This window comes from Flavobacterium sp. GQ95, assembly GCF_059758655.1.
On record NZ_JCAXEB010000018.1, the window covers coordinates 1 to 85,109 of the forward strand.

The 85,109-nt window shown below is 34.7% G+C and carries 45 protein-coding genes and 2 tRNA genes; 10 read left to right on the top strand and 37 right to left on the bottom strand.

All coding sequences use genetic code 11. The annotated features are described in order from the left end of the window. Positions 1-154 precede the first annotated feature (154 nt). From AC6CH4_RS23705 to yiaA, 9 genes are all read right to left on the bottom strand, one after another. The gene (locus AC6CH4_RS23705; protein WP_498107410.1) at positions 155-634 is read right to left on the bottom strand and encodes a hypothetical protein; all 480 of its coding nucleotides are present in this window, start codon (positions 632-634) and stop codon (positions 155-157) included. Between the two features lie 3 nt (positions 635-637). After that, entirely contained in the window at positions 638-4,336 is a 3,699-nt protein-coding gene (locus AC6CH4_RS23710; RefSeq protein WP_498107412.1) for a DUF6443 domain-containing protein, read from the bottom strand. Between the two features lie 12 nt (positions 4,337-4,348). Next, entirely contained in the window at positions 4,349-7,813 is a 3,465-nt protein-coding gene (locus AC6CH4_RS23715; protein WP_498107414.1) for a hypothetical protein, read from the bottom strand. Between the two features lie 346 nt (positions 7,814-8,159). Next, positions 8,160-8,951 carry a hypothetical protein gene (locus AC6CH4_RS23720; protein WP_498107416.1) on the bottom strand — a complete coding sequence of 264 codons (792 nt, stop codon included), beginning with the start codon at positions 8,949-8,951 and terminating at the stop codon, positions 8,160-8,162. Between the two features lie 6 nt (positions 8,952-8,957). Further along, complete coding sequence (locus AC6CH4_RS23725; RefSeq protein ID WP_498107418.1) at positions 8,958-9,950, bottom strand: hypothetical protein; 993 nt, start codon at positions 9,948-9,950, stop codon at positions 8,958-8,960. Positions 9,951-9,990: 40 nt separating this feature from the next. Beyond that, positions 9,991-10,791, bottom strand: coding sequence for a hypothetical protein (locus AC6CH4_RS23730; protein WP_498107420.1), 801 nt, complete (start codon positions 10,789-10,791; stop codon positions 9,991-9,993). Position 10,792: 1 nt separating this feature from the next. Continuing rightward, positions 10,793-11,716, bottom strand: a complete 924-nt coding sequence (locus tag AC6CH4_RS23735) for a hypothetical protein (RefSeq protein WP_498107422.1) — start codon at positions 11,714-11,716, stop codon at positions 10,793-10,795. A gap of 633 nt (positions 11,717-12,349) precedes the next feature. Then, positions 12,350-12,667 (bottom strand): hypothetical protein, encoded by a 318-nt coding sequence (locus AC6CH4_RS23740; protein WP_498107424.1) that lies wholly within the window; start codon positions 12,665-12,667, stop codon positions 12,350-12,352. Positions 12,668-12,741: 74 nt separating this feature from the next. After that, the gene (gene yiaA / locus AC6CH4_RS23745) at positions 12,742-13,215 is read right to left on the bottom strand and encodes an inner membrane protein YiaA (RefSeq protein ID WP_498107426.1); all 474 of its coding nucleotides are present in this window, start codon (positions 13,213-13,215) and stop codon (positions 12,742-12,744) included. A 127-nt stretch (positions 13,216-13,342) separates the two neighbouring features. On the opposite strand from yiaA, the gene AC6CH4_RS23750 reads away from it, so the two are divergent. Beyond that, the gene (locus AC6CH4_RS23750; protein ID WP_498107428.1) at positions 13,343-14,863 is read left to right on the top strand and encodes a hypothetical protein; all 1,521 of its coding nucleotides are present in this window, start codon (positions 13,343-13,345) and stop codon (positions 14,861-14,863) included. Between the two features lie 11 nt (positions 14,864-14,874). On the opposite strand, the gene AC6CH4_RS23755 is transcribed toward AC6CH4_RS23750, so the two are convergent. The 8 genes from AC6CH4_RS23755 to AC6CH4_RS23790 all read right to left on the bottom strand — a co-directional run bounded on the left by AC6CH4_RS23755 (position 14,875) and on the right by AC6CH4_RS23790 (position 26,932). Beyond that, positions 14,875-15,375: a GNAT family N-acetyltransferase gene (locus AC6CH4_RS23755; RefSeq protein WP_498107430.1), complete on the bottom strand. Its 501-nt coding sequence runs from the start codon at positions 15,373-15,375 to the stop codon at positions 14,875-14,877. A gap of 288 nt (positions 15,376-15,663) precedes the next feature. Then, on the bottom strand, positions 15,664-16,275 hold the full coding sequence (locus tag AC6CH4_RS23760) for a hypothetical protein (RefSeq protein WP_498107432.1): 612 nt from the start codon (positions 16,273-16,275) through the stop codon (positions 15,664-15,666). A gap of 205 nt (positions 16,276-16,480) precedes the next feature. Then, complete coding sequence (locus AC6CH4_RS23765) at positions 16,481-18,859, bottom strand: DUF4982 domain-containing protein (RefSeq protein WP_498107434.1); 2,379 nt, start codon at positions 18,857-18,859, stop codon at positions 16,481-16,483. A 174-nt stretch (positions 18,860-19,033) separates the two neighbouring features. Beyond that, entirely contained in the window at positions 19,034-20,065 is a 1,032-nt protein-coding gene (locus AC6CH4_RS23770; RefSeq protein ID WP_498107436.1) for a glycoside hydrolase family 53 protein, read from the bottom strand. Between the two features lie 3 nt (positions 20,066-20,068). Next, on the bottom strand, positions 20,069-21,166 hold the full coding sequence (locus AC6CH4_RS23775) for a glycoside hydrolase family 53 protein (protein WP_498107438.1): 1,098 nt from the start codon (positions 21,164-21,166) through the stop codon (positions 20,069-20,071). A gap of 107 nt (positions 21,167-21,273) precedes the next feature. Continuing rightward, on the bottom strand, positions 21,274-22,341 hold the full coding sequence (locus tag AC6CH4_RS23780) for a SusE domain-containing protein (RefSeq protein WP_498107440.1): 1,068 nt from the start codon (positions 22,339-22,341) through the stop codon (positions 21,274-21,276). Between the two features lie 30 nt (positions 22,342-22,371). Continuing rightward, positions 22,372-23,979 (bottom strand): RagB/SusD family nutrient uptake outer membrane protein, encoded by a 1,608-nt coding sequence (locus AC6CH4_RS23785; protein WP_498107442.1) that lies wholly within the window; start codon positions 23,977-23,979, stop codon positions 22,372-22,374. 10 nt (positions 23,980-23,989) lie between these two features. Beyond that, complete coding sequence (locus AC6CH4_RS23790; RefSeq protein WP_498107444.1) at positions 23,990-26,932, bottom strand: SusC/RagA family TonB-linked outer membrane protein; 2,943 nt, start codon at positions 26,930-26,932, stop codon at positions 23,990-23,992. Between the two features lie 681 nt (positions 26,933-27,613). Here AC6CH4_RS23790 and AC6CH4_RS23795 point away from each other — a divergent pair. Next, positions 27,614-31,684, top strand: a complete 4,071-nt coding sequence (locus tag AC6CH4_RS23795; RefSeq protein WP_498107446.1) for a hybrid sensor histidine kinase/response regulator transcription factor — start codon at positions 27,614-27,616, stop codon at positions 31,682-31,684. A gap of 107 nt (positions 31,685-31,791) precedes the next feature. Here AC6CH4_RS23795 and AC6CH4_RS23800 read toward each other — a convergent pair whose 3' ends face one another. The 3 genes from AC6CH4_RS23800 to AC6CH4_RS23810 all read right to left on the bottom strand — a co-directional run bounded on the left by AC6CH4_RS23800 (position 31,792) and on the right by AC6CH4_RS23810 (position 37,626). Further along, on the bottom strand, positions 31,792-32,844 hold the full coding sequence (locus AC6CH4_RS23800; RefSeq protein ID WP_498107448.1) for a sialidase family protein: 1,053 nt from the start codon (positions 32,842-32,844) through the stop codon (positions 31,792-31,794). 91 nt (positions 32,845-32,935) lie between these two features. Beyond that, positions 32,936-34,522, bottom strand: a complete 1,587-nt coding sequence (locus tag AC6CH4_RS23805) for a SusD/RagB family nutrient-binding outer membrane lipoprotein (RefSeq protein ID WP_498107450.1) — start codon at positions 34,520-34,522, stop codon at positions 32,936-32,938. A gap of 17 nt (positions 34,523-34,539) precedes the next feature. After that, a complete protein-coding gene (locus AC6CH4_RS23810) occupies positions 34,540-37,626 on the bottom strand; it encodes a SusC/RagA family TonB-linked outer membrane protein (protein WP_498107452.1) in 3,087 nt (1,028 codons plus the stop codon). Between the two features lie 256 nt (positions 37,627-37,882). On the opposite strand from AC6CH4_RS23810, the gene AC6CH4_RS23815 reads away from it, so the two are divergent. Continuing rightward, a complete protein-coding gene (locus AC6CH4_RS23815) occupies positions 37,883-38,113 on the top strand; it encodes a winged helix-turn-helix transcriptional regulator (RefSeq protein ID WP_498107454.1) in 231 nt (76 codons plus the stop codon). A gap of 206 nt (positions 38,114-38,319) precedes the next feature. Here the strand turns inward: AC6CH4_RS23815 and AC6CH4_RS23820 are convergent, their stop codons facing one another. The 14 genes from AC6CH4_RS23820 to AC6CH4_RS23885 form a co-directional block, all read right to left on the bottom strand. Beyond that, positions 38,320-40,329: a DUF2264 domain-containing protein gene (locus AC6CH4_RS23820; protein WP_498107455.1), complete on the bottom strand. Its 2,010-nt coding sequence runs from the start codon at positions 40,327-40,329 to the stop codon at positions 38,320-38,322. A gap of 115 nt (positions 40,330-40,444) precedes the next feature. Then, the gene (locus tag AC6CH4_RS23825; RefSeq protein WP_498107457.1) at positions 40,445-44,044 is read right to left on the bottom strand and encodes a family 78 glycoside hydrolase catalytic domain; all 3,600 of its coding nucleotides are present in this window, start codon (positions 44,042-44,044) and stop codon (positions 40,445-40,447) included. A gap of 33 nt (positions 44,045-44,077) precedes the next feature. After that, positions 44,078-46,510 carry a glycoside hydrolase family 2 TIM barrel-domain containing protein gene (locus tag AC6CH4_RS23830; protein ID WP_498107459.1) on the bottom strand — a complete coding sequence of 811 codons (2,433 nt, stop codon included), beginning with the start codon at positions 46,508-46,510 and terminating at the stop codon, positions 44,078-44,080. A gap of 116 nt (positions 46,511-46,626) precedes the next feature. Continuing rightward, positions 46,627-47,748, bottom strand: coding sequence for a glycoside hydrolase family 43 protein (locus AC6CH4_RS23835; RefSeq protein WP_498107461.1), 1,122 nt, complete (start codon positions 47,746-47,748; stop codon positions 46,627-46,629). A 2-nt stretch (positions 47,749-47,750) separates the two neighbouring features. Continuing rightward, on the bottom strand, positions 47,751-48,605 hold the full coding sequence (locus tag AC6CH4_RS23840) for a glycoside hydrolase family 16 protein (RefSeq protein ID WP_498107463.1): 855 nt from the start codon (positions 48,603-48,605) through the stop codon (positions 47,751-47,753). 120 nt (positions 48,606-48,725) lie between these two features. Then, positions 48,726-52,610, bottom strand: a complete 3,885-nt coding sequence (locus AC6CH4_RS23845) for a glycosyl hydrolase (RefSeq protein ID WP_498107465.1) — start codon at positions 52,608-52,610, stop codon at positions 48,726-48,728. 429 nt (positions 52,611-53,039) lie between these two features. Beyond that, positions 53,040-55,025 (bottom strand): RagB/SusD family nutrient uptake outer membrane protein, encoded by a 1,986-nt coding sequence (locus AC6CH4_RS23850; protein ID WP_498107467.1) that lies wholly within the window; start codon positions 55,023-55,025, stop codon positions 53,040-53,042. A gap of 13 nt (positions 55,026-55,038) precedes the next feature. Continuing rightward, a complete protein-coding gene (locus AC6CH4_RS23855; protein ID WP_498107469.1) occupies positions 55,039-58,365 on the bottom strand; it encodes a SusC/RagA family TonB-linked outer membrane protein in 3,327 nt (1,108 codons plus the stop codon). Between the two features lie 534 nt (positions 58,366-58,899). Continuing rightward, positions 58,900-60,057: a glycoside hydrolase family 88/105 protein gene (locus AC6CH4_RS23860; RefSeq protein ID WP_498107471.1), complete on the bottom strand. Its 1,158-nt coding sequence runs from the start codon at positions 60,055-60,057 to the stop codon at positions 58,900-58,902. A gap of 24 nt (positions 60,058-60,081) precedes the next feature. After that, entirely contained in the window at positions 60,082-61,326 is a 1,245-nt protein-coding gene (locus AC6CH4_RS23865) for a DUF2264 domain-containing protein (protein ID WP_498107473.1), read from the bottom strand. 39 nt (positions 61,327-61,365) lie between these two features. Continuing rightward, positions 61,366-65,463 (bottom strand): hybrid sensor histidine kinase/response regulator transcription factor, encoded by a 4,098-nt coding sequence (locus AC6CH4_RS23870; protein WP_498107476.1) that lies wholly within the window; start codon positions 65,461-65,463, stop codon positions 61,366-61,368. Positions 65,464-65,581: 118 nt separating this feature from the next. After that, positions 65,582-68,698, bottom strand: coding sequence for a beta-galactosidase, LacZ type (lacZ, locus tag AC6CH4_RS23875; protein ID WP_498107478.1), 3,117 nt, complete (start codon positions 68,696-68,698; stop codon positions 65,582-65,584). 307 nt (positions 68,699-69,005) lie between these two features. Then, the gene (locus tag AC6CH4_RS23880) at positions 69,006-70,277 is read right to left on the bottom strand and encodes a BNR repeat-containing protein (protein WP_498107480.1); all 1,272 of its coding nucleotides are present in this window, start codon (positions 70,275-70,277) and stop codon (positions 69,006-69,008) included. A gap of 148 nt (positions 70,278-70,425) precedes the next feature. Beyond that, the gene (locus AC6CH4_RS23885) at positions 70,426-72,105 is read right to left on the bottom strand and encodes a GH39 family glycosyl hydrolase (protein ID WP_498107482.1); all 1,680 of its coding nucleotides are present in this window, start codon (positions 72,103-72,105) and stop codon (positions 70,426-70,428) included. Between the two features lie 250 nt (positions 72,106-72,355). Here AC6CH4_RS23885 and AC6CH4_RS23890 point away from each other — a divergent pair, with 250 nt between their 5' ends. Further along, positions 72,356-72,958, top strand: a complete 603-nt coding sequence (locus AC6CH4_RS23890; protein ID WP_498107484.1) for a 5'-methylthioadenosine/S-adenosylhomocysteine nucleosidase family protein — start codon at positions 72,356-72,358, stop codon at positions 72,956-72,958. An 82-nt stretch (positions 72,959-73,040) separates the two neighbouring features. On the opposite strand, the gene AC6CH4_RS23895 is transcribed toward AC6CH4_RS23890, so the two are convergent. Further along, the gene (locus tag AC6CH4_RS23895; RefSeq protein WP_498107486.1) at positions 73,041-74,099 is read right to left on the bottom strand and encodes a cellulase family glycosylhydrolase; all 1,059 of its coding nucleotides are present in this window, start codon (positions 74,097-74,099) and stop codon (positions 73,041-73,043) included. Positions 74,100-74,821: 722 nt separating this feature from the next. Between AC6CH4_RS23895 and AC6CH4_RS23900 the strand changes: the two genes are divergently transcribed. The 6 genes from AC6CH4_RS23900 (at position 74,822) to AC6CH4_RS23925 (ending at position 84,602) form a co-directional block, all read left to right on the top strand. Beyond that, a complete protein-coding gene (locus AC6CH4_RS23900; protein ID WP_498107488.1) occupies positions 74,822-76,321 on the top strand; it encodes a sialate O-acetylesterase in 1,500 nt (499 codons plus the stop codon). A 708-nt stretch (positions 76,322-77,029) separates the two neighbouring features. Beyond that, entirely contained in the window at positions 77,030-77,791 is a 762-nt protein-coding gene (locus AC6CH4_RS23905; RefSeq protein WP_498107490.1) for a LytR/AlgR family response regulator transcription factor, read from the top strand. A 60-nt stretch (positions 77,792-77,851) separates the two neighbouring features. After that, the gene (locus AC6CH4_RS23910; RefSeq protein ID WP_498107492.1) at positions 77,852-80,134 is read left to right on the top strand and encodes a PAS domain-containing sensor histidine kinase; all 2,283 of its coding nucleotides are present in this window, start codon (positions 77,852-77,854) and stop codon (positions 80,132-80,134) included. Next, a complete protein-coding gene (locus AC6CH4_RS23915; protein ID WP_498107494.1) occupies positions 80,128-80,532 on the top strand; it encodes a response regulator in 405 nt (134 codons plus the stop codon). Before AC6CH4_RS23910 ends, AC6CH4_RS23915 begins: the two co-directional genes overlap by 7 nt. A gap of 692 nt (positions 80,533-81,224) precedes the next feature. Beyond that, positions 81,225-83,042 (top strand): DUF8693 domain-containing protein, encoded by a 1,818-nt coding sequence (locus AC6CH4_RS23920; protein WP_498107496.1) that lies wholly within the window; start codon positions 81,225-81,227, stop codon positions 83,040-83,042. A 57-nt stretch (positions 83,043-83,099) separates the two neighbouring features. Further along, the gene (locus AC6CH4_RS23925; RefSeq protein WP_498107497.1) at positions 83,100-84,602 is read left to right on the top strand and encodes a phage tail-like protein; all 1,503 of its coding nucleotides are present in this window, start codon (positions 83,100-83,102) and stop codon (positions 84,600-84,602) included. A 276-nt stretch (positions 84,603-84,878) separates the two neighbouring features. Here AC6CH4_RS23925 and AC6CH4_RS23930 read toward each other — a convergent pair. After that, positions 84,879-84,964 (bottom strand) — tRNA-Leu (locus tag AC6CH4_RS23930). A 6-nt stretch (positions 84,965-84,970) separates the two neighbouring features. Continuing rightward, positions 84,971-85,043: transfer RNA gene (locus tag AC6CH4_RS23935), tRNA-Phe, on the bottom strand. Between the last annotated feature and the right edge of the window lie 66 nt (positions 85,044-85,109).

Sequence of the window (85,109 nt, forward strand, 5' to 3'; positions counted from 1 at the left end):
AGAAGACTTCGGAGAGCGGGGTTATGTGCAAATCTTAAATGGAATTATTAACCACCTACACATCTGATACATTAACAATTATTTTTGCTATTATTTATTCTCTTTCAACATGCTAGAAATCTAAATTTTCAGATAACTAACGTTGAAACATTCCCTACCTTTTCTCAACGAGCTGAATTCCGTCACCATAATTCTGAGGATCAAACTGTAAAAAAAATATTTCCGTTGTTTTTTTATCAGTTTCATATTCAGCTTCATTCATCAAGCCAAGGTATTTATTAAACGGTTTTTTATCGATACCAAAATTCCATTCAAAATCTTGCTGAGGAATTATCGTTTTTGAAGCCACATTTGGAAATTTTAATAAATTATTTTCATTTTTAAAGATTAGCTCATATTGATTGTTTACATCAGGAATATCTATAAACACTTTGTTGTGAGGTTTAATAACTAAAGTGTCTGAACCGCTTACCAGGTAAATTACAAAATTGTTATCAATATCTTTTTTTATATCATCGATACTAAAATTCACTTTGATCTTATATTTCTCAACTTGTCTCTTTGCTGTATTTTTCTTTTCACAAGAGATCAAAAATAAGCTAAAAAACAACACACAATACTTAAGGTTTTTCATAATCTAATTTTTTAACGTAGTAAATTTATTGAGAGGAAAAGTTGCAATAATTTGTGCTTGACCATTTATAGCTTTATATATAGTCACTGTGTTATTCCCGCTCCCTAAAATAAAATTGTTTCCTGTTATTCCTTTATCAGCAGCTCTAGATACACTATTTCTCAGGTCAGCTCCAGATGGTCCTTGTACGAAGCTGACACCGTTACCTCCTTTAGGATGAACATGAAAAGTTCCTTCTATATTATCTTTAGACCTCCAATCGGCTTGATTTTCATATTGACTTCCCGGCACTAAAGGACTAACTCCTACACCAGGACTTCCTTTTTGATGAGCAGCTCCAGGTTCTGCATCAATAACTACCGAATCTCCTTTGGCATTTGTTCCATAATACCCTCCTTCTTCATGTGTTCCTCCAGTTGGATCATCCACACTTGGACTATCTGATCTTTTTACTGCATCTCCCATACGACTCCTTGCTTCAAATGAAGGAAGCTCAACTTCCGATTTAACATCACTCTTACTAAACTTCAGACCATTTTTAGTTGCTTTATTTGCAGCTTTAACTTCATTTTTATCAGTCAACACATATACTTTATGATCATCCTTACCATCTGTCCCTACTTTATTCCCTTGCTGATCATAAAAATCTCCTGGCGCCATACCATCTGGATCAATAAAAAATATTGGATTATTAAAAGCATAATTATAAGGACTATGTCTTCTCATTTTCTCAGCTAGGGGATCAATGTTCATCCAGCGACCAAGTGCAGGGTCATAATTTCTTGCACCATAGTCGTACATCGCAAGCCCTAACTCGTCTTGCAATTCTTTTCCGTTGTACTTATACTTTAAAGAAGCATTTGAAGAATTAATCACATTATTGTATCCGTATTGTTTTAACCCAAAAGGATAGTAGTTGTTTTCTTCCTGAATAATCAGGCTTTTGTCATAACTTAAACGGACATTCCCTAAATGATCCTTGTATTGGTAAAAATATTTGTAAGAACCGGCAACGGGTTCAACATATCCTTCTGCTGTTGGAAAAAATAACAGTTTGCTGGCAAAAGATCCCTGTACAGGAGAAATGAGAGACTCATATTGAAATCCTCCTAAATAGTCTGTGGTTCGTATATCATTTTGACCAGCTGTTTTGCTATTCATTACTTTTTGAACTTTTTGCCCAGCAGCATTGTAAATATAAACAATATTCTCTCCAGAGACAAAGCTTATTTTAGTTGGTAAATTGAAGTAGTTGTAGATTATTTCAGTTATGTTTTTGTTAATGTCTTTTGTCATATTTCCATTAGCATCATAAACATAATCATCACCTATATTGGTTGGGTTGTAGTCTCTAAAACCGCTAATGTTTTCCGCTAATGGAGCACTATCACTAACTTTTAAAAGCTGGTTGCTGTTGTTGCTATTGGCATAGGTGTATACCAAAGCATCAATTTGTGAGGCAGTCTCGCTGTTTCCGTTTCTGGTAAGCCCCTGGATATTTCCGTTTTTGTCGTAATTCAAAATCTCATTATAAGCATTGGTTTGTACTGTTTCTTTTTTAAAGATGCCTTCCTTTAGTCGGTTAAGGTTGTCGTACTTATAACCGTATGATCTTATTATCCCGTTGTCTGAATTTGTTGCCCATTGGGTCTCGGCAATGTTTCCGTTGTATAGTGCTTTCACATTTGCAATACCGGACGGTATTGTATTGTAATTAATCTTAAAAGCAAACAGGTCTTTTGCATCCCCACTTTTCTGAAGCGCAGCAATATCATTGATACCGGTCAGCCATCCGCGGATATTATAGGTATAATTTATATTCTGGGTGTTGCTTCCAACTTTCTTGGAAATGAGCTGTCCTAGTTCATCATAAGTGTTGCTAAGGAGAGTCTCGGCAGGCATTCCCTCAATTTGATGAGTTTGTATCACTAACCTGTCCTGGGGAGAATAGGTATAAGTTTCGGTTGTTTTTAGTTCAGGTCCCCCCGCGAGTCTGCTATGTTTGGTTATGCTGTATTTTAACTGACCTGAAAAGGCATCCAGTTTATTGTCAGTATAAGTGTAGCCGCCCAGGAAGTTTTTTGTGTAAGAACGAACAAGTCTCGCCTTGGCATCATACAGGCTATAGGACTGTTCATTTCTGTAGTCGGTACTGGCTTCCGGAATCCTGATCCAGGTTCCTGTGGAAAGTCCAATGGGCTTTATGATAGTGTTGTAATAGACAGCCTGGTCTGTACCGGCAACTGTTGCCGGGATTGCCGGGGCGCCCGGGAAATTATAATCATCATAATAATTAACGCTCAGTACATGGTAACCTGATTGAGGCCATGCCAAAGTTGTATACCTGAAAGCTACTCCGCCTGCTGCAGGCATGGTTGTATTTGTTGCTGTAGCGATTTTAGTTTCGATGAAATTGGCAGTAAAGCTACTTTGTGTATCCTGTAGGGTTTTTCTAGAGGCAGAAGTAACCGTTGCCGGTAACCAGGCAGTAATCACAGGTCGATTGAAAGCATCGTATTTAGTTATTAGCCATCCAACCGAGGCCAGATCTGAAAAAGGGGAGTTGGCAGGTCCTGTAGCAACAGCTCTGTCTAGCTTGTCATACACAATAAACTCCCATTGTTTTCCCGGTAGTTTTTTCTCAACAAGTCTGTTTCGATCATCGTATTTGTACTGATAACATAAATTATCTAATATGTTTTGGGTTCCATTATCAATAACAGCACTAAAAGTGCTTCCTGCCATGGCATAAAATCCTTCTTTTAATGTTATAGAATTGGAAGCTTTTAAGTTTAGCGGTCCACTTGCTGAAGTTACTGTAACTGTTGATATCAGATCGGTTGACAGCCCTGCCGTGCTGCCAATAAGATCAACCGCTTTTGGAGGAATTACATAGGTTAAATTTCCATAAATATCATAGATGTAATAGGTATCATGTTTTTCATTTACAGTTCCTGTTCCTACAGTACCATAGGTTCTCTTCAGGACAACCTGACCCTCCTTGTTTTTAAACTCTATTGTCGATCCATTTGTTTCAGACAATGGCGCAACGGTGTTCTCGTCATAAGTAACGGTTTTGTATAGTTGGGCCGGAGCATATACTCCGCTATTTACAAAAGAAATTTCATATAATCCTTTTGTAGCGTCCCAAACTGTATTGGCTGTAAAGAACCTGACTTCATTGAGCGTATTGGCCTGATAATCCATTTTGATTTCATGTCCCAATCCTGATCTCCAATCATTTCCAGGTGCAGCCTGAATAAGGATACGATTGAGCGGCGAGGCTTCCAGCTCTTTTCGGCTATAGGGATAAGAGGTAGCTTCCATTGCCGGATTTCCGGTAATTGCAAGGGTAGGGTTTGCATAATAGGATAATACATTAGCCTCAGCAGCCGGATCAAAGGCCAGATTGGTATTGGAAGATTTATAAGGAAGATATTCCTCTACCTGCCTTCCAAAACCATCATATTTGATATGGGTAATGATATCCTTTCCTGAATTGGACTGCTGTCCCGCAATCTGCTGGATCGGTCTTCCCAGCCCATCAAAATAGGTGATATTTTGGGCAGCCTGCGTAATAGTTGGTGCCGTTATTTGTGCCTGGCTTGCTACTTTATAGGTAACGGTTTTGATGTAATTTTCATTTTGAGCCATTACCATAACTGGAAACAAAACCAAAATAAGTTTTAGTATATTTTTCATGATGTTTTTGGTTTATTGTCTGTATTTGTATTGGTTCTCTGATAAAATGTTACCGCTTTTGTCTTTTACAAATTCCAGCCTGCCAAAAGAATCATAGGTGTACGTTATGGTATCATTTTTAGGATCGGTAATAGTACTTACTCCAATAAGAGGAAGGTAAGTGTAGGTTGTAATCATACAATTAGCAAAAGAAGCATTACTGCGCAAAGCATTAATGGCACCCAGATTGGTCTCATTTAAAGCACTTACATCAGAAACTCCTAAGGCAGTGGCTATTTGCGTATTTGTGGCATTTTCTATCTTGGCAATGGGCAATGTTTTATTATAGCCCCAAACATAAACGATGTGAACCCCATCTTTTTTCGAAACTTCTAAAGGATTCCCTTTGTCATCATAGTCATGGTAAACAAGACGATCTTCTAAAGAGTTTGTTCCTTTTGCAATTTTAACACTACTTGGAAGCACAATACCATCATCAGTTTTAAATAAATTACGCTGGATTGATGTTATCTGCCCATTTTTTTTAGTAACAGTTTGTATAGGGGTCACAATACGATGTAAATCATCGCCCTTTAATCGATCAATTTGCGCATACTCCGAGGATGTCAAATTGCCTCCTTCAGCTAAACTTGTCGTAGATGAAATATCATCGGGATAATAAATCTTTGTTTCTAAAACTTTGCCTACACTATTACTGGATTCAATTCTTGTTTTTTGAAGATGCATTGCGTTGTCATAATAGAATCTTTGTTCATTTACAACAGGATTTTGTCCATTAGTGTCATATAAAGTTTCTTTTATAGCTGTTTGCTGGATTAAATTGGAATAATAAGGATGCAATTGAAATTGAAAATAACTACAACCTATATAATTATTTCCTGATGGAGAAAAATTTTCTTTTTTTGCACCAATAATATAATCCGGGTTTTGATATAATGCATGAAGGTCAAAATTGGAAGCAGAAAATCCGTTGATCGAATAATTATTCTCAATTTCACTAACCAAACTATAGGTATTCCCTTTCCTCTTATAGTTTTGAGTCAAATAATTCAATCCATTGTGAGGAGCTTTCAAGGTAGGAAAATGGTAGTAATCATCTTGCCCCTTAAGTCGTGGATAAGAAAATATCTCCAAATTATCTTTTAAATTGTAAAACTTTTTAATTTGTTTCCCATTATCAACATTATCGCCCTCATAAACAGTTTCCACTTGGTCATAACCCACATAACTGCCAGCATCTTTTGAAAAAGTGTTAATAGAATTTGAACTACCGACTACCACAGGATTTCTTATTGGACTGTTAATGGTTCCGCTATAGGTAAATAAATGTACACGTTCATACCTTGGTTTTGAAGTCTTTAATTTGCCGTAAGACTTTTGAACTACTTGTCCATCTACTGTGCTTTGATAGTGATAATTGAATGCTCTTTTCATTTTCAAACTGCCGTTTGAATCATAATCTGAAATTGATTTGACACGTAACCCGCCACCTTTGGAATAATAGGATGATATATTTTCATGAGTTGCATTCCAACTTGCTTTTATAGTAGCTATGCCAAATAACAATCCATCTCGGTCGTTAAAATAGGCTTCTAGTGTAAATTGATTACCACTTGTTGGATTCTGTTGTGTTCCAAATTCTTCAGCAGGATATACATACCCCGCATAAGAGCCGCCTTGTACATTATTCCATTTTTGATTTCCTTCATTGGATGGAAAATAATAATATTTTAAATCTGTGCCATCAGATTTTTTAAGCCTAAGATGAAAAGTGTTTGGAAAATCAACATAGGGTTTACTTGAGGACATGCTTGAGTTCCAACCCTGAAGAAGAAAAGAAGCTTCAATTCTAAAAGGAAAGGTTTGAGGTGTGAATGGTACAGATACAGAGTATGAGGTTGTTTCATCTGCTTTAGCTGTTACCAAATCCCTAGTCGTAATGGTTTTAAGTTCGATTTCTGCAAAGGTATTTGTCTGGTATTCAAATGCTGTTGATCCTTTTGTGGGGTAGCTGATTTTTGCTAGGCTAAAAAGTTTTGCATGAGCTTCACTAGGCACTTTATTAGCTGCAACAAAAGAACTTCCGTTAAATCCCGAAATATTAGGATTAACTAATGGAATAAAAGATCGGGTATTATTGGCCCCGTTGTAAAACCCCCAATAATCCTGATCTAAAGTTGTCTTATTGGGGACATAATTATTATAACCAGGATAATATTCAAAACTATGGGTTTTTATAGAATCTTCAGTCACACTATCCAAGCGTAATCTAAGGTTAAGGTGCGATTCAGAACTCAAAGAATATATCGACTGTGAATAATCCCCCTGACTCAGACTTTTGCTATTTCCGTTAGCTGCATTGCCAAAATAAGTGTAGTTGAAATCATGTTGTTTTATAGTTTTATTAGTATTATCAACAACTTGTAATGAATTTAAATAATATCCTTTTAAATCAGTTCTAACATTATCGCCCGAATAATTTAACTTTACTTTTCCATTACTAAAATCTATTTCAGATAAATAGACCCCCTCAATAGATGTATAGGGACCTGCATATTCTTTAAATCTCGCTTCTGGAGCGAAGGTACTACAATCTGTACAAGAGTCAATTTCAAAGTTTTGGGTAAATGATCGTAAAGGAACTATATTTCCCTTATTTTCATATATAAAATCGATATGGTTACCCGAGATATCAGTAATTTTTGAAAGATACCACGAAGAGGTATATCCTGGGATACCAAGACCAGAACCTGAAAAATTAGTGAACTCTGTTTTGTTAAATTCATAAATTGTTCCATCTTCCGTTGTAATTGTAAATTTAACCGATTGACTTGACCCACTGGAAGTATCGACTAAAATTTTCAAACCTTCTTTTTCCATCAATACAGCATTTCCATTTGGGTCTAATACAAACGATCCGGAGTAGCCGTTGAAGTTATAATAAAATACATCTGGCATAAAATCGTAGTCTTGATAATATGAATAAATAGTTTGATCAAAACTTGTAGGATTACCATTTACCAAAAATTTGCACTGCGAATCCGGGTCAACAAAACCATGTTGATCTGGGTCAAAATAGCCATCAGGTCCAGGATAAATATAAGGGTCTGGATATTGTTTACCATGCTTTAAATAACCTACACTTGAAGTGTTAAAATCTTCATTCCCATTAACCATTCTTGTTATTGCCCCACCTATATTTAAAGCCCATCCCAAGCCCACAATTCCTGATTCTTCTGAAACTTGAATTCCACTATTATTATAGCTTAAAGAAATAGGAACGGAAATATTACCTTCCGTTACGGTGTATAAAGGAATTGAAACATTGGCTAATCCACTATATTCATTAACAGGGGTTATTGTAGACTTAAATAACGAAGCTACATTGGGATTTACTGGGACAATTTTTGAGAATTCCTGAGAGAAAACACTACAGGAAAACAAAAGAAAGTAACTAATAAAATGAATTCTTTTCATATATATTTTTTAAGATGAAATAATTTTTAAGGTAACAATGTATAAATGCCTTACTATTTTTTGTATTACACTGCTTAGAAATATAAAATAATCCGATTTTTGCTCCATCTCCTTCGGGCAGGGTTGGGATGGGGATTTTATTTTTTTTTCTAAAGCAGCTACTCTTTCTACAAGGGATTTGTATGATCCTGTTCTACGTTAATCCTGTAAAAATATCTAATTTCCCTAAAGGGGATGTTGCTCCAATACCAATATTATTATTGCAAGATGCACCCTGAATTATACCGCTTGATGTATAGATCTGAGCTTTTACAGAAATTACGATAAAGGAGAAAAATTAATAACGTTAATTTAATTTTTGCTCGATTTTTGAAAGTCTTTCAAATACTAATTTGAAATTTTTATTTTCGATTTTTAAATCTTTTATTTGTTTGTTTTGCTCAATCATGTAAAGTGTCATTTCTTCAATTTTCTGTAAAAGTTTAATATTCATCTCTGATAAATTGATTCCCTCTTTTTTCATTTCATCAGCTGAAGCAAATTCAGGTAAATGTTTGTTTTCTTTGATGAATTTTTCAACAGCATCAAGAGATGGTAAATTGTAGTTGTTTTCAAAAACAAAATCTGCTCCGGCATCTACAGTTACTTTTACTTCACGAGAATTTATGTTTCCGGCAACGGTAAGTTTTGACGTTGGGTTTGTTGTGCCGATGCCTACATTTCCATTTAAAATATAACTATTACTGTTTCCTTGTATCTTTAAATTTCCTGAAGATTCAACATCACTTTTTGAATCTAGAAGATATCTCCAACTTTCCCAATTATTCATAGCATAAAATGAACTTCTATAAAGTATTCTTGAACCATTCCACGTATTGTCAAAATAAAGTTGCGAAGTTAAATGTGATTCTCTACCATTTATTTCTAATAATGATCCAAATTGGGAAGGCGCATTTGCTCCAAGATAATTATCCCATAATTTGATTGACATAGGGACAATACCAACTCTTGGAATTGCATTAAAATCTTTTTGTTCCATACTCCAATTTAAACTTTGAGAGCCTAAATTGCCATTAAACGTTTGACTTTTTAAAACTGAATGAAAGAGGATAATTATCAATAGTATAGTTTTTTTCATATGGTGTTATTTTAATTTTTCTTCAATTGTTGATAACCTTTCTAAAATATTTTTAAAAGATTCGTTTTCCTTTTTTAGTATTTGAATCTCATTTTTAGAATTTTCAATTTCTAAAGTTTGTAAGCTATTTTTCTTTTCTTGTTGAATTATATAAAGAGTAAGTTCTTCGATTTTCTGAAGTAGTTTTGAATTGATTTCTCCCAAATTAATTCCATTTCTCAATACCTCTTCTTCACTTGGGATATTTTCTAAATGTCCTTTTTCGTTGATATGTTTTTCAATATCCTGAAGCGTTGGTAAATTGTATTCTTTCCTGAAAACAAAATCTGACCAGCCATTCATATCTACTTTTACTTCTTTGGAGTGAATTGTGCCGTTTACATCTAGTTTGTTATTTGGATTTGATATACCAATACCAATATTTCCAGCAAAAAAAACAAGTGATTTATAATCAACATTATTATAACGTTGAATAATTTCTTGATTAATTCCTCCACTATTCCAAATAGTTTGTAATTTTAATTCATATCCTGGATTACCAGAAGACCATTTTTGACTATTATAACTTCCTTGAGCCAAAACCGGAGTAAGAACCTCTAAATAAGCAGATGGCGATGATACACCAATACCTAAATTACCATAAACAATTTGATTACCTGTAAAATTATTAGTTCCGCGTGTTGCTATTTCAAACCAAGCAGGATTAGATGCCTCTCCTGCCGTAGCAATTTTTCTAAAAAACAATTTATCACTCGTTAAAAAGGAAGATGCTATCTGTAATTGATAATTATTGATCGGTGTACTATTCCTAATTACAAACAAATGTTGCCAGCCATCGGTTAAATCTGGAGATCCTATTGCACTTTGTCCATTATATAAACCTGATTTTAATGGAACTGTAAAATCAGTTATGGTAGTTGAATATCCATCAGAAATTTGTTGAGAAAATCCAGTTGTTGTAATAAGTAGAGTAAAAAGTATTGAACTAATTTTTTTCATTAATTGACTGCTTTTATTTGTGTGAATTTATTAGTAAAATTTATTTAAGCTTTCGTTCAAGCTTATTAAGTCGTTCAGATAGTACTTCAAAAGTTTTATTCTTTTCTTTTAGATATTGAATCTCTTTTGATTGCTCAATTGTATACAATGTTAATTCCTCAATTTTTTCCAAAAGCTTAGCATTCATTTCTCCCCAACTAATTCCATTTTTTAAAACCTTAATTTCATAAGCTTGTTCCTTGTTGTTCTTTTGTTGTTCGATCATATAGAGCGTCAATTCCTCTACTTTCTTCAACAAACTCATATTCATTTCTGCCAGCATCAAGCCATTTTTGTCAATTTCGCCAGCTGATGGAATCTCGGGTAAATGTTTGTTTTGTTTGATATAATCTTCTACTTCTTGCAATGATTTAAGTTTGTAGTCTTCTGCAAAAACATAATCAGGAACTAACGGCCCTGACATATCAACACGAACTTCTTGGGTGTGAATTTTTCCTTTTACGGTTAGTTTTTCGTCTGGAACTACAGTTCCTATGCCGACATTTCCTCCATTAGGCTGTAAAAAAGTTCCACTTCTTCCAAATAAAGAACCACCATCAATGATAATTCCAGTATCAAAAGAAAGTTTTAGTTGCTGGTAATTTGGCGCAAGCCATGGCCCATTTGTTCTATATATTCCATAATTTAACGGTGTTGGAAGGTACCAAGTCATTCCATCCGGTGTATCACGTCCATCATTAACATTGCTAAAGTTTATCGAATTATGTAATTCATAACTTTGTGCATTTATTTGTTGAAATAAAACTAATGCAATACAAATAAGTAAATTTTGTACTTTCATGTTATTTTAGTATTTGGTTGATTTTTCTATCAAGTTGGAGTATTTTTTCATCTTGAATTTTAAGTAGATTTTTTTGCAATTCATTCTCTTTTTTTACCTCAATCATATACAATGTCAATTCTTCAATTTTCTTCAATAAATTCATATTCATTTCGGCTAACATCAAACCGCTCTTATCAATTTCCTGCGCTGATGGGATTTCAGGTAAATGTTTATTCTGTTTGATAAATTCTTCAACTTCTTGTAATGGTTTCAATTTGTAATCATTAGCAAAAACATAATCAGGCCAATTCCAACTGCTTGCAGATTTCACCACTACTTCTTCACATCCAACTGTACCTTTAACAGCAAGTTTATTTCCCTTAGAATTGCTTGTACCAATGGAAACATCACCTGTATTGCGATCAAAACTCATAAACTGTATGCCCTGAGTGGTACCATTTCTTCGATAAATATCTAAATTTCCATTTGTTGAGTTATCATAAAACGCCCAACCGTAATTAGCTTGAGTTGGTACTACTGAATTCAATACAGCCAAAAAAGGTGTACTGCTACTTGCTCCATGATTTAAAAATAAGGGAGCAATATCACCAACTGCAACATCACCAGTATTTCTATTAAAACTCATAAGTTTTACTCCCTGAGTAGTACCATTTCTTCGATATATATCTAAATTCCCGTTTGTTTGATTATCATAAAACGCCCAACCATATTTAGCCTGAATAGGATCCACTGAATTCAAAACTGCTAAAAAAGGAGTTGAACTGCTAGCTCCATCATTTAAAAACAATGGAGAACTTCCGCCAATCGTTAACATTGCGTTTGCGTTTAATATCCCAATTCCAACATTTCCGCTTTGTGGAAATGTGTTTTGCGCAAAGTTACTTTGTACCGCAAGCAGTACAATAAACATTACCTTTTTCATATCTTATTTAATTTAGTTTTTAGAATTCTGTACTCTTATTTTATTTGTTTTTTTATTTTAGTCGTTTTTCTTCTTTATTGTTTTGTTTTTCTGTTTTTTTTAGCTTTTCAATTCGTTTATTTTGCTCTAGAGTTAGTCTTCTATTTTCTTTAGTAATATCATATTCATTTTTTCTGCCAGCATCAAACTATTGTTCTCAATTTTCTGAACTGATTGGATTCCAGTAAATGTTTATTTTCTTTTATGTAATTTTCAACTTCCTTAATCATTTAAGTTTGTAGTCTTCTGTAAAAACATAATCAGATAACATAGTTTTACGAGCAAATCTAAGTTACTCAATTGTTAAAATTTTACGGGAAACCACATTTCGGATTTTACTATTCTATCTTCCCAATAAACATGCGGGAAGTTTACTTTTTTTTTATATAAAAATTTAGAAACCTCCAAAATCTAAACTAATCTTGAAGATTGTGTGTTTATCCAAAAGTGAAATACTATTAAAGTTAGATATTATGTATTTAAAGTTAGGCTATCAATAAAATGGTTCGGGAATTGTTCCGTTAGGGCTACTAAATAAAAAAAGCTTCAGAGAAATCTGGAGCTTTTTCACTTAAAAAAGAAAAAATGAATCTTTTACATTAAAGAAAATAAACTCCACCCACAGAGTATTAAAGAAATTATCATCAAAATTTTAGATATCTTTTTTAGATAAGCAGCCTTTTTAGATTCTGAAAAGATAATCGATGCTACTGCTAATACAAATATTTCAATGACAGTTAAGAGAAAAGCATTTTGAAGACACTCCGGAAACAAGCTAAGGTAAGCAACCTTGCTTTCTTCAAACTCAGTGTATAGGGTACAAATATATAGCCACCAGAGTTTACTTAAAACACCAACTGTAAGCAATAGTACACCAATACTATAAATAATCGATTTGTATTTAGATTTCATAATCATGCAAATTAGACTTTAGAAAACCTCAAAACTCCACAGTATTGTGAAAGTAATGAGGCTCCGCTAAAATATTATACCATAATGGATTCAAATTGCTTAAGGTCTCGGGTATTTTTTTGTACAGCAAGAGCTGAAAACAATCCTAGTACAAACGACATTCCGAAGAAACCTTTTTCACTAAGCAGTAAATCAGCATTCCACAGACCGATTACGAGCAATACTATAGAGGCAATAGTACTAAACCAGCTTATACTGTAATACAAATCAGTTACCGATATGCCTTCCAGCCTGTCACGTACACTTTTTTGCACCGATATTACAGAGAAAAGACCAAAAAGAAGAATTGTAAAATAATAGCCTTTTTCATTGTAAGCCATTTCCGAATTATAAAGACCAATACAATACGCGGTCATACCTATAATTAATGTCATCCAGGAAGCGCCCACAAAGGCAGCGCTTGGTCTTAAGGCGTCATATCCAATATTTAATCCTGCATTTTTTGATTCTGAATTGTTGTTTGATTCATTTGATTTTAGCGGTTCCATAGTTTTATGTTTTTATAATTATGAGACAAATCTCAGAAAGAAGCGGGAGTTGTCAAAACTAATTTCTTTATAAAACTGACGATATAAAATTCATTTTTATTATTTTTATCTCAGTAAAACCATATTTATGAATGCACTACACGAAATATCAAATATGATGAATGAAAATGATAAAAAAGCATTCATACAGTATTTATCAAAGAAAAACAAGCGCAAAGACACAGGCAATATAGAATTGTTTAATTCTCTAAAAACTGACGATATAAAGTTTAGTAAAAAAACTTTATCAGATAAAAAAAGTACCGATGCTTATCATGCTCTCAGAAAAAGACTTTATGACAACATGATTGACTTCATGGCTAATCGGAATTTTGAAAATGATACTTCGCAGGAAAATGCAATACTTCGTCTAATTGTTGTGAGCCGTCTGTTTTTCGAAAATAAACTTGAAAAAACGGCCTTTAAATGTTTGGCAAAGGCTGAAGTGCTCGCAGCAAACATTGAACATTTTAGCCTGCTTAATGAAATATATCTGACTCAGATACAATTTGCCCATTTCGATCTGTCACAGCCAATTGAAAAAATAATACAGAATTTCAAAACAAATAAAAAACAGCTTGAATATGAGCAGCAGCTTAATTTGGGCTATGCTGTTTTGCGTCGTGAACTGGCTGCTATACTTCATGAAAGCCGAATTGTAGATTTTGAGTCGCTTATAAAAAACACTATTGAAACCTACGGAATATCATTAAAACAGGGATTAACTTTTAAATCTCTTTACCAGATATTATTTATTGCCAATGAATATGCCTCTATAAATAACAATTACTCACTTATAGAGCCATTTGTTGTTAAAAGCTATCGGTTTATTAGTAAAAAAGCAGATCTGACCGATAAACATTTGTACTATCATATCTACATATTGTATTTTATAGCCAACTTCTATTTTCGTAATGGGCAGTTTACAACGTCTTTAAACTATCTTAATTCAATGTTTACGGAACTGAAGAAACAGTCTGACAAATACTATCAGCGTTTTTGCCTGAGGTATTTTTTACTGCTTTCTTTCAATGAAAATTATCTTGGGAATTTTCAAAAAGCGATAGAGATTGCCGAAAAATCTTTAGCTTTAAATAAAAAGACAGATCCTAATGACGGTAACGACATTCGTCTTATGCTTATCGTTTTTTATATACAGCAAAACGCCGGACGTAATGCCGTAAAAGAAATGGCAAAACTAAACCATACCGACAGCTGGTACGAAAAAAAAATGGGCATGGACTGGACAATAAAAAAATGTCTTGTAGAAATCTTACTTCATATACAGGAAGAAAATACAGAACTGGCGATATCCCGAATAAAAAGTTTTAAACGGCGTTATAAAAAATACCTTTTAACTGTGAATGAAGAACGGGTTGTACACTATCTCTTGTTTGTAGAACAATATGTAATGAAACCGGAAATTATAAAAACTGAAAAATTTCAAAAAACAATAGAAGGATTTATAATTACATCGCAAAACGGACCTAAGGATATTTTAATCATGAGTTTTTTGGCCTGGCTGCTCGCAAAAGTACGACAGAAACCAATTTATGAGACAACCTTAAATCTTCTAACTACCTATTTTCCCGCCTCGCATTCGATATAAACTGTGGTACATTATAATCTTTCTATCTTAAAATAAGCTACTTCTTCTTCATTTCTTATTAAGTTATCTAATCGTTCAAATCCAGCCTTTTGCAATACATTCTGTGATCCGGTATTGTAAAGGTCCGTTATAGCTACAACTTCTTTCGTATTTGTATTTGCAAAACTATATTGAGTTATAGCCTTACATACCTCTGTAGCAATACCTTTTCCCCAATATTCCCTACTAAGTACATATCCTATTTCTATCTGGTTTGTATTGTGTACAAAAATGCGAGCGACGCATATTCCAATAAAATTATTATTTATAGTATCGAATATTGCCCAGCGACTAAGCCTTTTCTTTTCATAATTTTCAAGTAATTCAGTAAACATCTCCACGTATCTTTCCGGTGAAGTGACAGGTAGATATTCTGTAACCTGACTGTCCTGAAAGAGCTCTGAAAATGTTTGCTGTTCATGAGATAAAAATTCACGAATAATTATTCTTGGGCTTTGATAAAGAGTAGACATTGATTCCGATAGTATTGAGATAAATAATTTCTAAGGTTTTAAGTTTTTTGCTGAGACCTTTCTTTTGCAAAATGCAAACGAATTTAGATTAAAAAAATAAGCAGTGCAAACCTTCTTTGAACTTCAAAAAAAATGGAGCTTTTTTGTTTTAACCTAAAAGGTAAAAGTCGGGAAACTTTTATCAGGATTACAATTTCTAAGAATAAAAAAATGCACAAAGTCAGATAGACATTTGTGCAGCTTTTCATGAGAATACTTCGGAGAGCGGGGTTTTTATTTTACATCAATTTATGAAACATATAAATTCGTTCGGTCAATAATCTTCCACAAATTATTGGTTCGTTTTAAAATAATTAAATCAGCTCTTTTACTGTATCCAACAGACTTAATTAAAACAACCATAATTTTATCCTCATAAATTTTAAAATTACAAAGCTCAACCTCTCCTACGAAGTTTGGTTTATCAATCGAAGAATCAGTATAAATTTTATATCTACCAATTGACTTTGGAAAATGAGAAGATACATGAAAATTTTCATATTTCCCTTTTGTAAAAAGTTCACCATATAATTCATTAAATTTGGAATTGTGACTAAGTAAATCATTTATATCTCTATTGGTAATTTTATCAACAACAATTGAATCTACCAAGTTAACACCAAATGCGGTCTTTGGAATTATCTTCTTTCTATTGGAATCAAACTTTTCCTCTTCTATAAATGGCACAGGTATAAATGTTCCTGTTTTGTAGGCAAATGTATCTACCAATTGTATGAAGTTATCTGCGATAACAGCTTCTTTATTAATACTTTCTTTTTTACAACTAAGCATAAAAAAGAAAAATATAGTGATCAAAAATACAACTATTTTCTTAATCTTTAAAATTCCAACCTTTTCCATATTTTCCCGCTCTACGAAGTGTTCCTTATTCACGCTACGCAATCCCGAAAGCTTTCGGGACTGACTTTTGAGCCATTTTAAACAAATGTAATTGAAAAACAGATACCTCATAAAGTTTAGAATATATAAGAAACAAAAAATGTGCAAATAAATTTGCGCATTTTTTCATAAGAACACTATTTCATCTAAACAGCAAGTCTAATTATTAAAATTCCGACTTTAAACCTATTTTACCTTTCTGAAGTCCTTTTCCTGTTACTTCCAATTGGATGGCGCCTGCAGTTTTGACTGCTTTAACCAGGACCACTAGTTTACCGCTGAAAAGCTTCATTTTGTTTTCATGAAATATTTCCAGAGAAGTTGCGTCACCATTACATGCAGCTCTGTACGTTGCAGCGCCGGTTACTTTAAATTGCAATTCATTAACTGCTGTCGGACATGGAATTCCATTTTTATCTACAACTGAAACCGTTACAAAAGAGATATCCTCGCCATCAGCCTTAATCCTTTTTCGATCGGCTTCAAGAACAATTTTATAGGGATCTCCGGCAGTTTTAACCTCACTTTTGGCAGCTATTTTTCCATTGGAATCAAATGCTACTACTTTTACCGTTCCAGGCTCATATTTCACATCATTCCACATTAAGCGATAGCGGTTTTGTGGAGTAGAATTGTTTTTTTTCTGAACGCCCATACTTTTTCCGTTTACGAAAAGTTCTGCACTGTCATAATTTGTGTAAACGAAAACGGGGGTAATTTCTCCTTCTCTTCCTTTCCAGTTCCAATGTGGCAGTATATGAAGCGTTTTATCCTTTTTATTCCATCTGCTTCTGTAAAGATAAAAACGGTCTTTAGGAAGTCCTGCTAAATCTGAAATTCCAAAATAAGAACTTCTTGATGGCCATTTTTCATCATAAGGCGTTGGTTCTCCCAAATAATCAAAACCGGTCCAGACAAATTCTCCAATAACCCACGGTTTGTCATCCTGAAGCACAAAATCTTCATCAGGAACATTCGACCAGCTGCAGGCTTCGAGATCATAAGATGAACATTGAAGATCATCGTATTGTTTCTCTTTTTGCTGTACAACCGGAAACTTATAAATTCCTCTTGAACTCACTGTAGAAGCAGTTTCTGAACCCAATATAAATCCTTGTGGAAATGATTTATAAGCTTCTTCATAAAGATGAACTCTGTAATTCAGTCCCGGTACATCTAATAATGATCCAAAACCTGACGCCATAGTCTGTTTTACCTGATCCATTCCGACAGTTACCGGGCGCGTAGGATCTTCTCTATGAAAAACATCCTGTAAAAATTTAGCTCTGGTCAAACCTTCAGCTCCGTATTGATCCGGAACTTCATTTCCTGAACTCCACATTACAATACAAGGATGGTTTCGCGTGGCTCTCACTAAATTTACAATATCTTTTTCTGCATATTCTTCAAAAAAGCGATGATATCCGTTTTGTACTTTTGGTTTTGCCCATTCATCAAAACTTTCTGCCAGAAACATAAATCCCATTTCGTCAGCCAGTTCAAGCTGCTCAAAAGAAGGCATATTATGAGAACTTCGGATTGCATTGCATCCCATGTCTTTAAGAATCGTAAGCTGTCTGCGAAGCGCTGCTTTGTTTACCGCAGCACCAAGAGGCCCCAAATCATGATGAAGACAAACGCCTTTAAATTTTGTCACTTTTCCGTTAAGGCTAAATCCTTTATTAGGTTCGTATTTGATTGATCTGATTCCGAATTTTATACTTTGCTCGTCTTTTAAAGTTCCATCAGCTGCGTATAATTTGGTAGTGGCTGTATACAAATAAGGCGTCTCAGGACTCCATAAATGAGGTTTGGCAACAGCAATAGTTTGATGAAATTTACCGTCTTTCATTTCTCCATCTTTCTCTGTTGCTACAATAGTATTGTCTGCATCTTTTATTTGCGTTACCATCGACAAATTATTGCCATTAACCTCCGCTTTAATATCAACAACAGCAGTATTTTCTGTGATGTCCGGAGTTGTAATAAAAGTTCCCCATTGTACAAAGTTTTCTTCTTCTTTTACGACAATACTCACTTTTCTGTATAAACCAGCTCCGGGATACCATCTTGAAGAAAATGGCATATTAGTCAATTTTACAGCCAATACATTTTTTGAACCGGCAAGGAGGTCATTGGTAATATCAATGTAAAAATAGCTATATCCGTAACCCCAGTTTCCTATCTTTTTTCCGTTTAAAAAAACCTGAGGTTCGCTCATCGCGCCTTCAAAAATAAGAAGTGCTTTTTTTCCCTTTTTAAACTCGGGAATTAAAAATGTATTGCGATACCAGCCTGTACCAATATGCGGAAGTGCTCCGGTACGACCCGTTTTTTCGGTAGGAACTTTTTCGCCGTTTTGTTCAATAGCCGAAACCTGTTTGTCCCATTCTTTATCAAAAGGTCCGTAAATGGCCCAATCGTGAGGTACGCTGACTTTTTCCCATTTCGAAGCATCAAAAGCTACAGAAAAGGCATCTTCTTTTGCGGCTTTAGAAAAGCGCCAATTATCTTTTAAAATAACTGTAGTTGATTGTGACATCATTTTTTCACACGAAAAAATCAGTAGAAATAACGATAATATTGATCTAAAAATTAATTTCATTTTCTGTTTTATTTTTTCACCACTAAGATATTAAGACAACTTATTAATGGTAAAATTTAATTTTTAATTTTTAATTTTTAATTTTTAATTTTTAATTTTTAATTTAAAACCTATTTATTCTTTAAAAGCATCCAGTGCCGGTGACGGTTTTCCGTCAGGAAGCCAGGCATTTAGCTGATAACTGCTCCAGCTTTTTTCGCCTTGTGGTTCCCAATAAATAACGCCTAAACCTTTATTATCAGGTACGCTTTTTACGGCTTTTATAGTGGCTTCAAGCATTTCTTTGGTGTTTTGTACCAATGTATAATCACCTCCTACTTCGACTACCATCACTTCTTTGTTATAGCGGGAAGCCATGTCTTTTAGATTATTTTCTAAATCTAAAATAGTACTTTGATAATCGGTTTTAATCCAATACGGATAATACGACAAACCAATTACATCATATTGTACCTTATTCTCAGTGGCTTTATCAAAAAACCATCTAAATTTCTCACTTTTATTTCCTTCGTCCAAATGAACAATTACTTTAATTTTTGGATCGATGGCTTTTATCGCCTCGTATCCTTTATTGAGTAGTTGTGCCAACTGATTAAAATTATCAGTCTTTCCTTCCGGCCAAAGCATACCGCCCGGAATTTCATTTCCAACCTGAACCCATTCCGGCGTTACTCCTGCTTTTTTCAACAGTCGCAAAACATCATAAGTATGTTGGTACACATCGGTTAACAATTCCGGAAAAGAATGTTTTGCCCATGCTGCAGGTTTATTTTGCTTGCCGGGATCAGCCCAGGAATCGCTGTAATGAAAATTGATCATGATACGCATTCCCATTTTTTGCGCACGGACTGCCATGACAACTGTTTCTTCGGGACTGCAGTGTCCGCTTGCTTTATCATCATTTGGATTTACCCAAACGCGTAACCTGACGGTATTTATGCCGCGATCTTTTAATAATTGCAGACAGTCTTTCTCAGAACCGTCTGCATCATAAAATTTATAGCCTGTTGCTTCCATTTGCGGCAGCCAGCCTACATCTGCTCCTTTTGAAAAAGAATATTTTTCACTTGCCATTTTAGATTTACAGGAAGTAAACAGAACAGCAAGTATCATCAAAAAAGATATAATTTTAATTGATTTTTTCATGTTTTAGTCTTTACTGAAAGCTTGCATTACGGATAAAGCGTTGTTATCAAAACTATATAAAGCCTGATTTTCAAATGTAGAACCACTTGTCGATTGTGGTCCTTTAAAAGCAACCCATTCACCTCCCCAATACGCAAATCCCTGTCCAAATTCTGATGTTTTTACTATGTTTTTAATATCCATAACAAAAGTTCTTTGTCCCGCCGGAGTTGCCGGATAACCTGATACCAACTGATCATTTGTTCCTACAATATTATTAGTCTGATCATTGTGTAATAAGGTAAAAGGATAAGCGGTTTCTGCAATCAGGACTTTTTTACTGAATTTTTTTCCTAAAGCATCAATGGTATTTTTTACTACTGTTAAATCCTTACCGTGCCAAACAGGATAATAGGATAGTCCGATATAATCGTAATCAATACTTTTCATTTTGGTAAAAAACCAATCAGTAGCTCCCCCATTTACACCCGCATAATGAATCATTATTTTTGTGTTGGGTGCTTTACTGCGAACTGTTGCGCTTGCAACACTTAATAAAGTGATACACTGTTGTTCGTTACTGATTAAATTTCCTTGTGGCCACAATAATCCACTATTGATTTCATTACCAATCTGAATAATATCCGGATTGATTTCTGCAATTATTGTAGCAGTATAATCAGAAACTGCCGTTTTTAAATCGGTAAAAGATAAGTTTTTCCATTCTTCGGGAATGGTCTGAACTGCGGGATCGGCCCAATTGTCAGAATAGTGAACGGTAAGCCAGACTCTTAAACCGGCCTGCCTTGCTTTTTGAGACAATTGTTTTACTTCACTTAAACCAGAACGCCCATTTACAGGATTTTTCCATAAACGAATTCGGACTGTATTACAACCTGCATTTTTTAGTGTTGTAAGCATTTCTTCTGCTTTGCCGTTGCTGTAAAATTTAGCTCCCAAAGCTTCCATTTGAGGAAGAAAAGAAACATCTGATGCCCTGATAAAAGTATCGCTTGCATCCGGCGGGTTAACAGCTTCGGTATCTGCAGCATCATTACCTGAGCACGAAAATTGAATTGCCGTTATAGCAAGTAACCCAAGAATTTTTATATATTTTTTCATGAATATGAGTTATAATTAATGAGATTTTGAATTAAAATAAGTTCTTTTAATGTAAAGAAGAAGCCTCAAAATAAGCTTTTGAGGCTTCTCTTATTTTTTAATTCAATTTATGGAGTTGCTATGAACATGTAACGGCCATCCAGGTCATTGAACCAGATTTCATATTTTCCAGCCTCAACAATAATATCTCCGCCATTATCGCCCCAACTTACATCCCAGCTGTTGTTGGCTTTGAATTTCATTTTTCCGGCTTTCAGGGTTTGAGTAACTTTCCAGATATGGCCATCAAATGCAGATTTCACTAAAGGAACCTCTGTGTTCCAGCCGGTATCATCGCCTGTTAATACAGATCCGGTCAAACCAATTGTTGCATACGTTGTCATTGGTCCTGTGTAAGGTGTGATTTTGTATGTCAATTCTTCAAGATTAACTTCAAAACTATAATAACCTGAAGCTGTCGTCGGGAATACACCCGGATCAGTATCGCTTTCTGTTGCTCTGTATTGTACTTTCGCACCATTTGTTCCGTAAGCCGGAGCCCAGAAACCAATTTGTTCTATTAATTTAAAACCATCTTTATTAAAAAAACCTGTATAATAGAACTTTGCATTTTCCTTTGTATCTCTGTAAATTGGCATGTTGTTGCTCGTTACGCTCCATCCTGCAGCAGTACCAGGCCCTACTAAAAACAAATCAATTCTAGGAAACACACCTCTGTAAGGAGTCAATGCAATCGTAATTGGTGTAGAAAGTTTTGGCTCTGAAAGCGTTGTTCCAACCGTTGATTTAATTCTAACATCGATTGTTCCTTCAACCTCAGCCGTAAGACCAAGTTCAAGTGCTTTTGCATTAAGCTCAGCTACCGTAATACTTGCGTGAGTAGAAGTAGAAGACGTAATATCTACCGGAGCTGCAAACTCCGTATTACTGGCTGCAAACTGTACGGTATAGGTAACGATTGTAGGTGTTCCGTAACTCACTTTTTCCCAGGTCAAAGTCAGGGCAGTATTGTTAGGTGTGTCTTTATTTAAAATAGTCGAAGAACCATTATCAGGTGTAATGATTGAAAAAGCAGCTTCCTGAGGCTCTAAGATCATCAAATTCTCTTCGTTTTCACAAGACCAAAGTCCTGTAATTAAGGTAATAGCTATAAAAATTCTATATATATGTTTCATTTTTTGTATCGTTTATGTTTAAAAAAAGTTTTAGTAACCCGTGTTTTGAGTCAAATTTCTATTGGCTCCCAACGATCCTTCCGGAATAGGAAAAACGCTCATGTAAGAAGGAATCGAGATTCCTTTTGAAGAATTTCCTTTCCATGCCCAATTGTAAGATCCTCCGGTATATTTTCCAAAACGAATTAAATCTTGTCTTCGGTGTGCTTCCCAGTGCAATTCGCGAGCTCTTTCATCAATTAAAAAATCAAGCGTTAATTCGCTTAATGTAATGTTTCCAACAGTCGAGTTACTATTAGCTCTTTGTCTTAAAGCATTTACATAATTTAAAGCCTGAGTAGTTGTCCCGTTTCCGCCTCTTAAAGTGGCTTCTGCATACATTAAATACACATCGGCTAATCTGAATAATGGAAAATCAGTATCAGCATATGTAGAACTGATTCCGTTAACTCCTGTGGACGTTTTATTAGAAAATTTAGATAAAATATAGCCTTGTGTTTTTACACCAATATCTTCAATATCAATAGATCTTTGTTTTCCCGGATCGCCCTGAACACCTTTTCCTATTGTATTTCTGGTATCCTGACTGAATTTTGTTCCGTCAAATTTCTGAGCAAACTCTTTTCTGATTCTCAGTGCTCCTGTCCAGCCGCCAATTCCAAAGTCGGCACCATTGTTTTCCCAAGCCCCAATTTGCCCGTTTGTTAAAACAGTTGTTGCTCCCCAGTTTTGAGAAACTGCCCCGTCTGACTGGATTCCGAAAATGATTTCCTGAGAGGTATTGTTGTCTGCCTTAAAGTTGTCGAGGTATTTTGGTTTTAAAGTATAACCGCCAGCAATGATTTCATTACACATTGTAATACAGTCATTAAAACGATTTTCCTGAATATATACCTGGGCATTCAAATACATTTTTGCCAAAATCATACGTGCCATAGATTGGTCCAGTCGCCCGTATTCATTCGTTCTGGCTGCTTTTAAATCTGGTAAAACAGCTTTAAGTTCCGTTTCGATAAAATCAAATAATTGTTTTCTGTTAAACTCAGGTCCGGTAAAATTTACAGGATCATTTTCAGTATACATTGGTGCTTTTCCAAATAAATCCATCATGTTATAATAAGCATACGCTCTTAAAACACGAACTTCTTTACGGTAAAGTTCTATATCAGCCAAAGTTGTAGCATCAGCAATACCTCTTGAACTTAGTTTTTCAGGCGTACTCTGACGTAAAAATTCGTTTGAATAAGCAACAGAAACCATTGTTCTGCTAAACATTCCTAAAATAACAGGATTTGCAGGTGTCCAGATGTTACGTTGTAATTCTGCGGTTCCTCCGTCATTTTCATAACTCCAAACCAATTCGTCTGTTGTTAATTCCTGCAAGTACAATAAACACCTTGTAAACTGGCTTGTTCCTGCATCTACACCTTCAAGCGAAGAATTATCAGGACCCAATACTCCGGTTAAAGTTAAATTTCCGTATACTCCTGCGAAAGCTTTTTTATATCCGTCCGGAGTCGAAAATAAAACATCAGACGAAAGAACGTCATCATCTTTAGACACTACGTTTAAGTCATCAGTACAAGACTGAAAAACGGTAGTCAATGCTAAAATTGTTATTAAAATATATTTTTTCATCGTTTCGTTATTAAAATTTAAGATTAAGACCAAATAAAACAGATCGTTGTCTAGGGTAAATTGTTTTGTCTACACCGTTATTGGTAATTTCAGGATCTAAACCGCTATATTTTGTAATTACAAAAACGTTCTGAACTCCAGTCGACATTCTTAACGATGCTTTACTGTTTAGCCAGTTGTTTAAAGTGTATCCTAACGTAATATTGTCCATTTTTAAGAAAGAAGCATTTTCTATATAAAGATCTGACAACACCACATTTGAGGTAGTCTGAAAATTAGTTTCTGTTACCTGAGATGGAATATTACTTAAAACCCCTCCGTTTTCCATAGCATCATATTGTGCTCTGCTGGCATCAACGGCATTAAAAATTCGGTTACCAATACTGGCTCTTAAATTAAATGAAAAATCAAATTTTTTATAATTCATATTCGATGCAAATCCTAAAGTAAAATCAGGATCCGGATTATTATAAATATATTTATCTGAATCATTTTTGATATTATCACCATTTAAATCTACAAAAGCTCCTTCAATTGGTTTTCCTTCGTTGTTGTATAATTGTTTGTATACATAGAAAGAATAAGGAGTGTAATCCTCTCTGAAAATTTGACCGGGAGTTCCTGTTCCTGCAATGTTGTCTCCTAAAAAGATATCGCTTCCGTTTACCAGATTTTTGATTCTTCTTTCAAATTTCGATAAATTAAAATTCATATTCCAGTTAAAATTCTCTGTTTTGACAGCATTCGCATTAATCGTAAACTCGACACCTTTTGTGGTAAAGCTGCCTACGTTTTGATACACACGGTTAGAAAAATTACTACCATCAGATATTGCTGCATTTACTAATAAATCCTTAGATTCTTTGTAATAAACATCAAGTCCTGCGGATAAGCGATTGTTTAAAAAACCAAAATCAAGACCTGCGTTGTATGAAGTGGTTTCTTCCCATTTCAAATTGTTTGTTCTTTTTGAAGGAAGTGCAACCGGAACTGGACTTGTTCCAAAATAGTACTCAGAATTTCCACCGCCAAGCTGGTATTTTTGCAGGTATCCGTTTGGCTCAGGAATATCTTGTTGTCCTGTAATTCCATAACTTAATCTTAATTTTAAGTCAGATAATGTCGTACTTTCTTTAAAGAAATCTTCTTTAATTTTCCATGCAAAAGCTACAGAAGGGAAATTCCCCCAACGATTAGCTTCTTCAAATCTTGAAGAACCATCTCTTCTGTAAGATAGCGTTAATAGATATTTATCTCTAAAATTTAAGTTTGTTCTGGCAAAGAATCCTAATAAAACAACATCTGTATCCAGAGTGGTTTCAGGAAATGTTGATGGTAAATCCGGGTTTAGAATATTGCCCGTTTCAAATCTTGAGCTTTGAAATTTTTGATACGAATAACCACCCGTCGCTTCAAAATTCAATGAACTAAAGGTTTTGTTATAAACTAAATAAGTATCTAATAATTTATTTTTTCTGGTTGCTTCTGTATATTCATTTGTCCCATATGGAATGTTGTTGTTTGATGGAGCAGAACCGGCATCAGCACCAACCAATCTTGTTCTTTCTCCATTCGATTCATCATAACCCACATTTACAACAGCTCTCAAAGCAGGTAAAAAATGAAATTTATAATCCATTTCAAAATTTCCAAAAATTCTGTCATTCGTTCCTCTGTCATTTGTATTCAACAATTGCGAAACAGGATTTCTTGCTGCAGTTGATACTAAAGGGTAATTTCCGTTGGCATCAACTCCGGTAGTATATTCAAAATAACCGCCATAAGGTGCTCCCTCGACTTTTATAGGCTGTGTTGGATCAAAACCAATAGCCGCTCCTTCGACAGCATCTGTAAATCTGTTTATTTCGTCTGTATAATTGGCGGAAAGTCTCAATTTTAAATGATTGTCAAGGAATGCCGGATTCATTACTAAACCAACTGTGTTTCTTTTAAAATTATTGGTTAAACGCAATCCTTGCTGATCTGTATTTCCCAGCGTCAAACTTGTCGGAATGATATTGAATAAACTTCCTCTAACGGCTAAGCTTTGATCTACCGTCCCGGTGTTTCTGTATATTGCTTTTTGCCAGTCCGTATTAGCAGTTCCCAGTTTACTTAGATCATCGCTTCTTCTGTCTGCAATAACACTTCTAAATTCATCTGCACTAAAAACATCAACCGTTTTGGTTAGCGTGCCCGCAGCATATTGTACATTATAATCTACGGATAATGTTTTGCTTCCTTTTTTAGTGGTAATTATAATTACACCATTTGAAGCTCGTGAACCGTAAATTGCAGAAGCCGATGCATCTTTTAAAACCGTAATAGATTCAACAGTTGCAGGGTTTAATGAGGCTAAAAAGGAAGAAGACCCTGTATTGGTAGTATTATCAAGAGGTAAACCGTCGATAACAATAAGGGGATCATTACTTGCAAAAAGCGAACTTCCTCCACGAATTCTAATTTGAGAACTGGAACCCGGAGCACCCGTTGAATTTACTGTTAAACCAGCTACCCTTCCGTTAAGCAGATTTTCTGTTGTAATGTTATTTCCTTTATTAAAGTCTTTGGTAGTAAGTGCGGTAACAGATCCTGTGGCATCTTTCTTTTTAACGCTTCCGTAACCTACCTGAACCACTACTTCTTTTAGTTGATTATTATCTTCTTCAAGATATACCGTTATGTTTTTTTGTCCGGTAACCGGAATCGTTTGAGCGGAATAACCGGTATAGGAAAACGTAATTTTACTATCTGTTTTTACTCCGGATAATTGAAATTTTCCGTCAAAGTCAGTAGAGGCACTACTATTTGCTCCTGATACTTTTATGTTTACTCCTGGTATGGGCTGTCCGGACGCTTTTTCCAGGACAACACCGCTAATTGTGTTCTGAGCAAAAACACAAAAAGGAAGTAAGAGTAGTAAAAGTAAAAATTTGGTTTTAATTATTTTCATACTTTTTAATTGGGTTGGTTTAAGTTAGTTTTTTTTAATTACTGTTGGTTTCAAGTGATTGAAAGAATATTAGTCTGCTCTTTCTTTTACAATAAGAAAAGATTTCCCTCTGTAAATTTTAATTGGAATGTTCGTCATGTTTAAATTGTTTTCGGTTAGGATAATTGGTTAGTTTGTTTTCATTGACTTACGCTGAACAAAAAAATAATAGATTATTACTCAAACGTTATAGCGTATCAACTCACTCTGCAAATTAAGTACAGAGCAAGGTATTAAGACAGGGAAAAATTCATTTATAAAAGGGGACAATTTCGTAAAAGTGTAGACACAACACTTTATAAAAACATATTCTTTATTTTTTTGCTTTAAAAAAAATGATAATATGAATAATTAACCTTTATAATAATAGATTTAATAATTTCCATATGACATCAAAAAACAACCTGAAAACGCTCAAAATCTTAATTGTTGATAAGAGCAATTCAAAAAATACAGCCATCAGAAACAGTCATTAATCTAAAAAACAAATGCTATTTTTAAGCATTACATAATAATTGTGTTAATTTCGCAAAGTATACAGATTTCAAATATATTCACATAAAAAAATTGATCCCGCTTTCTGATCACATCCCTTTTATTTTTCGTATATCAAAGAGCAACATGCTTTTTAAAAAATTTTCTATGAATAAGTTAATGCTCTTTCTTGTTATCAGTCTTCTGCACCTACAGGCATCAGGACAGAATTACCCGATAAGGCATCTTGATATTTCATCGGGACTTTCTAACAATTCTGTTGCCTCTATCTATCAGGACCAAAATGGCTATATGTGGTTTGGAACTTTTGATGGACTTAACCGATATGATGGAAATGATTTTAAGATTTACCGCCATATTCACACTGATCCCTATTCTATTCAGGGAAATGCCATTAGCTGTATAGAAGGTGACTTCGAAAATAATTTGTGGGTAGGAACAACTGCCGGGCCAGTGGTTTTTAATGCAGAACGGTCTTCTTTTAGTCCATTGCAATATTATGATACGAACAAAAAAATCAAACCTTTAAACATTACCGCCTACGAAATAATTGCTGTACATGCTCTACATATGATTCTTGTCGCGACAAAAGAGGCAATCGTACTTTATAAGGAAGGTGAGAAAATTGGAACGGCAATACCTTTCAACGGAAAATTAAATTATATCGCAAGATCAATAGCTTATAATGCGAAAAAACAAATCTTCTATGTTTTTATAACCGGAACCGGTCTTTGCCAGTACGATATTAAATCAAAAAAACTAACGCTTCTCAACAATACAATTACGGGCGCAAATTGCATTAAATTAACAAATGATGGACTCTGGATTGGATCAGACGAAGGGGCTTACTTATATAATGACCATCTGAATACCTATTCTAAAAATTACTTTCTGGAGAAAACAGTCGTGCGTGATTTTTATCAGCAGGAAAACAGACTCTGGATTGCCACTGACGGAGCTGGTCTTTACACCCTTACAAAAAATCAGACTGCTCCTGTTTTATATCGTGCCAGCGGCCCTGTTTCATTGCTTAAAAGTAAATCTCTGTATGATATATTCCAAAGCAAAAACGGAGAAATGTGGTTCGGAACCCTGCGTGGGGGCGTAAGCATGATGGGGGAAAACCCGCTCTTCTTTAATCATTTTAAAAGCAAGGATCCACTGACCAATAAAGAAGACGAAGATCCTGCCGCAAACTTCATGCTTTCTTTCTGCGAAGATGAAAAGAAAAACATCTGGATTGGCACTGATGGCGCTGGAATGCGGTACTGGAACAGAAAACAAAACACCTACAACGTTTACTCGACAACATCAGCTGCCGGCAGAAAAATTCAAAGCAATTTTGTTACTAGCATCGTCAGGGATTTTGATAATGCGATCTGGGTTGCCATGTGGAAAGGCGGAGTCTGCCGTATTGATCCCAAATCAAAAGCAATTCAGAATTTCTCCATTTATAATCAATTCACTAAAAAAGCAGAACAGGAATCATGGCTGCTGTTCATAGATTCAAAAAAAACGTTGTGGCTTGCCGTTACTAACGGCGGAGCACTATATCAATTTGATAAAAAACAAAATAAATTCATCTGCTATAGTACCACTTTGCGGGATGTTACTTGTCTCTACGAAACCAAAGACGGAAAAATCTGGGGCGGCACATTCAATTCGTTTTTTGAGATAGAACCAAAAACAAAAAAAGTAAAAAACTATCATTCAGCTTATACTATCAGATGCATAACGGAAGATCAGAACAAAAATCTTTGGATTGGTACCGTTGAAGGTGGTCTTCTTTTATTTAACCGAAAAACGGGCACTTTCAAAAAGTATACTACACAAAACGGTCTTTCGAGCAATACAATACTTCGCCTTTTAGAAGACAAAAAAGGAGATTTATGGATGAGTACGTATCACGGGATTTCAAGATTGAACCCTAAAACCAACACTTTCAGAAATTTTGGAGTTTCTGACGGACTTCAGGGCAATCAATTTAGCTGGAATGCCGGTACGAAACTTTCTACAGGAGAATTTATTTTTGGCGGTATAAACGGGTTCAATGTTTTTGATCCGGACAATATAAAAGACAAAAAAAACACCGGCAAATTTCTATTAAATGATTTGCTGGTAAACAATCAGTCTTTAAAATTGGACAGTCCTTATATCACAGAAAAAAAACTCGAAATGATAAGTGGAGCCGAACTTCCTTATGAAAAATCGGCATTGAGTTTTGATTTTGTTTATCTTGATTATGTCAATTCCGAAAAAATTAATACCGCTTATTTTCTCGAAGGATGGGATAAAGACTGGAACTATACCTCAAACAGCAACAGGGCAAATTACTCCAGACTGACTGAAGGAACCTATGTTTTTAAAGTAAAAACAACTGATGTTTTTGGAAACTGGACCAATGAAGTAACACTCGCGACGGTAAAAATTCTTCCGCCCTGGTATAGAACATGGTGGGCTTATACCTTTTATCTAATTGCTGCTGTCGGTGCAATTTATGCGTACGTAGGGTATCATAAAAACAAGGAAAGACTTCGCTACGAAATAAAACTGGCCCGTATGGAGCATAAAAAAGACAAGGAACATGCCGAAAAGCAGTTTTCTATGTTTACTTATATGGCTCATGAATTGCGTACTCCCTTATCTTTAATTATAAATCCGCTAAAAAGTGCCATTGACAGAAAAACCCGTTCTGAAGATGATCTCGACCTGAATCTCGCCTATAAAAATGCCAAAAGATTATTGAGTCTCACGGATCAATTACTGTTGTTTAGAAAAGCAGAAACGGATCTGGATGAACTCAAAGTTTCTAAGATTAACTTAAACAGCCTGTGCCGTGAAATCTACGAAAGCTTTACGCAAATGGCAGCGGTTAAAAGTTTAAATTATCAATTTATTGAAGAAAAAATACCCGCTGAAATATATGGCGATTATGAAAAAATAGAGATTACGTTGTTTAATTTAATCTCAAATGCTTTCAAATTTACACCTAATAAAGGATCTATAAGTATTCAGATAATCGAGAATACTGCTGATGTTTCTATTATTATATCAGACACAGGCAGCGGAATTGATGAGAATGATATTGATACTATTTTTGAAGAATTCAGGCAGATTAAGTCTAAAGCCAGCAATGGTTTTGGTATAGGTCTGTATGTTGCCAAATATTTTGTGACTAAACATCATGGCGAAATAAAGTGTGAAAGTAAAGTAGGAAAAGGTACTTCGTTTACTATTACACTTCCAAAAGGAAAAAGCCATTTTGCAGAAATGAGTATCAATGAGAATCATCCTCAAATGTCGCCTTTGGTAGGTGAACTTCTTGAAGGAATGCCGGCAGATAATCAAAATATACCTAAAGGCAAAAATCAACTATCTTCTCCTGAAAATATACAGTCAGCATTAATCAGTACAAAAAAAGTATTGCTAATTGTTGAAGACAATCCTGAAATGAATCATTATCTGGTACAGCTTTTCTCCAAAAACTATGTTGTTTATTCGGCAGCAAATGGGCTCGAAGGACTGAAACTTGTCGAAAAACACATGCCTGATATTGTACTAAGCGATATTTCTATGGAAGGCATGAACGGTTTGGATTTATGTAAAAAAATCAAACAAAATGATGATTTAAGCCATATTCCGGTAATACTTCTTACGGCTACAACCAGCAATGATATTCATTTGCAGAGCATTACTGAAGGTGCAGACGACTATGTTACCAAACCTTTTGACAGCGATATACTTCTGGCACGTGTTGATTCCGTTATTCGAAACAGAGGGCAATTACGCAAGTATTTCCTGGACAGCATAACACTTCGTGAAAATGCAAATAAAGTTCCTCTTGAATACAAAGAATTTCTTGATAAATGTATCGAAATCGTCGAAGCCAATCTTGAAAACAGCGAATTTAACCTAAAGAATTTCTCTGCTGCAATGGGTATGAGTCATTCAAGTCTTTACAAAAAGATTAAAGCAATTTCGGGACAAACTGTAAATGTTTTTATCAGATCTATCAGAATCCGCAGAGCCGCAGTAATTATGCTTACAGAAAATATTAATATCGCGCAGGTTGGACCACAGGTTGGTATAGAAGATCAACGCTATTTCCGTCAACAGTTCGTAAAATTGTTTGGAATGAAACCTTCAGAGTATATCAAAAAATATAGAAATTCTTTTAATAAGGAATTGAATATCATTCAGAAAAGAGATATTACATAATAGCCATTACGAAAAAACGAACTGATGGTTAATCTTTTCCGAAGTACAGAGATTGAAGCTATTTTGTGGCATATATATTCAAGTAGCTGACATTTTAACAAACTCAATTATTTCATCAGTTCAAATACAACATGCTTAATGTACTTTCTATTATAAGTATACAATACATGAATTTTATGATCTGAAGTTTGAATAATAGCCGGATAACTGAATTCACCTTCCGGTTGGTTTTCCAGATTAAATATTTTTTTCCAATGCACACCATCTTTTGAATATTCTACATCTAAAACATTTCGACCATTAAACCAATCTTTTCCCATTTTTAAAGGATTATTCACTAATAAAAATGATTTTTTAGACAGTGTTACAGCATCAACTCCTGAATTTGAGTTGACAACATTAATACTATCCGTTCGTTGCCATGTTTTGCCGTAATCATCTGACCAGCTTGAAATTAATTTATTATGCCTGCTTCGGGATAAAATTTGAATTTCTTTATCTGAATGAAAAAGGAATGTTGGCTGAATAATATCAAAGTTTTTCTTATCCTGAATATCTGTTATAAGCCAACTATCAGTTGCTTCTGTATAGGTTTCTATAAATACCCGCCATTTATTATCAGTAATGCTTTCGGTACTGCTTCCGCATAAAATAATTCCCGGACTTGTTTCGATTGGTTTATTTCTGATTGGCCCCAATATTCCTTTTGGCAGATATTTAGCATTGCTCCAGGTCTTTCCATCATCTTTTGAAACGATCATAGCGCCAAACCATTCTCTCGGATTTTTCCCCACTTTATAAAATAAATATAGATTCTGACTTTTACTTTTAAACAAAACCGGATTCCAGCATGGCAAGGTATCGCCCTCTTTTATTAAAGGACTTATAATTTTTTCAGGAGCGGACCATTTTTTTTCTTTATAAGATGAAATATAAATGCTGACATCTTTTGCGCCTTCATATTTCCCGCCAAACCAGGCTGCTAAAAGCGTATTGGGTTCGATTTCAACCAATGTTGATGCATGACTAGCCGCCGTTACCGGATTTTCGGCAATATAATTTTGGGTAATATTAACTGCTTTAGGTTCGTTTTTAATTGATTTACAAGCAAGAAAAACAGAAACTAATAAAACAATCAAACAATATTTTTTTAAATTCATAATCTAACTTTTATATAAAACAAAAGGAGAGTTTCCTCTCCTTTTGCGTTTTTAAGTAAAGAATGTGTTTGTCTTTACTCAACCAAATTAATTATTTAGTATCCCACCAAAGTTTAGTTCCTCCGGTATCCGGACCTTTAAGTTTTGTGATTCCGTCTGTAACAGCATCTTTATTAGAAGAATATTCATTTGTTGTATAAATAATTCTTTTCATTAAGCTTTTACCAACTCCGGCATCATTATTATCTGTGTTAAGAACCGGATAGATTACTTTTGCATCACTTCGGCGTAAATCTGCCCAGGATTCCCACGATTCAGGGAAAATTGCCAAATACTTTTGAACCGCAATTTGTGTACGTTGATTTGCAGCTGCAGCTGACCATGCAACAGGCAATTTTACAGGTATATCTTGTAAGTCTAAAGTTGGATAAACTGTTAAGATGTTTGGTAAAGTTGGTAATGTATTTCCGGCTACGTAAGCATTGATTGCTGCTGTATCTGTAATTCCCCATTGTCTTAAAGACATTCTGATACCTTCTTCATACAAACTTTGAGCACTTCCACCCATGTTCCATCCGTTCAAAGCACCTTCTGCTCTGCTGAAATAGTTTTCAGAAGCCATGAATACTTCAATATTTTTAGATTCACTTAGGTTTCCTGCAGCACCATTCCCCATAACATCATTGTTAAAAGCAGAGAATTTAGTAGTTCCAAACTGATCTTCTAAACCTCCAACAGGCTGACCACGGTAAACACCCGTATCGATTTTAGCAAACCATTTTGCTAACCTTGGATCATTATATCCAACAAGTATACTTTCCATAGAAGCTGTCATCGTATACCCCCAGCTGTTTACAATCATGTTTAAATTGTTTGGAGTAATATTACTTGCTTTAAAGAAAGCTCCCTGCTCATTTGTTTGCATAACACCCGCAGCTACAGCAGCTTCAGCTTGTGTTTTTGCTTTATCTGGCTGAATATCAGAGATTCTTAATGCTAAACGTAATCTTAAACTGTTTCCGAATACTCTCCAGTTAGCAACATTACCAGCATATAAACGATCATTTGGCTGAAAAGCAGCCACTGTTGTTAGAGAAGAACTACTTAAAGAAGCATTTGCTTCGTCAAGTAATTTAAAAAAGTCTTCGTAAATAGATTCTACACTATCATAAGGTACTTTTTCTTTACCGTTTCCTGCTGCAGTGTATGGAATTGGCCCGTAAGCATCTACCATTTGATTGTACATGAAAACTTTCCAGATTTTAAGAATTGCCAAAGCTTCGGCATTTCCTTCAGATGCTTTAACAGCATTGTTTAAAGCCGGCACGGCAACGGTATAAAATCTTGTCCACCCTCGTCCTTCGTATCCATTTACAAATGCATTTCTCTCCGTACCATATCCACAATTTAAATAGTGAATAAAAGTTGACGATAAAATACCCGTTGCAATACCCCAGGTTCCCTGATCATCTACACCTGGTGATGAATAAGATCCGTTGTGAATACCTGCATAAATTGCAGATGCAAATGATGGTCCAGCCAGCGTAGCATCTAACTGATCTTCAGTAAGCGAATTAGGATCTGTGTTTATTTCATCAAAATCGCTATTACAACTTGATAAAATAACAGCTGTCATTAATGCAGCTCCTAATGTTTTTATTTTAAAACTATATTTCATGATGTCTCTTTTTTAAATTAAAATCCGAATTTAACATTAACTCCATAATCTCTCGTTGAAGGAATGTTGAAAGATTCTATACCTTGTAAGTTTCCAGTACCAGCTCCCGCTTCCGGATCAAAATATTTAGCTTTATTTACAAAGAAGAATAAATTTCTTCCTACCAATGAAAAGTCAATACTTGTAAAACCTGTGTTGCTTAATACACGTTTTGGTAATGAATATCCAAAAACAAGCTCTCTTAATCTGATGTTTGTTGCATCATAAATAAAAGGTTCTGCCACAGGTGTTCTTTGTCCAATTGCTGTCCAGTATTGTTCAGATGTAATACTTGTCGTGTTCGGAGTATAAGTTCCGCCTGCTCCTGCAACAACACCATCAACAATGATACCTCCTTCTCTTCCTGCCAAAGTAATATCATTCACCCCTAAACCTGCTTGTCTTGCCTGAGTATATGAAATAACTTCTCCGCCAATTCTAAAATCAATTAAGAAACTGAAATTGAAATCTTTGTATTTAAAGTTATTTTTTAAACCTCCAGTCCAGTCTGGATTAAAGTTACCCGCACGAACATCAAAACCGTTTGTTGCTAATGGAATACCTGCACTGTTTACAATAATTTTACCATCAGCATTTCTTTGGAAACCTTTAATGTATAAATCACCGTATTCACCTCCTACAACAACTTTACTTCTAACTAAACGTCCTTCACCAAGAACTAATTCATCTCTCCCTTCAAAAATAGATTTTACTTTTGATTTATAAGAAGCGTAGTTTGCTGTAATATCCCAGCTAAAATTTTCTGTTTGAATAGGAGTTGCAGTAAGCGTAAGCTCAATACCTTTATTTTCAATATCCCCGCCATTTACGATAGCTCTTGAATATGAAGAAGACTCAGGAGTATTGATATAGAAAATTTGGTTATCTGTTAATGTATTAAAGTAGGTAAAATCTAAACCTAAACGATTATTAAAGAATCTAACATCTGCACCAAACTCTGTTGAAGAAGATATTTCTGGTTTTAAGTTAGGATTTGCAGCCGTTGTTTGTCCGTATAACATACCGCCATTTCCACCAATATAAGAGAATCTTTGCTGCGTTTGGTAAGGATCTGTATCGTTTCCAACCTGTGCGTAAGAAGCTCTTAATTTTGCAAAACTAATTACTTCAGGTAATTTAACCATGTCGGAAATAACAGCTGAAAGACCTACAGAAGGATAAAAATAATCAGTAGGCAAAGTAGAAGACCAGTCATTTCTGGCAGTTAAATCTAAGAATAAATAGTTTTTAAAACCTAGCTGACCAAAGGCGTAAAGGGAATTAATTCTTTTTTCTGAAGATGTAGATGTAGATTGAATTGTCTGCACATTAGACAAGGCAAAAAAGTTTCTCTTACTTAAAACTCCTCCTGAATTCAAAGCTGAACTGTTTTGCTGTAATGAACTTGCACCTCCATTAAGTCCAACAGAAAAATCTCCAAATTTTTCATTGTACGAAAGTAAAGCGTCAATATTCAATTCACTTACGGTTTCATAAGATTCGCTGTATGAACCTAAGTTATTGTTAAATGCAACTGTAGCATATCTGTTTCTAACATTTTTGTTTGTCATTTGGTCTAAACCAGCTCTACCTTGTAAACTTAGCGTTTTTGTAAATTCATATTTAAGAGAAGCTAAACCAATAAATCTGTTTCTTTTATCTGTACGTGCATCATCTCTTAAAGCAGACCAAAATGGGTTTCCTCCTGGTGCTCCAGTTTCATCGATGAAATAATTCATTTGTTTTTGTCCTGCAGCATCGGTGTATTCAAAATTTCTGTAATCATTATATGCAATACTACGAGGCAGTAAATAAGCTGATGTACCAATAGATTCTTCTCCGGTTCTCAATAAATTATCGATATCCTGAATGATGTAATTTGTTTTCACATCCAATGATAATTTATCAGATAGTTTACTTGTCAATCTTAAATTAAGATTATGTCTGTCTAATTGATTCCCGCCCACAATACCTTCAGCACGTGTATTTGTATATGAGAAATAACCTTGCGCTTTTTCATTTCCTGCCGTAACAGTTAATGTATTAGCTAAATTGTAACCCGTTTTATAAAAATCAATAACGTTATTTGGTTGTGGAGAATAACTTTGTGTAGCCGGTCCTGAATAATTTGGATTACGAACTAACTGCCAGTTTGAAACCTGGCTTCCGTCTAATTTTCCTCCCCAGCTTGAACTGGAAGTTGGGTTGTAAACACCATTTGTTCCCTGACCGTACTCATTTTGCAAATTCATCAAATTATAAGCAGATGAAGCCATAAAATTAGTTGATAACGAAACTGATGTTTTTCCTTCTTTACCAGATTTTGTTGTAATTACGATAACCCCATTACTCGCCCTGGAACCATAAAGAGCCGCAGCAGAAGGTCCTTTAAGAACTGTCATCGAAGCAATATCTTCGGGGTTAATGTTTGAAATACCATCTGGTTGTGTAGTTCCTCCTGTATCAATATCAGGATTTGTTGTTGTTGTACCGTTACTAATTGGTACACCATCTACTACATACAGAGGCTGATTGTTTCCGTTAAGAGATCTGTTCCCTCTTAATGTAATTCTCGATGAACTACCAACACCATTTGATGTTGTAGAGAAGTTAAGACCGGCAACCTTACCCGAAAGCGAGTTGGCAACGTTTAATGATCTTGCCTCTGAAAGTTCATCTACAGCAATATTTTGAGCAGAATACGTAATCGCTTTTTTCTCTCTTTTAATACCAAGAGCTGTTACTACTACTTCTCCTAATTGTTGTGTAGCTGCACCCAAAGCTACATCAATTGTAGTTTGTGTTCCTACTGTTACTTCTTGTGGAGCGGAGCCCACATAAGAAAAGATCAAAACTGCTGATTTATTTGGAACTGCTATACTGTACTTTCCATCAAAATCTGATGATGCACTTGTCTTTGCTCCTTTAACAATAACATTTGCTCCAGGAATCGGAATTCCGCTCGCAGCATCTGTTATCGTTCCTTTTACTGTTGTTTGTGCTTGCAGACCTGTAAATCCGAATAAGCATATAACAAACAGTAATTTTAGTACGTCCTTAATCATATTGGTTGTTTTTTAAGTTAATATCATGTTAAACTTAAGAATACCCTGTGTAAACAAATTATTATTTCGACAAATGACATATTTGAAGAGGTGTAGGTTATACATTTATAAAAAACTTAGAATTTTACTGTTAAAATAGGGGGTCCATTATAGAAACAAGTAAAAAGGTCAGACTGTCCATTGAGTTGCTCATTGGATGTGTTTGGTGATAAATGGTCTTTGCTTATTATCAGAGATTTAATATTTTATAAAAAGCATGTATAATGACTTTTTAAAATCGGAAGAAGGCATTACCATTAATATTTTAGCATCAAGACTAAAAGAACCTGAAGAAAATGGTGTAATAGAAAAATCCGTACACCCCGACAGCAAGGCAAAAAATTTGTACAAACTGACAACAAAAGGAATAGATTTATTGCCTATAATTATGGAAGTTTACATTTGGTCAGACAAATATTTAGCTCTTCCTGCTGGCATAAAGGAATAATAAAAGAAGTTAAAAAAGACAAAATTTTAAGATCGATAACAAAAGAACTGAAATCAAAATGACGAGAAGAAAAGCTGCAAGCTGCAGCTAATAAGCGTTTGGCAAGTTTACAACCTCGCTAAGCGGAGGAACTTAAAATGTGTCCTTATTTTAATCTGATAAGTTTCTGGATGATACCAGATCCCTATGTTACATAACGATATTTTTTAATTAAAATCAATTACTTTTTTTGTTCCATTATTATATTGAATTGTAATAACACGCTCCGTCTTACTAAGAATTTTTATAGGAACTAATTCATTTTTCGTCCATTTTTCGCCGGATTTTTTCCAAAGCATTAAAGTGGCATAAATATTTGATTTTTCTGATATGGAATTGCTTGTAATATTAATTACAGTACTTTCATTACTCTCCGGATGCAATCCTTTTGCTTTAACAACTTCTGATTTTTCCCATCCTAAAACCGGAATCATAGCTAATTGATATTTTCCATTGTCAATAATAGTCACATCATATCCTTCAACGTTTCTTTTAGTCGTGACAATTTCTTTGTTTAATTTTGGTAAAGCATAATGCCCTAAACGTATTGCAATTGGCCTGTTACTACTATTCTTATCAACTCTTAAAATTCCATTAGGCAACGGAATATCAGCTAAATTAAATTGAATATTTTCATCTGTTTCTAAAACTACATTTCTGTAATAGATGCCGTTTTCAAACTTTTTAAAAGTATACAACCTAAAGGCCTCCCAGAGATTATTTTTGTTTTTGACAACATAATTCATAGCCACTTCTCCATTTTCGCCATCTGCCTGCCACGGAAAAGCACTATTGTAAGACAGCCTGTTATAGTTTTCTGTTGATCTGAATTTTTGCCAGTCACTGCTTACTTTTTCATGACACCAGGCCCTCACTTCTGAAGCTCCAATGTTAGGATAATCTGTAATTAAAATTTGTGAATCTCCCTGATATTTATTGTAAACAGCATCTTTTTTAAATTTCGTATCCCAATCACCATTATTTTCTTTGGCATTCCAAAATGGATTGTCATCCGGAACCAGCAAACCTAAAAATATTTTACCCATCCAATACACACTTCCCCTGCAGCTGTAAATTTGAACTGAGGGTTCAAAAGCGCCGTAAAATCCGAGTGTCGGCACATTATCTTTCATAAAATCAGGATGCGTTAAAAATTGCTTAATCACTCCCGATGAAATTCTTCTCATCCAGCCATAATTGGTATTTGGATCGTTTTGAAATCCCATCAATGGAAAAGGAACAACAGCTCCGGTTCTGTAACTTATACTTCTTCCCCACATAATCATTTCGCCATCTTTGCTAAACAAATATGGGTAGTTGTCTTTTAAATCATTAAAATTTGCTGTAAACTTGGCAGCAAGTTCTGGATAATATTTTTTTCCAAAAAATTCAGACCAAATTGTACCATACATCTGAAATGCCCACATGCTGTAATAATCAAAAGCAGGACTGTCATTGTACCATCCGTTGCCTCTGTAATGTTTGAGTGATTTTTCTAAATATTCAACAAGTAATTTTTCATTGACGCTATAGCCCTGTTCCTTAAAAAAACTCAACACAAAAATGTTGAAAAATTTCCAATTAGAATCTACTGTTGGTCCATCGCCATAGCTAAGCATTATTTTAGCCAACTGCTCTTTTTGATTTTCTGGTAAAGGTTTCCATAATACATCCGGATTCGTAAGCATTGAAAGTGCTAAGGCTCCAAATTCAACTAATTTTTGGCTTGGGCCTCCATTTTTAGCACGAGGTTCAATATAGGACGGACTGGTTGGATCTGTTAATTTTCCTATTTGATATCTGTAATAATCCGCTACCTTAATATTATTGATTACTAATTCCGGATTCTCTTTTAATAATGGTGAAGCGATGAATAAGGTTCTGCAGAGCCCTTCCAGTTTTTCTGTTGGAATCTGGTTTTCATTTACAGGGTAACTTTTTCCTTCTTGTTTAGGAAACTTCATCGGATCATCCAATGTATGAACATAACTAAAAGCGCCTTCTAACAAATAAAGAGCAGCATCCTTCCAATGCTGTTTTGTCATTCCTGTATAAGGACTGATTTTATAATCTGGATTCTTTATCTGAAAAACATTAGCCGTATTTTCTTTTTGTTGTGAAAACAAAGACACACTGAAAATACAAGCTAAAAACAATAACATTTTTAATTGATTCATTTTTTTAAGGATTTTGCAAAGCTGGTTTTTACAAACAAAATTGTAGAAAATCTAATTTCAATCTAATTTAACCAACCTGTTTTATATTTATTATGCTGTACTTTTCCCTTCTAATTTAATTCCTGACAACTGTTTCCAACCTATATTCTCCGGATTCTACTTTAAAAACAGCCTTATTATTTTCTATATTCAAAAATTTGATTCCGCTCTTTTTACCATTTATCGTCACATCTCTTTCTTTTAAAGCTGGCAGGTAAAGCATTGCAGTTGTATTTGCCGGAACAACAAAATGAAAATAATATTTGCCGTTTTTTCTTTCCCAACTGCTTTCAATACGTCCGTACATCGAATCGTAATATCCATTTGCAAAGGTCATTTGTCCGGTAGTATCAGGTTCCGGCTGCAAAATAAAATGTTTAAATCCCGGAAAATTGTCATCTCTTAGAATTCCTAATGAATAATTATACATCCATGCGCCTACAGCACCAAAAGCATAATGATTAAAAGAATTCATCCTATTATTTCCCCCAAACCCGTCTTTATGAGTATATGAATTTAATCGTTCCCAAATAGTCGTTGCTCCCTGACTAACCGGGTACAACCATGATGGATAAGAAGTTTGCTGCAATAATTGATAAGCAATATTTGAATATCCATTATCCGAAAGCGCTTTATTCACCCATGCCGTTCCAATAAATCCTGTCATTAATGAATAGGGCGGACAATCAGCACCCTGATCTGTTTTGTTTTCTCTTTGTATAGAATTTACAAACTGCTTTATAGCCAGATCTGAATTCTCTTTATCCAAAACATTAAAAGCAAAAGGCAACACATAAGAAGTTTGTGTATCTATAATTTTACCTCTAAATGAAGTTTTCCCTGTTGTTTTATCAATGTAGGTTTTATTAAAAAAGTCTTTTCGTTGCTTATAATATTCCGAAAAATAGTCCTGATCTTTCTTTTTATCTAATAAGGCTGCCACCCTAGACATAATTTCCAAATCATAAATAAAGTAGGCTTCCCAAAATAGTGTTTTTTCATTTTTAGAATCTTCCAAACTCAGCCAATCTCCTAAAGAACCCCAGGTATTTCTTTCTTTTTCTTTTAAAACCCCCGTCTGCTTATCGATATCGGCTATTAGATAATTGGTGTAACTTTTCATAGCATTATAATGCTCTTCTAATAAACTGAGATCTCCATATTGTAAATAGTTTTCCCAGACAACAGTAATTCCTGCACTTCCCCATAAAGTTTCTCCAAATCCTACACCTATAGGAGCTACATCCGGAAAACGGCCATCTTCTCTCTGAATATCCCGCATTGCCAGCATGTGTCTTTTCAGGAATTGCTTAACATCTGATAAATGAACTGCAGTTCGGGAAAAAACCGAAATATCTCCACTCCATCCTAAACGTTCGTTACGCTGAGGACAATCCGTAGGTATTGACAGGAAATTTCCATAGGTAGACCATGTTATATTTTCCCATAATTTATTTACCAAAGGATTTGAGGTTTGATAATAAGAAGACAATTGATGAATGGAACTTAATACCGTTCCTTTAACATCTGGTAGCGGTAAAGGTTTTTCTATTCCTGTTATTTCTATATATCGATATCCGTGAAATGTAAATCGTGGCGTTATGGTTTCGTTATCTCCTTTGGCTATGTAAATATCTTGTGACATAGCCGCTCTAACATTTTCAAGCATCAGTAAATCTTCATTTCCCTTGTATTCAGGTAAATTAGGATACAAAACTTCGGCATAACGCAATGTGATTGTTTTTCCTTTTTTTACATTAGTCAGCATAATTTTTGGCACGCCTACCATGTTTTGTCCCATATCGTAAACAAATACACCCGGACGAACTTCTGTTACCGATTGAGCCGTTAATTCTTTTATTGGCTTAACTGTCGTGCCAAACTGCCCTATTAATTGGGCATCGGTAAAATTGTTAAAGTTGGGTAGATTGGCTGTTCCTTCTGAACTTACAAATCCATTTGTTCCTATGGCTACCGCCTGATGCCAATTAGACGCATCATATACAGCTGTATTCCAGCCTTCAATTGCTTTTTCTTTTCCTGCATCATAAACTTCACCCTGAAAAAAACTGCTGTATTTTACGGGTCCGTCATTGAAATACGTCCATGTTTCAGGATCACTTATGATGTTTTTTTCGCTTCCATCCGCATAAGTAACTACCAATTTGACCAATATGGATTGACGATCACCAAAAAAATTCCAGTTTTCACCAGCGTAAGTGCTGCCGCCACTCCACCAACCTTCACCAAGAATTGCCCCCAATACATTGTTCCCTTCCTGAATATTTGCTGTTACATCAAAAGTTTGGTACAAATGGGTTTTATTGTATTGTGTAAGTCCCGGATTAAAATAATCGTCTCCTATTTTTTTACCATTTAAATACACATCATAAATACCACGTGAAGTGACATACAATCGTGCTTTACTTATTTTAGGGGAATCGATTCCAAAAACGGTACGCAACATAGGCATGGAATTCTGACTTGGATCTGCCAGAATAAAAGCCCCTTTGTTTCCGCCAATTACTGTATAGATCTTATTCTCTCTACTTACTTCGTTAAATGACGAAAATATACCTGGCGAATTACTATCATCAGAAAAAATTACATTCGATGGGCTTCGGTAGTTTTTAATTTCAATTTTCGAAAACTGTGCTTTTTCTCCCTTAGGAACTGAAAAACCAATATCACCCACTACAGGAAAAGCTATAAAATCGCCTCCGGATCCTAATGGGTTTAAATTGATATCCCCTACCAGATTTTCTTTTAAATTTCCATCAATATAAATCTTAGTTAGTCCCAAACAGCTTTGAACACTTACAGTATGTGTATTATACTGGTTTTCTTTATTAATAATCGAATTCGGAATTGAAAGACTTTTAAAAGGGGTTTCTTTTTTATCATTTGGATGATAACCTACCCGATAAATATTCAATTTAGCCAACCCATCTGAATTTAAGAGTGCGATATCCAATTCAACCTGAATATAACCATCGCCATCTTTGTTTTCCAGTTTATATTGATTTTTATTTCGGTTCATTAAACGCCGGTCATTAGCACCATAAATTAAAGATGCCTTTGTCGATTTTAGCTTTTTATCCAGCTGAATTGTACTATTGATAACAAAAACAGGAAGATATTGGGCCTGCAAAACCATATCATTGGCATTACCACCAATCCATTTTGCTCCGGACCATGCGGTTGTTTCTTTATCTGAATCTTTATTCGTAACCATTTTGGGGTTCAAAAAACCCATTTCAAACCATGACTTTGCGGAGTACTTTTTTCCTTTTTGATCCCAAACGTTTACTGTCCAGTTGTACAAAGTTGCAGGCTTTAATTCTTCGCTTTTATATTTGATATTAATAGATTCTCCACTTTTAACTTTTCCTGTATTCCAAACCTCATTCCCCAGATTATTTGTTGCAATAATTTGATACGCATATTGATTATAACTGCTGTTTTTGTTAACTGTTTCCATTTGCCAGCTAAAGACAGGCTGAGCAACATCAAGACCAATTGGAGTTACTGCATTTTCTACCTTAAGATTACTAATTTGGATATCAGCATCAAAAAGCGATTCAGATAAAGTATTAGCATTATTTTCTTTTTGTTGCGAAAACAAAGACACACTGAAAATACAAGCTAAAAACAGTAACATTTTTAATTGATTCATTCTTAAAATTTTGTAATTTCTGGTATTTGCTTTTTATTTTTTTCCGGTAGATTGTATCTTAATTACGCTTTTGTTTAATCCCGGTGAAGTCACTTCAAGATTAATAGTTCCCGATTCTCCATTACTTTTAATAATTACCATCGCACGTCCATGCCATGCTTTTCGGGTATTAGCAACGTATAAATCAACGTCTTTTAAATTCGCATTATCAACTCCCACTATTGTTCCGGCACCGGAAACCTTAAAAGCAATTTCATTATCCGCATTTGGATTCAAAACACCTTTTTCATCTGTAATTTCAACCGTTACATAAACCAGATCCTGACTGTCTGCTTTTATGGTTTTGCGATCTGCTGTTAATTTAATTTTTGATGGCTGACTGGCCGTTTTTAACAAAACCGATTCAGTTTCTTTTCCATTTTCCAAACCAACCGCTTTTAGTTCACCACTTGTATACGGAAGTATAAAAGTTGCTTTAAATTCCTCCGCTTTGGTAGTTTCCTTTTCGCCAATATTTTTACCATTAAGATATAATCTTACTTTAGAATATTTTGAATATACTTCCACTTCAATATTTTTGCCTTCATGGCCAGGCCAGGTCCAGCTTTCCCAGGTTGGCCAAACAGCCCACAATGTAAGTTTTATTGCTCCGCTTTCAGGATTTGGTTCCCTAACCGCCATATATATTTTCTCATTATCATTATACAGCATACTTCTGTAATGAGAAATTGGTTTTCTCCATCCCATTAAATCGACATCACCACAATAAGCACCATGCCATGGATACATATTTCCCTGCCAATGTTCACCCAAGGGTTCACCTGGATATATATAACGACCAATACCCGATTCACCTAAATAATCCATTGCAGTCCACACAAAATCACCTAAAATATAATTGTGTTTTTGAACCAAATTCCAGTTGGCAAAAGCATCTTTTGGATAGGATTCGGTTTGCACAATGATTCTGGAAGGCACTCTTTCATGGTCTGATTCTGCACGATGCAGCTGATAATTATATCCTGCAACATCGTGGGCAGCCATTAAGGGATCAAAAATTTCCCATTCCTTATCCCAGGTCGTCATTGCCGAAGTTACCGGGCGTGTAGCATCTATGCTGCGAATAGCATTTGCCAGCATTTTTGCTGTTTCAACTGCCTCAGGTTTGGTTCGTTCAATAATCTCATTACCAATACTCCACATGATTACAGAAGGATGATTACGATCTCTCCGTACCATAGATTCAAGATCATGTTTCCACCATTTATCAAAAAGTATGGAATAATCATATGTGTTTTTCTTTTCCCGCCATCCATCAAAAGCCTCATCTATTACGAGCATGCCTAATCGATCACAGGCATTCAGAAAGGCTTCTGAAGGAGGATTATGTGAAGTTCTGACCGCATTAAATCCGGCAGCTTTGAGCAATTCTATTTTTCGTTCTTCGGCGCGATCATAAGCCGCCGCACCTAGTGCTCCATTGTCATGATGTACACACCCACCGTTTAAGAGGATTTTTTTTCCGTTTAATAAAAAACCTTTTTCAGAACTAAATTCAAGTGTTCGAATTCCAAAATCAGTGGTTAAAGCATCAATACTCTTTGATTCTTTCTTAATTATTGAATTAACCTGATATCTATTTGGTAATTCAACCGACCATAATTTTGGATTTTCGATTGTTATAGTTTGAATTACTTCTTTTTCTTCGTTTGGCTGTAATTCTATTTTACTTGTCGAATTTTCCGTATCTTTTCCTTTTTTATCAGCAATAACAGTTGAAAGCAATAAATTTTGCAGAGCCGCACTTTCATTTTTAATTATAGTTTTAACCTGAATCTCAGCTTTGTTATTTTTTACCTCCAAAGTAGTAACGGCAACACCCCAATTTTTAATATGAACCGGATTTTTTACTGTTAGCCACACATTCCTGTAAATACCTGAGCCGCTGTACCATCTGCAATTTTTTTGTTGAGAGTTATCAACCTTAACAGCTATTACATTTTTTTGTCCGAATTTTAAATAAGGCGTTAGATCATACTCAAAAGAAGTATAACCATACGGTTGTAAACCAACTGATTTCCCGTTGACAAATACCTCAGCATTCATATAAACGCCTTCAAAATAAATAGCAATCTTTTCTTCTTTCCATTCAGAAGGAACTAAAAATATTTTTCGATACCAGCCTGTTCCCATTGGGTAAAAACCACCATCTCCTCCACTTACATTTTCTTTTTCTGATTTTCCTTCAATACTCCAATCATGGGGTAAATTCAATTTTCTCCAATTGCTATCATCAAAATCTAGTAAGCTATAATCAGAGGAGTCTCCTAAAGAAAATCTCCAATCAAAATTAAAACGTTGTTTTCGTTCACTATCTAAATTTTGTCCTGTACTTTTTGAAACGCAAACAATTATTAATAAATGAATTAAGATTACAGTTTTTATAAATTTTATCTTTTTAATCATTGGATATACTTTTTTGAAATTAACAAGTTGCAAATCTTTCACACTTAATTTATTATGCTTCTAATGTAAAGATTTTAATTAATAAATGTAAAACAAACACCTGTTATATTAGCTCATTATTTTTCAAAAGAAGTTAGATTCCATTCTTCAAGCCATTTTAAAATTGGTTTTCCGTCCGTGATTGTTATCGGCAACCAGATATAACTGCCATCAATAGGATTATCAGGCTTCCATCTGTCCGCCATAAAGATAAACTGATCTTTTTTTCCCTGAACGGGAAGAATATAAGTGCTCTGTGAATGAAATGTAAGTTCCGCATCTTTACCCACACACGGATTTTCTAAAGCCTGCCATGGTCCCCAAATAGAATTCGATTTAAACGAACGTGCCGCATTAGGATCCCAACCGGTACAACCCGAAGTTATCATATAATAAACCCCATCTTTTTTAAAAACTGCAGGAGCTTCATTATGACCTGCCGGCGCAACTCTTGTCCATTTTTCAGTAAAATCTAAATAGTCGTCTGTAAGTTCTGAAATATGAAGTGTCAAATTTTCTTCCGAAGAGCAAATAAGATACCCCTTAGCATCATCATCAATATATACAGTCATATCCCTCGACATTTGTCCTTTATCAAAATCCTTACGAACCAACATTCCGTTTTTTACTGCTGTAAGCCATTCAGGGCTCCAGGATTTCAAAGCAGCCTCATTCGTTGAAGCTGTTTTAAATTCATCTTTAAAATCTATGGGCCAAACTCCTTTATTAGGGCGGTATGATTTTTTAAATTTAAAAGGGCCTTTTGGAAAATCACTTACGGCAACAGCTGCTCTTGCAGCATTATAGCCTTGTCCTTTAAGTTCTAAATGAAACCACATAATATATTTGCCTATCTTTTTATTAAAAACAACTTTTGGACGCTCTATTACACAGCCTTTTGTTATTTCGGAATTAGGATCTTGTTCCACTTTTAATACAATACCTTCATTTTTCCAATTGTATAAATCTTTTGAGGTGTAACAACTGACACCTTCTAAAGATGTATTTCCTTTGCGGCCCGAAGTCTTGTATTCTCCATACCAATAATAAGTCCCATCAGCAAAAACAATACCGCCCCCATGGGCATTAATATGCACTCCATCTGTATCTTTCCACTGTTTTCCCGGAGCAAAATAATTGTTTTGCGAGAAAACAAAAGAACATACAAAACTTATAATTATTGAATATCTTAATTTCATTTTTACTTATTTTTTTGATAAACCCTGATATAATCGATTATGTATTTTGATGGAAGATCGGCTGTAGTGAATTCTCCTCCATTTATTCCTCCGACAGCCAGATTCACCAATAAATAATGAGGCTGCTGAAACGGAATTATCTTTTGATTTTTATCCCGAATTGTATCTTCCACATTAATTTCGTTTAGAAGTTGATCATCAACATATAATTTAATCCACTGTGCATCCCAATCCATTCTCCAGATGTGAAATTTGTCTGCCCAGGAATTATCCTTAAATTCACTCAGCGTAACTGTTTTACTATCCCATGCGGTCTGTGGTTCATTTGATTTCCAGGCTGCATTGGCTAATATTTTCCCCGTATAATATTCCATAATATCAATTTCGCCATTGGCAGGCCAGTTTCCTTTTACACCCAATGTCCAAAAGGCTGGCCACATTCCTTTTCCAACGGGAATTTTAGCACGCATTTCAAAGCGGCCATATTGCCAGGAATGTTTTCCACGGGTAATTAAACAAGAAGAGGTAACTTTTATAGAATCTCTGTTTTTTGCCCAGTCTTTATGGGTTTTAGATATAAAATCTGGATTGGCTCTTTTTTCGTTTCTGGCTTCGATAATCAAAAAACCATCTTTGCAGGTAACATTTTCTTTTTGATACCATTGATTTTCCTGATTTCTCACAAACCCCGTTTCGTAATTCCAATTCTTTTCATCCGGACGACCATTTGTATTAAATTCGTCAGCCCAGACTAACTTATAATCTTCAGAAAATGAAGGTTTTTGTTTGAGCTTTACAAAACTAAAAAGTAGTATCAGGACAACTCCTAACACCAAAAACTTACCAATAAATCTCATTTTAAATTTATTTTTTAATCCTAAATAATCTCAGGAAGTTTCTATTATAATAAGGGATCCCGAAAGATCCCTCATCATTTCTACACTAATTAAAACCTAACTTTACTTGTATGCAATGCATTATTTTTTAATAATTCGGAACGTTATATCGGGATGCGATGGAATCTTTATCAGATAAATTCCCGGCGGCTGATTTTCAATATTCAAATGAATTTTACCATTTTCACTTATATATTTTGATGTTGAAATCACTTTCCCGTCAGCTGCATATATTGCAACCGTAACTAAATCTTCATTTACTGGTAAAACAATATCGAACTGACCTGTAGTAGGATTTGGAAACGCACTGATAGTTTCAAAAGATTCCTCTTCCAATGTATTTAAGGCTAATGTATTTGCACTTTTAGCAGTTAAAGAACCAGAAGTTATCAATGTTTTAACTTGTAAGGCCGCGGAATACTGACTTTCGCCTCCCGCATTTTCTGATGCAATTTTATAGAAGTAATCTTTATTTGCTTCTAAATTTGTATCACCAAAAATGCTGTCTTTGATATAAGCAGATATAATTTCATAAGTACCGTTAACAGTTGCAGATCTTTTAATTTTATAAGATTCTGCTCCAGCGACAGGCGTCCATTTTAAATTGATTGCTGATGCTGATACTGCCTCACCCTGAAAATTTGTTGGAACCACAGAAATCGCAGGCTGATCATAAACCAATATCGTTGAGTATGCTGACTCAACATTGTCTTTACCAATAACTTTAATTCTGTATTCGGCATGCGTACGAACCTGATCGATTTTTTCCAGAATAGTATAATTGGTGGATTCGTAGAAAACTGAAAAGGTGCTTTCGCCACTTAGTTTTCTTTCCAAAACATATTTATTTACTAACTCCTGATTCGTTCCTGTCCATTTTACTGTAATATTTTTATAATCTGATGAAAGGGCATAACTTAACGTTTCTACTTTTGTTTTCCATAACGGAATGTATTCCCTTGCAGAATTATAGGCTTTCGCCGATGCATTTTTGGCATAATATTGCCCTGCCGGAGTTAAAACCGTATAATCAGTTGCTGTACTGGAAATTACTGGTGCTGTTTGCAGCCAAACATAACTCTGCCAGTTTGGGTTTCTTGTTTTAAACGCATCATTTATGGTAACATACATTGCTCTGGCATCTTGCACCCAATTGTAGATTGAATAACGCTCTACATAATCAGCACTTTCCAGAACAGTTAATATTGCTGCAAGATCATTTTTGTGTTTCGTCGCATTGGCATCAGTAATTGTAGTAACAGCATCCGGAAAATTATTAGCTGTCCAGTTTGCACCAATATTCCATTCTGTAATCCAGATTGGTCTTTTGTATTTGTCGTATATGTATTGTAAATCACTTTTCCATTGTGCTGCCGTTTTATACCAGTAACAGTGCAGTGCCACATAATCAACTCTGTAATTATTAGCCTCTGCCTGTGTCATAAAATTAGCCATCCAGGGGTTATAAGGATCTGATGTTGCAGGAGAACCTACTCTTAATCCTGATTTCAAAAGAGCCGGCCAGGAACTTATTGCTGACTCAACTGTCATGTTTGCCTGATCAGGACGGTCTGGTTCATTAAATCCTAAAAGATGTGTGTAGCCTTCTTTAGTGTAAGCAGGAGCAAATGCCGGCCAGTATTGCGTTTGGCGTATTGGTACATATTCTACGTTTGGTGTGGTATCCATTCCGGTGTTCCAATTGTAATACCAGGTAATATTAGTTGAATTGATTGCTTCAGTACTTCCACCGGCAAGTCCTTTTTTAGTGACCTGGTGCCATCTCATTGTTCTGACAAATGAAATTGTTCCTTTCAAATTAATTGGTAAAGCCGAAATTTCAAGATCTTCATTTTCTGCTATATAAACTCTACTGTAACCCGATCCGTCTGCACTGGTAGCAAAAGTTGCCATATAACCTTTTTTTAATTTAAAGGATTTGATCGCATTATCAAATGCTCCTAAATTATCAAATGGGGTTACTGTAACATATTGCTGAGATGTTCCTGCAAAATTTTCTTCAGTAAAAACCTGTAACGGCTGATAATCTACAACATAAGGCGAGACAACTGTACCTGACCCATAATTTGTAACATTTGCATTTGTGCCATTACTTGCCAGTACACCGTTTATTGAAACATATTGTAACTGCGAACTGATTACTTCGCTTGGTTTAACATTTTCAAAATACAAACGGTTATCTGCTGAACTTAAGTTTACTGTCGAATTAATTAAAGGATTGTTTCCATTTTTAAGATATAAGGAAGCCGTTCCGCTTAAAACAACTTTTGATTTTGCAAAGGCCGCTACATTTGTATTGCCTGAAATAGTTGTGGTTAGTAGTGAAGGACTAATAATTTTCTCCGGTGCGTAAGCCACATTCTCAAAAGTAACTGAAGTAACAGCCATATCAACAGCACCAGTTGCGTAATTTTTACCAATAACAATATTTGCTGTTTGCTGTCCCTGAACCTTTAAATCCCCTATTCCAAAAAGTGCTTTGGCTCCGGTAATGTTAATATAATAGGTAGCTGCGGTTAGCGATTGAAATGCCAAATCTCCTTTTCTTAATTTATTAGCAGCCCCTGTTACAAAACTTTTTGTTCCCAAAACTGTTCCTCCTCCATTTGCTGCTGTAGAAACAGATACTGTCATTTGAGAACCGGGACTTAAATTCGAAATGTATTCATATATCCATGAAAACTGATACCCTTTTGAAGCTTCTAACTGTACCGGAAATGAATAAACTGAATTTTGAAGTGCAGTACTATCCCATCTGATGTACATTAATCTTCCGCTATAAACTGAATTATCTGATTCAAATGTATGACCTGAAGTTACATCCATAAACCGTGCTCCGGTAGTACTGTTTGCTGTATTAAAAATGGTTGGTGAAGTAACATTTGTCCACCCATAAGCAGCAGGAGTTCCTGAATTATCATTAAAAAATCCGTCCCAGTTATTAATTAAATTTGAAGATTTAAGTTTTAAATCGGCAATCGCCATAAGTCCGTAATCACCGGTGATTGTCAAATAATAAATACCGTCAGCATTTGAAACAAAAGATAAATCTCCTTTTCTTAATTTGTTGGCATTACCAGTTGTAAATGATTTAGAAGTTATAACACCTGATCCGTCCGCACCTGATGAAATCGCTACATTAATTTTCGCGCCGGGAGCAGCATTAGATATGTATTCGTAAATCCATGAAAATTCATATCGCAAGCCCTGTTCCAACTTAACCGGATAGCTATATGTTGAAGTTGAATAACTTGCATTATCCCAACGTATGTACATTATTCTTCCGCTGTAAACTGAATTATCCGATTCAAAAGTATGTCCGGAAGTTACATCCAGATATCGAACACCGCTGGTTGAATTTGCTGTATTCCAGGGAAGAGTTGCAGCCGTATTTGCCCAGCCATAATCGTTAGGTTTGCCAGAGTTATTCCCGGTGACTCCAGCCCATCTTCCTAGTAGATTATCAGTACCATATGCGATTGTTGTTCCTGAATTATCATTTAAAAAATCAAGCGTTCTAGAAGTTAAATAATTTCCGTCCTGATAAATATTTGCAACGCCATCTTTGATTGCATACCTGTAAGTTTGTTCCTGGGCATTATCTACGGAAGTACTTAAATTATCCTGTATTGATAAGATTGTGGTATTATTAAAAGTAGTTTTGTCTAAAGATGTTCTAAATCCGAGGCCAATTGTATTCTTAACCTCAACATCTAATCCTCTGCCTACAGCAGCATTAACTTTGGCTTTTACTTCTAAAGTAAATTCAGTCTGACTGCTTAAAGGAAAAGATATAATATCTGGATTCGTACCGTTAGTAAAAGTTTTAGAAGTACTCAATGTTGTAGCCAAATTAACTTTGACAGGCAAATTAGGAGCTTGTGCAAAAATTTGGTGTACAAAGACCGACAACCATATAAATAAAATTGTGTAGAGCTTTTTCATATGAAATTTTGTTTTAAAAATTATTTTAAAATTTTGATCAACACTCTCTTTAATAACCGTCACAATTATTTGCTTCAGTTGCTAAAGCATTCTCTTTTAAAACACAAATAAGAATATCATCTGGTTTTTTATTACTGTAAAAATTTTATTGAAATTTTATATTTATTATTAAATCCTTGATTCTTCTTTTAAATCACAGGATCACAATATATTTTTGAATCGAAATTTATGCATGCGAATTATAATGACTACCAGTATTATCCCTTATAACCAAATCAGGGATAATACTTAGTCATCAACACACACTTATAAAAACTACTAATTAAGAAGTTGGAAGTTTTAAATCTTTATGAATGTATCTTCATCTGCAGTAAAAGAAAACAATTCAAATACTGCAGATGAAGATATTTTTTTTAACTGTGCAGCTAATTAAATCTGGCTTTCATCTGCAACAGCATCCTGCCATTTATCCCAAACCTTAACGTTAGGATCGTAACCATCATAACCAAAGTTCTGACTTAATTTACCTTTAATATTAGCCGTTATAGCACTGTTTGGAATAGGCCAGTAGTTATTACGTTTGTCCATAGTATAAAACTTAGTACCGTTTGGAACAACAATTCCACTTGGATATTTGTTGTAAAGGGTATAATGAGAAATACGCTGGTACCAATAACTACCTCCGGCTGCATCTGTTCCGGATTGTTTATCCCAATTGGTTTTATTGTAAGTCTGACCCCACTCATCTGGTTTTCCACTCAGAGCGAGACAGTGCGAAATACGTTTTAACTCTGCATTTCTCCATTCTTCCAGATAAAGTTCCCTTCCTCTTTCTGCACAGATATCACCAATAGTTACCTGCCCGTACATTTGAGAAGCTCCGGCTCTGGTTCTGATAACATTCACATCCTGAGTTGCTCCACCTACATTACCCTGATAAAAACGTGCTTCTGCTCTTAGCAAATAAGTTTCAGCTAAACGATATAAATACCAATGCGCTTTACTTCCTGTACTAGCTCCCTGAAAATCAGTTGCATTTGGATTAGTTTCATTTACAACATCATGCAAATAGATTTTATATAACGGAAAATCAAACCATTCACGAAGGGTATCTTTTGACAAAAAAGTGGTACCATTTTTTAATCTGAAATTTTGTTGGTAGAACGCAGAACTCTTATCACTGTATTTAAGATCTTCCATATTTACCCAGTTACCAACTGCGCTATTATGTCTAAGATCCTGTTTATCCTCGATTCCGTTTACAACCCACATTGGATGTTGTGAATAATAGGAAGCGCTAATAGTTGCAATACCACGTCCTAATGCTCTTGCATAATCATATTTAGCCTGATAATTAGCAGTATTGTTTGAGGCAAAACGATTTGCTGCTTGTTTACCATCAGGAGTGGTAAGGGTACCCGAATTCCAGTTTGGACCAAAAATTCTCATTGAGGCAAATGGTAAAAATGATTGTACTCCACCATTCGGCATAACCAATATGGCTTCTCTGTTACCAGCAATAACCTTATTTTCAGGTCTGTGTAAATCCCAGATTACATTTCTGTTTATTGCCCATGTTGTTGGATTTCCTCCTGGATCAAAAGTTCCAAAAGAACCCTGCATTAAAGAATAGCCAGATTGATTAATCAGTAAATCTGCCTGTGTTTCTGCATCTTTAAATCTTCCGGAAGCCAGGTAACACTTAATCAATAACTGACGGCATGCACCTTTGTTCACTACACCTACATAAGGTAGTTTTGACTGATCCGGTACCCATTCTACAGCCTTTTCCATATCTGCCGTAATCATTTCAATGATAGCTTCTTTTTTAGTAGAATAATAACTCTGCTTTGGAACCTCCAAAATTTTTGTAATTAACGGAATATCTCCAAATTGATACACCAGATTAAGATAACGGTATGCTCTGTGAAAATAAGCCTGACCTATATATTTACGTTTAACTTCTTCCGTTAAACTTGTCACATTATCAATGTATGTCAAAATGGTATTAGCATGTTTAATACCGGCATAAGCTTCAACCCAGTAAAATCCAAGATAAAAATCATCATTTGTTGCTGTTTTAAAGCTTCCGGTAGGTACTATAGTGTTAGCAAAATCAGAGATAGTACTGCTATTATCCGTTTTTCCATATTTTGCCATATCAGAAAAAACGTATTCCGTACCGATAGGCACGCTATTACTTGCAGCATTATAATGAATATAATTATTACGCAATTGTTTATCGGCACTTGCTAAAACTGCCTGTAATCCAGATTCTGTAGAAAATGTAGTTTCTGGTTCGTAAAACGAAAGTGGATCCGGCTCCATAAAATCCTCTGAACAAGAAACCAAAAGAGCGGAAGCCACTACTAAAGGTGCAAGTATTAAAATTTTATTTTTTATATATCTTTTCATTGTTGAATAATTTTTAAAGTGAAACGTTAAATCCTAAATTAAACATTCGTGTAGCCAGCCCGCCTGTTTCCGGGTCTCCATAATATTTCCATTCCCCAGAAGCAGACCATGTTGCTGCGTTCTGAACCGAAGCATAAATTTTGAAATTTCTAACATGTAAACGATCTATAAGATCTTTAGGAAGCGAATAGGCCAACGAAATATTGTCTAAACGAATAAAACTACGATCGTATAATTTTGCTGTTCCGGCTCCTGCAGGACCTCTTGCATCAAGACGTGCCCAGTCATTGGTTGGGTTGTCAACTGTCCAATACGGATTTACAAACGGATTGTAGTTGTTTGTATACAAACTACCATCATTATACGTATTCATATAACGTCCGTCAAGCGATTTGTGTCCCATGTAGGAATACATGTTAATTGCCAGATTCCAATTTTTATATTTAAATTCATTACGAAGCGACCAGTTGATTGGCGGTGCTGTCTGGCCTAAAAATTGTCTGTCTTTTTCATTATAAGTTGGTTTTCCGTTCACATCGTCAGCAGTGTAGCTGTTTTCAACTTTTGGGTCACCAGGACGCTGTCCGTATTTTGCCGCTTCCTGCCACTCATCCTTTTGCCAAATTCCTGTTATTTTATAATCCCAGATTTGAGAAATAGGTTTACCAATAAACCATCCATTGGTTTTGTCATCTGCCTCTTTTGTTCCGATCACATTCCCATTGGCATCCTTAATATCTTCCATATTACCATACAATGCATTAATGGTGTTCTTATTGTATGAAAAAGCAACCATAGTAGTCCATTCAAAATTTGGATTTTTTATATTTAAAGTAGTAAGACTTATTTCAATACCTTTATTTTCAACCTCACCCAGATTGGTCGCAATTGATGTAAATCCAGTAAAATCAGGCAGACGCTGACTCATGATCATATCATTAGTAACCGATCTGTAAATATCGATTGTACTAGTAATTCTGTCATTTAAGAAACCAAGGTCAAGACCAATATTTGTTGCAGTTGTTTTTTCCCATTGAAGATTAGGATTTGCCATACGATCAATTCCTAAATATTTCATATCAACAATGTTTCCTGAAGCATCGATATATCCCATTGTTGCTCCGGTACCTGAACTCAAGTTTGCCAAAGCTAAGTATGGATCAGCAAGCGATCTGTTTCCGTTTTTTCCCCATGACAAACGTAATTTACCTGTACTTAAAGGATCCCAATGGAACCAGCTTTCCTGATTAAAGTTCCATCCCAAGGCAACAGAAGGAAAAGTGGCGTAAGGGTACGAAGCTCCAAATGCTGAATATCCATCGCGACGTACAGTTCCTGTTATCATGTAACGATTATCAAACGAATAAAATAATCTAGCCATTAATGCATCGGCTGTTTGATGTGTATCTGTACTGGAAAATGTACTATTTAAAAGGGTTGCATTAGCAATATTGTGAAAACCTAAGGCGTCTGAAGGCTGAATATTACGTGCATAAACAATATCCGACCATGTTTTAAGATCTTCAGCTTCCTGAACAAAAGTTGCGATGATATGGTGTTTCTCATTAAATGTATGGTCCCATGCTATTGTATTGTTCAAATTCCATGTAAATTTTTTACCATTACCTCTATCTACTCCTATGTTAACAGGATTCCAGTTTTTATTGCCTGCTGACTGAAAATAACGATTGTAAAAGAATTCGTAACGCGGTGAAGCATTAAATGAATACGTAATACCTAAAGGTAAAGTTATCTTTGTATTGAAAATGGTATTCAATACCGTATACCCTTTTTCAAGCTCCATATACTGGCGATCATAGTAATAATTATAGCCTCCAATTGTTGGTCCCATTGGTTGTCTCGCAAAATCACCATTCGCCTCTTTAAAGTTAGAGAACGGGCTGTTTCTTAACATATTTGCATCCCAATAATTAGTACCCGTACCAACAGATATATCTCCATCTGAACGATCCTGAAAATTAACGTTTGCTCCAAATTCAAGCCAGCTTGTAATTTTAGCATCCACTTTCATATTCGCACGAACTGCAGAATAATCATTACCCTGAATAGCTCCTTCTGACGTTAAATACCCCAAAGACATATAATAATTTACTTTATCACTTGCTCCGGAAACACTTAAATTATTGTCGTGATTTATTCCTGTTCTAAAAGTGCTATCGTACCAATTATGTGTTTTTCCTTCTGTAAAATTCTTTAAAAGTGAGGCATCTGTAATACCCAAACGCAGTCCCCATACTTCATTCAGGCTTTTCCCCTGTATTTGCGCAGCTGGCTGATAAGCTAACCATTGCGCCTGAGATATGCCATACTGATCTAATTGATTAGGGTTTGAAAAATACCCAACCTGACCAACACGAGCTGCAATATAAGGCTCGTATTGCCCCGTTGTTGTATTTGGACCATACGTTTTAGCAACTTCCCAATCTTCACGATATTTTATATACCCCTCTGAAGAATATACATCTCGATAAGCGCTTTCATTGACAATCGTCGTGTTTGTAGTAACATTAATGATAGGCTTGCCTGTTTTTCCTTTTTTTGTTGAAATAACAATAACCCCTGCTGCCGCTTTAGATCCATAAACAGCTGTTGCAGATGCATCTTTTAAGACATCTATCTGGCCAACATCATCAGGATTAATTTCTGAAAGCTCACCGTAGAATTGCATTCCGTCTAAAATAATAAGCGGTGAATTATGATTGGCGCCATCAGGATTGTAAACAGAAGTCTGCCCACGAATCTGCAAAGAACCTCCCCCTTTTGCATCGGCTGAATAGCCAACTTTTAGACCAGGAACACCTCGCAATAAATCCTGAACAGTCTGTGGATTTTGATTAGCCAAAGCTTCCGGTTTAACCTGAACAATTGCGCCCGTTAAATCCTTTTTCTTCATTTTACCATATCCCACAACTACCACTTCATCTAAAGAAGCAGCACTTTCTTCTAATTCTATGATAATATTCGTTTTGCCATTTACAGGTACTTCCTTGGTTACATAACCAACAAATGATACTACTAATATTGAATTCTCATCTCCTGCGAGCGTAAATTTTCCGTCAAAATCTGTTACAGTTCCTTTTTTTGTACCTTTTATCGCAACTGAGGCGCCCGGAAGCGGAATCCCCTTGTGATCTTTAACCTGCCCTGTTATGCTGGTTTGTAGCTGTACTTTTTCTGCCCCTTTTGTACTGGTAGAAGTACCAGTGTATGCATGTACCTGAGATAATGAAACCAATACGCAAAGTATTGTAAGTTTCTTTTTTAAATCAAATCCAGATGCATAATCAGGAGTCTTAATCTTCCTAATAAAGTTTGTCATGTTGGTTGTAATTTTTTTGGTTAATTGATTAGTTTAAGTTCGCAAAATATTGCTACAGCAAGTAAATAAGTGTGTTTTTTACAATTTTATTTTTCAAATTTTTTTAAACACTTATTAAGAATACGTTAACATATAGTTTGCAATGCAAATCTAACGTAAGACTAAGAAGTAAAAGGGGGTAATTACGACATTATAAAAGGGGTAAATCCGCATTTTTCTATTTATTCTGCGTTATTTTTATAATTATGATAAAAAAACTATATTTAAAATACACTATGCTTAATTATTTAAGAACTAATTAAGACCTCCTAAAATACTATACTACATTACCATTCAGCAAAAATTAAACACAATTATAATCGTACTTTATAAATTGATTCGATAAAATGCTCTAAAACAATTGTGTATTTATGTGAACTTTCATTACCTCAAAACGATATCATTTGATACGAAAAAGCAATAAAACCAAACTTGTATAAATGCAAAGAGGCAGTCTAAAATGACTGCCTCTTTGCACGATAAAAAAGAATAAAATTATTTAGTATAGCGATACACCTCTACAGCAGCTAATAAAAAAGCACCTACACCAAAATCAGACGTAGAATTTTTATCTACTACTTGTCCCGGAATGGCTTTTTCGCCTATCGGCTGTATATATCCAACTGTACCATCTGCCTGAAGAGCAAATGTTGTCAAGTAATTCCATGACTTTGTTGCTACTGGCAAATAAGTTTTTTTGTCTAGAATTCCATTGTTAATTCCCCACATAAAGCCATAGGTAAAAAATGCTGTACCGCTGGTTTCCGGTCCCGGTGCATGTTCAGGATCCAAAATACTTCTTGTCCAGTACCCTTCTTTTTGTTGGGCAGCTGCAAGCGCTTTAGCCATTTCCTTAAAACGGCTGATGTATTCATTTCTGTGTTTAGCCGTTTTTGGCAAATCCTGAATAATTTTGGCATAACCGGCAAAAATCCAACCATCTCCCCTCGCCCAAAAATCCTTCTTGCCATTTGCACTTTTATGCTTTGGATAGATATATTTTGCATCACGAAAATATAGTTTTGCTTCATCATCGTACATGATACTATTGGCATACGTTAAATAAGAATGCAATTTCTCTAAATACATTTCGTTACCAGTCACGTTGTACAACTTTGTCATCACCGGCATTACCATATATAATCCATCTACCCACCACCAATAGTCATTAGCTGCGGTACTCATTTGATACTCCATAACTTCGCGGGCACGTGCAATTTTTTGCGGATCATTCTTGCCTGTAAAATTGTATAAATCTATATAGGTTTGAAAACAAATCTGCCAGTCTCCAAACAGCACATGTTTATCATTCTCACCGTAATTGTATTTCCATTCTGATTTGTCATTGGATTTGGCGCCCATCCATTGATTTTTTTCGGCCCAAGCCAATGAATAATCCAAATACTTTTTGTTTTGGGTTACCTTATAAGCTTCCATATTTCCGGTATGATAGGCCGCAACATTCCAAAAAGCATTTCCCAATTCCGGATGCGAATTTTGCCAATGATTATTTACTTTGTCAATAATTGCAATAACTTCCTGCTTAGATTCTTTTATTGCAGTTCCCTGCTTTACGGCACTGCTTTTACAGCCTACAGCTGTAAGCGAAACAAAAGTTATTACTATAAAAAATGAGTTCTTAAAATTCATCATTATATTTTTAGATTAGATGTTTAATTATTTTGATGCATGGTCAATTGGAATCTCTTGTCCGGACCAAATTTTCTTTTGTGTCCAGGGCTGATAGGCATCACTCCAAAATGAATCAGTTGATGGCAAACCAAGTACTAAAAATGCTTCTGCACACAAATACAAACTTCCGGTTGAGATATAACCTTCCCCAATATTAGGCTGATGTCCATATAATCCTATTTGAAGCCAACCGTTTTTATCGAAAGTTCCCGGTACATTAATTTGATTAAAAATCATAGTATACAAGGCTGACCGAACCTGAGCCGGAGCGACTTCTTTTGGCAATTCTTTCCAGAGTGCTATTTGAGATAACAATTGAAAAGCGCCAAAACGATAGGCCAAAGATCTTCCGATAGGCGGATAAGTTCCGTCAGGAGAAATTAATCTTTCCTGAATGGCTGCATAGCGTCTGGCTCTGTTTAACTCTGTGGTATAATCCGTTTTGTAGTCGTTATTTTTTTCTTTAAGTACGTTTAATATATCCAGTTGCATCGGATGAATCACGAAACTATTATAATAATCCCAATGAAAGTCAGGGCCGTCACCATAAGTTCCGTCACCTAAATACCATTTTTTATGTTCTTCTAAAGCATAATTCAGACGATTATTATCTGGATCTTTATCGAATTTAATTATTGCTGCTTCGATCATACCTGCAAAAAGAAGCCAATTGCTGTGATAAGGTTCAATTTTTCTGGATGATTTTAATGCTTTGATTACATTCTCTTTTGTACTTGCATCCAGCGGTTCCCAAAGTTGCTTTGGAGCACGAAGCAGCGCCTGGGCAAAAAAGGCAGCATCAACTAAAGGTTGTTTATCATTTACAAAATTCATAAAATCCGGAGCATTTGGATCAGTTGCATTATGAATGCATTTTTGAGCCAAATCAATGTAATTTGCCCTTAATTTCCCTTCGGAGGTCTCGTCTTTACCTAATTCTAACCAAGGCGCCATTCCTGAAAGCAATCGCCCAAAAGCCTCCAAATAAGTCACATGAGTTCTGTCATCCCAGGCACCTGGTGATTTTTCTACAGGCATTAGCTGTTTGAGCTGATTTTTACTTAATGCATTCAAAACAGGATCTCCAATTTTAACTAAAGAAGACACAAAAAATTCCCGAACCTTTTCCGGTGAATCTTTTTGAAGTTTTTTTGATTGTGATTGTATGCTATAAATAGCCGTAAAAAAAACAAACCCCAATAAAACAGCTTTTTTAAAATAATTATTCATACGTTTTTTTCTTAATTTTTTCTTCTTCTAAGCTTATAATCAGGTTGATTTCCAAAAACTTTCGTTTAATATATATTTATTATCCTTGACGTTTTGGTACTTCTTTTTAAACTCAGAAGGATTTAGATTATAAAATTGCTGAAAGTGTTTTCTGAAATATTTAATATCACCAAAACCTGCAATTGACGCAGCCTGGCTTATTTGTAGATCTGTCGTAATGAGCAATGTTGCTACTTTTCGTAATCGGACATTTCGGGTGAATTCAGAAACCGATTTACCGGTAATTTTTTTAATTTTTTTATAAACTAAAGAATAACTCATTCCTAAGTGAAATGCCAAATCATGTACATTGAAATTTTCTACATCTAAATTGGCATCAATTACTTCTACGATTTTTTCAATAAGTTTTTTATCCTCATCAGATAACTTTAGACTTGCCTCTTTTTTCGTAACTGAATTTAGCAGATAGTTCTGTTCACTGTCGCGTCGGGTTAATATTCCGCTGATTCGGGCTAGTAAATACTCGTTGTCAAATGGTTTTGTAATATAATCATCGGCTCCTACCTCAGCACCTTTAAGTTTTACATCTTCCGAAGTTCCTCCCGTGAGTAATATTACAGGAATATGCTTTAATTCTTCATCCGATTTAATATGTTTACAAAAGGCCACCCCATTCATTTCTCCCATTACAACATCAGAAATAATCAAATCGGGCTGTACTTTTTTAATTATGGTTAAAGCTGTTTCTGCATTTTCAGCCAGCGTAACATGGTATTTTGGGGTTAATATTCGTTTTAAATAATTTCTTATTTGGGCATTATCATCTACAACTAAAATACTTTTGGCATCTTTAATTAAATCGTTGCCATTTTCAGGTTCATTAATTGTCTGCAATACATTTTCCTGTATTATTGTATCCTCTAAAGCTTCTTCTAAAAACAAGGTTCTGTCGTTTAAGTCTTCACGGATTTCTATATCTCCAAAATGTTCTTTCCCCAGTGGCAATCTAACCTCAAATATTGCTCCTCCATTTTTATTATCCTGACAGCTTACCTCTCCATGATGTTGGGTAACAAACTGTTTTACCAAATAAAGTCCAATACCAAATCCTTTGCGGTTGTTTTTTATGTTATTATTTGACTGATAAAACAAATTAAATATTTTGTCTTTATCGGCATCCAAAACACCTTCTCCATTATCAATAACTTTTATAATAACTTCAGAATCTGTGCATCGTAAATTGACGGCAACTTTTCCATTCTCTTTCTCGGTAAATTTTAAGGCATTCGCAATCAGATTAAACAAAGCCATTTCTATTTTTTCCCGATCGACATAAACCAATAGTCTTTCTTCAGAGATACTAAAACTGTAATCTATTTTTTTTGTTTTTGCATGATGTACAAAACAGCTAAAAACCTCTTTGGCCAGTTCTACAATATCAATTTGTCCTATTTTAAGTTTTCCGGTCTCTGTTTCTGTTTTTCTAAAAAGAAGCAACTGATCTACCAGACTCAATAATCTTCTGGAATTGCTGTAAACCATTTCAATAGCACCCGGGTCTATTTGCTGGTCGGTTCCATAAATTATATCTTTTAAAGGATTAATAATCATTGTTAAAGGCGACCTGAACTCATGAGAAATATTAGTAAAAAAAGTTATTTTTTTCTCATTCAGCTCCTTCTCCTGCTTTGCCAAATTCTGCGAAAGCTGTACTTCGTATTTTAATTTCTCCTGCTCACGTTGGTATTTGTCGACCATATAAATAATAAAACCCAATGTGAGAAAATAGATAAAATAAGCCAAACCAGTTCTATACCATGGCGGTAATATCGTAATAGGCAATGAAATAGATTTGGTACTCCAGACTCCTTCAGCATTAGTAGATTTAATTTTTAGCACATAATCCCCTTCTGTTATTCTGGAATAATTGGCACTTCTGACATTGTCAACATAATGCCATTGTGAATCCCATCCTTCTAAAAAATAAGCATAAGATATTTTTTCTGGCAAACTGTATTCTAAAGCTGCAAAATCAATATTTAGCATTGATTCATCATAGGGTAATTTTAATTTATCAATTCCAAAAGAAGTCAAATGAGATTGGTCATAAATCTTATTATTTACTTTTATAGAAGTTATTACCAGCTTTGGAAAGTCATGAATTTGACTATTAATTTTCGTATCGATAATATTAAAGCCTTTAATTCCGCCAAAAACGATTTCACCTGTTGATAGTTTGAGAGCCGCATTGTAATTAAACTGATTACTCTGAAGTCCGTCAGCATCATGGTAACTTGTAATTTTTCCGCTATTTGCGTTATAAGTAAATATTCCGTTATAAGTACTGCCCCAAAAAGCACCCTGATTGTCCTTAACAATGTTTAAAACCGAATTATTTGGAAGCCCATTTCGCTGCGTCAGGATTTTTTTTGTTGAAGTTTGGGGATTAAAAATCATCAGGCCTCCTCCTTCGGTACCGGCAAGTATTTTTGTTTTAGAAATAGAAATAACAGACCGCACAGGATATTTTACATCAATCTCTTTCTTTTTCATTGTTTTCGGATTGAACTGAAACAATTTTGTGAAATTTCCTATCCAAAGATTCCCATCTTCATCTTCTGTAATCGAAATAATTCCTCTGATTTTTGCATCAACAAAATCGAATTGATCACTCGTTCTATTATAGCGATACAGTCCCTCATCATCTGGAGAACTGGCCCATAAAACATTATCTTTGCCACGAAACAGTACCCATATATTTTTTTGAAATAAATTGTATTTTGGATTAAAAAAACTGTATTTTTTAAAATTATGGGTCTGAGAATTAAACAGACAAACGCCGCCTCCATAAGTAGCAAACCAGGTTCCTTTATTATCCTTTACAATTGCTGAGACAAAATTATTAGAGATTGAATTCGGGTTATTTGAATTATAAGAGTAATTTGTAAATGTATTATTCTTTTTATTCCACAAACTGGCACCTGCTCCGTCTGTTCCTATCCATAGATGTTCGCTATCCTGCTCAGATAAGGAAAGAATAAAATCACTAGGCAAAGTATTTTTTATTTTTTCATTTTTTGAAATTGTAATAAAAGGGCTTTTTCTTTCTTCAATCTTATTCACTCCTCCTCTTAAAGTCCCAATCCAAACCCTGTTTTCATTATCTAAAAACAACGATGAAATGGCATTACTATTAAGTTTTTCTTCATCTGAAGTTGCATTAAATAAAGAAAAGGTATCTGAAGCATAATTGTATTTAACTATTCCATTACCATTTGTAGCAATCCAAAGTTCTTTTTTATCGGGTTTACACATTAAATCAGAAATGGGATACTGAATTTCCTGATTCGTATAATTACGGTATGTTCTATTTAGTATATTGTATTTCAACAAACCTCCTTCAATCCCTACCCAAACATTCGAAAATTTGTCACATAAAATAATATCCCCATTAACAAAATCAGAAAAAACAACAATAAGTTTCCTTGCTGCTGTGTCCATGGTTACAAGACCTGCTCCCTGAACAAAACACCACAATTTACCCGTTTTGTCAAAATCCATTCCCTGAACATGGTAATCCCACCGCAATTTCCCTTTTACATAAAGTGGTACCTGAATGATTTTTTCCTGATTATCTGCACAATAAAGCAAACCCTGGCCTGCGGTGCCGATGTACATATTTGATTTATAATCTATAATTTTATTCACTACAAAATCTATCGGCTCACTTTTAGAAGTTTTAGCATTTAAATAATACTTTGTGTTAAACCGATTGCTCAAATAATTATAAACACTTATTCCGCCTTTTGTACCAATCCAAATCTCATTTTTGGTTCCACAAATAGTTACAACCCTGTTATTATTTAACGAATTGAGATCGTTAGGTTCATTTCTAAAGTTCAAAAAATTATATCCATCATACCTGCTTATTCCGTCATAAGTACCAAACCACATTAAGCCTCTTTTGTCTTTATAAACAGAAGTTACAGCATTATTAGCAAGTCCGTTTTTGATGCCGATGTAACCAATGCTATATTTTTCCTGCCCAAATTTTGAAACAGACGATTCTGCTACCGACTGTGGTGTAGACGGAGAACAAACGAAAAGCATTAAAAATAATAAGATTCTATTTTTCAAAATATATTGTCCCTGAATTAAGTATAAAATTTTTCAATAAATTAATTCTTAAAAATCAGAAAAACCTATGACTAAATATCATAGGCCCTTCTGTACAAACATAAAGAAAAACACTAAACTAATTAACTAGTGAAATTGTATATGAATAACTGTATTGCTTTTCTAATAATCGATAGGGATCATGAGGAGGACGTCCCCAACTATCATCACCGCCCAAACCTCTTTGCTTATAATCTAAATGCAGATAAACTGCTTCTTTAGAATCTAAATCCAAATCTGAAGGATGGCGCTGTGCCTTAGTTTTTCCGGGATCCAAATCTTCTGTCGAAATATTCAATGCGCTAAAACTAACGGCTTGTTGACCTTCAATTTTTACACCTTGTCCTTTATCATTTTTTAAAGTCAGCCAACGAACATCTGTTTTGTAACCCGATTCCTGAGGTCGAATATAATTTCTCGCATATTGATTCATTACCTTGTCTGAATATTCTCCAACAAATGAAGCCGAATTTCTATCTGAATAATTTTCCCATGGACCTCTTCCATAATAACTCAAATTATCATAAGAACCATTTAATTTCAAACGCATCCCGAAACGAGGCATTTCTGGTAAATCTTTTCCATTCAAATCAATAGCTGCGGTAAGTTTTATAGCTCCATTATTTTGAATCAAATACTCAACAGTGTAAGGAACATCGGCCTGAGCTAATTTATAGGCCACTTTTACAAGTAAACCTTCTGCAGTATTTTTATCCATAGTAACACTTACAACAGTCGGATTTTTTGATGCTTCTTTCCAAATTGCCAATTTATCTGGCATTCCGTTTCCAAAATCATTATCTGTTGGAGCACGCCAGAAATAAGGTGCTGGGAAATTGGTAATAACTGTATTATCGCCATTTTTCAGATTATATTTCAGGAATTCTCCTTTTTTCAAATCAAATTCTCCTGTACTATTTTCAGACTCAAAATACAGTACATTATTTTTAACAGCGTACTTCAATTTTGTCCCACTTTTGGCAACGGTATTAGTATTAAAATAAGAACCTTTCCCTACTTTAAATTGCTCTCTTGCAAATTCATAACCTTTAGCAACCAAAGGCGCATCGTATTTTGAAACAGCAAAAACATTTAAAAAATACTCTGAATTCTCGTCAAGTGATCCTAAATCTAAAGCAACTTTTTTACTTTCTTCAGGAGCTGCCTCTAAATTAAATTCTCCGGACTTTGTTTTCAATCCGTTTTTAATCAGTTCCCATTTAAAGGTATAATTAGAAAGATCGGTAAAATTATAATGATTTGTCACCACTAAATCAGTTGCATTATTGAATTGAAATTGAATGTTTTGGTACACTTTTTTCACTTCATTTAATGCTGGTTTTGGAGTTCTGTTAGAAAACACAAGACCATCTGCACAACCATTCTCATCATTTTGTAAATCAGCACCTCCTAAATCTCCTCCATAAGCCCAAAATGTAATTCCTTTTTCATTTTTCGTTTTCAGTCCCTGATCGATCCAATCCCAAATAAACCCGCCTTGCATACGTTTACTGTTATTTATAATGTCCCAGTACTCCTGAAAATTTCCACTACTATTTCCCATGGCATGTGCATACTCACACATAATATAAGGACGTGTTTTATCAGAATTTGCATAATCCTTCATACTTTTAATACCTGGATACATAGGAGCTACAATATCTGTATTTCTATTCTCTCCTGCCTGCTCCGACTGAACCGGGCGGGTAGAATCTGTTTGTTTTAACCAATCGTAGGCATCATAAAAAACAGGACCATTTCCGCATTCATTTCCTAAAGACCAGATTATAATAGATGGATGATTTTTATCTAGTGCAAACATTCTTTTGATACGATCCAAATGAGCTGGCGCCCATTCTGGCAAATAGGCAGGGTGTTTTGCTTTATCAAACCAATTTTGCCATTCTGCTCCCATGGCATGACTTTCTATATTAGCCTCATCAACAACATAAAAACCATATTCATCACATAAATCATAGATATGGCTATCATGCGGATAATGGCTCATTCTGATAGCATTAATATTATGTTCCTTCATTAACTTAAGGTCTTTCAATGTTGTTGCTTCAACAGGAACATGCCCTTTTTGATCATCATGCTCGTGTATATTAACTCCTTTTACAAAAATGACCTTACCATTAACTAACAATCGTGCATCTTTAATTTCAATTTTTCTAAAGCCTGTTTTTTTTGAAACTATTTCCAGCGTCTTTCCTTTATTATCCAATAATGAAATTGTATATCGATATAAATTTGGCGTTTCGGCATTCCATTGTTTTACATTTTCAAGTGTTTTTTCAAAGCTGATTTTTTGCTCTTTAGCGTTTACTTTTTTATTTTCTGAATAAATAACATTTCCCTGATTGTCAAACAATTCAACTTTGACAGAAGGGTTTTTAACTTTATTATTCTCAAAATATTTTAAAGTAACATCAAGACTAAAAATTCCGTTTTTATATTGATTGTCTAAGTCGCTTTTAATAAAATAATCCCAGATAGTAGTTTTTGGCATTGCCTGCAAATAAACATCGCGCTCAATACCACTTAGTCTCCAAAAATCCTGATCTTCTAAATAACTTCCGTCATGCCAGCGAAATACCTGTACTGCAATCAAATTATCTCCTTTCTTTAAAAAAGAAGTAATATTGAATTCTGCCGGCGTTTTTGCTGCTTTAGTCATTCCTACTTCTTTTCCATTTAAGAAGACTTTCGCATAACCACTAATAGATCCAAAATGAAGTATAATTTCTTTGTCTTTCCATGAATCAGCGATGGTAAAAGTGCGTCTATAACTTCCAACCGGATTATAATCACCATTTATAAAAGGGGGATTTTTCGGGAATGGATACGTAATGTTAGTATAAATAGGAATATCATAACCTTCTATTTCCCAGTTAGAAGGCACCTGAATGTTTTTCCAATTGGTATCATCCAAATTTACGGCATAAAAATCCATGGGCCTTTGAGAAGGATTTTTAACAATATTAAATTTCCAGTTTCCATTCAAACTTTGATACAATTCTGATTTTTGAGGATTATTGCCTTCCAATTCAGCTTCATTACTGAATAAAAGAAAGGAACTTCGTCCTGCTTCTTTTCCTCTGTCTAAAATTTGAGGATTTTCCCATTCATTATTCTGGGCATAATTATTTTGCAGGCTCAAAAATAAAGCAAGTGCTAATACAATTTTTTTCATTTAATTATTTTAAAAAATGGAAACTAAAAATTTTAATACTCCTGTATTTTATTTCAAATTAACCTTATCAATAATCTTTAAAAAAATAATAGGCTCAACTCAGAAAATAAAAAACAACTTCACAAATTTAGATAACACCTTATAAGAAAAGAGGGGCGTTACAATAAATTAGAAGGGGTATATCAACATAAACAGCCAAAAAACAAGTTAATAAGGCAATATTTCGCATTATCCATAATTATTAAATTAAAAAATGTGAAGGGGAAATTTACGTTATATAAAAAAAAACATTTTTTTGATTTATGAATTACTCTCCTAAGATTGGCATTTGCATTAATTCTAAAATTTGTACAGGCTGAGGATCTGCTTTACTTAATCCTTCTCCATCTGCCTGAGTTACATTTTGAGAAAAAATGTGCAATTGCTTTTTATCTCTCCAAAATTCTTTATCAAAATTAGGTTCCCATTGTCCGACAGAAAATCGGCTGAGATCTTGTGTTTTCCATTGTATTTTTTGCAAATTGGTATAACCTAATGTTATTTTGTTATCCCTTTCTTCATCTCTAAAAAGCAAATACAACATCGATTTATTTACCAGAATTTCAGGACGTGAAATAGGAATTCTTTTCGTGCCTCCGCCGCCTAAAGTAAATGGTTTGACGTGAAAATTAGTATTTATTAAATTCCATTTTCCCTCAGACAAATAGACTACTTTATATTGTGGAATTCCATTATTATCCCAATAAGTAGTAATAAATGGATTTCCCTGCTCATCGACAGTCATTGCCGTTTGATTGATTAAACTGCTGTTTTGAGGTACTTCCCAGGCATGTTCAGCGGTTTCTTTTGTAATGGGCAAAATGTATTTTTCTCCAGTAGATTTTTTCCATGTTTTTCCTCCATCAGCAGAAAAAGCATAACAAATATCATGGTTCGTAGATACATCCCAGCTTTCTCTCCAAACCCATGAAATATAAATTCCTTTGTCACCTACACACATTTGCCAATAGGCACTGCGTTGATTTTCGCCGTCAATTAAATTATTTTGTAATGAAGTCCATTGCTGCGTTTTTACATCATACCATTTCATAATCATATTTCCTCGTCCCGAAGCCCCGGAACGATAACAAAACAATAAATTTCCATTAGGTAAATTATGAAATTCAGGATAAGTTACTTTAGCCTCATCCTCTCCTGTCATTGGTTTTTCTTCTCCGAGTTCTAAACTAAATGGCATTTTACTTCTGGCATAACGCAAACGGGTATCATGATGATCCCAACTCACATGAAGGTAACCTTCAGAATCTATTACAATACTGATATCATTATGAGCATCTTTTACATTGCCACTGTATGGACTGACAACTCTATCCCATTTTTTTGAATTCAATTTACGCTTCGCTAAAACCATTCGGCCATCCGGATCATAGTATGCCGTATATTGATTTCCTTTAAATGAAGTCAGTGCACTGTTTCTAAAAATAACGGTATTCACAGAATTATTGCTCCATCCTAAACCGATCTCACTCTCGGTAGTTTTTAGCTGAGCACTGACATTGAATGAAAAAAATAGCATCATTAAAGACAAACTTTTAACAATGATCCTTTTTTTATTTAATTGAGTACTTAAAGTGACATTCATTTTCTTTTTATTATAGAATCATTAATTATTTTCATTAGCAAAAAATCTCCTAAAGATTTTTCGAGATCAAATTTTTTATTAAATATTACCACTCCAGTTTTACCAAAGCCACTCCCTGACGTTCCATTTTTAAAGCTACAACTGTTTTGTTGTCCCTTATTTTTATTTTTTTTGCAGCTATACTTTTTAGTTTTCCCGATTTTTCAAGTATCTCAATCTGTTGTTGCGTAGGATTTTGCGGGGATCCCATTTTTTTCCATACCTCATAAGAATTGCTGTTTTCTTTATCGATTAAATAAATACGCATAGAAACCTTTTTAGCAGGGATATTTTCAATTGAAAGAGTAACAATTTCTGTTGGCCCGGGCTTGTCATCATCGTGATAATTCCAAACCATAATAGCTGCCGATTTTGAGTCTTTGGAGGCCAGTGCACCAATATCAGACTGAGCACCACGAACGCTTGATTTTAAAACTTCTTCAATAGGATACATACGATTGCTCACAACATCTAAACGCATCCCCGACATCATTCCAAACATTCTGAAAACATTTAACACCGGTTTGTCAACTCCATTAGTGGCAAGATCGCGAAAACCATAAAACCAAGGTTGGTTTTCAAATTCAAAAGACCAGGAAACCGCACCGAGAAAATTGGCTTTTGTCTGATCTGCCAATATATATTTGCGTGCAAAAGAAGCCGCTGTATAACTTGAATACATAGTCCCATTTCGGTAAGCATTCTCGGGATTGGTTGCCATTCCGCAAGCGGCACAACCTTCAGGATCCGACTCCCCGATAATAATCGGCAAATCTTTTGTTTCCGGATAGGACATCGTTAGTTTAAAACCAGTTTCGATATCATTTAATTGTGGAGCCATATCCATTCTAACTGTTCCATCTACCAATTTAGGCCATCCTTTAGCATGAAAAAGTATAGCATCCATTGGCGAACCTTTCTTTCCTGTAGCATAGTTGGTACCGCTGATACAATGTTTAATAAAATCATTGGTCCATTCCTGAGCACCCTTACCCCTGGTTCCGGCAATATTAATACCTCCAATTTTTGCTGTTGGCAGCGCTTTTTTAAGTCCGTCTGCGGCATAATCATACATCTTAAAAAATTCTTCACGAGTGCCTTTCCAGTAATGTCCGTTTGGTTCATTCCAAACTTCCCAATACCAGCTTTCTACTTCTTTTTGTCCATAACGCTCTACCGAATGTTTAACCCATTCATATACAAGATTTCTCCATTTATCATAATCTTTAGGCGGATAAGCCCAACCGGTAATAATATCTGTGTAAGGATCTCCGGGTTTCCAATAATGTCTGTATGGAACAGGATGTGTAGATAAAGCCTCAGGCATAAAACCGATTTGTGCTAAGGGTTTCATACCACGCGAAACATAGGTATCAAAAATACTATCAATAATTCTCCAATTGTATATCGGATTGCCCTTATCATCTTCAGTATAAGCATTGGTAGAACCCCACTTCAAAGCGGCAGTACCATCACCTGTTACCAGCAAGCTATGTGTACGCACATAAACTGGCACGGAGCTTAATGCTGCAATTTCACTAAGAAGTTTTTTTCCATCTTTCATATAAGTATAGTTGGGTTCATCATACCCAAACCATGCCCATACTGGTTTCATAGGCCCTATTTCCTGTTTAAGGTCAATTTTAATTTCAGGGCTCTGAGCATAAAAGGTCACACAAAATTGAAGTGCAATAACCGTCAGCCAATAGTTTATTAATTTATACATAACATGGTTTTGTTTTATTATTAAGCATAACTGTAAAACCCACACTTATAAAAAAAGGCAAAATTTTTTATAACCTCTTCTGTTTTATTTTTAACTAATTTATATAAAATTTCATCAAATACAGATTATCTGCAAACAATTTAAATTACAATATAAAGAAATAATAAATTTAGCAACTGAATCAAATCCTTGCTATCATAACATTTTATTTATTCTAATTGAGCATCTTTGTATTAAAATAAATTTACAAATGATCAGAATTACAAAAGAGCTATCATTCTCATTAGAAAACATATTGTTTTCATTTGCACTTCAATCTGAAGCAGCCGATGTATTTAATGGGCATAACACGCTGATTACCGGAATTGGAAAAGTAAATGCCGCATATGAATTAACCAAAGCCATTCAACATAAAAAACCATCACTCATTATAAATCTTGGATCAGCAGGAAGCAATTATTTTCAGAAAGGTGACGTTATTTGCTGTACTAAATTTATTCAGAGAGATATGGATGTTAGAGGTTTAGGCTTCGAACAATATGAAACTCCTTTATCAAATTTGCCCATACTTCTTGAATATGGATTTGAGATGGAGAATTTGCAGACCGGTATCTGTGGAACTGGTGATAGTTTTGAGATGGGTCATAATACTAAAATATATAATGTTGTAGATATGGAAGCATATGCATTGGCAATGATTGCAATGAAAGAAAACATTCCATTTTTGTGTTTAAAATATATTTCAGACGGGGCCGACGATAATGCGGCTGACGACTGGATGATTCAGGTTCACAAGGCTGCAGTAGCTTACGGAGATATACTGAATTTAAACAAAAACAACATTTTTATTTAGTTGTATCATCGGATCTTCACTCCAAATATAAAAAAGAAGGCCATTGAAGGCCTTCTTCTAAAATAAAATTTATTCTTTTTAATTAATTCTCACCCCAGCCATATCTTACACGAAAAATACCAGAACTGTTAACCGTATTAATTGTAATATTAGTTCCGCTTCCGCCTCTGGTAAACAAACTGTAAGAATCTCCATCTCTCAATCCAGGCCAATAAACGCTTGCAATTTTATCTGTTCTGCACACATCACTGGTTGCTACTATATAAGCAATTTCATTGTCAGACTGATTTCCGTTTTGATAATCTTTACCGGAGTTCATTCCGGCACCAAATTCAGTAATTACTGTACGACTAGCATAACTGCCTACCCTACTGCGCCAATCTGCTCTCCATTGTGTAACTGATCGGGTGGCCCAAAAAGCATAATTATGTAATCCTAATAAACATCCATTAAAACGAGTATCTGCCCCGACTCCGGTAACATTTTCCGAATATCCTGTTCCTCCCAGGATAATTCGTCCTTTTGGAACATTCGGATAAGTAGAAAGAAACTGCGCATAAATAGTTGTTAACTGAGCTAAAGTATATCCATGAGGCTCGTTGAATGGTTCAAAATATACATTCGCATTACCCTGATATTTATTTACAACTGTTGTCCACATACTCCAAAAAGCAGTTGTATTGTCAATCATACCATTTTTTGATGATGAAGACTCCCAACATGCAATAATGACTTTCCAGCCTTTACTGGTCGCCTTATCTATCACTCCTTGATAACTAGCCCACCAGCTCTCAGAAACAGAAGGTGGATTAATTGGAATACGTATAGTATTAACCCCATTTATTTTACTTGTAAAACCATTTAATATTGCATCTGTTTTTGCCACAACTGTAGTGTAATTATCAGCTGCCTCTAAACCCGATAGAATAACCCAGCCATCCACAAAATTATCTCGCCCGTCTGCCCAGTTCAGTCCGGCAATCGATGCTGCTCCTACTTTTGCAGTAAGATTATTATTTTTCACTGTATTTTCAATTACAGATTCGTTTTCCGTTAAACTTGTCTGATTAATTTCTGAAACTTCATCTTGTGAACATGCGCATAAAATGATGCTTAACATAAGTAAATATCCTTTTTTCATTGACATAAAATTGTTTAAATTATTAAATTAATATTCTGAATCTATTCCTAACTATTTATGCAATACCTAGATTCTATTTCTATAGTTTGCGTAATAGCCATTTTTACAATTAATCGTAAGGTCTTTTCATTGGTTTGTTTGGTTTTAGTTAATAAAAAAATATATAGAATTGTAATTGTAACCAGGTAATAAAGTAAATCAGGACATATCAGTTTTATTTTAGCAAATCTGCCTGAGAAGGGATTTTAATCTATCATAATGTATATTTTATTATATAAAAATGATACTGTATCCGTGTTGATAATAATACAAAGTAATGCTTATCTTACATGTTACAGCAGGGGTAAATTGGAAAAAAAAGAAGGTCGAAATGGTAATTTGATATTTTTTTAGCATTAAAAAAATTTAATAATTAAAAAAACAGCTATTTTTTTACTCAATAATTAATTATCAAATTATCACTACTTATTATCTATCAGATTAAATATTCAAATATTAACATGTACAGGGTTCTTACAAATTGGTTGAATCTTGCTCTTCGTCATGAAAAATTATAAAAATATAGTTTGAGAAGACTCTTCAGGATACAACAGGATAGATATGGAGTCGTATTTTTTTATTTTTGGAATTACCATCAAAAACTAATTAGTTAAATAACTAATTAGAATCTAAATATACTCCGTCCATCAACAGTACCTCTTAATAGCAAAAAAATGGTATCGATGCTCTTCTACACTGATGACTTTATAACTACAGAAAATATGCGTTTCAATAAATTGAGTTTTTTATCATTAAGTATTTTCATTATATGTACTTTCAATCTTTCTAGTCAGGTTACACTTCCTAAAATTTTGGGACACAACATGGTTTTACAACAACTAAAAGATGTGCCAGTTTGGGGAACCGCCAGTCCAGGCGAAAAAATATCGGTAGATTTCGCGGGACAAAACAAAACAACAATTGCTGACAACTCTGGCAAATGGTCGGTCAAACTCAAGCCGATGAAGGCATCATTTACACCACGTGAGATGACCGTTAAAGGAACAAATACAATCGTTCTGAAAAATATATTGGTGGGAGAAGTCTGGCTTTGCTCTGGTCAGTCAAACATGGAATATGCCATGCGAAAATACAGTAAATTCGAGTCGGCAGTGAAGGGATACAGACCTCCTGAGGATGATTTGAATAAAGCAAATAATCCCAATATTCGCATTTTTTTGGACCGCAGAAAATACATGGATCCAAGTCCTGAGCACTTGGGCTGGGACTCGGCAATGGGAAGATCGTTAGTTGATTTTTCGGCTGTGGGGTATTATTTTGCGAAAGATTTATATTCAAAATTACACGTGCCAATCGGAATGATTTCTGCGGCAGTGCCCGGCAGTAGGATTGAACCCTGGATTGAGGCTTCGAAAATGGAAGTGTCACCTACAATGAAAAACGGAAAAACACTGAATAAACTCAGTACCGATGGTGGCGATCCCGGTAAATTTTATGACACTATGATACAACCGCTAATTCCTTATGCATTGAAAGGATTTTTATGGTATCAGGGAGAATCAAATTGTTTTCTGAATGAAAATATCCGTTATGCCTACAAGTTTAAAACACTGATAGAAAGCTGGCGAAACGACTGGAACGACAAAAAACTGCCTTTTTACTTTGTCCAACTTGCTCCCTACGCTTATTCGACTACTAAAGATGATCGTCCTCACACTGCCGAAAATCTTCCCGAATTCTGGGAAGCACAGCAGCTTGCCCTGCATTTGCAAAACACGAATACTATTGCCATTACCGATTTAGTCGATACTATCGCTGATCTGCATCCGGGATACAAATGGGAAGTGGGCCGCCGATTGAGTCTTGTTGCCGCAAACAAGGCTTACGGACAAAAAAACGTCGTATATTCCGGGCCTGTTTATACAAAAATGAAGACAGTGGACCACACTGTTGAAATCACTTTTTCAAATACCGGAAGTGGTTTGGCAAGCCGTGACGGAAAACCACTTAACTGGTTCAGCATCGCTGGAACGGATGGAAAATTTATCCCTGCAAAAGCAGAAATAAAAGGCAAGAAAATAATCCTTTCTGCGCCTGAAGTTCCAAATCCAGTTTCGGCTCGTTTTGGCTGGAACGAAGCCGCCCAATCCAATTTCATCAACAAAGAAGGACTTCCTGCTATTCCTTTCAGAACCGATAATCCCTGGGACAAACTTTTTTGATCAACCAGGCGCGAATTACATAGCCTAATAGAAGATATAAAAATGGTTCTTATTTGTTAACCACTCCTCAATATACCATTGCATAAAAAAGCCCTAATTTTCATTAGGGCTTTTTTATGCAAACTACCAAATTCTTAATCTGAAATTTAAATCGGTAATAAAAATTTTATCAGGTAAATTGATTAAATCAAGAATATATAAAAAATATAAATAATTGAAATTTAATATTTTACATATTAAATTTATAAGATCTAAAGCAAATCTTATAAGATAAGCATGTACAAATTTAATACATTAGATACCATATTGTAGGCTGCTATTTTTAGTTATTTAAGGCATCATTTTTTTTTTGTAGAAAATTCATTTGCCTGAAATATAATTAAGAAAACGATTCTGCTAAGTGCAGATGAAGGTTGATAAAAATGCTGTGATAATATGTGTATCAACAGTATGAGTAGTTGTGCTTTCAGCACCGATATAAAAGAATTTAGTAATTACACAAATAGACTCATTTTAACCACTTGTACTTAATTAAGGACATTTATTACTTTCCTTTAAATATTATAACTACTTCTTAAAGAATTAACGAATGTTGCAATAATTTATATCAATATTCGATATTAAACATAAACAACTAACAAACAACATATTAACTCGTATTATTACCAAATAAATAACCCATTTGGATTAATAAACTAACAAAAAAATATGAATTCTATAAATGCCATAATCATATCAGACGAAAAAGAGACTCTCCTAATTTTAAAAAAATTTGAAGAAGAGAACTCTATGATTATGAGAATAGTCGGTACTGCAAATTCTATAAATGATGGAATTATTATAATAAAATCAAAAAAACCAGACGTAGTTTTTCTCGATATTATACTTGATGGAGAGCTTTTTTTTGAAATGCTTGAACAATTAGAATTTAGCATTCCAAAACTTGTATTTATATCAGCACAAAAAGAATATGCCGTCAAAGCATTTAAACATAATGCCATTGACTTTTTATTAAAACCAATTGATTTTAATACAATTATCTTAGCTGTGTATAAAGTAATTAAAAGAAGAGAAATGGAACGTTCATATCAGAATCAAAAAATTAATAATACAAGTGCCCTTAGTTCATTACCTCATTCAAATGATTATGTGGCGGTTGCATCCTTAGAAAAAATAGAGTTAATACCAATGGCAGAAATTTCTTTTTGCAAAGCCGATGGAAAATATACTGTCTTTGTCCTTTCTAATGGAAATAAGATCATGTCCAGCAGAAATCTGGGAGAGTATGGTGCTATTCTGGACAACAGCTTTTTTTTTAGAATACACCATTCTTATATTATCAATATTCGGCATATCTCTAAAATTTCAAAAAAAGATGGTTATTTCTGTGAATTTTCAAATGGAGCAATTATATCAGTTGCCAAAAGACGACAAGATGATTTTAACAAATTCATAAAACTTAAAGAATAAAATACAATCTACTATTTTAAGTTAATTTCAATCAATACTTCAACCAATAGAAATAATATAATGGAAACCAAAAAGGCAAAAGATAAAAATGATAGTATCACTAATTATTTTCAGGAACCGTTAATTGACCTTGGTAAAATCTTAGATTTTTCAATGGATCTGATTTGCTCTTGTGATGAAGAAGGAAGGTTTGTTTGGGTAAATAAAGCTTCAGAACGCATTTTAGGCTACCAGCCTGAAGAATTAATTGGCAAAAAATACAACGATTTAATATTTCATGAAGATGCTGGTAATCCTATAAATGAAGGTTTTGATTTTAGAAACGGGTCGCATGTACCTATTTTTGAAAAAAAATTTATACACAAAAAAGGGAATATTGTTTATTTACAATGGTCAGCTGTATGGGATGATGTGAAAAAATTATGCTATTGCATAGGCAGGGATATTACTGAGAAAAAAAATATAGAAAAAGCTTTTGAAATTGAGAGGCTACGGTTTTACAATTTATATTCGCAAGCACCTTCCTGTATGGGGATTATAAAAGGGCCTGACTATATCTATGAATTGGCGAATGAACTTTATTTACAACTAATAGATAAAAGAGATATTATTGGTAAGACAGTAAAAGAAGTTCTGCCGGAACTAGAAGCACAAGGAATTTTTGAAATTTTAGATACCGTTTATAAAACAGGAGAAACCTTTTCAGCTAATGAAATGCTGATAAAACTTGATCGTTATGGAAATGGAAAATTAGTGGATACCTACTTAAATTTCATTTATCAGGCACATAAGGATGTGAATAATAATATTGACGGTATTCTTTTCTTTGGAAATGATGTAACAGAGCAGGTTTTATCCCGCAAAAAAATCGAAGAAAGAGAAAAAATGTATAAAGATTTAATTCACAAATTACCTGTTGCTACTTATTCGTGCGATGTCGAAGGCCGAATCGTACTCTATAATAAGGCTGCAGTTGATTTATGGGGAAAAGAGCCTGAATTAGGAAAAGACGTATGGCACGAATCATGGAATATTTCCAATAAAAAAAATAGTCATTCACCTCTCAATTTATGTTCGCTGGCTACAGCACTAAAAAATGGTGACCCAATCCTTAGAAAGGAAATAATCATCGAACGTCCCAATGGAGATAAGCGGAATGTCTTGCCATACCCGGTTCCGTTTCACAATCCTGAAGGTCAGATAACAGGAGCTGTTATTGTCCTTGCTGATATTACCGAAATAAAATTGGCACAAAAAGAGTTGAGGAAAAGCGAAAAAAAATATAGGTATCTTTTTGACAATAATCCAATGCCAATGTGGATTATTGATTTAGCAACTTTCAGATTTCTTGATATAAATAAAATGGCCATTTTGCAATATGGATATAGCCGTGAAGAATTTCTTTCTATGACTGCTTTGGATATAAGACCAGAGGATGATAAAAACCATTTCATAAAATCGAGTGATACTTCAAAAATTAATAAATCAAATTACAATAGGGGGATATGGAATCATTTGAAGAAGGATGGAACTCTTGTTCCAGTTGAAATTATTGCGCATGATATTATGTATGAGAGAATCCCAGCGAGATTAATTCTTTCGAATGACATCTCCGATCGTAAAAAGGCAGAAATAAATCTGGAAAAAAGAAATAAAGAACTCATCAAAACAAATTCAGAACTGGACCGATTTGTATACAGTGTATCTCACGATTTACGTTCTCCTCTAACTTCCATTCTTGGGCTTCTTTCCTTTATTGAAACAGAAAGCCAGGAAAGTGATACTCTTAAGCATGCTGAATTAATACGCAGTAGTGTTAATCGTCTGGATGACTTTATTAAAAATATTTTAAGTTACTCACGAAACAATCGTACAGGACTTGAAGTGGAAAAGATTCCACTAAATGAAATAGTGCATGAAATAGTTGATTCGCTTCAGAGTATGAAAGAAGCGAAAGGAATTCGTTATGAAATTGAAGTCAAGGAACGGCAGCTTTTTTATACAGACAGACTTCGCTTTAATACCGTCTTAGAAAATCTTATTTCAAATGCTATAAAATATCATAAGAAGGAAGAATCAGATAGGTATATAAAAATATTCGGGTATTCAGACCATGAAAATCTACATTTGACTATAGCAGATAACGGAATCGGAATTGCATCAGTATATCATCAAAAAATATATGAAATGTTTTTTAGACTCTCGGGTAAAGATGGCTCGGGTATTGGTTTATATATTGTAAAAGATACCATAGAAATGTTACAGGGTTCGATAGAAGTGCAATCAGAAAAAGGATCTGGAACCACATTTAATATTACACTAAAAAATTTAAAACCATGTTAAAAGAACTAGACCCAAAATTTGAAACCGTGATGATTATTGATGATAATCTGGTTGATTTATATATTATATCACGTATGATTACTAAAAATAATTTTGGAAAAAATGTGTTACATTATACAGAGGCAGAAGAAGCCATGAAATATCTACAGGAGAATCAGGATAATTTTTCTAAATTGCCTCAGATAATATTTGTAGACATTTACATGCCTTTAATGTCCGGATTTGAATTTCTGGAAGAATACGATAAGCTATCAAATACTTTAAAAAATTATTGTAAGACCTATATTATATCATCAACAATCGACAATGAAGATATTGCCCGATCAAGCAGTAATAAAAACGTAGTTTCCTTTCACGTTAAACCGATTACCAAAGAATTTCTTGACCGAATTATTTAGAAACAATAATACTATCAGGATTTATATCACCTCTATGCGGGCAATTTTGCAATGAATTTTAGAATTTTATCTGAATAGTTTTTTAACTCTGGTCAACATCTCTAATAGTCCCCGCTTTTTTCTCTCAAAATACTCCATCCAGGAATGTCATATCAAAGCAGGATTTTGATACTCCGATTGCTTTGATTCCATTTATGTAAATGTAACTATGGATTGAATTAGGCACTCTTTTTTAAATTTCAATTCTTTTCAATTTCATCTTTACTATAACCTTGGCACTCAATATGATTTCATCATAATCAGTTCCTTGTAATACAGTTATACCTCATAGCTGTCAGTTATTACTTCACCCTTTTAAATTGAAAGGCATTTCTCTTAATTTGCACACAAGCTATTAAAAAACAATCCCTTACCCAATCTACCAGATCTCTTTATCGTTTAACTAACTGCTATCACTAATAATGAAAAAACTAGCTTTCTATTTAATTTTTCTTATTCCAATAATAGCACTGTCACAAAATCCCCCTCCCCCCGGTTTACCCGATGATCCAGTTGCAGCACCTATTAACTCAATGATTTTTGTGCTAGTTACGGCAGCCATTGTATTTGGGAGTTATACCATTTTCAAAAAGAAATAGACTTACGCTTTAAGTTAAACACAACCTGTACTATAATAATTAAACCAAAGAAATATGAAAAAAACTTTACTATTACTATCTGTTTTATTTTCTTTTCAAAGTTTTTCTCAAATACATGTTGGTGCCAATACACCCATCTATGTTAAGAATCAGGTACTCTATGTAGGTCAGAATATAAATCTGGCCTCTAACTCTGTTCTTCATTTAAGAAACAATTCTCAGTTGGTTCAGGGAACAACTGGTACGTCTGCAAATACCGGAACAGGAGTTTTATCTCTTTACCAGGAAGGCAGCTCAGATAATTTTGATTATAATTACTGGTGCTCTCCTGTTGGAAATACTGCAGTATCTACAGGCAACAACAATTTTGGAATTACTTTATTATATCAGCCTACGACTGCAATCGCTTCTGCTGGGGCAACTATACTTCCTATAGGGAGTTATAATGGCATCTCGAATCCATTGACAATAGCATCACATTGGGTTTATAAATTAACCAATGCCAACAATTATTCGCAATGGGTACAAGTTGGAACCTCTACTATGATTGCTCCGGGCGAAGGATTCACGATGAAAGGAACCAGCGGTACTGATAGTACAAACCCGGAAGGAACCGGCATTGTAAACAATCCCGGAAGTGCCCAAAGATATGACTTTAGAGGAAAACCCAACGATGGAAATATTACGGTTATCGTTGGTTCTAATAATGCGGCAACGCTAACAGGAAATCCCTACCCGTCTGCATTACATTTGAATGCTTTTCTTCTGGATCCAACAAATACTGCTACAACCGGTATTGCTTATTTTTGGCAGCAGGACAAAAATGTAGACTCTCATTACCTTTCGGCTTATAGAGGAGGATATGCTGCCTACTCTCCAATTAATCTGGGATCAAATGGTATTTATACTGCAGCGACATTTAGATCTTACAACAGCGATGGCACCGTCAATAATAATCCACCGGCGGGAACAAGTCCTGTTATAGCCCGAAAATATCTTCCAATTGGTCAGGGATTCATAATAAACGGAACTTCCAATGGAACAGTAACATTTAGAAATTCTCATCGGGTATTTTACAGGGAAGACAATACGTTATCACAATTTGAAAAACCTTCAAAAAATTTAAGCTCCAAAACAAATAATAATACAGGCTTTGAAGATGGCCCTCCCCCTCCTCCTTCACCTGTCCCTTATTTTAAGCTAAATACCATAATAAATAATGAGTTTACAAGACAGCTCGCTTTGGCGTTTGTTCCAACAGCTACGGATGCCGTAGACAGAGGTATTGATGCCAGGAATATGGATGAAAGCCTACCTAACGATGTTTCTTTCTGGATCGAAAATGGAAATTATGTAATTCAAGGCGTTACTTTCGATTTAAATAAAAAAATTCCGCTATCGGTAAAAGTGACTACCAATACAAACTTTAAATTTTACATTTCTGAAATTTCAGATTTTGATAATTCGCAGCCTATTTATTTATATGATTCATTTGATATGTCCTACCATGACATTAAAAATGCGAGATACGAAGTTGCGGTTGCTCCCGGAACCTACACTGAACGGTTTAAAATAAGTTTTATTAATGGAACACTGGGAACAAATGATGTTGTCAAAAGTGATTTTTTTATTTGCCAGGACAATAAAAACCAGGTTCTAAAAGCTACGAATCTAAATAATGAGATCATGCAATCATTTGTACTTTATGATATTCTTGGAAGAGCTGTGATTTCAAAAAACAATTTAGGCGCTGAACAGAACTTTAGTTTTTCAACTTCAGGATTGAGTTATGGCGTATACATCGCAACATTCTTAACGGTCGATAATGTAAAAATCACTCAAAAAGTCATTATTTCAAATTCTGGCAGCTAACGACAATTAAAAAACAAAACTCTTACATATTATTTTAAAAAATCTTAACACGAAATTATGGCAACTACATCTACTTTGCAAAACATTATACCTACACTATTGCTGTTTTTATTCTTTTCAACATTTCTGATGCATGCACAAATTGGTATTGGTACTGTTACACCAAGTGCAAGTTCTGTTTTAGATATTTCCTCTACTACTCAAGGTATGCTTACACCGAGAATGACCACAGTTCAGAGAAACGCAATTGCATCTCCTGCTGATGCATTGCTTGTTTATGATACTGACGTAAAATCATTTTACTATTATAATTCCACTAGCTCATCCTGGGCAATTCTTAGTGGCGGAACCCCTCCAAGATTAAATTTCAAGCGTATTAGAGCCGGCGACAACCTGGCTGTTGTTCTTGCCACGGAATTAGCAGCTGGCGGAGGTGCTAAGTATGTTTTAACTGCCAATACATTGTATGAAATTAATGGCCAGGTCGTGTTTAATTTTCCTATAGATTTAAATAACGCCTATCTGGATGGTTTGGATGCTAATGAAGATATTATAGTCAAAACATCAGGCGTCCTTTTTGATAGTACTGCGGGCGGCAGCATTAGAAACCTTACTATTACAACACCAGGTGCAACTGTCTTTAATTTAAATGCTGCGTCATCGACCTCGACCTTTTTGCTTAGAGATACCATAATTGCAAATGCAGCAAGTGTTGGAACTATATCTGGTTATGGGTTAGTTTTTTTGAGTATCGTTAATTTTTCAGGAAATACAAATGGTATTACTTACAGTAATATTGGTCAGTTGCTATTGAGTAATCAGGCATGGTTTATCAATAATGGAGGCACGTATGAAAAATTTACCGGAACATTTAATTTGATAGAAAAACAAGGAGGTTTCTCTAATGTTGGTCCCGGAGCATATGGTCTGGATGTTTCTACAGCGGGTCTTACAATTAGTGGTGATGCTGTTTTAGAATCTGTTGTTTTTACTGGTGCTACTCCTGCTAATTATATAAGACCATATGCAGCGGCATCTACATATACGGGATACAATTTTAGTAACGCATGGACAGTTAGATCTGCAGGGATTCCAAATGAAGCAGATACCAATGCTACTGGAGATTTTTCTATGGATGCAGAAACCGGAGGAGCTATCCAACTTAACGTAAGTTCGGGTACTCCAAGTACCAATATAAGAATCTATTCAGCTTCAATTCCAACTGTTTCCAGCAATTTGTTTCGATTTTCAGCTGATGGAACTTACAACAGGTTAAAATATGTAGGCAAGAAAAAGAGAATCTTTCAGGTATCCGGGGCTATCAACTTTCAGGTTCCATCAGCAGGAACTTACATTGTTCATTTGTACAAAAATGGCGTAGCTATACCACAATTTAAATTTTATGGCAGGGGAAATGCTACAAATGATATTATTACACTTCCAATTAATGCATCTATTGAATTAAATACCAATGATTATGTCGATTTTTATTTACAACGCTACAGTGGTAGTGATGGAGCCGATGTTCTGGTTTCAAATATGACCATAATTATGAAATAAGAGCAATTTATAGTAAAAGATTTTGCAATAAACATAAATGGAAGATTATGTTTATTATGGACACCCGCCTTTATACACAAATATTTGGCGGGTATTTCATTTAAAGGTGTTACTTGTTACTGGAGTTGCCTCCTAATTTGCGACAAAAAAACAAGGCACTCTCTTGAAAACATCAAAAAGTTTAGAAGGACTTCCCATTTAATGGTGTATAATTATTTCTCGATTAAAACCGAGTCAAAAACAAAAAACCCCTTATAAAAATAAGGGGGTTTCTTGTACTCAGAGCGGGACTTGAACCCGCACGAACATTGCTGTTCACTGGATTTTAAGTCCAGCGTGTCTACCAATTTCACCATCCGAGCATTATGTGGTACCTCCAGGGATCGAACCAGGGACACATGGATTTTCAGTCCATTGCTCTACCATCTGAGCTAAGGTACCTTATATTTATATAAATAATTATACAAATAAAGAATAAAAAACCCCGTTCGTTAGAACAGGGTTTTG

Bases quoted from the DNA above. Each gene is read 5' to 3' on its own strand.
- AC6CH4_RS23705 (WP_498107410.1), bottom strand. From the start codon at position 634: ATGAAAAACCTTAAGTATTGTGTGTTGTTTTTTAGCTTATTTTTGATC.
- AC6CH4_RS23710 (WP_498107412.1), bottom strand. From the start codon at position 4,336: ATGAAAAATATACTAAAACTTATTTTGGTTTTGTTTCCAGTTATGGTA.
- AC6CH4_RS23715 (WP_498107414.1), bottom strand. From the start codon at position 7,813: ATGAAAAGAATTCATTTTATTAGTTACTTTCTTTTGTTTTCCTGTAGT.
- AC6CH4_RS23720 (WP_498107416.1), bottom strand. From the start codon at position 8,951: ATGAAAAAAACTATACTATTGATAATTATCCTCTTTCATTCAGTTTTA.
- AC6CH4_RS23725 (WP_498107418.1), bottom strand. From the start codon at position 9,950: ATGAAAAAAATTAGTTCAATACTTTTTACTCTACTTATTACAACAACT.
- AC6CH4_RS23730 (WP_498107420.1), bottom strand. From the start codon at position 10,791: ATGAAAGTACAAAATTTACTTATTTGTATTGCATTAGTTTTATTTCAA.
- AC6CH4_RS23735 (WP_498107422.1), bottom strand. From the start codon at position 11,716: ATGAAAAAGGTAATGTTTATTGTACTGCTTGCGGTACAAAGTAACTTT.
- AC6CH4_RS23740 (WP_498107424.1), bottom strand. From the start codon at position 12,667: ATGAAATCTAAATACAAATCGATTATTTATAGTATTGGTGTACTATTG.
- yiaA (WP_498107426.1), bottom strand. From the start codon at position 13,215: ATGGAACCGCTAAAATCAAATGAATCAAACAACAATTCAGAATCAAAA.
- AC6CH4_RS23750 (WP_498107428.1), top strand. From the start codon at position 13,343: ATGAATGCACTACACGAAATATCAAATATGATGAATGAAAATGATAAA.
- AC6CH4_RS23755 (WP_498107430.1), bottom strand. From the start codon at position 15,375: ATGTCTACTCTTTATCAAAGCCCAAGAATAATTATTCGTGAATTTTTA.
- AC6CH4_RS23760 (WP_498107432.1), bottom strand. From the start codon at position 16,275: ATGGAAAAGGTTGGAATTTTAAAGATTAAGAAAATAGTTGTATTTTTG.
- AC6CH4_RS23765 (WP_498107434.1), bottom strand. From the start codon at position 18,859: ATGATGTCACAATCAACTACAGTTATTTTAAAAGATAATTGGCGCTTT.
- AC6CH4_RS23770 (WP_498107436.1), bottom strand. From the start codon at position 20,065: ATGAAAAAATCAATTAAAATTATATCTTTTTTGATGATACTTGCTGTT.
- AC6CH4_RS23775 (WP_498107438.1), bottom strand. From the start codon at position 21,166: ATGAAAAAATATATAAAAATTCTTGGGTTACTTGCTATAACGGCAATT.
- AC6CH4_RS23780 (WP_498107440.1), bottom strand. From the start codon at position 22,341: ATGAAACATATATATAGAATTTTTATAGCTATTACCTTAATTACAGGA.
- AC6CH4_RS23785 (WP_498107442.1), bottom strand. From the start codon at position 23,979: ATGAAAAAATATATTTTAATAACAATTTTAGCATTGACTACCGTTTTT.
- AC6CH4_RS23790 (WP_498107444.1), bottom strand. From the start codon at position 26,932: ATGAAAATAATTAAAACCAAATTTTTACTTTTACTACTCTTACTTCCT.
- AC6CH4_RS23795 (WP_498107446.1), top strand. From the start codon at position 27,614: ATGAATAAGTTAATGCTCTTTCTTGTTATCAGTCTTCTGCACCTACAG.
- AC6CH4_RS23800 (WP_498107448.1), bottom strand. From the start codon at position 32,844: ATGAATTTAAAAAAATATTGTTTGATTGTTTTATTAGTTTCTGTTTTT.
- AC6CH4_RS23805 (WP_498107450.1), bottom strand. From the start codon at position 34,522: ATGAAATATAGTTTTAAAATAAAAACATTAGGAGCTGCATTAATGACA.
- AC6CH4_RS23810 (WP_498107452.1), bottom strand. From the start codon at position 37,626: ATGATTAAGGACGTACTAAAATTACTGTTTGTTATATGCTTATTCGGA.
- AC6CH4_RS23815 (WP_498107454.1), top strand. From the start codon at position 37,883: ATGTATAATGACTTTTTAAAATCGGAAGAAGGCATTACCATTAATATT.
- AC6CH4_RS23820 (WP_498107455.1), bottom strand. From the start codon at position 40,329: ATGAATCAATTAAAAATGTTATTGTTTTTAGCTTGTATTTTCAGTGTG.
- AC6CH4_RS23825 (WP_498107457.1), bottom strand. From the start codon at position 44,044: ATGAATCAATTAAAAATGTTACTGTTTTTAGCTTGTATTTTCAGTGTG.
- AC6CH4_RS23830 (WP_498107459.1), bottom strand. From the start codon at position 46,510: ATGATTAAAAAGATAAAATTTATAAAAACTGTAATCTTAATTCATTTA.
- AC6CH4_RS23835 (WP_498107461.1), bottom strand. From the start codon at position 47,748: ATGAAATTAAGATATTCAATAATTATAAGTTTTGTATGTTCTTTTGTT.
- AC6CH4_RS23840 (WP_498107463.1), bottom strand. From the start codon at position 48,605: ATGAGATTTATTGGTAAGTTTTTGGTGTTAGGAGTTGTCCTGATACTA.
- AC6CH4_RS23845 (WP_498107465.1), bottom strand. From the start codon at position 52,610: ATGAAAAAGCTCTACACAATTTTATTTATATGGTTGTCGGTCTTTGTA.
- AC6CH4_RS23850 (WP_498107467.1), bottom strand. From the start codon at position 55,025: ATGAAAAGATATATAAAAAATAAAATTTTAATACTTGCACCTTTAGTA.
- AC6CH4_RS23855 (WP_498107469.1), bottom strand. From the start codon at position 58,365: ATGACAAACTTTATTAGGAAGATTAAGACTCCTGATTATGCATCTGGA.
- AC6CH4_RS23860 (WP_498107471.1), bottom strand. From the start codon at position 60,057: ATGATGAATTTTAAGAACTCATTTTTTATAGTAATAACTTTTGTTTCG.
- AC6CH4_RS23865 (WP_498107473.1), bottom strand. From the start codon at position 61,326: ATGAATAATTATTTTAAAAAAGCTGTTTTATTGGGGTTTGTTTTTTTT.
- lacZ (WP_498107478.1), bottom strand. From the start codon at position 68,698: ATGAAAAAAATTGTATTAGCACTTGCTTTATTTTTGAGCCTGCAAAAT.
- AC6CH4_RS23880 (WP_498107480.1), bottom strand. From the start codon at position 70,277: ATGATGCTATTTTTTTCATTCAATGTCAGTGCTCAGCTAAAAACTACC.
- AC6CH4_RS23885 (WP_498107482.1), bottom strand. From the start codon at position 72,105: ATGTATAAATTAATAAACTATTGGCTGACGGTTATTGCACTTCAATTT.
- AC6CH4_RS23890 (WP_498107484.1), top strand. From the start codon at position 72,356: ATGATCAGAATTACAAAAGAGCTATCATTCTCATTAGAAAACATATTG.
- AC6CH4_RS23895 (WP_498107486.1), bottom strand. From the start codon at position 74,099: ATGAAAAAAGGATATTTACTTATGTTAAGCATCATTTTATGCGCATGT.
- AC6CH4_RS23900 (WP_498107488.1), top strand. From the start codon at position 74,822: ATGCTCTTCTACACTGATGACTTTATAACTACAGAAAATATGCGTTTC.
- AC6CH4_RS23905 (WP_498107490.1), top strand. From the start codon at position 77,030: ATGAATTCTATAAATGCCATAATCATATCAGACGAAAAAGAGACTCTC.
- AC6CH4_RS23910 (WP_498107492.1), top strand. From the start codon at position 77,852: ATGGAAACCAAAAAGGCAAAAGATAAAAATGATAGTATCACTAATTAT.
- AC6CH4_RS23915 (WP_498107494.1), top strand. From the start codon at position 80,128: ATGTTAAAAGAACTAGACCCAAAATTTGAAACCGTGATGATTATTGAT.
- AC6CH4_RS23920 (WP_498107496.1), top strand. From the start codon at position 81,225: ATGAAAAAAACTTTACTATTACTATCTGTTTTATTTTCTTTTCAAAGT.
- AC6CH4_RS23925 (WP_498107497.1), top strand. From the start codon at position 83,100: ATGGCAACTACATCTACTTTGCAAAACATTATACCTACACTATTGCTG.